The 111,764-nt window shown below is 65.2% G+C and carries 111 protein-coding genes (1 of these 111 running past the window's edge); 51 read left to right on the top strand and 60 right to left on the bottom strand.

The features are described from left to right. The 6 genes from GSQ92_RS03845 to GSQ92_RS03820 all read right to left on the bottom strand — a co-directional run. A protein-coding gene (locus GSQ92_RS03845; protein WP_158802120.1) for a PadR family transcriptional regulator crosses the window boundary here: on the bottom strand, positions 1-379 show its 5' portion. It extends 236 nt beyond the left edge of the window; only the first 379 of its 615 coding nucleotides appear in the window; its start codon is at positions 377-379; its stop codon lies beyond the left edge, outside the window. 65 nt (positions 380-444) lie between these two features. Further along, positions 445-1,617, bottom strand: coding sequence for a benzoate/H(+) symporter BenE family transporter (locus GSQ92_RS03840; protein WP_158802119.1), 1,173 nt, complete (start codon positions 1,615-1,617; stop codon positions 445-447). 68 nt (positions 1,618-1,685) lie between these two features. After that, a complete protein-coding gene (locus GSQ92_RS03835; RefSeq protein ID WP_216849962.1) occupies positions 1,686-2,960 on the bottom strand; it encodes an MFS transporter in 1,275 nt (424 codons plus the stop codon). A gap of 6 nt (positions 2,961-2,966) precedes the next feature. After that, positions 2,967-3,740 (bottom strand): ferredoxin--NADP reductase, encoded by a 774-nt coding sequence (locus tag GSQ92_RS03830; protein WP_158802118.1) that lies wholly within the window; start codon positions 3,738-3,740, stop codon positions 2,967-2,969. 81 nt (positions 3,741-3,821) lie between these two features. Beyond that, positions 3,822-5,102: a D-tagatose-bisphosphate aldolase, class II, non-catalytic subunit gene (locus tag GSQ92_RS03825; RefSeq protein ID WP_158802117.1), complete on the bottom strand. Its 1,281-nt coding sequence runs from the start codon at positions 5,100-5,102 to the stop codon at positions 3,822-3,824. Then, positions 5,099-6,070: a sugar kinase gene (locus GSQ92_RS03820; protein ID WP_158802116.1), complete on the bottom strand. Its 972-nt coding sequence runs from the start codon at positions 6,068-6,070 to the stop codon at positions 5,099-5,101. Before GSQ92_RS03820 ends, GSQ92_RS03825 begins: the two co-directional genes overlap by 4 nt. A gap of 95 nt (positions 6,071-6,165) precedes the next feature. Between GSQ92_RS03820 and msrA the strand changes: the two genes are divergently transcribed. After that, positions 6,166-6,714 carry a peptide-methionine (S)-S-oxide reductase MsrA gene (gene msrA, locus GSQ92_RS03815; RefSeq protein WP_158802115.1) on the top strand — a complete coding sequence of 183 codons (549 nt, stop codon included), beginning with the start codon at positions 6,166-6,168 and terminating at the stop codon, positions 6,712-6,714. A 156-nt stretch (positions 6,715-6,870) separates the two neighbouring features. On the opposite strand, the gene GSQ92_RS03810 is transcribed toward msrA, so the two are convergent. The 19 genes from GSQ92_RS03810 to GSQ92_RS03720 all read right to left on the bottom strand — a co-directional run bounded on the left by GSQ92_RS03810 (position 6,871) and on the right by GSQ92_RS03720 (position 27,174). Then, positions 6,871-8,337, bottom strand: a complete 1,467-nt coding sequence (locus GSQ92_RS03810) for an ATP-binding protein (RefSeq protein WP_159013055.1) — start codon at positions 8,335-8,337, stop codon at positions 6,871-6,873. Then, the gene (locus GSQ92_RS03805) at positions 8,334-10,052 is read right to left on the bottom strand and encodes a response regulator (protein ID WP_159013054.1); all 1,719 of its coding nucleotides are present in this window, start codon (positions 10,050-10,052) and stop codon (positions 8,334-8,336) included. Before GSQ92_RS03805 ends, GSQ92_RS03810 begins: the two co-directional genes overlap by 4 nt. Continuing rightward, a complete protein-coding gene (gene cheB / locus GSQ92_RS03800; protein WP_254066557.1) occupies positions 10,049-11,134 on the bottom strand; it encodes a chemotaxis-specific protein-glutamate methyltransferase CheB in 1,086 nt (361 codons plus the stop codon). The genes GSQ92_RS03805 and cheB overlap by 4 nt, the downstream gene beginning before the upstream one ends. Beyond that, a complete protein-coding gene (locus GSQ92_RS03795; RefSeq protein ID WP_159013053.1) occupies positions 11,131-13,224 on the bottom strand; it encodes a response regulator in 2,094 nt (697 codons plus the stop codon). The genes cheB and GSQ92_RS03795 overlap by 4 nt, the downstream gene beginning before the upstream one ends. Positions 13,225-13,310: 86 nt before the next feature. Further along, the gene (locus tag GSQ92_RS03790; protein ID WP_159013052.1) at positions 13,311-14,975 is read right to left on the bottom strand and encodes a methyl-accepting chemotaxis protein; all 1,665 of its coding nucleotides are present in this window, start codon (positions 14,973-14,975) and stop codon (positions 13,311-13,313) included. A 6-nt stretch (positions 14,976-14,981) separates the two neighbouring features. After that, positions 14,982-15,521, bottom strand: coding sequence for a chemotaxis protein CheW (locus GSQ92_RS03785; RefSeq protein WP_158802110.1), 540 nt, complete (start codon positions 15,519-15,521; stop codon positions 14,982-14,984). Continuing rightward, a complete protein-coding gene (locus GSQ92_RS03780; protein WP_159013051.1) occupies positions 15,518-16,906 on the bottom strand; it encodes a protein-glutamate O-methyltransferase CheR in 1,389 nt (462 codons plus the stop codon). The genes GSQ92_RS03785 and GSQ92_RS03780 overlap by 4 nt, the downstream gene beginning before the upstream one ends. After that, on the bottom strand, positions 16,896-17,414 hold the full coding sequence (locus GSQ92_RS03775; RefSeq protein WP_159013050.1) for a chemotaxis protein CheW: 519 nt from the start codon (positions 17,412-17,414) through the stop codon (positions 16,896-16,898). Before GSQ92_RS03775 ends, GSQ92_RS03780 begins: the two co-directional genes overlap by 11 nt. A 32-nt stretch (positions 17,415-17,446) precedes the next feature. Beyond that, positions 17,447-17,650, bottom strand: a complete 204-nt coding sequence (locus GSQ92_RS03770; RefSeq protein ID WP_158802107.1) for a hypothetical protein — start codon at positions 17,648-17,650, stop codon at positions 17,447-17,449. 101 nt (positions 17,651-17,751) lie between these two features. Further along, positions 17,752-18,120: a DUF779 domain-containing protein gene (locus GSQ92_RS03765; protein ID WP_158802106.1), complete on the bottom strand. Its 369-nt coding sequence runs from the start codon at positions 18,118-18,120 to the stop codon at positions 17,752-17,754. Between the two features lie 60 nt (positions 18,121-18,180). Next, positions 18,181-18,489 (bottom strand): hypothetical protein, encoded by a 309-nt coding sequence (locus GSQ92_RS03760; RefSeq protein ID WP_158802105.1) that lies wholly within the window; start codon positions 18,487-18,489, stop codon positions 18,181-18,183. A 94-nt stretch (positions 18,490-18,583) separates the two neighbouring features. Beyond that, positions 18,584-19,375: an MBL fold metallo-hydrolase gene (locus tag GSQ92_RS03755; protein WP_158802104.1), complete on the bottom strand. Its 792-nt coding sequence runs from the start codon at positions 19,373-19,375 to the stop codon at positions 18,584-18,586. Beyond that, complete coding sequence (locus tag GSQ92_RS03750) at positions 19,372-20,175, bottom strand: TatD family hydrolase (RefSeq protein WP_158802395.1); 804 nt, start codon at positions 20,173-20,175, stop codon at positions 19,372-19,374. The genes GSQ92_RS03755 and GSQ92_RS03750 overlap by 4 nt, the downstream gene beginning before the upstream one ends. A 682-nt stretch (positions 20,176-20,857) precedes the next feature. Beyond that, positions 20,858-22,399, bottom strand: coding sequence for a methionine--tRNA ligase (metG, locus tag GSQ92_RS03745; RefSeq protein WP_158802103.1), 1,542 nt, complete (start codon positions 22,397-22,399; stop codon positions 20,858-20,860). Next, positions 22,396-23,382, bottom strand: a complete 987-nt coding sequence (locus GSQ92_RS03740; RefSeq protein WP_158802102.1) for a DNA polymerase III subunit delta' — start codon at positions 23,380-23,382, stop codon at positions 22,396-22,398. The genes metG and GSQ92_RS03740 overlap by 4 nt, the downstream gene beginning before the upstream one ends. Further along, on the bottom strand, positions 23,379-24,038 hold the full coding sequence (gene tmk, locus GSQ92_RS03735) for a dTMP kinase (protein WP_158802101.1): 660 nt from the start codon (positions 24,036-24,038) through the stop codon (positions 23,379-23,381). Before tmk ends, GSQ92_RS03740 begins: the two co-directional genes overlap by 4 nt. Further along, complete coding sequence (locus GSQ92_RS03730) at positions 24,031-25,290, bottom strand: D-alanyl-D-alanine carboxypeptidase family protein (RefSeq protein WP_158802100.1); 1,260 nt, start codon at positions 25,288-25,290, stop codon at positions 24,031-24,033. The genes tmk and GSQ92_RS03730 overlap by 8 nt, the downstream gene beginning before the upstream one ends. Before the next feature lie 28 nt (positions 25,291-25,318). Then, positions 25,319-26,200 (bottom strand): SPOR domain-containing protein, encoded by an 882-nt coding sequence (locus tag GSQ92_RS03725; RefSeq protein WP_254065562.1) that lies wholly within the window; start codon positions 26,198-26,200, stop codon positions 25,319-25,321. Further along, positions 26,200-27,174, bottom strand: a complete 975-nt coding sequence (locus GSQ92_RS03720; RefSeq protein WP_158802098.1) for a lytic transglycosylase domain-containing protein — start codon at positions 27,172-27,174, stop codon at positions 26,200-26,202. Before GSQ92_RS03720 ends, GSQ92_RS03725 begins: the two co-directional genes overlap by 1 nt. A 374-nt stretch (positions 27,175-27,548) precedes the next feature. On the opposite strand from GSQ92_RS03720, the gene map reads away from it, so the two are divergent. Beyond that, on the top strand, positions 27,549-28,349 hold the full coding sequence (gene map / locus GSQ92_RS03715) for a type I methionyl aminopeptidase (RefSeq protein WP_158802097.1): 801 nt from the start codon (positions 27,549-27,551) through the stop codon (positions 28,347-28,349). A 201-nt stretch (positions 28,350-28,550) separates the two neighbouring features. Here the strand turns inward: map and GSQ92_RS03710 are convergent, their stop codons facing one another. Next, positions 28,551-29,120, bottom strand: coding sequence for a TetR/AcrR family transcriptional regulator (locus tag GSQ92_RS03710; RefSeq protein WP_158802096.1), 570 nt, complete (start codon positions 29,118-29,120; stop codon positions 28,551-28,553). Between the two features lie 84 nt (positions 29,121-29,204). On the opposite strand from GSQ92_RS03710, the gene GSQ92_RS03705 reads away from it, so the two are divergent. Next, positions 29,205-29,981: a glucose 1-dehydrogenase gene (locus GSQ92_RS03705; protein WP_158802095.1), complete on the top strand. Its 777-nt coding sequence runs from the start codon at positions 29,205-29,207 to the stop codon at positions 29,979-29,981. 104 nt (positions 29,982-30,085) lie between these two features. Then, the gene (locus GSQ92_RS03700) at positions 30,086-30,913 is read left to right on the top strand and encodes an SDR family NAD(P)-dependent oxidoreductase (RefSeq protein ID WP_158802094.1); all 828 of its coding nucleotides are present in this window, start codon (positions 30,086-30,088) and stop codon (positions 30,911-30,913) included. Here the strand turns inward: GSQ92_RS03700 and GSQ92_RS03695 are convergent. Beyond that, positions 30,910-31,860 (bottom strand): SDR family oxidoreductase, encoded by a 951-nt coding sequence (locus GSQ92_RS03695; RefSeq protein ID WP_158802093.1) that lies wholly within the window; start codon positions 31,858-31,860, stop codon positions 30,910-30,912. The two genes, GSQ92_RS03700 and GSQ92_RS03695, sit on opposite strands and share 4 nt — an antisense overlap. A 28-nt stretch (positions 31,861-31,888) precedes the next feature. Continuing rightward, positions 31,889-32,371, bottom strand: a complete 483-nt coding sequence (locus GSQ92_RS03690) for a hypothetical protein (protein ID WP_158802092.1) — start codon at positions 32,369-32,371, stop codon at positions 31,889-31,891. Positions 32,372-32,528: 157 nt separating this feature from the next. Between GSQ92_RS03690 and GSQ92_RS03685 the strand changes: the two genes are divergently transcribed. From GSQ92_RS03685 to GSQ92_RS03630, 12 genes are all read left to right on the top strand, one after another. Continuing rightward, positions 32,529-33,107: a YqaA family protein gene (locus GSQ92_RS03685; RefSeq protein WP_158802091.1), complete on the top strand. Its 579-nt coding sequence runs from the start codon at positions 32,529-32,531 to the stop codon at positions 33,105-33,107. A gap of 116 nt (positions 33,108-33,223) precedes the next feature. Then, positions 33,224-33,901 (top strand): NAD(P)H-dependent oxidoreductase, encoded by a 678-nt coding sequence (locus GSQ92_RS03680; RefSeq protein ID WP_158802090.1) that lies wholly within the window; start codon positions 33,224-33,226, stop codon positions 33,899-33,901. Between the two features lie 4 nt (positions 33,902-33,905). Then, positions 33,906-35,768: a monovalent cation:proton antiporter-2 (CPA2) family protein gene (locus GSQ92_RS03675; RefSeq protein WP_158802089.1), complete on the top strand. Its 1,863-nt coding sequence runs from the start codon at positions 33,906-33,908 to the stop codon at positions 35,766-35,768. A gap of 270 nt (positions 35,769-36,038) precedes the next feature. Next, entirely contained in the window at positions 36,039-36,359 is a 321-nt protein-coding gene (ihfB, locus tag GSQ92_RS03670) for an integration host factor subunit beta (RefSeq protein ID WP_158802088.1), read from the top strand. Between the two features lie 36 nt (positions 36,360-36,395). Further along, entirely contained in the window at positions 36,396-36,731 is a 336-nt protein-coding gene (locus GSQ92_RS03665; RefSeq protein ID WP_158802087.1) for a lipopolysaccharide assembly protein LapA domain-containing protein, read from the top strand. Between the two features lie 3 nt (positions 36,732-36,734). Beyond that, a complete protein-coding gene (gene pyrF, locus GSQ92_RS03660) occupies positions 36,735-37,445 on the top strand; it encodes an orotidine-5'-phosphate decarboxylase (RefSeq protein WP_158802086.1) in 711 nt (236 codons plus the stop codon). Then, positions 37,442-38,104, top strand: a complete 663-nt coding sequence (locus GSQ92_RS03655) for a phosphoribosylanthranilate isomerase (protein ID WP_158802085.1) — start codon at positions 37,442-37,444, stop codon at positions 38,102-38,104. Before pyrF ends, GSQ92_RS03655 begins: the two co-directional genes overlap by 4 nt. Positions 38,105-38,127: 23 nt before the next feature. Beyond that, entirely contained in the window at positions 38,128-39,363 is a 1,236-nt protein-coding gene (gene trpB, locus GSQ92_RS03650) for a tryptophan synthase subunit beta (protein WP_254065527.1), read from the top strand. Beyond that, entirely contained in the window at positions 39,360-40,190 is an 831-nt protein-coding gene (trpA, locus tag GSQ92_RS03645; RefSeq protein ID WP_158802083.1) for a tryptophan synthase subunit alpha, read from the top strand. The genes trpB and trpA overlap by 4 nt, the downstream gene beginning before the upstream one ends. A gap of 54 nt (positions 40,191-40,244) precedes the next feature. Beyond that, positions 40,245-41,117 (top strand): acetyl-CoA carboxylase, carboxyltransferase subunit beta, encoded by an 873-nt coding sequence (accD, locus tag GSQ92_RS03640; protein WP_158802082.1) that lies wholly within the window; start codon positions 40,245-40,247, stop codon positions 41,115-41,117. 39 nt (positions 41,118-41,156) lie between these two features. After that, positions 41,157-42,437: a folylpolyglutamate synthase/dihydrofolate synthase family protein gene (locus GSQ92_RS03635; RefSeq protein ID WP_159013049.1), complete on the top strand. Its 1,281-nt coding sequence runs from the start codon at positions 41,157-41,159 to the stop codon at positions 42,435-42,437. 323 nt (positions 42,438-42,760) lie between these two features. After that, positions 42,761-43,132 (top strand): hypothetical protein, encoded by a 372-nt coding sequence (locus tag GSQ92_RS03630; protein ID WP_158802080.1) that lies wholly within the window; start codon positions 42,761-42,763, stop codon positions 43,130-43,132. A gap of 176 nt (positions 43,133-43,308) precedes the next feature. On the opposite strand, the gene speE is transcribed toward GSQ92_RS03630, so the two are convergent. From speE to GSQ92_RS03615, 3 genes are all read right to left on the bottom strand, one after another. Continuing rightward, positions 43,309-44,172 carry a polyamine aminopropyltransferase gene (gene speE / locus GSQ92_RS03625; protein WP_158802079.1) on the bottom strand — a complete coding sequence of 288 codons (864 nt, stop codon included), beginning with the start codon at positions 44,170-44,172 and terminating at the stop codon, positions 43,309-43,311. A 92-nt stretch (positions 44,173-44,264) separates the two neighbouring features. Next, the gene (gene speD, locus GSQ92_RS03620; RefSeq protein ID WP_158802078.1) at positions 44,265-44,732 is read right to left on the bottom strand and encodes an adenosylmethionine decarboxylase; all 468 of its coding nucleotides are present in this window, start codon (positions 44,730-44,732) and stop codon (positions 44,265-44,267) included. Positions 44,733-44,903: 171 nt separating this feature from the next. Continuing rightward, positions 44,904-45,752, bottom strand: a complete 849-nt coding sequence (locus tag GSQ92_RS03615; protein WP_158802077.1) for an alpha/beta fold hydrolase — start codon at positions 45,750-45,752, stop codon at positions 44,904-44,906. Between the two features lie 200 nt (positions 45,753-45,952). Here GSQ92_RS03615 and GSQ92_RS03610 point away from each other — a divergent pair, with 200 nt between their 5' ends. Genes GSQ92_RS03610 through GSQ92_RS03600 form a run of 3 tightly spaced genes read left to right on the top strand, consistent with a single transcriptional unit; the run spans position 45,953 to position 49,586 of the window. Continuing rightward, positions 45,953-48,283: a penicillin acylase family protein gene (locus GSQ92_RS03610; RefSeq protein ID WP_158802076.1), complete on the top strand. Its 2,331-nt coding sequence runs from the start codon at positions 45,953-45,955 to the stop codon at positions 48,281-48,283. After that, the gene (locus tag GSQ92_RS03605; protein WP_158802075.1) at positions 48,280-48,753 is read left to right on the top strand and encodes an RDD family protein; all 474 of its coding nucleotides are present in this window, start codon (positions 48,280-48,282) and stop codon (positions 48,751-48,753) included. The genes GSQ92_RS03610 and GSQ92_RS03605 overlap by 4 nt, the downstream gene beginning before the upstream one ends. Before the next feature lie 23 nt (positions 48,754-48,776). Beyond that, the gene (locus GSQ92_RS03600) at positions 48,777-49,586 is read left to right on the top strand and encodes an arginyltransferase (protein ID WP_158802394.1); all 810 of its coding nucleotides are present in this window, start codon (positions 48,777-48,779) and stop codon (positions 49,584-49,586) included. 12 nt (positions 49,587-49,598) lie between these two features. On the opposite strand, the gene GSQ92_RS03595 is transcribed toward GSQ92_RS03600, so the two are convergent. Genes GSQ92_RS03595 through GSQ92_RS03575 form a run of 5 tightly spaced genes read right to left on the bottom strand, consistent with a single transcriptional unit; the run spans position 49,599 to position 54,238 of the window. Further along, the gene (locus GSQ92_RS03595) at positions 49,599-50,453 is read right to left on the bottom strand and encodes a carbohydrate ABC transporter permease (protein WP_158802074.1); all 855 of its coding nucleotides are present in this window, start codon (positions 50,451-50,453) and stop codon (positions 49,599-49,601) included. After that, complete coding sequence (locus GSQ92_RS03590; protein WP_216849960.1) at positions 50,450-51,349, bottom strand: carbohydrate ABC transporter permease; 900 nt, start codon at positions 51,347-51,349, stop codon at positions 50,450-50,452. The genes GSQ92_RS03595 and GSQ92_RS03590 overlap by 4 nt, the downstream gene beginning before the upstream one ends. Before the next feature lie 2 nt (positions 51,350-51,351). Beyond that, positions 51,352-52,623 carry a sugar ABC transporter substrate-binding protein gene (locus tag GSQ92_RS03585; RefSeq protein ID WP_159013048.1) on the bottom strand — a complete coding sequence of 424 codons (1,272 nt, stop codon included), beginning with the start codon at positions 52,621-52,623 and terminating at the stop codon, positions 51,352-51,354. A gap of 27 nt (positions 52,624-52,650) precedes the next feature. Continuing rightward, positions 52,651-53,436 carry a FadR/GntR family transcriptional regulator gene (locus tag GSQ92_RS03580; RefSeq protein ID WP_158802073.1) on the bottom strand — a complete coding sequence of 262 codons (786 nt, stop codon included), beginning with the start codon at positions 53,434-53,436 and terminating at the stop codon, positions 52,651-52,653. Continuing rightward, positions 53,423-54,238: an SDR family NAD(P)-dependent oxidoreductase gene (locus GSQ92_RS03575; RefSeq protein ID WP_216849957.1), complete on the bottom strand. Its 816-nt coding sequence runs from the start codon at positions 54,236-54,238 to the stop codon at positions 53,423-53,425. Before GSQ92_RS03575 ends, GSQ92_RS03580 begins: the two co-directional genes overlap by 14 nt. A 72-nt stretch (positions 54,239-54,310) precedes the next feature. Here GSQ92_RS03575 and GSQ92_RS03570 point away from each other — a divergent pair, with 72 nt between their 5' ends. Then, positions 54,311-55,525, top strand: coding sequence for an FAD-binding oxidoreductase (locus tag GSQ92_RS03570; protein ID WP_158802072.1), 1,215 nt, complete (start codon positions 54,311-54,313; stop codon positions 55,523-55,525). 11 nt (positions 55,526-55,536) lie between these two features. After that, positions 55,537-56,658 carry a Xaa-Pro peptidase family protein gene (locus GSQ92_RS03565; RefSeq protein ID WP_158802071.1) on the top strand — a complete coding sequence of 374 codons (1,122 nt, stop codon included), beginning with the start codon at positions 55,537-55,539 and terminating at the stop codon, positions 56,656-56,658. 28 nt (positions 56,659-56,686) lie between these two features. On the opposite strand, the gene GSQ92_RS03560 is transcribed toward GSQ92_RS03565, so the two are convergent. From GSQ92_RS03560 to GSQ92_RS03530, 7 genes are all read right to left on the bottom strand, one after another. After that, entirely contained in the window at positions 56,687-57,631 is a 945-nt protein-coding gene (locus GSQ92_RS03560; RefSeq protein WP_158802070.1) for an ROK family protein, read from the bottom strand. Further along, on the bottom strand, positions 57,628-58,341 hold the full coding sequence (locus tag GSQ92_RS03555; RefSeq protein WP_216849956.1) for a copper homeostasis protein CutC: 714 nt from the start codon (positions 58,339-58,341) through the stop codon (positions 57,628-57,630). The genes GSQ92_RS03560 and GSQ92_RS03555 overlap by 4 nt, the downstream gene beginning before the upstream one ends. Further along, positions 58,338-59,219 (bottom strand): carbohydrate ABC transporter permease, encoded by an 882-nt coding sequence (locus GSQ92_RS03550; protein ID WP_158802069.1) that lies wholly within the window; start codon positions 59,217-59,219, stop codon positions 58,338-58,340. The genes GSQ92_RS03555 and GSQ92_RS03550 overlap by 4 nt, the downstream gene beginning before the upstream one ends. Then, complete coding sequence (locus tag GSQ92_RS03545) at positions 59,219-60,157, bottom strand: carbohydrate ABC transporter permease (RefSeq protein ID WP_158802068.1); 939 nt, start codon at positions 60,155-60,157, stop codon at positions 59,219-59,221. Before GSQ92_RS03545 ends, GSQ92_RS03550 begins: the two co-directional genes overlap by 1 nt. Before the next feature lie 6 nt (positions 60,158-60,163). Then, positions 60,164-61,402, bottom strand: coding sequence for an extracellular solute-binding protein (locus tag GSQ92_RS03540; protein WP_158802067.1), 1,239 nt, complete (start codon positions 61,400-61,402; stop codon positions 60,164-60,166). Positions 61,403-61,529: 127 nt separating this feature from the next. Next, on the bottom strand, positions 61,530-62,771 hold the full coding sequence (locus GSQ92_RS03535; protein WP_158802066.1) for an extracellular solute-binding protein: 1,242 nt from the start codon (positions 62,769-62,771) through the stop codon (positions 61,530-61,532). A 98-nt stretch (positions 62,772-62,869) separates the two neighbouring features. Then, positions 62,870-63,643 (bottom strand): SDR family oxidoreductase, encoded by a 774-nt coding sequence (locus GSQ92_RS03530; protein ID WP_158802065.1) that lies wholly within the window; start codon positions 63,641-63,643, stop codon positions 62,870-62,872. A 165-nt stretch (positions 63,644-63,808) separates the two neighbouring features. On the opposite strand from GSQ92_RS03530, the gene GSQ92_RS03525 reads away from it, so the two are divergent. From GSQ92_RS03525 to GSQ92_RS03510, 4 genes are all read left to right on the top strand, one after another. Next, a complete protein-coding gene (locus GSQ92_RS03525; protein ID WP_159013047.1) occupies positions 63,809-65,416 on the top strand; it encodes an amidohydrolase family protein in 1,608 nt (535 codons plus the stop codon). 23 nt (positions 65,417-65,439) lie between these two features. Continuing rightward, positions 65,440-65,820 carry a RidA family protein gene (locus GSQ92_RS03520; RefSeq protein ID WP_158802062.1) on the top strand — a complete coding sequence of 127 codons (381 nt, stop codon included), beginning with the start codon at positions 65,440-65,442 and terminating at the stop codon, positions 65,818-65,820. 1 nt (position 65,821) lies between these two features. Beyond that, complete coding sequence (locus GSQ92_RS03515; protein WP_158802061.1) at positions 65,822-66,883, top strand: alanine racemase; 1,062 nt, start codon at positions 65,822-65,824, stop codon at positions 66,881-66,883. Positions 66,884-66,988: 105 nt separating this feature from the next. Further along, complete coding sequence (locus tag GSQ92_RS03510; RefSeq protein WP_158802060.1) at positions 66,989-67,249, top strand: hypothetical protein; 261 nt, start codon at positions 66,989-66,991, stop codon at positions 67,247-67,249. A gap of 239 nt (positions 67,250-67,488) precedes the next feature. On the opposite strand, the gene araD1 is transcribed toward GSQ92_RS03510, so the two are convergent. The 5 genes from araD1 to GSQ92_RS03485 are packed head-to-tail and all read right to left on the bottom strand — an operon-like array spanning position 67,489 to position 72,183. Beyond that, positions 67,489-68,484: an AraD1 family protein gene (gene araD1, locus GSQ92_RS03505; RefSeq protein WP_158802390.1), complete on the bottom strand. Its 996-nt coding sequence runs from the start codon at positions 68,482-68,484 to the stop codon at positions 67,489-67,491. Between the two features lie 47 nt (positions 68,485-68,531). Further along, positions 68,532-69,194: an RraA family protein gene (locus GSQ92_RS03500; protein WP_158802059.1), complete on the bottom strand. Its 663-nt coding sequence runs from the start codon at positions 69,192-69,194 to the stop codon at positions 68,532-68,534. Beyond that, complete coding sequence (locus tag GSQ92_RS03495) at positions 69,191-69,970, bottom strand: FadR/GntR family transcriptional regulator (RefSeq protein WP_158802058.1); 780 nt, start codon at positions 69,968-69,970, stop codon at positions 69,191-69,193. The genes GSQ92_RS03500 and GSQ92_RS03495 overlap by 4 nt, the downstream gene beginning before the upstream one ends. Further along, positions 69,967-70,869: a carbohydrate ABC transporter permease gene (locus GSQ92_RS03490; RefSeq protein WP_158802057.1), complete on the bottom strand. Its 903-nt coding sequence runs from the start codon at positions 70,867-70,869 to the stop codon at positions 69,967-69,969. Before GSQ92_RS03490 ends, GSQ92_RS03495 begins: the two co-directional genes overlap by 4 nt. Before the next feature lie 12 nt (positions 70,870-70,881). Next, a complete protein-coding gene (locus GSQ92_RS03485; RefSeq protein WP_158802056.1) occupies positions 70,882-72,183 on the bottom strand; it encodes an ABC transporter substrate-binding protein in 1,302 nt (433 codons plus the stop codon). A 154-nt stretch (positions 72,184-72,337) separates the two neighbouring features. Between GSQ92_RS03485 and GSQ92_RS03480 the strand changes: the two genes are divergently transcribed. From GSQ92_RS03480 to GSQ92_RS03455, 6 genes are all read left to right on the top strand, one after another. After that, on the top strand, positions 72,338-73,108 hold the full coding sequence (locus GSQ92_RS03480) for an SDR family NAD(P)-dependent oxidoreductase (protein ID WP_158802055.1): 771 nt from the start codon (positions 72,338-72,340) through the stop codon (positions 73,106-73,108). 23 nt (positions 73,109-73,131) lie between these two features. Beyond that, complete coding sequence (locus GSQ92_RS03475) at positions 73,132-73,944, top strand: carbohydrate ABC transporter permease (RefSeq protein ID WP_158802054.1); 813 nt, start codon at positions 73,132-73,134, stop codon at positions 73,942-73,944. A gap of 15 nt (positions 73,945-73,959) precedes the next feature. After that, positions 73,960-75,681, top strand: coding sequence for an IlvD/Edd family dehydratase (locus GSQ92_RS03470; protein ID WP_159013046.1), 1,722 nt, complete (start codon positions 73,960-73,962; stop codon positions 75,679-75,681). A gap of 78 nt (positions 75,682-75,759) precedes the next feature. Beyond that, positions 75,760-76,185: an OsmC family protein gene (locus GSQ92_RS03465; protein WP_158802052.1), complete on the top strand. Its 426-nt coding sequence runs from the start codon at positions 75,760-75,762 to the stop codon at positions 76,183-76,185. A gap of 178 nt (positions 76,186-76,363) precedes the next feature. Beyond that, the gene (locus GSQ92_RS03460) at positions 76,364-77,221 is read left to right on the top strand and encodes a DUF2189 domain-containing protein (protein WP_158802051.1); all 858 of its coding nucleotides are present in this window, start codon (positions 76,364-76,366) and stop codon (positions 77,219-77,221) included. Positions 77,222-77,293: 72 nt separating this feature from the next. Then, complete coding sequence (locus GSQ92_RS03455; RefSeq protein WP_254065525.1) at positions 77,294-77,791, top strand: phosphate-starvation-inducible PsiE family protein; 498 nt, start codon at positions 77,294-77,296, stop codon at positions 77,789-77,791. Positions 77,792-77,865: 74 nt separating this feature from the next. Here the strand turns inward: GSQ92_RS03455 and GSQ92_RS03450 are convergent, their stop codons facing one another. The 5 genes from GSQ92_RS03450 to GSQ92_RS03430 all read right to left on the bottom strand — a co-directional run bounded on the left by GSQ92_RS03450 (position 77,866) and on the right by GSQ92_RS03430 (position 83,429). Continuing rightward, positions 77,866-78,657: an SDR family NAD(P)-dependent oxidoreductase gene (locus tag GSQ92_RS03450; protein WP_159013045.1), complete on the bottom strand. Its 792-nt coding sequence runs from the start codon at positions 78,655-78,657 to the stop codon at positions 77,866-77,868. A 12-nt stretch (positions 78,658-78,669) separates the two neighbouring features. Beyond that, complete coding sequence (locus GSQ92_RS03445) at positions 78,670-79,665, bottom strand: ABC transporter permease (protein WP_159013044.1); 996 nt, start codon at positions 79,663-79,665, stop codon at positions 78,670-78,672. Next, positions 79,662-80,669, bottom strand: a complete 1,008-nt coding sequence (locus tag GSQ92_RS03440) for an ABC transporter permease (RefSeq protein WP_158802047.1) — start codon at positions 80,667-80,669, stop codon at positions 79,662-79,664. The genes GSQ92_RS03445 and GSQ92_RS03440 overlap by 4 nt, the downstream gene beginning before the upstream one ends. Further along, a complete protein-coding gene (locus tag GSQ92_RS03435) occupies positions 80,662-82,143 on the bottom strand; it encodes a sugar ABC transporter ATP-binding protein (protein WP_159013043.1) in 1,482 nt (493 codons plus the stop codon). Before GSQ92_RS03435 ends, GSQ92_RS03440 begins: the two co-directional genes overlap by 8 nt. Before the next feature lie 332 nt (positions 82,144-82,475). Continuing rightward, positions 82,476-83,429: a sugar ABC transporter substrate-binding protein gene (locus GSQ92_RS03430; protein ID WP_158802045.1), complete on the bottom strand. Its 954-nt coding sequence runs from the start codon at positions 83,427-83,429 to the stop codon at positions 82,476-82,478. 135 nt (positions 83,430-83,564) lie between these two features. Between GSQ92_RS03430 and GSQ92_RS03425 the strand changes: the two genes are divergently transcribed. Both GSQ92_RS03425 and GSQ92_RS03420 read left to right on the top strand, forming a co-directional pair. Then, entirely contained in the window at positions 83,565-84,002 is a 438-nt protein-coding gene (locus GSQ92_RS03425) for an RbsD/FucU family protein (RefSeq protein WP_158802044.1), read from the top strand. A gap of 117 nt (positions 84,003-84,119) precedes the next feature. Beyond that, complete coding sequence (locus tag GSQ92_RS03420) at positions 84,120-84,272, top strand: DUF3309 family protein (protein WP_158802043.1); 153 nt, start codon at positions 84,120-84,122, stop codon at positions 84,270-84,272. Positions 84,273-84,296: 24 nt separating this feature from the next. Here GSQ92_RS03420 and GSQ92_RS03415 read toward each other — a convergent pair whose 3' ends face one another. Continuing rightward, positions 84,297-85,316 carry an NAD(P)/FAD-dependent oxidoreductase gene (locus tag GSQ92_RS03415; RefSeq protein WP_158802389.1) on the bottom strand — a complete coding sequence of 340 codons (1,020 nt, stop codon included), beginning with the start codon at positions 85,314-85,316 and terminating at the stop codon, positions 84,297-84,299. Positions 85,317-85,480: 164 nt separating this feature from the next. Between GSQ92_RS03415 and tsaE the strand changes: the two genes are divergently transcribed. The 7 genes from tsaE (at position 85,481) to GSQ92_RS03380 (ending at position 95,955) form a co-directional block, all read left to right on the top strand. Beyond that, positions 85,481-85,945 (top strand): tRNA (adenosine(37)-N6)-threonylcarbamoyltransferase complex ATPase subunit type 1 TsaE, encoded by a 465-nt coding sequence (gene tsaE, locus GSQ92_RS03410; RefSeq protein WP_158802042.1) that lies wholly within the window; start codon positions 85,481-85,483, stop codon positions 85,943-85,945. Continuing rightward, positions 85,942-86,691: a nucleotidyltransferase family protein gene (locus GSQ92_RS03405; protein ID WP_254065524.1), complete on the top strand. Its 750-nt coding sequence runs from the start codon at positions 85,942-85,944 to the stop codon at positions 86,689-86,691. The genes tsaE and GSQ92_RS03405 overlap by 4 nt, the downstream gene beginning before the upstream one ends. Further along, positions 86,688-89,699, top strand: coding sequence for a double-strand break repair protein AddB (gene addB, locus GSQ92_RS03400; protein WP_159013042.1), 3,012 nt, complete (start codon positions 86,688-86,690; stop codon positions 89,697-89,699). Before GSQ92_RS03405 ends, addB begins: the two co-directional genes overlap by 4 nt. Then, positions 89,696-93,232, top strand: a complete 3,537-nt coding sequence (gene addA / locus GSQ92_RS03395; protein WP_158802040.1) for a double-strand break repair helicase AddA — start codon at positions 89,696-89,698, stop codon at positions 93,230-93,232. Before addB ends, addA begins: the two co-directional genes overlap by 4 nt. 105 nt (positions 93,233-93,337) lie before the next feature. After that, positions 93,338-93,664, top strand: a complete 327-nt coding sequence (gene trxA / locus GSQ92_RS03390; RefSeq protein WP_158802039.1) for a thioredoxin TrxA — start codon at positions 93,338-93,340, stop codon at positions 93,662-93,664. Positions 93,665-93,841: 177 nt separating this feature from the next. Beyond that, positions 93,842-94,213, top strand: coding sequence for an acyl-CoA thioesterase (locus GSQ92_RS03385; protein WP_158802038.1), 372 nt, complete (start codon positions 93,842-93,844; stop codon positions 94,211-94,213). Positions 94,214-94,302: 89 nt separating this feature from the next. After that, positions 94,303-95,955, top strand: a complete 1,653-nt coding sequence (locus GSQ92_RS03380) for a diguanylate cyclase (protein ID WP_158802037.1) — start codon at positions 94,303-94,305, stop codon at positions 95,953-95,955. Between the two features lie 289 nt (positions 95,956-96,244). On the opposite strand, the gene nagA is transcribed toward GSQ92_RS03380, so the two are convergent. Both nagA and GSQ92_RS03370 read right to left on the bottom strand, forming a co-directional pair. Beyond that, positions 96,245-97,393, bottom strand: a complete 1,149-nt coding sequence (nagA, locus tag GSQ92_RS03375; protein ID WP_158802036.1) for an N-acetylglucosamine-6-phosphate deacetylase — start codon at positions 97,391-97,393, stop codon at positions 96,245-96,247. Continuing rightward, on the bottom strand, positions 97,390-98,679 hold the full coding sequence (locus GSQ92_RS03370; RefSeq protein ID WP_158802035.1) for an FAD-binding oxidoreductase: 1,290 nt from the start codon (positions 98,677-98,679) through the stop codon (positions 97,390-97,392). Before GSQ92_RS03370 ends, nagA begins: the two co-directional genes overlap by 4 nt. Positions 98,680-98,831: 152 nt before the next feature. On the opposite strand from GSQ92_RS03370, the gene xylB reads away from it, so the two are divergent. The 3 genes from xylB to GSQ92_RS03355 all read left to right on the top strand — a co-directional run bounded on the left by xylB (position 98,832) and on the right by GSQ92_RS03355 (position 101,038). Then, positions 98,832-100,292: a xylulokinase gene (xylB, locus tag GSQ92_RS03365; protein ID WP_158802034.1), complete on the top strand. Its 1,461-nt coding sequence runs from the start codon at positions 98,832-98,834 to the stop codon at positions 100,290-100,292. A 146-nt stretch (positions 100,293-100,438) separates the two neighbouring features. Further along, positions 100,439-100,696 (top strand): GlsB/YeaQ/YmgE family stress response membrane protein, encoded by a 258-nt coding sequence (locus GSQ92_RS03360; protein ID WP_158802033.1) that lies wholly within the window; start codon positions 100,439-100,441, stop codon positions 100,694-100,696. 159 nt (positions 100,697-100,855) lie between these two features. Continuing rightward, positions 100,856-101,038 carry a CsbD family protein gene (locus GSQ92_RS03355; RefSeq protein WP_158802032.1) on the top strand — a complete coding sequence of 61 codons (183 nt, stop codon included), beginning with the start codon at positions 100,856-100,858 and terminating at the stop codon, positions 101,036-101,038. Between the two features lie 232 nt (positions 101,039-101,270). Here the strand turns inward: GSQ92_RS03355 and GSQ92_RS03350 are convergent, their stop codons facing one another. Continuing rightward, complete coding sequence (locus GSQ92_RS03350) at positions 101,271-101,828, bottom strand: polymer-forming cytoskeletal protein (protein WP_158802387.1); 558 nt, start codon at positions 101,826-101,828, stop codon at positions 101,271-101,273. A 349-nt stretch (positions 101,829-102,177) separates the two neighbouring features. Between GSQ92_RS03350 and GSQ92_RS03345 the strand changes: the two genes are divergently transcribed. After that, a complete protein-coding gene (locus GSQ92_RS03345) occupies positions 102,178-103,158 on the top strand; it encodes an adenosine kinase (protein WP_159013041.1) in 981 nt (326 codons plus the stop codon). Positions 103,159-103,266: 108 nt separating this feature from the next. Continuing rightward, positions 103,267-103,539 carry a hypothetical protein gene (locus tag GSQ92_RS03340; protein ID WP_158802030.1) on the top strand — a complete coding sequence of 91 codons (273 nt, stop codon included), beginning with the start codon at positions 103,267-103,269 and terminating at the stop codon, positions 103,537-103,539. A 22-nt stretch (positions 103,540-103,561) separates the two neighbouring features. On the opposite strand, the gene GSQ92_RS03335 is transcribed toward GSQ92_RS03340, so the two are convergent. The 3 genes from GSQ92_RS03335 to GSQ92_RS03325 form a co-directional block, all read right to left on the bottom strand. Further along, positions 103,562-104,176: a LysE family translocator gene (locus tag GSQ92_RS03335; protein ID WP_158802029.1), complete on the bottom strand. Its 615-nt coding sequence runs from the start codon at positions 104,174-104,176 to the stop codon at positions 103,562-103,564. 231 nt (positions 104,177-104,407) lie between these two features. Next, positions 104,408-105,775, bottom strand: a complete 1,368-nt coding sequence (locus GSQ92_RS03330; RefSeq protein WP_158802028.1) for an aminotransferase — start codon at positions 105,773-105,775, stop codon at positions 104,408-104,410. Positions 105,776-105,826: 51 nt separating this feature from the next. Further along, positions 105,827-107,182: a glutamine synthetase family protein gene (locus GSQ92_RS03325; RefSeq protein WP_158802027.1), complete on the bottom strand. Its 1,356-nt coding sequence runs from the start codon at positions 107,180-107,182 to the stop codon at positions 105,827-105,829. A 114-nt stretch (positions 107,183-107,296) separates the two neighbouring features. On the opposite strand from GSQ92_RS03325, the gene GSQ92_RS03320 reads away from it, so the two are divergent. From GSQ92_RS03320 to GSQ92_RS03295, 6 genes are all read left to right on the top strand, one after another. Next, positions 107,297-108,088, top strand: a complete 792-nt coding sequence (locus tag GSQ92_RS03320; protein WP_254066556.1) for a GntR family transcriptional regulator — start codon at positions 107,297-107,299, stop codon at positions 108,086-108,088. A gap of 31 nt (positions 108,089-108,119) precedes the next feature. Then, entirely contained in the window at positions 108,120-108,932 is an 813-nt protein-coding gene (locus tag GSQ92_RS03315) for a gamma-glutamyl-gamma-aminobutyrate hydrolase family protein (protein ID WP_158802026.1), read from the top strand. 182 nt (positions 108,933-109,114) lie between these two features. Then, positions 109,115-109,705, top strand: a complete 591-nt coding sequence (locus GSQ92_RS03310; RefSeq protein WP_158802025.1) for a hypothetical protein — start codon at positions 109,115-109,117, stop codon at positions 109,703-109,705. Between the two features lie 89 nt (positions 109,706-109,794). Then, positions 109,795-110,469, top strand: coding sequence for a cytochrome b/b6 domain-containing protein (locus tag GSQ92_RS03305; protein WP_158802024.1), 675 nt, complete (start codon positions 109,795-109,797; stop codon positions 110,467-110,469). Then, entirely contained in the window at positions 110,469-111,224 is a 756-nt protein-coding gene (locus GSQ92_RS03300) for a molybdopterin-dependent oxidoreductase (RefSeq protein WP_158802023.1), read from the top strand. Before GSQ92_RS03305 ends, GSQ92_RS03300 begins: the two co-directional genes overlap by 1 nt. A gap of 126 nt (positions 111,225-111,350) precedes the next feature. Beyond that, entirely contained in the window at positions 111,351-111,680 is a 330-nt protein-coding gene (locus tag GSQ92_RS03295) for a hypothetical protein (protein ID WP_159013040.1), read from the top strand. The last annotated feature ends 84 nt before the right edge of the window (positions 111,681-111,764 follow it).

Genomic DNA, 111,764 nt, shown 5'->3' with positions numbered 1-111,764 from the left:
CGGTGATGGTGTAGAGTTTGCGCCCGCCGCCGGTCTCGCTGACGGTGGCAAAGCCCAGCTCGTTGAGTAGCGTCAGGGTCGGGTAGATCACTCCCGGGCTCGGGCTGTAGCTGCCGCCGAGCTTCTCCTCGATGGCCTTGATGATCTCGTAGCCATGGCGCGGCTGCTCGGCGATCAGCGCGAGAAGCACAAGTCGCAACTCCCCCTGATCGAAGACCCGGCCGCGACCGCCTCGCCCCTCATGGCGATCGTGACCCCATGGGCCATGCCGTCCGTGTCGGCCGCCGAAACGGCCTTCGCCGTCCCGCTCGCCGCGCGGGCTGTCCTCGTTGTCATGGGCGAAGCGGCGGCCCCAGCCGAGATGATGATGTCCAAACATGTCGTGTCCTTTCTTGGTTCGACACGCTCAAGATATATCGCTGAACCGAAGAGTCAAGATATATCTTAGACAGCTCTTCTGAATAGCCCTTTGCCCTGGATCGCCAGCACCGCGCAGCCCGCCGCCAGGCCCCAGAAGGCGCCTCCGATGCCGAGGAAATTGAGACCCGAAGCCGGAATGAGAAACGTAAGAATGGCGGCGTCGCGCTCCGCCGGTTCCGCGGTCGCGCCGGCCAGTGCACCGCCGAGGGGGCCGAGCAACGCGAGACCGGCGACCGCGGCAATCAGCACCGGCGAGGACAGCGCGATAAAGGTCGTGATGGCGCCCGAGAGGAGTCCGAGGAAGATGTAGCCGACCCCGGCGACCACCGCGGCCCACCAGCGCCGGGCCGGGTCAGGATGCGCATCCGGCCCGGCGCAGAGACTCGCCGTAATGGCCGCGAGGTTGAGCATGTGACCGCCGAAGGGCGCCGTCAGGAAGCCAGTAAACCCGGCGCTCGCGAACAACAGGCGCGGAGACGGCCGGTAGCCGTTCATATGCAGCACGGCCAGGCCGGGGATATTCTGCGACGCCATGGTCACAACGAATAGCGGGATGGTGACGCTGGCGATCGTCGCCCAGGCGAAGTGCGGCTCGATCAGGGTCAGCACCGGGTGGAGCTGCAAGCCGGTGCTGCCGTGATGAAGCGCCAGGCCCGCCAGAATCAGCGTCGCGACCACGGCGGCCGGCACGGCATAGAGCCGCCGGAACCGCCCCACCGCGGCCCAGACGAGCAGAATGATGATCGCATCACGCGGTTGCTGTTCGAGTGCCTGCACCGGCGCGAGGCAAAGCTCGAACAGCACGCCCGCAAGCATGGCATTGGCGAGCGAGCGCGGAATGGCGGAGACCAGCCGGCCCAGCGGTGTCCAGAGTCCCGCGAGGATCACCAGAAGGCTCGCCAGCATGAAGGCGCCCACGGCATAGCCATAGCCACCCGGAACCGGTGGCGCGCTGATGAGCAAGGCAGCGCCCGGCGTCGACCAGACGACGCTGACCGGCACGCGCGTCCCGACACTCAGCAAAATGCCGCAGACGCCCATGGCGACCGAAAGCGCCAGCAGCGCGGAGGCTGCCTGCGTCGGCGTGGCGCCCGCCGCGCCCAGGCCTCGCAGGATGACCGCAAAGGAGGAGGCGAAGCCGATGAGTGCCGCAAGCAGCCCCGCCGAGGCGGCTTGCGCCGATAGTCCATTCCGCATGGCCGCTGGTCCCTCCGTCGCAAGACGAAGGTCCAGAGCGGTGCGGTCAGGTCAAGAGCCCGGCCACCTCATGCTGATCGCACCGCCAGCGGCTGGATGTGGCTGAGGCGCCACGACAATAGTAGCCCGATTGCGATGAGCGTGCCGGTCATGCCCGTGACGCCCGTCCAACCGAAATGGCCCCAAAATACGCCGCCCAAGGTGCCGACCACGCTCGAACCGCCGTAGTAGAAGAACAAATAGAGCGACGAGGCCTGCGCCTTTGCGTGGCGCGCCCGCGCGCCCACCCAGCTGCTCGCGATCGAATGAGCGCCGAAAAACCCGAAAGTGAGAACCAGCACGCCGAGAATGACCAGGACGAGACTGTGCGCCTCGGTGAGCCCGGTGCCGACCGCCATGATAACGAAGCCGACCCACAGCACCCGCCGCCGCCCCAGCCGGCCGCCGAGATTGCCCATCCAGGCGGAACTGAAAATGCCCACCAGATAGGCCGCGAAAATGAACCCCACCGCCGACTGGCTGAGGTCGAAGGGCGGCGCCAGCAACCGATAGCCGAGGTAATTGTAGATCGCGACGAAGCCGCCCATCAGCAGGAAGCCCTCAGCGAAAAGCAGCAGCAGCGCCTCGTCCTTGAGATGGGAGGCGAAGGCACTCCCGAGGCTGGCAAGTGACAAGGTCCGGCTGCGGAAGTTGCGCGACGCCGGCAGGCACCACCAGGTCACGAGGCTGCCGACGAAGGAAAATAGTCCTATCAATAGGATTGAAGTCCGCCACCCCATGTAGTCGGTAAGCAGCCCGATGATGAGCCGCCCGAACATCCCGCCCACCGCATTGCCGCCGATGAACAGCCCCATCGAAAGACCGATGGAACGGGGGTGCATTTCCTCCGCCACATAGGCCATCGCCACCGCCGGCAAACCGCTCAGCGTTACCCCCATGAGGGCACGCACGATGAGAAACCCTGTCCAGCTCGGCATCACGGCGGAGAGCAGCATTAGCAGCGAGGATGCGACCACCGAGGCGATCATCATCGGTTTGCGGCCGATGCTCTCGGACAGGCTGCTGGCGCCCAAGAGGCACACCGCCATCAAGCCGGTGGTCAATGACAGCGCGAAGCTCGAATGCGCCGCGCTGACGTGAAACTCCCGCGAGAACACCGGCAGGAGCGGTTGGATCGAATACAGCAGCGCGAAGGTGGAGAAACCGGCGAAGAACAGGCCGAAGGTCGCCCGGATAAAGGCCGGCGTCCAATGCTCGATGAGGTCGACGATCTCCCGCACAGAGGCGCTGGCATTCTGTGCCAGGCCCGAAGCTGAACCGGGCCGGAGACCGTCTCTTGCCATGAAGGGCTATTTCTCCACGAAGGCCTTCTCCACCACGAATTCCGCCGGCTTAGCGTGGCTCCCCTCTTCGAAACCCTGACCGCGCAGCCAGGCGGTCATGTCCGTCAGCATCTCGGGACTGCCGCAGAGCATGAATCGATCGCGCGCCTTGTCGATCGGCGGCAGGCCAAGCTCCTGGGTCAGGGTGCCGGAGGCGATGAGGTCCGTCAGCCTGCCGCGGTTGCGGAAGGGCTCGCGGGTGACGGTCGGGTAATAGATGAGCTTGCCGCTGACGAGATCGCCGATCAGCTCGTCGCCCGGCAGATCGCGCTGGATGTAATCGGCATAGGCAAGCTCTGCGACTTGCCGCACCCCATGGACCAGAACCACGCGCGGAAAACGCTCGTAGATCTCGGGGTCCTTGATGATCGCCATAAAGGGCGCAAGGCCAGTGCCGGTGCCGAGCAGATAGAGCGTCTCGCCGGGCAGCAGGCTGTCGGCGACCAACGTGCCCACCGGCTTGCGGCCGACGAGAACGGTATCGCCCTCACGAATATTCTGCAGGCGGGAGGTCAGCGGACCATCCGCCACCTTGATGCTGAGGAATTCCAGGCCTTCCTCGTAATTGGCGCTGGCCAGACTATAGGCGCGGAGCAGGGGTTTCCCCTCGATCTCCAATCCAATCATCGTGAATTGGCCATTGAGGAAGCGGAAAGCGGGGTCGCGGGTAGTCTGGAAGCTGAATAACCGGTCCGTCCAGTGATGAACCTTAGTCACGGTTTCAGTATTGAACGCCGCCATAAGCCGCTCGCCTTCCGACTTGGATGCCGGGGAGATAGTCCCGCCATGCCCTTTCTGCCAAGCGTCTTCGGCGAAACCCTCCTATCTCGCCATGCTGGCGGCAGCGTAGAGCCGGAGCACATCGCGCACGGATTCGAGGGCCAGACTGCGGGCATCGGCGGCAATGCGGCCCTCGGCCACGCGGTCGGAAAGCCGCGAAAGGAACTGGCTGACGAGGGTCGGTGGGATCGGCCGGTCGCGGAGACGCGCGAAGAGTTCATCGACAGCCGATACCGCCTCGGGCTCGGCCCAATAGTAGCGGATGCGGTCGCTGTAGCTGAAGTGACGCAGCAGCCGCTGCTCCGCGGGGGTGCCGTGGTAATGCGCCTGCCAGTTGCCCGGCTTCTCGACCATGAGCCGCTCCATGACCGATGGAAGCCGTTCCACCCCGTCTCCCTCGATGAGGCACGAGGCGATGGCGTCGAGGCCGTAAAGCGCCTCGCGCAGGGCAAAGGTCAAAGCGGGTCCGACCTTGAGGATAGGAAAACCATCCTGCACCAACGCGGCTAGGGCGTCCTCGCTTTGGTAGTCCGTTGAATGCGCCTCGAAGACGAGGCTCGGCAGGCCTTCCAGGCTCGCAGACAGAGCGGTTGCCGCCTCCGGCTTGTATCGCGCCACGCTGTCATGACCAAACTCCACGCCGGGCTGTACGACCAGGGCCACAACCCGGCTTAGGGCGTCGTCGAGACCTAGAGATATAAACATATGTTTATGTATCTCATAGGTCTTAAGCGGTGCGTCCGGCGCGGTGACATGCATGTGGTCGAGAGCTTCGAGCGCGCCGCCCGGCGTCGGAACCTCTGTTCCAACAACGTAATACGGCCGTGAGCCGATCTCCGCGGCGGCCGCTTCGGCGACAGCGGCAAGCTTCGCCGCGCGCTCGGCCGTCACCGTATCGGACAGCGCCACCGGCTCACCGGCGCAGCCCATGCTCGTATCGAGATGCAGCTTGGCGAAGCCGGCCAGCGCATAGGCCCGCACCATGGCCCCGGCCTCGGCCATCGCCTGTTCCGCGGGCAGGGTTTTCCAGGGGTTGGGACCGAGATGGTCGCCACCGAGGATGATACGGTCACGCGGAAAGCCCAGCCGCGCGGCGATGCCTTCGACGAAATCCCGAAAACCCGCCGGGGTCATTCCGGTGTAGCCGCCATGGTGGTTGACCTGATTGCAGGTCGCCTCGATGAGCGCCGGGCCACCATCCTCGCTCGCTTGCAGCAGCGCTGCCTTGATGACCAGCGGATGGGCCGAACAGACGGAGGTGATGCCAAAGGGGCGTCCCGCTGCCCGTGCCGCGACGAGGCTCGCAAGGATGTCGGCGCTCATTGCACCGCGCCTTCGCCGATTAGCGCGTCGAGTTCCGCGAAGCTCGAAGTACCCTCCATGGGTCCCCGCCGGGTTACGGCCAAGGCGCCCGAGGCGGCGGCGTAGCGCAGGCAATCGGCGATGGGGCGGCCCTGCAACCGGCAGGTGACGAAGGTGGCGCCGAAACAATCGCCCGCGCCGGTTGGGTCCAGTTCCGTCACCGCGAAGCCGGCGATGCGGCGGTCCTGCGTGCTGTCGTGATAGCTCGCCCCTTCGGCGCCGCGCTTGACGACGACGGCCGTGATGCCACGGCCGAGAATCTCGGCGATCGCCGCCGCTTCCGTCTTCGCCTCGGTTAGCATGGTGAGCTCCGCGCCACTCGGCATGAAGATGTCGCAGGCGGAGAGCATATAGCTGATCGCCTGTAGCACATCCGGCGCGCCTAGGATTTCTTTCCGTACATTCGGGTCGAATGAAATCGTGCCGCCCCTGCCCTTCACCGCCGCCACGGCCTCTTGTGTTTCGCGGATCAAACTGGCGGAGCTCAGCGAGGAACCCATCACATGGAGATGCGCGCAGTCGGCGAGCAAGGCGGCGGCGGCCTCTGTCACCCGCGTCTGGCCGGCGGCGCTGTTGCGGATATTGAAAACGAAGTTGCGGTCGCCGCTTGTCGTATAGCGCACGAAGGCGCTGCCGGTGACCTGATCATCCCGCACCTCGATCCCGCTCACGTCGCAGCCGTCCCGCTTCAGCCGGTCGATATTCACCCAGCCGAAATCATCGTCGCCGACGCAGCTAATGATGGCGCAGGGCTGGCCGAGCTTCGCCACCTGGTCGATGAAGATCGCCGGGGCGCCGCTGGGATAGGGACCTGTCAGCTCGATCGGCGCGCGGAAACCGTCGCCGGGCTGTGTCGCCATGATCTCGACCAGGATCTCACCGATCGTGACAATCCGGCCGCCAGCGGCAGCGCTTTCCGCAATAGCCATGCAGGACCCTCCTCCGCGCATCCGGCCCCTTTTGCCGAGTGCTCACGATGCCGATATGCCGTGTGAGGCGGTTGGTCAAAAAACGGAGAGCGACAATGTCAGTCGAGCAAGCGGTATTGGGTGGCGGGTGCTTCTGGTGCACCGAGGCGGTCTTCCAGGAACTGAATGGCGTGTCGGACGTCCAGTCCGGTTATGCCGGCGGCCAGACGCCCAGTCCGACCTACGAGCAGATCTGCACCGGCCGCACGGGCCATGCGGAAGTGGTGCGCGTCAGTTTCGACCCCGAGGTCCTGTCCTTCGCGGATCTGCTGCGCGTGTTTTTCACCACCCATGACCCGACGAGCCTCAACCGCCAGGGCAACGACGTCGGCACCCAGTACCGCTCGACGATCTTGGTGACCGATGATGCCCAGGCGAAGGTCGCCCGCGAAGTCATCGCGGAATTCGAGGCGAATTCCGTCTGGGGCAAGCCGATCGTCACCACGATCGAGCCGCTGCGCCAGTTCTTCCCGGCCGAGCGCGAGCATGACGACTACTATTCGCGCAATCCCAACGCCGGCTATTGCCGCGTGGTGATCGCGCCGAAGGTCGCGAAGGTTAGGAAGGAATTCACAAGCCGGCTACGGAAGCCTGCGGCGGCTTAAGCCTATAGACCTCGAAGCGATCCCCGCCCGTCATCCTTGGCGAAGGCCGAGGGTCCACGCCTTCGCTCGCGGCCCTGAAGGCAAGGCGTGGATGCTCGGCCTTCGCCGAGCACGACGATAGTAGCCACCAGACCGCAACCGACGACGCGGCGGCCTTCATCGCCCTTTCGGCGGTTCGTGGGAGCGGCGGAGCAGCATCTCGACCGTCGTGCCCTGTCCCGTCGCGCTGGTGACGCGGGCGACGCCGCCCGCTTGCTGCGCCAGCCCGTAAACCATGGATAGGCCGAGCCCGGTGCCCTTGCCGATCGGTTTCGTCGTGAAGAAAGGCTCGAACACACGGCTCAGCACTTCGGGCGGGATACCGGTTCCCGTATCGCTGACCGACACCACCACATAGTCGCCCGGCACAAGGTCGAGCCCCTCCTCCACGGCGCCAAGGTTCCGCGTGGCGAGGGTGATGCGGCCACCGGCGGGCATGGCGTCGCGCGCATTGATACAGAGGTTGAGCACGGCGAGTTCGAGCTGGTCGGGATCGACATGCGCCGGCCAAAGATCCGCCGCAAGCGCCTCCTCGATCTCGATACCATCGCCAATACTGCGCAGTATAAGATCCTGCATCTGCCTGATCAGCGCATTGGCATCCACCGACCGAGGTGCCAGATCCCGTTGACGGCTGAAGCTCAGAAGACGCTGCGTGAGGGACGTGCCGCGCTCCGCCGCCAATGTGGCGTTGCGCAACAGCCGCTCCACGCGTTCGTCTCCAGTCACGCGACGCACCGCCAATTCGAGGCTGCCCAGGATCGCGGTCAGAAGGTTGTTGAAGTCATGCGCGACGCCGCCCGCCATCGTGCCAAGCGCCTGCATCTTTTCCGCCTGATGCAGCCGGGCCTCCATCCGCCGCCGATCGGTGATGTCATGTTCGAGCCGCGCGAGGTGGGTGATCCTGCCATCCCCCGCCCGTACCGGAACCCGCGTTACCTGCCAGAGGCGCGGGCCCTCCGGCATCGGCAGTTCTTCGGTCGTCTGAGAATTGCGTCCTAGGGACAACACGACGTCATCCGCCTCGGCGGTTTCGCCGATTTCGCGGCGGCCGATCCAATCCTCCGCGACGCCGCCGAGTGCCGACGCTTTGGCGGCGTTCAGTCGCACGAAGCGCCCCTCGCGATCCTTGAAGGAGACGCCGTCCTCGCTTCCTTCCATCAAGCCGCGCAGCAACGCCTGTTCGGTCGTCAACGCGCGGCGCAAATGGCATTGCGCATGCGCATTGGCGATCACGCTCAGCAGCAGCACCGGCTCCCAAGGCTTTTGTGCATAGCCCGAGATGCCGCCGAGGTTGATCGCATTCACCACGGCGTCGAGATCCGCATAGCCCGTGAGCAATATCGACTCCGCGTCCGAAATCCCGCGCGCCTTGGCGAGCAGCACGTCGCCGGTCATTCCGGGCATCCGCTGATCGGAAACGATGACGGAAATCGCCGGCTCCTGAAGGAGTATCTCCAACGCGGCCTGCGGCGAGTTTGCGGCCCAGACGTCATATTCGTCTTCGAGCAAATCGCGGAGGGCGGTCAGGATCTCGGGCTCGTCATCGACGAGGAGAATCATGCCGCGAGATTCGGCGCTCATGCGCTTACCGATGTTAGGGGAACTAACGGCACACGAATGATGAAGGCAGCACCTCCGTAAATCGAGGTTTCGATAGCGAGGGTCCCTTGATGCGACTGGATCACGTTATAGGCGATGGCGAGGCCGAGGCCGGTTCCCGAGCCTATTGCCTTGGTCGTGAAGAATGGTTCGAAGACCCGGTGCCTAATTTCGTCTGGGATGCCTGGCCCTGAGTCACCCACGGCGATCTCATACCATTCTTCGTCGGCCTTGGTGGAGATGTCGATGTGACCTTTCCCCTCGATCGCATCCGCCGCATTGCTCACGATATTCATCACCACCTGGTTCAGCAGCGCCGGCGAGCACCACAGCGACGGCGGACCCTCATAATGCCGGGTGACCTCGATCCGCTCCCCGAGTTTCGGGCCGAGCAGGAACAGCACGGTGTCGAGACCCGCCGGGATATCGACATGCTGGAAGCCGCCGCTATCCATGCGCGAGAAGCGCCGGAGGCTAAGAATAATGTCCTGTATGCGCTTCAGTCCGGTGCCCATTGCCTGGGTCCGGTCGCGCGCCTTGGCGATCGTGCGGGCGACCCGTGCATTCTCGGCGGCTTCGGGTTCGACCTGGCCGAGTAGACGCTCGACGGTTTGCTGATGCGCCAAGATGAAGGCGAGTGGATTGTTGATCTCATGGGCGATGCCGGCCACCAGCTCGCCCAGCGACGCCATCTTGGCCGCCTGCACCAGCTTCGCCTGAGTGTCCCGCAGTTTCTGGTTGGCTTGTTCGAGGTCGTGATTTGCTTGCGTAAGCGCGACCGTCATGCGGGCGCGCTGCTCGGTCAGCGCGTGCTCGCGCTGCTCGGCCACGCTGCGGCGGGCGTCGTCCTGCAGTAGCTTGCGGCGCACGACCGCTCGGATACGCACGCGCATGACGCCGGGATCGGGCTGCGCCGGGATGCACTCGTCGACCCCCGCATCGAAAGCGCGCGCCAACAGATCGCGGCCGCCGCCCTCGGCGCGCTCCGTGCCGATGATGAGGAACGCAGCCGCGTCGGCCGTAACCTCCGCCGCGCGCTCACGTAGCGCGTTGATGCGACGACAGGCCTCGATGCCGTCAAAGCCCGAGGCGCGCAGCCCAACGAGCACGCAGTCGATCGGTCGCCCGGTGTCCCGCAATCGGTCCAGTGCCGCCGTGGCATCGTCCAAGGCGTCGATGCGATAGCCATCCCGGGTCAGCAGCTCCGCCACGTTGTCGCGGGACAGGCCTGGATCGTCGAGCAGCAGCACATGGATGCGGCGAAGCGGGGCCGCGCTGCCGTCAGTCTCCTCCATCGTTGCGACCGTGGGCCGCTGCCGCAGCAGCGCGCGGATGCGCAGGATCATGAGATCGTGGTCGGCGGTCTTGGAGATATAAGCGTCGGCGCCGCTCTCCAGCCCGTCCCGCTCGGTTTCCCGCTCCGAGGCATTGGTGAGCATGAGGAGCGGCAGCGACCTCGTTCGGGTATCGAGTCTGATCTGCCGCGACAGCTCGCCGCCGTTCATTCCCGGCAGATGATAATCGGCGACGACCAGATCGGGGAGGCGCCGGCTGAGTTGATCGAGCGCCGCTTCCGCCGAGCCAGCGCGATCCACGGTGAAGCCGGCTGCTTCCAACATGCGGCGGATGGCGAGCGCCTGGGTCTCGGAATCCTCGACGACCAGCAGATGGGGCACGCGCATGGCGGGGCTAGTCATTGGCCGTCGCGGCCGGCGGTCAGCCGCAGCATCTCGCCGGCGATACTGTCGAGCGGCAGGCTGAGGGCGGAGGCACCCAGGCGGACCGCCGCCTGCGGCATGCCAAAGACCACCGCTGTGCTCTCATCCTCCGTCAAAGTGGTGGCCCCCGCCCGCCGCATCGCCAGCAAGCCCTCGGCGCCATCCTCGCCCATTCCAGTGAGCAGCACACCGAGCGAAGCCGCCCCCGCCGCCTCGGCGAGCGAGCGGAACAAAACCGTGCCCGATGGCCTCTGTCCCGCGACCGGTCCCTCTAGCGTCAGCCGAAGGCGGGCGTCGTGTGTGAGGCGCAGGTGGCTGTCGCCGGGCGCGACATAGACCATGGAGGGTTCAGCCACTTCACCATCGACGGCGATCCGCACCTTGAGCGGGACGAGGCTGTCGAGCCAGGCGGCGAAGCCCGCGAGAAACGGCGTGCCCATATGCTGCACGACGAGAACGGGAAGCGGGAAATCAACCGGCAATGCGCTCAGCAAACGGGCAAGCGCGCTCGGTCCCCCCGTCGATGCGACGATGGCCACTATCCTCGGCCGCACGAGGCCTGCCTGGGCGCCCGGCGGCAACCGAGACGCTCTGGTAGAGCCGGAAGGTCGGAACGCGCGCTGCCGGATGACGGGCACCTGACTCATGATAAAAAGCTGTGTGCGAATGGTCTCGGCGATCGTGTTATGGCCGTGATGGCTGAAGCCTGCGGGCTTCTCGACCACGGCCAGCGCCCCTGCCCGCAGGGCGTTCATCGAGATCATCAGAGAAAGGTCCGCAACCGCGTCGGCGATCACCACGATCGGTGTAGGCTGACGCGTCATGATGAGCCGCGTCGCCTCCAGCCCATCCATGCCTGGAAGTCGGATATCCATCGAGATGACATCGGGCCTGACAAGCGGCAGAGCCGCCAATGCGTCCTCCGCTGAGGACAGGGTGGCGACCAGCTCAAGGCGAGGATCAGCGGCAATGATGTGGCGCAATAGCGCCTGCACGACGGGCGAATCCTCGACGATCATCACCCTCACCGGCTTGCCCAAGGCCGGCGCGCCGCCGCTCATAACAGCCTGCCGATGGTTTGCAGCAGGTCGCGCTGGTCGAAGCTCTGTTTAGCTATATAGGCGTTGGCGCCGAGATCGAGGCCACGACGGATATCAGCGGCGGCGGCGCGCGAGGTCATGACAATGACGGGGATCGCGGCCAGAGCCGAATCCTTCCTCATCGCTTCCAGCAGGGCGAAGCCATCCATGCGGGGCATTTCGATATCGGCCAGCACCATGTCAACCACGGCATCCGATCGCAGAACCTCCAATCCCTCTATCCCGTCGACCGCGACAAGAACGTGATAGCCATTCGCTTCCAAGATGCTCTTTTCGAGAGTCCGCGTGGTGATCGAGTCATCGACCACCAGGATCGTCCGGCGGGCGGCCGGCCTTGGGCCGGCCTGCACCTCCGCCTGAGCCGCCACTTGCGGGCCATGTTCCACGAGGCGTTGCCAGCGCGCGAGCAGGCCAGGGGGTGACAGCAGCATCGCTGGCCGCTCCTGCTCCAGAAACACGAAGCCCTGTACGAGTTCGGTGTCGAGGCCGACGACCTCCGCGGCATGCACGAGCATCGAGCGCACGTCCCTCAGAGCGTCGACCACGATCGCCAAAGACCCTCCGCCGGTCTTGCGTAGCTGCACCAACAGCAGGCTGCCTTCCGGCATCGGCAATTCCTCACCGCCGAGGCCGAGCAATCGGCGAAGCGCGATCAGCGGAATGGCGTCCGCGCTGTCAGTTTCTGGCCGCAACACGGGATGACCGGCCCGCCGCTCGATGCGGGACGCGGGGAGGCGAACGAGCCGTTCCACCGCGAGGCTGGGCAGGCCGACGACATAGCCGACACCGCAGTCGAGCAGCAGCACCGATTCACGCGCCACCGACAACGGGACGTTGATCTCGACGACCGTTCCGCCGCCGGCGCGCGGCAGGAGGCTCGCGGTTCCTCGCAGCGCACGCGCCGCCTCGGCGACGATGGAGAGGCCGAGGCCGCGCCCGGCCAAAGCATCCGCATCCGCGCGGGTCGAGAAGCCCGCCTCGAAGACGAAGGAGAGGATAGTCTCGCGGCTGGCGCTGGCCGCGGCTTCCGTCGAAATGAGGCCGGCGCTCACGGCGCGCCTGCGGATTGCCGTGAGGTCGGGGCCCGGCCCGTCATCGGTCACGGTCACGCGCAGCCGATCAGCGTCGCGGACAAAAGCGAGGCCGATCTCAGCCGCGTCCGGACGCCCGCGCGCGCGGCGGCGTGGCGGCACCTCGGCACCATGACTGACGGCGTTCCGCAGTAGCTGGATCACGGGATCCTTGAGCGCCTGCAACACCCTGCGATCCGCCTGCAGATCCAGACCCTCGACGATTGGTGCGACCTCGACACCCTCCTCCTGGGCCAGGTCGCGCAGCATCCGCGCTGGATTTCCGAAGACGGTTTCGGCGGTGACGAGACTGAGCGCCTCGATGCCGCCAAGCAGCGTCGAGACGGATTGGTCCAGTGCCCAGGCGGTGTCCTTATACTGCCGCCGTGCCTCCGTCACCTGCCGCGCCGATTGCCGAAGTTCCTGCGCGAGGTGGAGCAGCGTGGGTGACGGAGACGCCGCACGCAACAAGGGAGTCAGCAGCTGCGTCGCCCGGCGCGTCGAGCGGGCGATCGCGTCGAGCCGCTCTTCGAGATGCTCGTGTCGCTCGGCAGCCCGCGCGACTTGCTGCGCGTTGGTACCGACGGCCGCGAGGCGCGCGCCATTGATGCGGAGGAGATCGATCGAGGCGGCGGCCGTCTCCACGCTCTCGGGTTCGGCTTTGATGTCGGGCACAGCGGCGGCGACTTGCGCGATTGCGTCCAGCGCATCTTCGATTGCCGAGGCTGCTCCTTCATCGAGACGGGTTTCGCCATCGAGCAGCGCGGCAAGTAGAGCTTCGAGATCATGCGCGCGATGTTCGACCTCGGGCCGGCCGACGGCACGGGCCGCGCCCTTCAGCGAATGAATGCGCCGAAACATATCCTTAAGATCCGGGGGCTGCCCGCTTCGGGCAATGTCGAGACCGTGCCGCACGACCGCCAAATGCTCGCGATATTCCGCATCAAAGGCGGCGAGCAGCTCTGTTTGGATATCCTTCACCGCACCGCGCCGCTTTCCAACGCAAACACCACCGCAATGCTCTGCAAAAGCCAGAGATCAATGCCGGGCTTCATCCCTCTGCTGCCTCACACCCGGTAGCGGTCCGCGAGGGCCACGAGCTGGTGCGACAACTCGGTGAGATTGCCCGCGGCAGAGTCGAGTTGCCGGGTCCCGGCGGCAGTCTGCTGGCTCGCCTGGCGGATGCTTTGCAGTGCCGTCATCACCTGCTCCACACCGATCTGCTGTTGGTTGGTGGAGGCAACGATCTGCTGGAAGGTCTGCACGCTCTCCCGCACGCTGCCGGTGATTTCCTCGATCGCGCGATGCGTGAGGTCAGTACGCTCCTTACCGGCGGCGACGCGCTTGACCTGCTCCTCGGCCAGCATCACCGAAGTGTTTATGCCGCGCTGGATTTCGCCGAGGATGGAGCGCACCTGCACCGTCGCCTCCTTCGCCTGATCCGCCAGGATCTTCATCTCGGAGGCGACCACCGCGAAGCTGCGGCCCTTTTCACCAGCCGCGGCGGCCTCGATCGCCGCATTGAGGGCGAGCAAATGCGAGCGCTCCGCGATGTCGTTGACGACCATGATGATGTCGCCGATCGCCTGGGTCTTCTCGCTGAGCGCCACGATATTGCCCGCGACCATGCCGCCCTGGTCGCGAATGAGTTCCATCGCGCGCGCGGTCTCGACCACCGCCTGCAGTCCGCTGGCGCTCCGCTGGGTGGCGGCCTCAGCCGCGACGATCACCTCCTCGGCGCGGCGCGCGATGCGGGTGCCGGAATGGGTGATTTCATCGGCGGTCGCCGCCGTCTCCTGGATCGCCGCAAGTTGCTGCTCGACGCTAGCCGCCTGTTCCTGCGTGGAGGCGCGGATTTCGGCGGCAGCGGCGTTGAGGTTGCGCGTCACATCGCGCGTCTGCACCGCCAACTGCCGCAGCCCAGTCACCATCGCGTTGAGCGTTCCGCCGAGGCGGCCCAGCTCATCATGCCCCGCGCGTGTGGGCGGCGTCGTGAGATCGCCCTGTCCCACCACCTCAGCGAAACGCACGTAGCGCGCCAATGGCCGGACGATCGAGCGCTGGATGAGGAAGGTCATCAACAGACACAGCAGGGCCGCGCCGGCTGCGGCGACAATCAGCGAAGTCCGGCTCGTATTGTAAATGAGCTCGATCCTCCGCTGCCCGGCCTCAACGCCGACGTTGAGCGCATCCTCGGCCTGCCGCAGCGTGACGACGAAGTCCGCTCGCAGTGAGATCAAGCTCGGTTCGACAGCCATGACCCCGGCCGCATCATTCCGCGCGAGATCGTCGAATTGCTTGTCCGAACCAGCCCGGAGTGACTGGAGGCGGAGCCGTGCCTGCCGCAGGAGCTCGGCGGTTTGTTGCCAGGCGGATCGGCGGCCAGGGTCGAGGGCGGTTTGCTCGTAGGTCGCGGTGGTGGTGATCGCCTGGTCGAGCAGGGATTCCGTCGTGTCCGCCTGGGCGTCCCACCGCGTCGCGACCGCATGGATGGCGGCTGCGGATGAAGGATGCATCATGGCCTCGAGCACCGCGGCCCGGCGGGACTCGTTCATGTTGGACTGACTCTCGGCGATCTGACCCAGAGCGCGGTAGGCGGCGAGGTCGCGTGCGACGATCGTCTCAGTCGCATAGCGGACGCTGGAAATCTCCCAAAGGCTGAAAAGCCCGATGCCTACCAGCAGAAGGATGCTGACCCCAAAACCAAGAAGCAGGCGCGTGGCGATGGTCACAATCGTCTAGGCTCCAAGGATTGGGACAGGCAGGCCCAAGCGCGCGGCGAGGAAGGCAGTATCGATAGGCATGACCGGACGGCCCGAAAGTTCATGCGCCCCCTCGGCGACAAGAGCGGAGGCTTCGTCACTGCCAAGCGCGGTGGAAATCAGACCCAACACCTGGGGCACCCGCAGTCCAATACACGGCTTCTCATGGGTGAGCAGGAGCAGATGCCCGTCGCTCGGATGCTCGCTCGATGCTTGAAACAGGCGCGCGCTGTCGATCACGCTGTAGACGGCACCCATCCAGCCCAAGACGCCAATGCAGGAGGGCTGCCGGCTGATAATCGGCATGCAGCGGGCATAGGGCAGGACGGCTCGGACCTCCTCGGGACGAATGCCATACAGCTCACTTCCCTCCTCCCATACCAGGAGGCTGTGGACCCTGGCGGCCGTCCGATCGGATTGGCTGAGGCCGCGCACAGCCAGACGCCGGCTGCGTTCGTCGAGCACGCGGCCTTCCCACGACCGCTGTCCCATGTCAGGGGCCGGTATTGTGCTCACGGCTGCGACGCCTGATCGACCATCGCCGGTTCGACTGCCAAGACCGCGCGTGCGAGCAGGTCGCCGGCGCGGAGGCCGTCACCTTCCTCCAAGACCGTGTCCTCGGGCACCGCGCGACAAAGCTCCGTGACGACGCTCATAACCCTTCGGCCACTCTCGGCCGCGCCGCCCTGAAGCAGCAGGAGGCCGAGATGGTAATGCGCCATCACCATGTCATTGCTGAGGTAGATCGCACGGCGCAACGCCGCTTCCGCGCGGGTTCGGTCGTTGGCCGCTTGGGCGAGCAGCGCGTCGTAGTAATGGAGCCGATGGTCGAGCGGGTGGGCCTGCAAGGCCCCGGCACAGCGTAGCGCCGCCTCCTCCAGCCGTCCGGTGTCAGCCAAAGTTCTGATCCGGTCCAGATCACGATCCTCGGCGCGCGCCGAGGCGATCACGCGAGGCTGCGGCGCCTCAGCCGGCCTCGGTGCGTGACGCGGCGGAAGCCGGTGGGATTCCGGCGCCGGAGGCTCGGACAGAGCGGCTGGGACCTCGGCGAGTTTCGTCACGCCCCGCGGCCTGAAGACCCGAGTGGCCTCGATTTGGACGACGTCAAGCTCCGGCGGTATGTCGGCCAGGGCATCAGAATATCCGATCATAAGCCAGCCACCTGACGAGAGGCATTGCCCCAAGGCTGAAAGCATCGGCGCCGCCTGATGGGCGCCGAAGTAAATCAACACGTTGCGGCAAAGGATAAGGTCGAAGCCTCTCCACTCCGCCGGCGGCTCGGGCAGCAGATCGAGCAGGTTGTGGCGGCGGAACTCGACCCTTGGCCGGTGCCGCTCATGCAGCCGCCATGCGCTGGGCCTAATGTCAGCGTCAAAATCGCGCGCACGTTCCACATCGGTCATCCCGCGCAAGCTCCAGGCGCTGTAACGGCCCTTGCGCGCATTGACGAGCGCCTGCTCGTTGATGTCCGTTCCGATGATGTCCACGCGCCATGTGGGCAAGGCATCGCCGAGCAGCCGCTCGATCAGGATCGCAAGCGAATAAGGTTCCGCACCGGTGGAGCAGCCGGCGCTCCAGATGCGTAGCCGGCGACGGTTCGTTGCGGCGTTCAGGAGGTTTGGAAGGATCGTGTCCCGCAAGACAGCGAATTGCTCGCTGTGGCGGAAAAAGAAGGTCTCGCCGACGGTGACTACGGCTTCGAGCGCCCGCCACTCGGCATCCCCGGTCACAGGGTCCGCGAGCACCGTTTCATAACCAGCAAGGTTGGGAGCACCGACTTCGCGCGCCCGCTCGTCGAGCCGCTTTCGCAGCAAAGCGTCCTTGTCGTCGTAGTAATGGTGTCCAGTGTGGGCAACGACCGCCTGCTTCAGCCGCTTATAAGCCGCTTCTTCAGCCTTCATCCGCGCTCTCATCCAGCGCGGACGGCCAGCCGGATGCACGGGCCGCCGCTCGCTGGGAAAACTCGCCAAGACGCTGCCGCTCCAACGCCGTCAGCAATCGCGCGAGCGACAGCAGCGGTATCAGATCGTCGCCGAATGAGACGTTCGCGGCGACGCAGCCGTTGAAGCTTTCCTCCTCTGGCTGCGGGCAAATCACTCCCGTGCGCGTGCCCGTGGCGCGGCGAACGAGAATTGCCGCGTCAGCGACGTCCTCGGCATTCCTCGGCAAAAGGATGTGGTGATGGAACAAGCCGTTCTGGTCAATTTCCGCGAGATCGAGCAGGCGCGCCAGATCGATGACCACCTTGGATTTGCCGCCGAGCATGAAGACCCCGCGCACGACGAAAGGCATCGAGGTAACAGGCGCGAGACGCGGCGTGGGAAGAACCTCCGCGATATCGGTAAGGGCGAGCGCAAGCGTGGCACTGCCGACCGCGAGCATCAGGAAGCTGGCCGAACCGTCACTCATCGCTCGGTACGTCCGGGGTCTCCACGCTGATCCTACTTTTGCGGCTTCTCCGAAGCGGTCTCGGTCTGGAAACGATCGCTGGTGGGATGGCCCTTCGGCTCATCGCCTTGGCCCATCTCCTCCGGAACACCGTGCTTGGCCGCGTGGTCGTCTTGCTTGCTTTGCGGCGGGTTCGGCACGGGCTTGGCCTCGCCTGTCTTTGGGGCGCCTGCTTTACCCTTGGGCGTTGCGGTCATGTTGGTCTCCTCCCGGGTTGCCCCACGGCAATCATGCCTGTGGTACAACATGTAAATCCGGGACGGCCGAATGCAACGCGAGACGCTTCGCCGCTATACGGTCAGACCGGCGCTAACTGCGCGTATTCTTCGTCGGAATAGATGCGCGAACGGGTAAGGAAGCGCACGCCGCGGCCATTCTCCAGCGAGAACATGCCGCCTTTGCCTGGCACGAGATCAATGATGATCTGGGTATGCTTCCAGTAGTCGAATTGCGACCGGCTCATATAGAAGGCCGCGTCGCCGATCTCTCCGAGCTGAACATCGGAGTCACCGATCATGAAGTCACTCACCGGGTAGCACATCGGCGAGGAACCGTCGCAGCACCCCCCTGACTGGTGGAACAGCACCGGCCCGTATTCGCTTTGCAGGGTCGAGATGAGGTCCAAAGCGGCTGGCGTCGCTGTCACGCGAAGCGGTGTTACGTCCATGGCGTCACCTCTGATCCCGGAAGTTCATGGCGCGTATCGCCCGCACTACAACGGACCCGCTCAGCTGCGCCAGCGGCGGGTGCGGCTGCCCCTGGGACCGGAGAGGCTGACAGCGCCGCCGAAGAGCACTAGGCCGATGGCTGTGGGAACCAGCCAGCCGGGCCGCTGCAGCACGGGCACAGCGACCTGGTCCCAAATCCAGGGCGACAAAGCGCGCCGGACGAAGGACTGGGCCACGGGAAGCCACGTCGTATCCACCATCCCGATCAGGGCGGCGAGCGACATATCCGGCGGCCAGATGGTGGCCACGGCAAAAGCAGCGACCAGAAAGGCCGCCGCGAGCACTGCGAGGATACGTGTTGCGATCACGGGCTCAGTCTACCCGCCCGCGACATCGCGGCATAGTGCGAAGCGCGTTTTCGGGCGGGATTCGATGTCGATTTGGTGCCCCTCGGCGGAGGCTCTACCGCGCGATGGCGATTTCCATGCCGTCATAGGCCGGCTCTATGCCCAGCGGCAGGTTGCGCATCATCCAGCCCCAATCCATGTCGTTTCCCATATGGGTGAGAATCGTGCGTTTCGGTCCCAGCTTGGCGACCCATTCCTCAATCAGCGCGGGCCAGGCATGAGTCCGATGCGGGTCGCGCTGGAAGCAATCCACCAGCCAGGTCTCCACCCCCTCCAACGCTCGCCAGGCGGCGTCATCGAGCGCGACGACATCTGTGCAATAGGCGAAGCGCCCGATGCGCAGACCGAGCGAGGTCGAGAAGCCGTGGTCCTGGTTGAAAACCTCGATCGACATGCCGGCAAGCGTGATGCGGTCACCCGGCGTGATGATCTCGGGTTCCAGGGCCGGGCGAATGAAGCTCGGCGGCCGCCAGGGCAGGAAAGCGTAATCGAAGCGTAGCCGTAGCGCCTCCATGGTCGCGGCGTCCGTGCGCAGAGGCATGGGCTGGTTGATGATGCGGTTGAGAATCCGCAGGTCGTCGAGGCCGGTGATGTGATCGGCGTGGGCATGGGTGATCAGCACCGCATCGACCTGCGGGATCGCATTGTCGATGAGCTGGTTCCGCATGTCGGGCCCGGTGTCGATCAGGATGCGCCGGCCGTCGTCGCCTTCGAGGATGATGCTCGCGCGGGTCCGCCGGTTGCGGCGTTCGGACGGGTCGCAGGCGCCCCAATCCCCTCGCCCATCGGCACCGCCGACCATTGGCACCCCGGCCGAGCCGCCGCATCCCAGCACGACGGCCCTCACGCCTGGACGCCCTGGGTCTTCGGATAGAGCCGCCGGAAATTCGCGGTGGTCAGCGCCGCCAGGGCCTCAGCCGTCAGGCCGCGTACCTCCGCCAGAGTCGCGGCGGTATGGGCCACCCAGGCGGGTTCGTTGCGCTTGCCGCGCTTGGGCGCCGGGGCGAGGTAAGGCGCATCGGTTTCGACGAGGATGCGGTCGGGCGGCATGTCGCGGGCGATCTCCCGCAGTTCGATGGATTTCGGGAAGGTCAGAATGCCGGAGAAGCTCACATAGCCTCCCAACTTGATGGCAGTCTCGGCGAGCGCCCGGCCGGAGCTGAAGCAATGTAAGAGGAAATCGAAGGGACCCCCGGCAGTACGCTCTTCTTGCAGGATTTTCGCGATATCGGCATCGGCGTCCCGAGCATGGATGGCGACCGCGACACCAGCGTCACGGGCCGCGCGGATATGGGCGCGGAAGCCGGCTTGCTGCACCTCATGCGGCGCGGTTTCGTAAAAGTAGTCCAGCCCGGTCTCGCCGATGCCAACCACCTTCGGGTGGCGCGTCATTGCCACAAGATCAGCGGGTTCCGGGATGGGCTCCTCATGGGCGTGCTGCGGGTGGATGCCGACGCTGCACCACAGGCCAGGATGCCCCGCCACCAAATCGAGGATGCGTCGCGATTGAGCGAGGCTGGTGCCGATCGAGACCATCTCGCCAACGCCGGCCGCGCGAGCGCGCGCGATGACGTCGGGAAATTCCTCAGGCTTGAAGTAGTCGAGGTGGCAGTGTGAATCGATCAGTAGGGGCGGCCGATCCGGCATCATAACGTCCATCGGGCGATAACAGTACCTTTACGATGTCGGCGCCAGAAGAACCTCTCACAGGAGGTATCTCATGACCAACCAAGCCATCCGCGGACACGACTGATCCGGCGGTGTCGGCTCTTACGACATGTCACCGGGAAGGGGAAATGAGGTCGTTCCGCCGTTCGTCCCGGATCCGCCCAAGGGGCAAAGGGATGAGATGAGTAACGGGGCGGTTTGGAACGGTGATCTACCTGCGCCACAGCCCGTCTCTTACGTGCCGACCCCCTTCGGTCGCGCGCCGGTCCTGGGACCCGTCGTTCACTATCCTGTGCCGCATCCTGTGCAGCTGCTCCCGCAGGACCCGCAGCCCCCCCTCCTGAGTGCGCACTCAATCCAGCTTTTGGCCGGAGTTATGCCGCTATTCAGACGTCGGCCCGATAACCGCTTCACGCTACGGGAGTTGATGGAAGCGTGCGATATAAACGAGACCGGCAGAGCGACATTTCGCAATCAAGCCTACAACAATTTTCATGCACGAATAACGAAACTATTCAGTCAAGCCGAGGCGGCCAACTTGCAACTGCCATTCGTAAAATACCAACAGGGGCACTACGCGTTTTATGGTCTACGGCCAGGGGCTTAAGCCGGGCATTGCGGCAGAAGCGATCCTGCTGGAGGAAAGTTCAAGGCCGGCGGGTCAACAAACCGCTTCCGCCACAAAACGTGGAAAGATGCCGTGCGGTGGTGGGAGCAGAGTGCCGTCCGCCATCGGCAGGGCGAGAACCGCAAGGCTGCGCGCGTCAGGCTGAACACCGAGCTGGTCGAGCATCCGCCCCATGCTTTCGGGCATGAAGGGTTGCAGCACGGTCGCCACGATGCGGATGACCTCGGCCAACACGCGCAATACCTCGCCCATGCGGGTCTCGTCGATCTTCTTGAGCGCCCAGGGTGCCTGGTGGTCGATATAGCCGTTGCCGGCGCGGATAACGCGCCAGACCTCCTCCAGCGCCTCGTGGAAGGCCTGGCGATCGATCGCGGTGCCCACCAGCGTCACCAGGTCTCTCGCATGATCGAGGATCGCCTGATCGGCATGGGCGGGCGCGCCGGGCATGGACGGCAGGCGTCCGCCGCAGTTGCGCGCGATCATCGAGAGACTGCGCTGGGCGAGGTTGCCTAGGTCATTCGCCAGGTCAATATTAAGCCGTGAGATCAGCGCCTTGCGGCTGAAATCTCCATCATTTCCGTAAGGCATTTCGCGGAGGAAGAAAAAGCGAACAGGATCGAGCCCGAACTCCGCGATAAGCGCGGCCGGCTCGATCACATTGCCGATCGACTTGCTCATCTTCTCGCCCTCCACAGTCCACCAGCCATTGGCCGAAACGCGGTGCGTCACGGGCAGGCCGGCCGCCATGAGGAAAGCTGGCCAGTAGACGGCGTGGAAGCGGATGATGTCCTTGCCGACCATGTGCAGATTAGCGGGCCAGAAGCGCCAACGCTCGGCGCTTTCATCCGGGTAGCCGGCGGCGGTGATGTAGTTGGTCAGCGCGTCGAGCCAGACATACATGACATGGTCAGGGTCGCCCGGCACCTCGACGCCCCAGCGGAAGCTGGTGCGGCTGACGGAGAGGTCGTTGAGGCCGCCGCGCACGAAGCTCAGCACCTCACGATGCTGGGCATGCGGCGCGATGAAATCCGGATGCGCCTCGTAGAAGGCGAGCAGCCGGTCTTGCCAGGCGGAGAGGCGGAAGAAATAGGAAGGTTCGCGCACCCATTCCACCGGAGCGCCCGTCGGTGCCACCCGAACGCCATGGACGTTCGTTGCAAGCTCGTCCTCGGCATAGAAGGCTTCGTCGCGGACGGCGTACCAGCCTTCGTAATGCCCGAGATAGATATCGCCGGATTCCACCAGCTTGGACCAGAGTGCCGCGCAGGCCGCCTTGTGCCGAGGCTCCGTGGTGCGGATGAAATCGTCGTTCGAAATGCCGCAGGTCGCGGCCATGGCTTCGAACTCGGCGGCGATACGGTCGGTGAAAGCCTGCGGCTCGAGGCCGGCATCCTGCGCCGCCTTCTCGACCTTCTGGCCGTGCTCGTCCGTGCCCGTCAGGAAAAAGACGTCGCGGCCCTGAAGGCGTTTCCACCGCGCCACGACATCGGCGGCGATCGAGGTATAGGCGTGGCCGATATGGGGCGCGCCGTTGACATAATAGATCGGCGTCGTGACGTAGAATGTTTCGGTCATTGCTCTGCCATCAAGCTCAGCCCTGCGAGAACCGCCTGGCGACGGTCGAGGCTGAAACGTTCCGTCTCCTCCTGCAACCGCGTGAGGCCCTGCCATACCCCACCCCACCGTTCAAGGGAACGCGGCGCGGCGCCTGCGCCGCTGCGCGCCCCCTGGCGCACTTCGGCGGATACGACTTGACGCAGCATATCCATGAACAGCGTGAAGGCTTCCTCGTCGCGCCCGATCTCGTCCGCCACCGCCAAAGCGGCGGCCGCGGCGGGGGGTGCAGCCAGGATCCGCGCGACACGTTCCGCCATCGCGGGCCCGTCACCTTCCGCCAGGGCCAAAGCGCGGCCAGGGGAGCCTTCGGCGAGCCGTGCGAGACGGCTCCGGTCGGGCGAGGGCATGTCAGGCAAATAGCGCGACAGTAGGATTTCTGTCTCACTGTCCGCGAGCGGTGAGAGCCGCAATCGGCGGCACCGGCTGCGGATGGTAGCTGGCAATCGCCCCGGCGCGTGGCAGGTGAGGAGCATCATCGCCCCTTGCGGCGGCTCCTCCAGCAGCTTCAACAGCGCGTTCGCGGCATTGGGATTCATATCCTCGGCGCCATCGACAATGACGATCCGCCAGCCGCCCTCACCCGGCGTCAGCCGCAGGAAACGCGACACTTCCCGCACCTCATCGACGACGATCTCCTGCCGCATTCGCTTGCGCTTGTCGTCCATGCCGCGCTCGACGGTCATGAGATCGGCATGAGTTCCGGCCGCGACGCGGCGGAACACTGGGTCGGCGGGATCGACCTTGAGACTGGCTCCGGCAGTTCCACGCGCGAGCAGAAAGCGGGCGAAGCGATAGGCCAGCGTCGCCTTGCCAATTCCCTCGGTGCCCGTGAGGAGCCAGGCGTGATGCAGCCGTCCCGCCGCGCGCGCCTCGACGAGCGCTCGCTCAGCCGTTTCCTGCCCGATGAGGTCGGGATTGGCACGGGGCGCGGGCGCGCTCATCCGACACCGAGGCGCTCACGCAGCAATGCGCGGATCTCCAGTTGCAGCGTCTTCACCGGCCGGTCAGCGGGAACCAGCACACAGCGCTCGGGACAGGCAGCGGCGATGGCGCGAAACGCCTCCGCTACGGCGGTAAAGAAGGGCAGGCCGAGGGCTTCGTAGCGGTCCAGCCCGCCGCCGCGCCGGACCAGCCGCCGCATCGCTTGCTCGGCTGGGAGATCGAGCACGAAGGTCAGATCGGGCGGGAGAGCGATGAGCGCCGTGAGGGCCTCGACAGCGGCGATACCTGCACCGAGCACATGGCCCTGATAGGCCAGCGTGGAGTCCGTATAGCGGTCGCAGACGACATGCCGACCCTCGAAAAGCCGTGGCCGGATCAGCGTCGCCACATGATCCGCGCGGGCGGCGAAATGCAGCATGGCCTCGGCAAGCGGCGCAAAGGGCGGCTCGCCGCCCAGCAGAAGGGCACGCAGCGCCTCGGCCCCCGGCGACCCGCCGGGCTCGCGCGTGATGGCCACGGGGAAGCCGTCTAGATCCAGCGTGGCCGCCAACAGCCGGGCCTGGGTGGACTTGCCGCTGCCCTCGCCGCCCTCGAACGTGATGAAGCGGCCGCACGGAACCGGATCTTCGGGGCGGAGAGGCTCGGTCTCAGGCACCGGTCACGAAATGCTTGGCGCGTTCGAGGGCGCGGCCCGGCAGCCCGAGACGAGGCACATCGACCATCGCGACCAGCGCCGCCGTGGCCGATCCCTGCCCGCTTGGGATGCCCGGACCGCTCAGGCTGAGCTGGCCGATCTTCTGGCCGCGCAGGATCGGCGCGGGCACGGGTGCCGCGTAGTCCACCGCGATCTTCGCGGAGTTCCGCCAGCCCTGCGGCAGCGTAACCACCGCCGGCTTATCGACGGTGAGCCCAACGGTGCGGGTCTCGCCCAGCCACACCGGGGCGAGAACCACCTGCTGACCGGCGGTAAACAGCGGCACGTCCTCGAAGTTGTTGAAAGCCCAATCCATCAGCCGCTTGGATTCCGTGACCCGGCTGTTCCAGCTCGGCAGGCCATTGAGCACGACCAGTACCCGGCGGTCGTTGCGCTTTGTCGTGCCGGCGAGCGAATAGCCGCCCTCCTCCGTGTGACCAGTCTTCAGCCCGTCGCCCAGACCGGCGGTGACCAGCGGGTTGCGGTTGGGCTGGCTAATCTTGTTGTAGGTGAAGGTCTGCTCGCCGGCGTAATGATAATAATCCGGAAAATCGCGGAGAATGGCGACGCTTAGCGTCGCGATGTCCCGCGCCGACATGACATGGCCATCCGCCGGCCAGCCCGAGGCATTGACGAAATGCGACGCGGTCAGGCCGAGCTTCTTGGCCTGCTCGTTCATCATCGCGGCGAAGGAATCCTCGGAACCGGCGATGCCCTCGGCCAGCGCCACCGCCGCGTCATTACCGGAATCGACGAAGACGCCGCGGATGAGATCCTCGATCGAGATATTGGTGCCGACCTGGATGAACATCCGGGAGCCGCCCATGTGCCAGGCGTGCTCGCTGACCAGGAAGGTCTGGTCGAGACGGAGCTTGCCTTCCTTAAGGTGCTGGAAGGTGATGTAGATCGTCATCAGCTTGGTCAGCGAGGATGGCGGGCTCGGCGTGTCCGGGCTTTTCTCCAGCAGCACCGCGCCGGTGTTCACGTCGATGATGATGGCTTCGCTCGCCACCGTATCGAGCGGTCCGATCGGCGTGGTCGCGGGCGTCGAGACACCGGCGGCGCCGTTGGTGGTCGGTCCCCCCTCATCGCCGGAAGCGTTGCCCGAAGTGCCACCGACCATGGCCGAATGTTTACGCTTCGCCCAGGCTGGGGCAGCGGCGACAGTGGCGAGTGCGGCGGCGGAAGCGAGCCAGAGGCGGCGCGTATGCATGGGACGATCCCGTTCGTGGCGGCGCGGCTTAGCGCACGGTGATGGTCGCGTCGACGCCGCCGGCCTGCAGCGTGGCGGCGAGTGCCTGGTCCGCCTGCGCGACGGCGGGATAGGGGCCTGACTGGACTGCGTACAGGGTCCGTCCCTCGCCGGTGAAGACGATCACTTGGGCATTCCCCAGCCCCGCCAGTCGCGCGGCCATGCGCGAGGCATCGTAGCGGCGGCCGAAGGAACCGTTCTGGACATAGATCCCGCCAGGCTCGGGCGGAACTTGTGTCAACGTGACCGGCAGGCTCAGCGGCGGAGGCGGCGGCGCGAGGAGACCGCCGCTCGATTGGTCGGTTTCGCCGATGGACAGGCCGCCACCGGAGGCAACCCCCGGCGGAGGCGCAAGGCTGGCCGCCTGGAAGCTCTCCACGGGCGCTGCCGCGATCTTGATCCCGGCGCCAAGATGGTCGGCGAGCGCCTCGCTTGGTCCCTGCTGGACCGTCACCCGGACTTCCGCCGCGCCGTCTTCCGGAATCCCGAGCAGGCGAGCGGCCTTCGGCGTCACCGCGATGATGCGGCCAGGATCCTCTGGACCACGGTCATTGAGCCGCAGAAGAAGCTGCCGCCCGGTCTGAAGGTTGGTCACTTGCACGATGACGGGAAGCTGCAGGATCTGGCTGGCGCCGGCCATGGCATTGGGGTCGTAAGCCTCGCCATCGGTCGTTAGATCCGGCGCATCGTCGCCATAGACCGAGGCGAGGCCGGTGCGGTCATAGCCGAAATCCTCGCGCGGATAGTGCCACACGCCGCGTGCCTCGTAGCCCTGGCCGATGACGTAGCTTGGACCTGGTGCCTCGACCGACGGCTGATGCGCGCAGCCGATCATCCCGAGCAGCAGCGCCAGCGCGGCGCCCGCTTTCATCACGTAACGATGTCGCCCAGCAGGCCGACCGATAGGGCGTAGAAATCGGAGGGGTTATACCGGCGGATGACCTTGAAGTTGGGATAGACCAGGTAGCTGTCGCCGCCGACGCCATCCGGCAGAATGAGGCGCGCGGGGAGCGACGCATAAGCCGCCGGCGCACGTGGCAAGCGGCGGACCCCCATGCTGAGCCACGAGCCGAGCGGCTGCGCCTGATCGGGATCGATGCCGGCCGGCTGGATATTCGGACCGAGCACCACCTGCTCGCCCCAGGGCTCGCCGGCATGCCAGCCCGATTTCCTCAGATAATTGGCGATCGAGGCGAGGCTGTCGGGCGTGCTCGTCCAGATATTCGGACGCCCCTGCCCTTCGTAGTCCACCGCGAGCTTCAGATAGACGCTCGGCATGAATTGCGGCTGGCCCATCGCACCCGCGTAGCTGCCGGTCATGCCCTGCGGCGAGATGGCGCCGCGGTCGAGGATATGCAGGGCCGCGATCAGCTCGGAGCGGAAATAGGCGCCACGATGGCTGGCCCAGCCGAGTGTCGCCAGCGCCTGCACCACCGAGAAACCGCCGGTGTTCTGGCCGTAATTCGTCTCGAGTCCCCAGATGCCCATGATGACGCCCGGATCGACATTGAAACGGCCGCGAATCGCGGCAAGCAAGCCGCTCGCCGCCGCGTAATTCTGCCGCCCGTTGGCCACGCGCGTCGCGGAAAGCCGCGCCGCCGCATATTGCGCCCAGGTCTGGGTGAATTCCGGCTGCCTGTTGATGAGCTCTATGCACTTCTCGTTAGGTTGCAGCCCGTAAAGTGTCGCGCGCCGGGTCGCGTAGCTGATCCCGGCGGCCATCGCCTGGCGATCGACTGAGACGAGATAATCCTGAAACGCTCCAGCCGCGTCGGCGCGCGAAATGCCTACCAGGGAGGCCGCGCCTGCGGCTGAGAGCAGGGTAAGAATCCGGCGGCGGTGCATGGGGGCTGTCTGCCAGAGCCGGGGCCACGGAGCAACCGGCATGCCGAGTCGCACTTCGCGATTGTTGAAAGATGGGAGCTAAGGATATCTCTGGGTGCAGGTGCCCACTCCATCACGTCATGCTCGGCGAAGGCCGGGCATCCACGCCTTCCTCGTTCCTCGAAGGCAAGGCGCGGATGGCACGAGGTGGCCCGCACGCCTTCGCGTGCCACGGCGGATATTTTGGGATCGCGGTTCAGCGGCACCGCCAATTTCAAGACCCCGCCCCGCAAACACGGGACGCGACGCCGCCCCGCGTCAACGCACTTGTGTGTCGGCCAGCCGCCGCGCATTTTGGGAGACCGCCTGACGGAGCGGAGACGGAGAATCGGACTATGGACGGCGAGACGGACTCACGGCGCATCACTCTCTACAGCCCCGAGGCTTTCGCCGGCATGCGGCTGGCCGGGCGGCTGGCCGCCGAGGCGCTGGACATGATCGCCGAACATGTCGTTCCCGGCGTTACGACTGAAGCCCTGAACACGCTCTGCCACGACTTCATGGTGGAGCGCGAAGCCGTCCCTGCGACGCTGAACTATCGCGGCTATCCGAAATCGATCTGCACCTCGATCAACCATGTCGTCTGCCACGGCATACCGGGCGAGCGGCGGCTGGAGGATGGCGATATCCTCAATATCGACATCACCGCGATCCTCGACGGCTATTACGGCGACACCAGCCGCATGTACATCGCGGGCTCGGCGAGCACGCGGGCGAAGCGGCTCATCGACGTGACCTATGAGGCGATGATGCGGGGTGTTCGCGCCGTAAAGCCGGGCGCCACGCTGGGCGACATCGGCCACGCGATTCAGAGCTATGTCGAGCCGCAGCGCCTTAGCGTGGTGCGTGATTTCTGCGGCCACGGCATCGGCCGCCGCTTCCACGAGCCGCCAAACGTGCTGCATTATGGCCGCCCCCATGAAGGGCTGACGCTTCGGTCGGGCATGGTCTTCACCATCGAGCCCATGGTCAATGCCGGCCGACACGAGGTGAAGATCCTCGACGACGGCTGGACTGCCGTGACCCGCGACCGCAGCCTCTCGGCGCAGTTCGAACATATGATCGGCGTGACGGAGACCGGCTGCGAGATCTTCACGCTCTCCCCGGCCGGGATGACCAAACCGCCTTACGTTTGATCTTGGGCAAGCTGTCTTTGGTTTGAGCCGTCCTCGTTCCACCACGCACGCTTAAGCCACCATGTCATGCTCGGCGAAGGCCGAACATCCACGCCCTCGCTCGCGTGACAAAGGCAAGGCGTGGATGGCGCGCGGGGGCCGCCCCGCCTTCGGTGCCATGACGGAGCATTGGGTCGCGGTTCAACACCTGATCGTGACGCCTTAGCCCTGATCCGCGGCGAAGGTTTCGCGCAGGAATACCCTCGCGGTTTCGAGGATCTCCTCTGACAGCCCATCATCGGAAACCGCGCGCGCCAGGGTGAGGGCACCGACCAATGTGCTCAGGGTGACAATCGCGCCATCGCGCTTCGCCATGCCCTCCGGCGCCGTGACGCCTATCTCGAGTGACCGCAGACGTCGCTCGATCCGTTCGGTGAACAGCGTGCGCGTTTCGGCAACGGCGCGGCCAACATCGCAGGACAATGCGGCAATCGGGCAGCCATCGCCCGGATTGTCCCGATGCCCCGGGCTCAGGTAGGCGTCGATCCCCTCGGCCAGGCTCTCCCGTGCCTCGACGCGCGCCTCGCTCTCCGCCATCGCGACGCCCATTGCTTCCCGCACCAGCGCCTCGCGGCTGTCGAAGTGTTTGTAGAAGCCGCCGACCGTCAGTTCGGCCTCATTCATGAGGTCGGCGACGCTTAATCCCTCCAGCCCCTGCTCGCGAAAACGGCGCGCCGCGATCGAGACCAGGCGATCATGCGTCGCGGCCTTCTGTGCCCTTGAATGACCCATATGCAAAACCTCGATAGCGCCGCTGATTGACCAACCTGGATTATGGTCATAATCCAGGTTGCACGCAATCCAAAGGAGGATCCCATGCGGCTCACGAACAAGACGGCCCTGATTACCGGCGGCAATAGCGGCATCGGGCTCGCGACCGCCCGGCTCTTCATCGCCGAGGGTGCGCGGGTCGCCATTACCGGCCGCAACCAGAAGACGCTCGATGAGGTGGCCGCCGAACTCGGGTCCAACGCCTTTGCCGTGCGCGCCGATGTCGGGGATGTCGCGGCGACGGAGAGCGCCATCAATCAAGCCGCGGAGCGCCTCGGCGGGCTCGACATCCTCTTTGCCAATGCCGGCATTCCCGGCGCCACGCCGCTCGGCCAGACGACTCTCGCAGCCTTTGAGGAGATCATCCGGATCAACCTCACCGGCGTCTTCTTCACCATCCAGGCCGCGCTGCCGCATTTCCGGGATGGCGGTTCGATCATCCTCAACGGCTCGGTGCATGCGGTGCTCGGCATTCCAGGCTCCTCGGCCTATGCCGCCTCGAAAGCCGGGGTGCGGGCGATGACGCGGAACCTCGCCTCCGAACTGTCGCCCCGCCGCATCCGTGTGAACCAGGTGACGCCAGGCGCGACGCGGACCCCGATCTGGGACAGTCGTGCCGGCAGCGAGGCCGCGATGGCCGCGCTCGATGCGCGCATGTCGGCCGGTATCCCGCTTGCCCGCATGGGCGAAGCGACGGAGCTGGCGCAGGCGGCGCTGTTCCTGGCCTCGGATGAGTCCCTCTACATCCAGGGCAGCGAGATCGTCGTCGATGGTGGCGCGACACAGAATCCCTGGGGTTCGCCCCTCTTCCGCGCGGCGTGAGCGCGGACCCTGGCGGTTGATGAGGTCGCCGCTCTAAACTCACGGGACGGCCGGATGACGGCCGAGGAGCATCCGATGCCCGACCCCGCCGAGCGGCGAAACCGATGAAAACCGCCATCGTGACCGGTGCGACCAGCGGCATCGGCCGCTGGATCGCGGGCGGCCTCGCCCAGGCCGGCTACCGGGTAACGCTGGTTGGGCGTGACTCCGCGCGAGGCGAGGCGGCGCAGAAATGGGTTACCGCCCGCGCCCCCGGCAGCGAGACCCGGCTTCGCCTCATCGACCTATCCTCCCTCGCCGCCACGCGCGCCTTTGCCGAGGAGGTGCTGGCGGAGGGCCGGCCCCTCGATTGCCTGGTCAACAACGCGGGCGCCTTTCTCGGGACGCGGCAAGTCACGGCCGAGGGGCATGAACGGGTCCTCGCGACGAACCACCTCTCGCCCTTCGTGCTGACTGAGGCGTTGCTGCCGGTGCTGCGGACATCAGGCGCGGCGCGCGTCGTCAATGTCGGCTCCTCGACGGCAGATCGCGGTGTGATCGATCCGGACAACCTCGAATTGACGCGGGGATGGAACCGGGTCCGCGCCTATCGCCAATCCAAGATCGCGTTGCTGATGGTGAGTCTGGATACCGCGCAGCGCCTGAAAGGCAGCGGTATCTCCGTCAATGTCGTGCATCCCGGTCTGGTCGCGACGGGGCTGGTGCGGGAGCGTGGCGTGACTGGCCTCGCTTGGCGCTTGCTCGGCAATTTCGCGCTTACCGAGGAGAAAGGTGCCGAGACGCCTCTCTTCGCCTGCATCGCTCCCGAATTGGAGGGCAAGACCGGGCTTTACCTCAAGCGCAGCAAGGCCGCGGCGGCGAACCCGGTCACGCGCGATGCGGCGCTGATGGCAAGGGTGGTTGCGGCAACGGAGAGGTTGATAGGAACCTAGGACACGATCCGGGCGCGCAGCTTCTGCAGCGCCATCTGCATGCTCCAGCGGCGCGCCCGGTGGCCGAAGGGGCCGTGCATGCCGCCTGGGATCACCGAGGGCGCGAACAATGTGCACTCCTGCAACCGCAGAGCCGCCGGATCGCGCGTGAGATTTCCCTCGATCCCGAGGCGCCGCACGATGAACCCGGTCCAGACCGGCGCCGCACGGGTCAGTAGCGAAAACAGCGACATGGTGCCGCTCACGATGACCTCGGCGCGGCCAGTGGTGGCGGCGAGATAGACCCCCTCGGCCGCGACTTCCGGCTGATAGACCGGTGGCACCGGTCTCGCCGGCCAGCCCATATGGCTCGCAGCATGGCTGAAGAACGGCGTGTTGATCGCCGGCGGGAAGACCGCGCTGAGCCGGATGCGGCTGTGCTCGATCGCGAGCTCGACCCGCAGCGCCTGGGCGAAGCCGCGCAGCGCGGCCTTGGCGCCGGAATAGGACGTCATCAGCGGCAGGCCGTGAAAGGCGACGCCCGAACAGACATTGACGATGGTGCCGCGATTGCGCGGCTGCATGGCGAGCAACGCGATCCGCGTGCCATTGACCGCGCCGAGATAGGTCACCTCGGTCACCTGGCGAAACTGATCTTCCGGCACGTCGAGGAAGCGGCCATAGACGCCGTTGCCGGCGCAATTCACCCAGGCGTCGATCGGCCCGAGGGTCGCCGCAAGATCGTCCGCGGCGTTGCCGAGGGCGGCGCTGTCGGTGACATCCGCGACGGCGGTGGCCGCCACGCCACCGGCGGCGGTGACCTCAGCCGCCGCGGCGGCGAGGCCCAGCGCGCCACGGGCGATCAGCCCGACCCGCCAGCCGCGCCGTGCGAAGAGCGTCGCCGCGCAGCGTCCGATGCCGGAGGAGCCACCGGTGATGACGACGACCCGAGGGGCGCCGGGTGTCATGCGAGAACCCGTTTGGCGGGGCCAGGTGTTACTTTGCGGGGCAGCGGACAAGCGGGCTCGGGAAGGCGGCGCAGCCGGGGAAAGCGATCGAGGTCGCGCCGCTCTTCACGACGCGTAGGATATTGCTGTCCGCGCATCCATAGTCACTCTCCGCGGTCGCGCCGGGCAGCGCGTTGGCCGAGGCAGCGGCCGCGTCTGCTGACGGCGCGAGGGTGAAGACGGTGCCCTGCGGCGTGCCGCGCACGCTTGCGATCAGATTCTGCACATAGCCGGGCTCCGTCAGCGTCGCATGCAGAACCGCATCCTGGGTCACGATGAAGGTCGGGTGGGCATTGCATTCCGCGGCCGTCATGTCCGGCGGCGCGGGATAGAGGCCGCCAGCCCAATTGCCGTAGAGCCAGGCATGCGGCGGCTGTTCGGCGGCCTGGGCATACGAAGGGAGCAAGGAAGCGCCCAGCATGCCCGCCAGAAATGCGTAGGCGGCCAGGGAGCGCGAGTGGGCACAAGACATGGTAACCTCATGACGGGAAAGCTGTCGGCGGGGCGGCCGAGTATGAGCGATCCCGCCCCGGGGCGGAAGTCGCTCCAATCTGTTGAACGGCCGGGCGCAGCGTGGCAAGTCCTCCCGCGGTGTCAGGGCGTCGCGCGCCCGAACCAGGAATGCACGCATGCTGAGACGCCTATACGACCGCATCCTCGCCTTGGCGGGGCATCCCCTCGCCGCCTGGGCACTCGCCGCGGTCGCCTTCGCGGAAGCGAGTTTTTTCCCGATCCCGCCGGATCCATTGCTGGCCGCGATGTGTCTCGCGCGGCGCGATCGCGTCTGGCGCTATGCGCTCATCTGCACCGTCGCCAGCGTCTGCGGGGGCGCGCTGGGCTATGCGATCGGTGACTTCCTGTTCAACCGGCTCGCTCAACCGGTGATCCACTTTTACCACATGGAACATGCCTTCGAGACCTTCCAGGCGAAGTTCGCGCGCTACGGCGTGGCGCTCATCCTCATCAAGGGCCTGACGCCGATCCCGTATAAGATCGTCACGATCGCGGCAGGCGCCGCCAAGTTCAGCTTCTGGCAGTTCATGGCGGCAAGCTTCGTTACACGTGGCCTTCGCTTCTTCCTGGTCGCGCTATTGCTCCGCCTGTTTGGCACGGCCGCGCGGGACTTCATCGAGAAGCGCCTGATGCTCGTCACCAGCCTGGTCGCCGCCGGCATCGTGGGCGGGTTCATCGTCCTGATTTACCTGTAGCGGCGATCGGGCGTCGCCACCATCAGCGACCCATTGTAACAAAGGATCGGCATCGCCACCGGACTGCGCCATACTGCGCGCGAGACAGAAAGGCGCGGCATGAGGGCAGTCCAAAGATGAAGTCATTCTGGCCGTTTGGCCGCCGTAAGAGGGTAATTGCCAAGCCGAGGTTGGCAGCCAGCGGCCCGTCCGGCGGCCCAGTGCTCGAGCGGCATAATCGACGAATGTTACTCATCCTGGCCCACCCGGCGCTTCAGAGATCGCGGGTCAACGCGGCGCTCTATGCCGCCGTCGCCGATATGGCGGATGACGTGACTTTCCACGACCTTTATGAATCCTACGCCGACTTTTCCATCGATGTTGAGGTGGAGCAGCAGCGGCTCGCGGACCACGACCTCATCATCCTGCAATTCCCAATGTATTGGTACGCGACCCCTGCCCTCCTCAAGGAATGGCTCGACATGGTCTGGCTGCACGGCTTCGCCTATGGCCGCAGCGGCACGCGGCTGCACGGCAAGACGCTGCTTTGCGCCGTCACCACCGGCGGCGAGCCGGAGGCTTATACCCCATCGGGCAGCAACCGTTTTCCGATCGCGGAATTCCTCCGGCCCATGGAGGCGACGGCTTACCTCTGTGGCCTCGCCTGGGCGGAGCCTTTCATCATTCACGACACTTTCCAGATCGACGACGCGGGTATCGCTATCCAAGCCGCGCGCTATCGCAAGCGGCTCGCGGAACTCATCGCGGCGCTGCCGGTGACGAACTCGGCACCAGCCACCGCGACGGCGGCCTGACGGGATGAGTACCGACACCGTCCTGATGCAGGCCCTCGTCTATCTTCTGGCGAGCGTCATCGCCGTGCCGATTGCCAAGCGCGCAGGCCTCGGCTCGGTTCTCGGCTATCTCATCGCCGGCGCGGCGATTGGCCCGTTCGCGTTGCATCTCGTAGGCAACCAGGCCGATGTCATGCGCTTCGCCGAATTCGGCGTGGTCATCCTACTGTTCCTCATTGGACTTGAGGTTCGCCCTGCGTTGCTGTGGAGCATGCGCGCCGCGATCTTCGGTCTCGGCGCGGCGCAGCTCATCGGCATCGGGCTCTGCATCGCCGCCGCCGCTATGGCGCTCGGGCTGGACTGGCGCCATGCGGCGGCGATCGGCGCCATTCTCGCGATGTCCTCCACCGCGATCGTGCTGCAGACGCTGGACGAGAAGGGGCTGCGGCGCGGTGCTGTGGGTTCAGCGGCCTTCGGCGTGCTGTTGTTCCAGGACCTCTCGGTCATTCCGTTGCTTGTTCTGCTGCCGATGCTCGCGGTGGTGCCCGTCGTTGCGGTTGCCGGCGCGGATGGCGGGCTACATGGCTGGTGGCATGCGCTGGCGGTTCTCGCGGCGGTCCTGGCGATCGTTGCCGGCGGCCGCTACCTCATCGGCCCCATCTTCCGGTTCATCGCGGCGACCCGCCTGCGCGAGATCTATACGGCGACCGCGTTGCTGCTGGTGATCGGCGTCACGGCGCTCATGCAACTCGTCGGCATGTCGCCCGCGCTCGGCGCCTTCCTCGCCGGGGTGATGCTGGCGGAGAATGAGTTCCGGCGGGAACTCGAAGCCGATATCGAGCCGTTTCGCGGGCTGCTCCTCGGGCTGTTCTTCATCACGGTCGGCGCGAGCCTCGATTTCGGGCTGCTCATGCGCCATCCTGTCCTGATCCTGGCGCTGACCCTGGGTCTCATGGCGATCAAGGCGGTGGCGATGTCCGGCATTGCCCGCGCCTTCCGGATGCCCTGGGGCGATGCCCGCACCGTCGGTGTCGCATTGTGCCAGGGCGGCGAATTCGCTTTCGTGCTGGTGGGTTTCGTGGTCGGCGCTGGAGTGTTGACGAGCGAACTCGGCCGCATGCTCAACGCGGTGGTCGCGGTTTCCATGGTGCTGACGCCCCTCGTCTTCCTGCTGCATGAGCGGTTTGGGCAGGGGAACGCAGAGGTCTCGACCGCCGCCGTGCCGGACGCTTTCGACGAGACGGCGGATGTCATCATCGCGGGCTTCGGCCGCTTTGGACAGATCGCCGGGCGCCTGATCGCCGCTAACGGTTTCCGGACTTCGCTGCTCGATGTCAGCGTGTCACAGATCGAGCTGCTGCGGCGCTTTGGCCGCCGCATCCACTACGGCGACGCGACGCGGCTCGATCTGCTGCGCGCCGCCGGCGCCGAGAAGGCGCGGCTTCTGGTGATCGCGATCGACGACCGCGAAAAGGCACTCGAACTGGTGGAAACGGCGAAGCAATACTTTCCTCAGCTCACCATCCTGGCGCGCGCCTGGGATCGCCGCCACGCCTATGAATTGCTTGATCGCGGCGCCGATGTCGTCGAGCGCGAGACTTTCGAGGGCGGTTTGGCGCTGGGACGCATCGGGCTGCAACGGCTGGGCCTGCGGGCAAATCAGGCGCTGCGGGCGGCAAATCTCTTTCGGCGGCAGGACCGCCGACTATTCGACGAGCTGATGCCGTTACGCGACGACGAGGATGGCTTCATCCTGGCCAGCCGGCAGAGTCAGGCGACCCTCGACCAACTGCTTTCGGCGGAGCTTCAGGAGTCCGTGACCTCAGATCGCGACCGCGGCTGGGACACGTCCTCGGTGGCCGAGGAGATGCGGGACGCGGCGGAATGACGGTTTAGGCCGCACGATCCTCAATGCCCGGCCGGCCTTTGGTTGGGTGGCAATCGTCTCTCGCTTCTCCGAGACGGTCGCCACCACTCTAATTTTGTTGAGATAATGCGGGAATATTTCGGCTATTCAGCCAATTTCAAAGACTTACGCTTGACGTTCCGGAGGCTGTCTGGCAGCCTTCCGTTTCGTGGCGTGTGCCCGATATGGCTCACCGCCTGATGGCCATTGCCTTGGCGGCATCGACTGACAACGGGGGCGAATGCCAGCGGGATGACTAAGTCGGAGCTCATCGCCGAGCTGGCACTCGCCAATCCTCACCTCACCGGCCGCGACGTCGAACTCATCGTCGCGACGATCTTCGACCAGATCAGTGAGGCCCTGGCGCGTGGCGAGCGCGTGGAATTGCGCGGCTTCGGCGCCTTCACGGTGAAGAAGCGTGTCGCTCGCACCGGCCGCAATCCCCGTACCGGCGAGGCTGTCGCGGTCGATGAGAAGGTCGTGCCCTTCTTCAAGGCCGGTAAGGAACTTCGCGGCCGCGTCAATCGTGGCGGCCGCCCGGAACGTCGCAGGTCTACCCGCACCGAGGAGTGATCGCCTTAGCGATCCATCCTCGGTAGACTGCGTGTCATGATTCGTCTCATCCCCGCCCTCGTCCTTGTATTGGTGCTCGTGCTCTTCGCGCTGTCGAACAGGCAGGACGTGGCGCTTGGCTTCTGGCCGACCGACTACGTCGCGGAAGTTCCGCTCTCGGTTGCCATCCTCGTCGGCATGGCCCTCGCCTTCCTTGTCGGCGCCAGCATCGTCTGGGTGCAGACAGTTGGCCTGCGGCGGCGGGCGCGGCGCGCTGAGGCTCTGGTCTCCCGCCTCCAGGCGCAGATCGCGACAACGGAGTTGCGCCAGGCACCGGTGGAGAATCGGGTTGCCCTGCCGGTGCCTCGCGCAGTGGCCCTGCGGGAAGGCTAAGCGATGGACGGCGCGGCGGCCCGCCGCATCATCGCGGCGTTGGACACGACCGACCTCGCGACCGCGCGCGGCTGGGCGGCTGCTCTCGCCCCACATTGCGGCATGCTCAAACTCGGTCTCGCGTTTTTCCTGGCGCATGGCGCGGCGGGCTATCGCGCGGTCGCCGAAGCCGCGGGGCCGACGCGGATATTCCTCGACCTCAAACTGCATGACATTCCGAACACGGTGGCGGGCGGCGTCTCGGCCGTATTGCCGTTGCGGCCGGCGATGCTGACGCTCCACGCATCCGGCGGCAGCGCGATGATCGGCGCGGCGCGGCGCGCAGCCGAAGCGGCCGGCGATGCGAGGCCCAAAATCCTGGCGGTAACGGTGCTGACTAGCCTTTCCGCCACTGACCTTCACGAAACCGGCGTAACAGGTTCACCTCCCGAGCAGGTCTTGCGGCTCGCGCACCTCGCTTTGGCCGCTGGCGCGGATGGGCTGGTCTGCAGTCCGCAGGAAGTCGCGATGCTGCGCCGGAACCTGGGTGCCGCCGCCTTGTTAGTGGTTCCCGGCATCCGTCCCGCCGGCAGCGCGAGCGGTGATCAGGCGCGCACGCTCACTCCGCGTGAAGCCATGGTGGCGGGCGCCGACTGGCTGGTGATCGGCCGCCCCATTACCGATTCTCCGTCTCCCGCGGAAACCACAATCGCCATCGGGCGGTCGATGGCATGATCCGGGTCAAGATCTGCGGTATCAACAGCGCCGAGGCCCTCGCCGCCGCGACCGAGGAACGCGCCGACCATATCGGTTTCGTCTTCTTCGCTCGCTCGCCCCGCGCCGTAACGGTGGAACAGGCGGCGGCGATCAAGGCGACCCAGTCATCACCGCCGCCCGCCATCGGCCTTTTCGTAGCACCGACGCTCGCGGAAATCGCGGCGGTGCTGGGTTTCGTGGCGCTCGACGGCCTGCAAGTTTACGGCAATGCGGCGCTCGCCCGGGCCGTGCGGCGCGAATTCGGGCGGCCGGTCTGGCTCGCTCAAGGGGTCGCCACCTCTGCCGATCTGGCCGCCGCCTCGGCCGCTGCGGAGGGGCTCGACGGTTTGGTGATCGAGGCAAAGCCGCCGCCGGGCGCCACGCGGCCGGGCGGCAATGCAGTGGCCATCGACTGGGCGATGCTCTCCGGGTGGTCGCCGCCGGTGCCGTGGCTGCTGGCGGGCGGCCTCACGCCTGACAATGTAGCGGAAGCCATCGCGGTGTCGGGAACGCGGGCTGTCGATGTGTCGTCTGGGGTCGAACGCATACCAGGGGTTAAGGAACCAGAGCTGATCCGCGCCTTTGTGAGGGCAGCACGCGCCGCCCGCCCTTCCGGCTCTCATCCTCAAGAGGTATGAGAACTGCTGGATCAGGGGGTCACGTGAACAAGCCATTCCTCCGCCCGCCATCGGGCCAGAACAGCCTCCGCAACCAGCCGGACGATCGCGGCCGGTTCGGCTTCTTCGGCGGCCGCTTCGTCGCCGAAACGCTGATGCCGCTCGTGCTACAAGTCGAGCACGCTTACGAGGCGGCGCGGCGCGATGCGTCCTTCCAAACCGAACTCGACCTCTACCTCAAGAATTATGTTGGGCGACCGAGCCCATTGTGGCTCGCCGAGCGCCTGACCAGGCAATTCGGCGGCGCGAAGGTCTATCTCAAGCGTGAGGACCTGAACCACACGGGTGCGCATAAGATCAACTCATGTATGGGGCAGATCCTGCTCGCCCGGCGCATGGGGAAAACGCGCATCATCGCCGAGACTGGCGCCGGACAGCATGGCGTGGCGACGGCGACCGTCTGCGCGCTCTTTGGCCTGCCCTGCACCATCTATATGGGCGCTGTGGACGTGGAGCGGCAGAAGCCCAATGTCTTTCGCATGAAGCTGCTCGGCGCCGAGGTGAAAGCCGTGGAATCCGGTTCAGCGACGCTGAAGGATGCCATGAACGAGGCGCTGCGCGACTGGGTCGCCAATGTTCACGACACTTATTATCTGATCGGCACCGCTGCCGGGCCGCATCCCTATCCGCAGATGGTCCGGGACTTCCAATGCGTGATCGGCAACGAGGCGCGAGCGCAGATGCAGGAGGCCGAGGGGCGGCTGCCAGATGTGGCGATCGCCGCGGTGGGCGGCGGCTCCAATGCCATCGGCCTGTTTCATCCGTTCCTTGACGAGCCCTCCGTCCGTCTCATCGGCGTCGAGGCTGCGGGCCATGGCATCGATACCGACAAGCACGCGGCGAGCATGGCACGCGGCAAGCCCGGCGTGCTCCACGGCAACATGACGTATCTGCTGCAAGACGCGGATGGGCAGATCCAGGAGGCGCATTCGATCAGTGCCGGCCTCGACTATCCCGGCGTCGGGCCGGAACATTCCTGGCTCTTCGACAGCGGCCGCGTGTCATACGTGCCGGTGACCGACGATGAGGCGCTGGAAGCTTTCCACCTCTGCACCGTCAAGGAGGGGATCATCCCGGCCCTGGAATCCGCCCATGCGCTGGCGCATGTGGCGAAGATCGCGCCCGAGATGAAGCCAAGCGAGATCATCCTGGTCAATCTGAGCGGACGTGGCGACAAGGACATCTTCACCGTGGCGGCCCATAGCGGAGTGACCTTGTGAGCCGCATTGCCACCCGCTTCGCGGCACTCAAGCGGGAGGGGCGCGGCGCGCTTATTCCCTTTCTCGAAGCCTATGATCCGGACCTCGCCACCAGCACCGCTATCCTGCACGGCATGTCGGAGGCGGGCGCGGATCTCATCGAGATCGGCATGCCCTTCACGGATCCGATGGCCGATGGCCCGACGATCCAGCGCGCCGGACAGCGCGGGCTCAAGGCTGGCGCGACGTTACTTGGCACGCTCGCCATGGTGCGTGTGTTTCGCGAGCGGGATGACACGACGCCGGTGATCCTGATGGGATATCTCAACCCCATCGTGGCCTATGGCGCGGAACGCTTTTGCGCGGACGCGGCGGCGGCCGGGGTGGACGGACTGATCGCCGTCGACCTGCCGCCTGAGGAGTCGGATCTGCTCGCGCCCTATGCCCTCAACCATGGGCTCGACATCATCCGGCTGGTCGCGCCGACCACGGACGAGGCGCGGCTGCCTCTGGTGCTCAGTGGTGCCTCAGGCTTCATCTATTACGTGAGCATCACCGGCATTACCGGCACCCGCAGCGCCACCGGCGCGGACCTCTCGGCCGGCATCGCCCGCCTGCGCCGCGCGACGGACTTGCCGATCGCCATCGGTTTCGGGATTCGGAGCCCCGCCCAGGCCGCCGAGGCGACTGGCATCGCCGATGCGGCCGTGGTCGCCTCCGCCCTGATCGAGACGCTCGCGAAGGATCTTGACGAGGACGGCCACGCCCGGCCTGGCACAGCGGAGCGCGTCCTGGATCAGGTGCGCACCCTGGCCAATGCTGTCCGCGCCACGCGGGTAGCCGCCTGAACCCTTTGGCATGAGCTGGCGCCGCAGCGCCGCATGCCGCCGAGGAGACCCTAGATGAGTTGGCTCACCGAATTCGTTCGCCCCAAGATCCGCACCCTGCTCGGCCGCAAGGATGTGCCCGAGAATCTGTGGCACCAATGCCCCGCTTGCCAGCAGATGATCTTCCAGCGTGACCTGGATGCGAACCTGAAGGTGTGCCCGCATTGCGGCCATCACCTGCGGGCCACCGCGCGGGACCGCCTCGTCTGGACCTTCGACGATGGCGCCTTCACCATCATCGACACTCCAAAGGTGCCGCAGGACCCGCTGCGTTTCCGCGACCAGAAACGCTACAGCGACCGCCTCAAGGAAGCCCGCGACAAGACCAAGCTGGAGGACGCGTTGCTTGTCGGGCATGGCTTGCTCGGTGGGCGCAAGGCAGTGATCGGGTCGATGGCCTTCGAGTTCATGGCGGGCTCGATGGGTGCGGCCGTCGGCGAGGGCATCGTGGCGGCGGCGCGACTCGCCGTGCTCCAGCGCGCGCCACTTATTATCTACACCGCCTCGGGCGGCGCGCGGATGCAGGAGGGCGCGATCAGCCTGATGCAGATGCCGCGCACCACGATCGCCACGCAGATGGTCAAAGAAGTTGGCTTGCCCTTCATCGTGGTGCTGACCGATCCCACGACGGGCGGCGTGACGGCGAGCTTCTCCATGCTGGGCGACATCCAGATCGCGGAGCCCGGCGCTCTGATCGGCTTCGCCGGCGCGCGGGTCATCGAGCAGACCGTGCGTGAGAAACTGCCCGAGGGTTTCCAGCGCTCGGAGTATCTCTACGAACACGGCATCGTAGACATGATCGTCAACCGGCTGGAATTGCGGGAAACCTTGATCCGTGTGACCGGTCTGTTGCTGCGCGAGGAAGTCCAGCTCGCCGAGGCCGCGTAACGACGTACCTTCACGCGCCAGCCTAAGCCGGAGACGCATTTGAGGGAGCACAGCCTGGATCCGCGCGTGGATGACGTGCTGGAGCGGCTGCTCGCACTCTTTCCCCGCGCGATCGATCTCAGCCTCGACCGCTTGCGCGTCTTGCTCGATCGGCTGGGCAATCCGGAGCGGCGGCTGGCGCCGGTGCTGCATGTCGCGGGCACCAACGGCAAAGGCAGCACCTGCGCCTTTGCCCGCGCCATCGGTGAGGCGGCGGGGCTACGCGTGCAAGTCTATACCTCGCCGCATCTCATCGACTTCAACGAGCGGATCCGCTTGTCAAACGGGTTGGTAAGCCACGCCGCCCTTGCCGATGCGCTAGAGGCGGTAGAACGGGCCAATACCGGTGCGCCGATCACCGTTTTCGAGGTCATCACCGCCGCCGCCTTCCTGCTTTTCGCCGGAGACCCCGCCGATCTCTGCATATTGGAAGTCGGGCTCGGGGGACGCGGCGATGCGACCAATGTGATCGAGCGGCCAAGGGTTTGCGCGATCACCGCCATCTCGATCGACCATCGCGAGTTCCTGGGCGATGAACTCACGGGCATCGCCGCCGAGAAGGCAGGCATCATGAAGCCGGGCGTTCCCGTGGCCGTCGGCGCTCAACCCGCCGAGGTTCTGCGGGTTCTCGAGGAACGGGCGCGATCGGTCGGCGCACCTCTCCTCGCCCATGGCCGAGACTGGCGCATCGGGCCAAAGGGAGATGGCCTGATCTATGAGGATCAGGCTGGCCGTTTGGCTCTGCCGCCACCTTCTCTGGCTGGCGGCTTTCAGGTTGAAAATGCCGGGATCGCGATAGCGGCGCTTCGGGCGAGTGGATTGGGTTTTCCAGAGGCGGCGTTTGGCCGCGGCCTGTCTACAGCGGAATGGCCGGGCCGCTTGCAGCGTTTGGGACCGCCGCTCTCCGCCCTGCTGCCGCGCGACTGGGAACTGTGGCTCGATGGCGCCCATAACCCCGGCGGCGGCCTGGCTCTCGCCGCCCATGTCGCGGCTTGGACTGACAAGCCGCTGCACCTCGTAATCGGCATGAAGCAAGGCAAAGACGCGGCCGAGTTCCTTCGCCCCCTTCTGCCTATGGCCGCCAGCGTTTGGGCCGTTGCGGAGCCTGGTCAGCATCTCGCGCTGGCAGTGGAGGACGTTGTTCTCGCCTCCGATGGAGTCGCTCGACCTGGCGGGACAGTCACCGAAGCACTTACACAGCTCGCGGCGCTCGGTGGGCCCGCCGGGCGCGTGGTAATATGCGGAAGCCTTTATCTGGCAGGCGCTGTCCTTCGTCTTTAGACACTGTTTGTTTTTAATGACTTAACAAATTTGTGAAAAACTACGCTTGTCTCTTCCCTCGAAGAGCCGAGGGCGCTATTCAAGTGATGAGATATTTTAGCGTAAAGGCTCATTTTAGAGGCAAATTCGATATGCCTTCAACTGCTTGCGTCCTTTGTATGACGCTCCTCAGTCCCCGCGCCGCTGAGTGCCATGGCTGTGGCTTGAAGGTTCTCTGCTCTGAGCCCAGACCGCCACGCCGCATAGCCGAGGCGCGCGCATCGAAGGCTCGGCCGCGTAGCCGCAGGCGGCGCCTACCCCCGTTAGTAGCGGGGGCCGTCTGCGTGGCCGGCGTCGGCCTCAGCATCATGTCGGTTCATGCCGCCTTCACGCCGCTTCAGTTCGACACGCCGCCCACGATTTCCGCGACTGCTGCGGATCCGGCTGAGGCGGCGGATTGGCGGGAAGGCGAGGAAGCGCTGCGCCAAGCGCTCGGTAACCCGTCCTATGACAGCTTTGGCGACAGGTTCATCAGCGTCAGCGTTGGTCACGTCGTAAGCGTCTGCGGAACGACCGATCCCAAAGTCGATCCCGATGGCGCGGAGCGCTATGTCGCCGTTCTAGGTTCACCCAGCATGATATCGCTGGAATTCCAGGACCCGAGCTTTCCGACCCTCTGGGAACGCGCCTGCTCGAACGGCGCGGTGCGGTCTTAGGGAAGCCCGTATCTAGTTTGCATCGCGCTCATTCCGACACGTCATGCTCGGCGGAGGCCGAGCATCCACACCTTTGACTGCGCGACGAAGGCAAGGCGTGGATGGCATGCCTGCGCATGCCATGACGAATACTTATGGCGCGGCCCAGCTTAGATCATCACGCGCACGCCTCGTCGTCAGTCGAGCGCCTCGGCGATATAGGGCGGCAGGTTGAAGCTGCCGACATGGATTTCCGGCGTCCAATAGCGCGTCGTGCCCAGAATACCCGCCGCTTCCGCCCGAGAGCGTATCGTCACGGTATGCGCCGTGCTGATCGCCGCGTCCTTCGACGCCCAGCCGAGAGTCATAAAGCCACCGACATAGGTTGGCACCGCTGCGACATAAGCGCCGACATGTGGGAAGAAGCGGCGGCGGCGCGCGCTGGTGTCACGCAGCTCGTCGGCCTGCATGAAGGGCACACCGCATTGATTGACGATGATGCCGCGGCTGCTCAGGATACGCGCGCTATTCTCGTAGAACTCGTCGGTGAAGAGAACTTCGCCGACGCCGATGGGATCGGTCGAATCGACAATGATCGCATCGAAACTCCCCGCCGCGGCACGGCGCACATAATCGATCCCGTCGCCGACGATGACGTTCGCGCGCGGATCGCTCCAGGCTTCGCCGGCGATCTTCGGCAGAAACTCCTTCGCGAGACGGATGACTTCGCCATCGATCTCGCACATGACCGCCTGCGTGACGTTGCGGTGTTGCAGCACGCGGCGCAGCACGCCGCCGTCACCCGCCCCGATGATGAGCACGCGATTGGCTTCGCCATGAGCCAGCAGCGGCACATGCGTCAGCATTTCCTGATAGACGAACTCGTCGCCCTCGGTGATCTGGATGATGCCGTCCAGCACCATGACGCGGCCGTGACTCTCGCTCTCGAAGATCGCGATGTCCTGGAACTCGCTTTGCACACGGGCGAGTTCGCGCTTGACGCGAAAGCGCTGGCCCCAATCCGGATACAGCGTCTCGTTCAACCAGCTATCAGTTGCCATGGAGCAAACTCCCTGCGTGCGACAAAGCCGCGCATGGCACGGGTGCCAGGCGCGGGTCGCATGAAGAGTTGGTGACGGGAACGGCGGAGCGTCTAAGGTGCGGCGATGCCGCGACGCTGCTCGCCAAGCACGGTCTGCTCCGGCATGAAGGCTGCCTGAAGCACGGGGATCGACTTGCGCGGATCGCAGTCACCGCACATGAAGATGTCGATCGCGGCAAAGCCGTTCTCGGGCCAGGTGTGGATCGAGATATGGCTCTCCGCCAGCACGACAACACCCGACACGCCACCATTCGGCGTGAAGTGGTGGAAGTGCGAATGGAGAATCGTCGCGCCAGCGATCAACGCCGCATCACGCAGCGCGCGATCGATATGTTCGGGCTCCGAGAGGTTTTGCGCCCCCCAGAGATCGACAAGCAGATGCATGCCAGCAAATCTCTGGCCATCCCGCTCGATCCAATAGTCCTTCTGCTTCGGCGCCTCGGCGTCGTCGCAGATGATCGTCGTCTGGTTATCGCTCGGGAAATCCGAGACCATCCCCAGTCGGGCAAGTGCGTTCATTCGCATGCTCCCTCAACCAGTAGACGGCCTGTTGGACATTGTCCTCGTGACAAGTCCCCTGGGGCCAAGGCGGCGGGTTATGCGGGCCATACCCCCTGGGCGCAAGAGAAATCTCTGCGATAGGCTGTGCCTCCGCTATGCAGAGAAAGCATCTTCCTTTCCTTCAACCCGTCACGAAGGCGGTGTTTTTCTCAGGAAAGCCGCGATTGTGGCGATGGTGTGCTCATCCATCAGAGCCGGCGCGTGACCAGCATCGGCCACAGTGACGCCTTCCGCGCCGGAGCGCTGCATCTCCGCGAAGGTCTCGGCGAGAAGAAGATCACTGGTCTCGCCACGCAGCACGAGCATCGGAATCGTGATCTTGGACCAGAATGGCAGGAGATTGACGTCCTCCGGCTCCTGCGCCCGGATGATGTGGGCGATGGCCGGATCGTAATGCAGCGTTAACTTGCCGTCCGGCAGCGCACGCACCGAATGCGTGGCGAATTCCCTCCAGGCCGCGTCATCGGGAATTCCGAACGGCGCGTGAATGACACGAAGGAGCGCTTCCACCGCCGCGAGATCCTCGAAAACCGGCGGCTCTCGCATGTATTCGCGGATCCGCGCCAGCGCTGCCTTCGGGATATGCGGCCCGATATCGTTCAGCACCATGCGCCGGATCGGCTGGTCCTGCTGCGCCGCCAGCACCATGCCGCAGACGCCGCCGAGCGAGGTGCCGACCCAATGCACCGGCCGGTCAAGGGTCGCCAGCAGATGTGACAGCGCCGTGATATAGGCTGGCACCTGGTAAAGCTGCGGGTCGCTGAGCCACCCCGAATGGCCGCGGCCAGGCAAATCGGGACAGATGACGCGAAAATCGGTTGCCAAGGCCGCAGCCAGCCGGTCGAAATCACGCCCTTGGCGGGTCAGGCCGTGAACGCAGATAACCGGCGGGGCATCCTGTGGACCCCATTCGGCATACGCCATGCGATGAAAGCCATCCGTGAGGAGATAACTTACCGAGCCTTCACGCATCGTCATTCCAAACTCCCTCTAAGCTGACGGCCCCGGCACGCGCCGCTTGGCGCGGAAGCTCGGACCGGGGCATCCTGCCGCCGCTTACGACCGCCATATGACGCCGGAAGACCGAGAGGACCAAGACCATCTCCGTTTCAACGACCTCCCCGTCACGCTTCCGCTGGAGGCGGCTGCCACGCCTCCTCCGCCGCGTACTGATCGGGGTGGGTGCCGCCATTTTCGTGCTTTGCGCCACGGCTGCCGCCTTGATGTGGCGGGTGCTACCGCCGCAGCAGGACGTGGTGTCGCTACCGGGCATCTCGGCACCGATCGGGGTGGCTTTCGACGGCAACGGCATTCCCTTCATCCGCGCTTCCTCGGCGACCGATGCGGCGGCGGCGCTTGGCTATATCCATGCGCGCGACCGGCTGTTCCAGATGGACCTCATGCGCCGGGCGGCCGGCGGCACGCTCGCCGAGCTCTTCGGCCCGGCGGCGCTGCCGAACGACCGGGAAATGCGGTTGCTGGGCGTCCGGCGCAGCGCCGAGGCCGATGTCGCCGATCTTTCGCCGGCCGCGAGAGCGATGCTGCAGGCCTATGCGGACGGGGTGAACGCCTGGATCAGCCGGCGCGGGCGCTTTGCCGCGCCGGAATTCGTCTTCCTCGGCAAGCCAGCCCATTGGTCGATCGTCGATAGCCTGCTCTGGGGCAAGACGATGAGCCTCTGGCTTTCCGGCAACTGGCGGCAGCAACTCCAACGTCTCGCGCTGTCCGGCAAGCTGTCGCGCGCCAAGATCGACGCCTTATGGCCGCCGGTGCCGGGCATGTTGCCCGAGATTGCCTCGCTTGAGCCTGCTTTGCCCCGCCTCGCCGCGGCGGCGGCCGAGACCCTGGGCTGGACGCGGCATTTTCCGCAGCCTTTCACTCAGCCCGCTGAGGCTTCCAACGAATGGGCGGTTTCCGGCGCGCATACCGCCTCTGGCCGTCCGCTTCTGGCGGGTGACCCCCATCTCGCCTTCGGCTTTCCGAGCCTCTGGTATCTCGTCCGCATCGACACGCCGAGCGGTGTCATGGCCGGTGCCACGGCGCCTGGACTGCCGTTCATGGTTATCGGCCATAACGACCGCGTGGCCTGGACCTTCACGACGACCGGCGCCGCCGTGCAGGACATCTTCATCGAGCACCGCACGGCGGATGGGCATAGCTATGAGACGCCAGACGGTCCGAAGCCCTTCGTGATGCGCACCGAAGACATTCCCGTGCGCGGCCACAAGGACGAGGTGCTCACCATCGCCGAGACCCGCCACGGTCCGGTCATCGGCAGCACGCCTGACGGCGGCAGCCTTCTCGCCGTCGATATGGCCAATCTCGCGCCGCACGATACGGATGCGGACGGCCTGCTGATGCTCGACCGGGCGCGCAACATGGCCGATGTCGCGCTTGCCGCCGCGCATATCACGAGCCCGGTGCAGAACCTGCTCGCCGCCGATATCGCCAACCACATCGGCTTCTTCACGACCGGGCGGGTGCCGATCCGGCATGCGGGTGATGGCGCTTGGCCGGTCGATGGGGCGGATGGCAAGCATGACTGGATCGGCTTCGCGAGCGGCGTCACGCTGCCGCATAGTGTCGATCCGCGCTCGGGGAGGTTGGTCAATGCCAATGAACCGACGGTCGGGCCGAGCTTCCCGATCTTCCTGTCGCGCGACACCCATGGCGATTGGCGGGCACGGCGTATCCGCGCGCTGCTCGAAGCCTCGGAACGCCAGTCGGTCCAGAGTTTCAGCGTGATCCAGGCGGATGTGACGAGCGATTTCGCGGCGGCCGAACTGCCACGCCTGCGCAAGCTCAAGGTCCCGGCCGGAGATCCCGCCGCCAAGGCCGCTGCGCTGCTGGAGAACTGGGCCGGCGAAATGACGCTGGACCGGCCGCAGCCGCTCATCTTCACCGCCTGGAATCGCGCCATCATCGCCCTGATCCTCAAGGAGAACGGCCTCTCGCTGGGTGACGCGCCAATCGAGGAAAACAATTTCCTGCTCTCCCTGCTCGGCCCGAACGCAACGACGGCGGCCCAGGCCATGTGGTGCGGCGGCGACTGCAACCCGGTCCTGCTCGCGGCGCTGGACGGCGCGATGAGGCCGCTACGGCGCCGCTACGGCGCCGATCCCGCCGCCTGGCGCTGGGGTGCCGCTCATCCGGCGATTTTCGCCCATCCGTTGCTGAGCCGCCTGCCGCTGATCGGCGCGCTCGGCCGCCTCAGTATCCCGGTGCCGGGCGATAACTCGACGATCGATCTTTCAGCGCCCGCTCCGACGGAGAAGGATCCGCATGGCTTCACCGCCGTGCATGGGCCGGAGCTGCGGGCCATCTACGATCTCTCCGATCTCGACGAGAGCCGTTTCGTCATCGCGCCGGGGCAATCCGGCAACCTGCTCGATTCCCACACGCGTGACCTGCTGCTGCCCTGGCGAGAGGGATTGAACTTGCAGCTCGGCCCTGAGCCGAATGAGGTTTCGCGCCAGATCCGGATCATGCCACTATCGAAGTCACCATGACGCCAGACGCAGCGCGCTACGCGGATGACAGCCTGACCTGGGGCGTGCCCAGCCGCCGGATCGCCGCGTTCGTGGTCGATTGGCTGCTGATCGCCGTGCTGACCATGGGTGTCTCGATCGGCTTCGCGGTCATCCATGTGATGAGCCTCGGCCTGCTGCATGGGCCTGCGCATCTCTTCCTGATTGTCGGCTTCATCTACGAGACGCTGTGGATCGCGGGGCCGGGCGGCGCGACGCCGGGGCAAAGGTCCGTGGGGTTGGCCGTTCGCCGAATGGCCGATCTCGAGCGTCCGACTTTGGTAGAGGCTGCGGCCTTCGTGGCGCTGCTCTACATTACCCTGGCAGCTGGTGTGATCTGGCTGGCTGTGGCGTTTTTCACATACAGGCGCCGGGCGATCCATGACATGATCTCCGGACTCGTGGTGGTGCGAGCGGGCGCCTTGCGCTGGACGGGGCCATGGCAGAGCTGACTGAGCGGAGACCGCCTGGGCCGATGAGCTACAAGAGCATGCGCCGGCCCAATTTCTTCTACACGACCGCGCCGCTGCCTTGCCCCTATATCGCCGGCCGCACGGAGCGGAAGGTCGTCACCGAGCTGACCGGACCCGATGCGGAAGCCCTGCATGACCGCCTCTCTCGCGCCGGTTTCCGCCGTAGCCACAACATCGCCTATGCGCCGGTTTGTCCGAGCTGCAATGCCTGCGTTCCCATCCGCATCCCCGTCGGGCAGTTCGAGGCGGATCGCGGCTTGCGGCGCATCGCCAAAGCCAATGCCGATGTCACGCGGGAGGCACTGCCCGCCACCGCGACGCCCGAGCAATTCGCCTTGTTCCAGCGCTACCAGCGGCTCCGCCACGGCGAGGGCGATATGGCGACGATGAGCTTCTACGACTATCGCGCGATGGTCGAGGACACGCCCATCGACACGTTCATGGTGGAGTTCCGCGCTGCGGGCCGCTTGATTGGCTGCTGCCTGGCAGACCGCCTCGCGGACGGCATCTCCGCCGTCTACAGCTTCTTCGAGCCCGAGGAGTCGCGCCGGTCGCTCGGCACCTACGCCATTCTGTCGCTGATCGACGCGGCGCGGACGCAAAGCCTGCCGCATGTCTATCTTGGCTACTGGGTCGCCGAGAGCCGCAAGATGGCCTACAAAACGCGCTTCCATCCGACAGAAATACTCAGCGGCGGCGGCTGGCGGCGCCTGCCGGACCGCGAGGCGACAGCGGGTGGCGCGGCGGTGGATGAGGGGGCGGTCGAGACTTTGCAGCCCTTCTCGGAGGCGATTTCCGGGGGTCTTTCGTAGAGTCGCCTGGGTTTACTTCCCCGCCCCCGCCATCAACCCGCTCACCAGATACCGGTTGAGGAAGATCACGACCAGCACGGGCGGGATAATGGCCAGCAGCCCAGCCGCGTTCATCAGCCCGTAATCGACGTAGTTCTTCGTCACGAATTCCGGGATCAGCACCGTCAGCGGCTTCGTATGCAGCGTCGGTGAAAACACCAGCGGCACCACAAACATGCCCCAGGCGCTCAGGAAGGTCAGGATCGCGCTCGCGATAAGCCCAGGCGCCGACAGCGGTATGACGATGCGGAACAGCGTGTAGAGCCGGCTCGCGCCATCCAGCGCTGCCGCCTCTTCCAGCGACAGCGGCAGCGCACGATAGACGCTGCGCATGAGCCACAAGGCCAGCGGCAGGAAGGCGGAAACATAGATCAGCGTGACGCCGAGATAAGTGTCGACCAGATGCACCACGATCATCAGCCGGTAGAGCGGGATCATTACCGTATAGGCCGGGATGGCGAGCGTCGCGACAACCAGGGCGAAGATGGCGTCGCGTCCGGGAAAACGCAGCCGCACGAAGGCATAGGCGCCAAGAGCAGCAAGAGCGACCGTCACGATTGTCGCGGCGCCGGAGGTCACCAGGCTATTGACCAGCGCCCGGCTGAATTGCGGCCAAACCGACTGCACCTGCTGGCCTTGAAAGGTGCTGTTGAAGCCTAGAAGATTCGCATAGTGCTGCCAGGTAACCACAGGCGGCAGAAAATGCGGCGGCTGCGCGGTGAGATCGGTCGGCCGCATGAAAGACGAGGCAAGCGCCCAATAGATCGGCCCGAGCGACCAAATCAACAGCACGACGACACCAACAGGTTTGGCAGAGATCCGCCTCATTCGTAGGTCGCCCCTCGGCCGCTTCGCATGACGTAGAGCAGCGACACTGCCAGCGACACGAGCATGACCAGGACCGACAGCGCCATGCCGTACGAGAAATGCAGGTTCTGGAACGCGAGCATATAGGTCTCGATCAGTAGCGTGCGCGTATCCAGGCTCGCGCCCGCCAGGATCCAGGCCTCGTCGAACAGGTTGAAGGCGAAGATGGTCGATTGCGTCAGCGCGATAGCCAAAGCTGGTGCGATGAGCGGTAGCGTGATCGCAACGAAGCTGCGCCACGGCCGGGCCCCGTCGATGCGCGCAGCCTCATACAGCTCATGCGGAATGCCCTGCAAAGCCGCCAGCACGATCACCGCCGTTAGCGGCATCATGCGCCACACATGCACAACGGCGATCAGCGCGAGCGCCGTCGCTCGGTCGTTGAACCAGACATGGTAGTGCGAGATGACGCCGAGATCGCGCAGCACCGCGTTCAGCAGCCCGTAGCTCGGATTGTAGATCCACAGCCAGATAATCGCATTGACGATCGGCGGCATCGCCCAGGGCAGGATCACCGCGGCGAGGAGCCATTGGCGGCCGCGCCGCACCGATTGCAGCAGCAGCGCGATCAGCACGCCGCCCACGGTCTCGGCGACCACCGCCATGATCACCAGCCAAATCGTATTGCCCCAGGCGGCGCCGACGTCGCTGTCGTTGAACAGCTCGATATATTGGCCGAGCCCGACAAACGGCGTGCCGTACCGCATCGGATCGACGCGGTGCAGACTATCCCACAGCGTTAGTAACAGCGGATAGAAAACGAGGCTCGCCATCACCAGGACGATGGGCAGAGCCAACAGGAGACCGAGCCCAGTCTCCCGCCGCCTGCCGGGTGCTAGCGCGAGGGCAAGACTCACGCCTACTGCTTCATGGCCTGCTTGGCTTGTGCCGCGATATGCTGAACAGCCTGATCCACCGTCATGCTGCCCTTCGCCGCGGCGTTGATGCTGCTGGAAACAGCGCTGGAGAACTGCGGATACCAGGGCGGCGTACCGAGCGGAAACAACGGCCCGATGGTTGGGATCTGCGCGAGCAGCACGTCACCCGCCGCGAGCTTGCCTTCCTTGTTCAGCGTCTCAAGCACCGTGGTGCGCGTCGGGAGGTCTCCGAGCGTCGCATCCGCCTCGATCTGGTTTGCCGGCTCCATCCACCATTTGATGAAAGCAACCGCCGCTTCCTTGTGCTGAGAGTTAGCGGGAATGCCCAGCGCATCGGGTAGCCCGAAGGTGCGGCTCTTGCCGCCCTCGCCCGGCATCACGGCCGCGACGATCTGGCCGGCGACCTTGGACTGCTTGGGGTCGTTATAAGTCGAGGGATTGCCAGCCCAGCCCGCGACATCGATCGCGGCGCGGCCGTTCTTCACCTCGTCCTGGATCTGCACATCGGTGAGCCCCGTCGAGGCCGGATCGATAAGGCCCGTCTTCAACGCATCGATCTCCCAGGCCAGAGCCTTGTAACCGGCGCTATTGGGATCGGTGAAAAGCGGCGTGTAGTTCGGTCCGAACAATTCGCCGCCGAAGGCTTTCGTGAGCAGATACCAGGCGGTCGAAACACCCTCCGTCGCCGAGAGCGGCAGCGCGATCGGATAGGTCACGATGCCCTTCTGCTTGAGCAGGCGGGCATCCGCCGTCAGTTCCTCGATCGTCTTGGGCGGCTCGGTGATTCCCGCCGCCTCGAAAAGCTTCTTGTTGTAGATCAGGATACGGAAATCGTTGTTGTACGGAACGGCGAGCAGATTGCCGGCGAAACGGAAGCTTTTTGTCGTCGGGATATCGGCGACCGTCGCCGCATCGATGCTGTCGTTCAGCGGCGTGTACCAATTGGCCTGACCGAACTGGCCGACCCAGGACCAATCGACCTCGGTCACGTCAGCGGGTGCCGTGCCAGCGACCATGGAGGTCACGACCTTGGTGCGGATATCGTCCCATCCGAGCGTCTGTAGATCGAGCTTGATGCCCGTCTCCTTCTGGAAGCGATCCGTCATGTCCTTCGGCAGCGTGCCCCAGGGCGGCAGCAGCACGGTGATTTTCTGGCCCGCAAGGGATGTTTGCGCATGGAGCGGGCCGGCAAGACCCGTAAGCCCGCCCGCCAGTCCGGCGAGAAGGGTGAAGGTGAGAAGAGTGCGGCGCATTATCGAAGCTCCTTGCTGCAGGGGATTTCAGCGTCCCACGTTCAGTCGGCTCGTCTTTCCGCCGCCATTTGGCGGATTCGTGAGCTGGCTGTCGAGACGGCGGCGCACTGGAACGCGCATCCGGCCGGCAAGATCGGTGTAGGGCATCGCGACGAGCCGGCGAGACGCATCCTCGGCCCAGACGGCATCGCCTTCCGCAATGGCCTGCGTCACCTCACGATGCAAGGGCAGCCCGCGTTCGAAGGCGCCGGGATGATCCGTCGTCGTGCGTACCTGCACGCGCATCATCATGCCGAGCCGCCAGCCGATGCTTGCCAGAAGCGTGTTGTGCGAAGCCGTATGGATCGCCTGGTGGAAGGCGAGGTCGCGATCGGCGATCAAATGCGGATGACCGACACATTGCTCCAATGCCGTGCAGGCGATCGCGATGGCGCGCCGCTCGGTATTGGTCGCGCGCAGCGCTGCGAGATGGGCGGCGCGCGGCTCGGTGATAAGACGAAACTCGACGAGATCGAAGGAATGATTCAGCGAGCCCTCGACTTCGCCCAGCCAGAACAATACGTCGGGATCGAGCAAATTCCATTCGGAACGCGGCCGCACGCGGGTGCCGAGTTTGGGTCCGACCGCGACGAGGTTCTTGCTGGCGAGCACCTTGATCGCCTCGCGCAGCAGGTTGCGGCCGACACCAAAAGACGCCGCCAACTCGGCCTCTACCGGCAGCGGACCCTCACCGTAGTCACCACGCAGGATAGCCGCGCCGAGCTGATTGACGACCTGGCTGAAGACGGTGCGTGGCTCGTCACTCTTCCGCACGACCGAAGACCTCCATGACGTCGAGCCGGCCCTTGAAGGCGCTATAGCCGCCGTCGCAGGCATGGATTCCGCCGGTGAGATATCGCGCGCGATCGGAGAGGAAGAACAGTGCCATTTCCGCGATATCTTCGGCCGTCATGATCGGCGTCAGCTGCATCGCCTCGATCCGCGCCCGCAAGGCCGGGACATCGAGGAATTCGCGCTGATGCGGCGTATCGACGAAGCCGGGACAGATCGTGTTGATCCGCACGCCTTCCGGCGAAAGTCCAGCGGCCATCGAGCGAGTCATGGAAACGACGCCACCCTTGGCGGCGGTATAGGCATCCAGTCCCGCCTGCCCGATCAGCGCGTCCGCCGTCGCGGTCAGCACAATGCTGCCGCCGCCCTGCTTGAGCATCTGTCGGCCGGCATATTTGCAGACGAGGAAGGTGCCGGTGAGCACCAGCGAGAGGATGGCCTCCCAGGTCGTTTCGGTCAGTTCCGTGACCCGGCGGTCATTCTTGTTGACCAGCGGCACCGACATGGCGGTGTGAAACAGCCCGTCGATCCGACCATGCCTGGTGGCGACGCCATCGATCAGCGCCTGGACCGAGGCAGTCTCACGAACATCCACGGTTGCGGCCTCGCCATTGCATTCGCGCGCCACGCGCTCCGCCGCCTCTGGCATGAGGTCCGCGACGATCACGCGCGCGCCATCTCTCGCGGCCAGCCGCGCGCCCGCAGCACCGATGCCGGACCCGCCGCCCGTGATGAGGATGATTTTATCCGCCAGCAAGCCGGGCATAGTCACCTCGCGGGACATTGGCAATTTCATCCTATCATGGGATGAATAGTCAAGTGTGGCGCAGCCACGCCTAGGACGGAGACCGGCCCAATGACGGAAACTGCGGACGCCATCGTCATCGGTTCCGGCGCCCTGGGCGGAAGCGTCGCCTATCACCTTCGCCGCGCGGGCTATAGCACCCTGTTGCTCGACCGTCACGACATCGCCAGCCAGACCTCGCCGCGAGCGGCAGGACTGAGCGCGGTGCTGCGGCCGAGCGCCCTGATGACCCGCCTCGCCCGCCGGGGTGCCGAGCTGCTGCTGGACTTCGAGCGGGAGACTGGAATCCCGATCGGCCTTCACCGCAGCGGCAGCCTCAAACTCGCCCGTAGCGCGGCACTCGCTGAGCAATTGCGTCAGGAAATACGGCGCGCGGCGGCCTATGGCGTCGAGGCTCGTATGGTCAATGCGCAGGAAGCGGCGCGGCTTATGCCGTTGCTCCATGCCGAAGCGGCGGCGGCCATCGCGTATTTTCCCGAGGATCTCTACCTCGATCCCGCGCTCTTCACCTCGGGTGTCGCCGAGGCCGCGCGGCGTCTGGGCTGCGTGTCGAAGCCGAATACGATGGTCGAGGAGATCCTGCTCGACGGTGGCAGGGTTTGCGGCGTGCGCACCGCGAGCGGCATCATCTCGGCGCCCGTTGTGGTGGATGCGGCGGGCGCCTGGGCACGCGGCCTCGCCCGGTCGGCCGCGCTGCCGATGATCGCGGTCCGGCATCAACTTGTCGTCACCCGCCCCATCGCCGAGGTGCGCGCGGAGCAGCCAGTTACCCGTGTGCTGGATGCGAATGTCTATGTGCGGCCCTGCGATGGCGGCCTCATGCTCGGCGGCTACGAAAGCGAGCCGCTGCTTTTGGACGAGCCTCCAGCCAGCGTCGAGGACATGCCGCTTGACCTCGCCATTTTGGAGGGCTTAGCGGCGGCCGTGCGGGCGGAGTTCCCGATTCTCTCCGATCTTGAAGGCGCCAAGCTGCGTGGCGGAATGCCGACGATGACGCTTGATGACGAGCACCTGATCGGCCCGGTTCCAGGCGTGGACGGGTTTTTCGTCATCGGCGGCTGCAATGTCGGGGGCCTGTCCACCGCCCTCTCCTTCGCGGAAACGCTTTGCGGGATCATCGCGGATCCCTCCGCCGCCGTGGAAATCGCGCCGCTTTTGCCGGCTCGTTTCGCGGGCCGCGATATTCCGGAAGCCTCGCTGCGTCAGGCGTGCCGGCTGCATTACGGCCAGCATTATTGGTCGGATGCGGCGCGGGCGACGGGCTAAGGCGCTCGGCGATGGATGAGAGGCTTGCGCGCGTAGTCGCGGCGCTGGCCGAAAGCGGCGCGGATTGGGCGGTGCTCAGCAGCGCCGACAGCATCGCTTATGCGCTGGGCTATGCGCCACCGATCGAGGCAGGCGCTTCACCTTTCGCCGCCGGACCAGTTCTGGCTCTGGTCGGCCGAAATGGCGCGGTGGGTCTTTTACTCTCGGAAGGCGGCCAAGACATACCCCGTGAAGGCGAGGTATTCAGGTACAACGGCTATGGCCGAACACATGGCACTCCCGCGGAAGCAGCTTTCCGAGAGGCTTTCACATCGATGTCGCGAAAGCTCGGTGTGGGCGGCCGAATCGCCACGGAGCCTGTTACCCATCCGGCTGCCATCGAGCCTCTTCTGCCCCCGGGCGAGCGCTCCGATCTCGCACCCGCCCTGCGTCGCCAGCGCATGACGAAGACCCCTGACGAGATCCCGGCACTCCGGCGCTGCGCGGAAGTGGCGGCGGTCGGACAGCGGCGCATGATGGAAAGCTTGCGCCAAGGTATCACCGAGCTGCGGCTTTTCGCTGAAATCCGCACGGCGATGGAAGCCGCGGCCGGAGCGCGTATCGCCGTGGCTGGCGATCTTGTTTCGGGCCGCGAACGCACCGCCGCGATCGGCGGCTGGCCCGACAATCGCAGGATCGGGAGGGGTGACGCGGTGATCTCGGATCTCGCGCCGCGCGTCGATGGCTATTGGGGCGACTCATGCGCGACAGTCGTGCTTGGAGCACCAACGGAACCGCAGACGCGGCTATTCGATGCGGCACACACGGCGTTGCAATGCGCGATAGCCGAATTGCGGCCCGGGCTCAGCGCGCAAGCCGCACACCAAATGATCCGCGCCGTCGTGCGCGGAGCAGGATTCGACTATCCGCATCACACCGGCCATTCCATCGGCACCGCCCCGCACGAGCATCCGCGCATTTGCGAGGACGAGACTGCGGTATTGCGTGCCGGCATGGTGCTGATGATCGAGCCGGGCGCCTATGATCCCGCGATCGGCGGTGCGCGGACGGAGTGGATGCTGCACCTCACCGAAACCGGCTGTGTACCGCTGGCACCGTTCCCGCTGGTCGTGTCGGTGCCGGGCGCGAGTTGAACCGAAGCGAGCTAGCCCGCTCACCGCTTCACATGATCCGCCACCGTTGCACGGCATCGCCCATGCCGATCCGCTCGAAACCGAGGGCCGCGGCACCGTACAAGGCACCGGCCGCGCCGAGAGTCGATGCCACCAACGGCGGAGGGTCGCGCCACGCGAGACCGGATCTCAGCGCGTCGCCCACCGGGTCGAACAGACGGGCGCCAGCCTCGGCGAGGCCGCCACCGATCACGATAAGCGCCGGATCGAGCAGCATGGTGAGGGTTACGAGCCCATGGCCCAGCGCCTCAACCGCTTCACGCCAAATCCGGCCGCACAGCGCGTCGGTTTCGGCGGCGGCGACGATCTCGGCCGCCGTGCGCGCGGGGTCACCGCCCGCCGCGCGGTAGCGGCGGACGATCGCGCCAGCCGAGCCGTAAGCCTCCAGGCAGCCCCGTTGGCCGCAGGGACAAAGCTCGCCGTTGGGGATGACCGGCATATGCCCAAACTCGCCGCCCATGCCGCGCGCGCCGGAGATCGCCTGTCCGTTGGCAACCAGCGCCGCCGCGATGCCGGTTCCCAACATCACCATCGCGAAATCCCGCGCACCACGCGCCGCGCCGAAACGCCCCTCCGCGATGCCCGCTGTCCGAACGTCATGGCCGGTCGCGACGGGCAGCGCGAGATGCGGCTCTAACCGGTGCCGCAGCGGCAGGTCGCGCCAGCCGAGATTGGAGGCGAACATGACGCGGCCATTGACCTCGTCCATGCCCGGAGCGATGAGGGCCGCCGCCCGCGCGGACAGGCCGCGACTTTCGGACTCCTTCCGCAAACGATCCAGCAAGTCGCGGAGCTGGTCGAAAATCGCTTCGCCCTGCAAATGGCCGACATGGGCCGCTTCCTGATGCAGAAGCCGCCCGCTCGCATCGACAATCGCGCCCTTCAGACTGGTACCGCCGATATCGACGGCGAGCACGACCGGATCCGAGGTCATGCGACTTCGCGGGCCACGCGCAGCACCTCGGCGATAGCCTCCGCCACAGTGACCGGACGGCCGAAGGCATCGGGGCGCATGGCGCGCAGATGCACCTCTGGCACGCCGGTTTCAGCGAGCAGCGTGCGAAGATTGTGTGCCCGCACGCCACCGCCTCCGAGAATGGTGATGCGGTCAGCGGATTGAGCAACCAAAGCACGCAGCGTCGCGCCGCCTTCCGCCGCCGTCGCCTCGCCGCCGGAGGTCAGCACACGGTTGACGCCCAGCGCCATCAGGGTTTCGAGCGCGGCGGACAAATCCCTAGTCTCGTCGAAGGCCTTGTGAAACGTGACCGGCGCACCCGCCGATGCTGCGACGAGGGCCCGCGTCGTCGGGACATCAACCGTATCATCCGCATCCAGCGCACCGAAGACGAAGCCGACAGTAACGCCCGGCGCATGCGGCTCCGCCCGGATCGCCGCGATATCGGCGAGCATGACCGCCCGTTCCTCCGCCGTGACCTGGAAATTTCCGCCCCGTGGCCGGATCATGACAACCACGCCAATGCGCCGCAAACGCCCGAGCACCGCACGGATCAGGCCGATGCTGGGCGTGATGCCGCCTTCCGACAGCGCCGCGCAAAGCTCGATGCGATCGGCACCCGCCTCTTCAGCGGCCAGCGCGCCGCTTAGATCGTCAACGCAAATCTCGACACGCGGCCCGGCAATCACTTGATCGAACCAGCGGTAAGACCGCCCACGACCTTTCCCTCGATCAGCGAGAACAGGATGATGACCGGAATGGTCGCGATGACGGAACCCGCGAAAAGATGGCTCCAATCGACCTGATACTGCCCGATGTAACTGTTGAGCGTCACCGTCAGCGGCTCGGTCTGTGGCGAGGTGGTGAGCGTGAGCGCGACGATAAACTCGTTCCAGGCGCTGATGAATGTGAAAATGAGCGCGGTGACGACCCCGGGAAGCGCCAGCGGAAGCGTGATGCGGAACAGCGCGCCGATGCGGCTTGAGCCATCGATGAAAGCGGCTTCCTCCAGCTCGGCCGGAATCGCAGAGACATAGGCGTTCAGGATCCAAACGGCGAAAGCCATGTTGAAGCCGGCATTGACCAGGATCAGCGCCATCACGCTGTCGAGCATGTTGAAGCTGAGAAATTCGCGATACAGTCCGACGAGCATAGCCGTCGGCTGGAACATCTGGGTCACCAGCACCAACAGCAGAAACGCGTTACGGCCACGGAAGCGCTGTCGCGCGGTGTAATAGGCGGCGGGAACGGCGACGAGCAAAACCAGGACCGTGGCGCCGCCCGCGACTTCCAAGCTGATCCGAAGGTTGTTGCCGAAGCCGGTGCTCCAGATATCGATGAAGTTGTACCAGTCGAAATGGCTTGGCAGGTAATTGCGGTCGAGGAGCTGGTTCTGCGGCCGCAGCGCCGAGATCACCATCTCGATATAGGGCAGCAGGAAGAAGGCCGCGACGAGATAGGCGAGACCAGCGAAAATCAGCGTGCGCGTCGGCAGCGCGCGGCGCGGCTTCTTGTGCTCGTGAAGATGCGCAAAGCCGGCCTGCGCGGCGGGAAGGACAGTGCTCATCAGCTCGCCTCGTCCTTTCCCCATACCGTCACGCGCAGGTAGATGAGCACGATGATCACGACCATCCCGAAGTTCACGACGGACATGGCGGCGGACTCGCCGATATAGCTTTGTTTGAGCTGATACATGAAGGTCGTCGTCGTGCTGGTGCGATGGCCGGGGCCGCCGCGCGTCATCTCCCAGATGATCGGAAAGGAGTTGAACACGTTCATCACGTTGATCAGCAGCGCCACGATGAAGGCCGGGCGCAGCAGCGGTAGCGTGATCGAGCGATAGGTGCGCCACGGGCTCGCGCCGTCGACTTTCGCGGCCTCGTAGATGTCGGAGGGTATGCCCTGAAGTCCGGCGAGCAGCGCATAGGTCGAGAAGGGAATCGAGACGAAGATCGCGACGATGATCATCCAGGTAAAGGCGGAACCCGGGCGACCCAGCCAATCCGACGCGTTGTTATTGTAGCCGTACAGCACGCCGATATCGTTGAGAAAGACATTGATGACGCCGTTATTGGCGTCGAGCGCCCAGCGAAAGACGATCGAGGTCATCATCACCGAAGCAGCCCAGGGCGCGATCAGCGCCCAGCGGGCCGCGCGACGGCCGGGAAACTTCTGGTTGAAGAGCTGAGACAGCACCAGCGAGATGAGCATCGTGCAGGCGACGATGCTCACCACCCAGATCACAGTGCGGATCAGAATGCCCGGCAGATCGGGCTCCTGCCACAGATAAACGAAGTTCTTCCAGCCGGCCGAGCCAAGGATGAAACCGTCCGGGCTGATATGCTGGAAGGCGGTGCGGATCATGATCACCACCGGCCACAGCACGACCACCGCGATCAGCAGCATCGCCGGCCCGACCCAGAGCAGCGGCGCGAGTTTCGCGGGCGACCAGGCTTTTCGCCGTACCCGCGTCGTAACGCTCTGCTCCGCTGTCAGAACTCCCATTCTAGCTCAGCTTCCCTTCAGCGCGGTCTCTTGGATCGTGTCGAGAACGCTCTTCGGATCCGGGCCGATCGCCGTGCCGATGATCTGCTGGATCTGCGTCTTCACCTGGGCCCAGACAGGATCACTCGGATACTGCACGGCCTTCGGCAAGGCCGCGACGAAGGCCGCCAGAACCGGAATCTGGACGGAAATGGCCTTGGCCGCCGATGTCGTGCCCGGCAGCAGATTGTATTCCTGTGCGAAAGCGATCTGGTATTTGTCCTGATAGGTGAAGTCGAGGAACTTCTTGATGGCCGCCTGCTTCGTGCCATCGCCCTTGAAGGCGGCGGCGAAGTCACAAACGCCAAGCGTCTTGTCGAGCGGACCGGCTTTACCCGTGATGGGCGCGGTGCCCCAGTCGCTATCCTGCAACACCCCGGCCTTCTTGATGATCGGGAGCAGAGTCGTGATCCCGTTGAGCATGCCGACCTGGCCTTCCGCGAACTGCTCCAGCATAGCCGCGCGGTTCTTGGTGCCGGGATTGGGCTCGGTATCGCCAGCCGTCACAAGCTTGGTCAGAAACTCCATCGTCTCGACATTCTGCGGGCTATTGATGACCCACTTGCCGTCTTGCTGAAAGCCACCGCCATTGCCGAGGAACCACAGCAACGCCTCGGCCTGCGCCTCCTCGGGGCCGAGCGGCAGGCCGTAGCCGATATGGCCCTTGGCCTGAATCTTCGCGGCATCCGCCTGCAACTCGTCCCAGGTCTTGGGCGCATCGGCGATCCCGGCCTCGGCGAACAGCTTCTTGTTGTAGAAGAAGGCGCGCGAGCTGGTGGTGAAGGGAATGCCGTATTGCTCGCCCTGATAGCTGCCGAGCGCCTTGAATACCGGCATCGGGTTGCCGGGATCGCTCAGCACGTCGCTGGCTTTGTAGAGCAGACCCTCCTGCGCATAATTCGCGAAATAGTCGCCCTCGGTGATGTCCGGAAACTGCCGGTTCTGGATCATGGTCTGGATCTTGGTGTCGAAGTCGTTCCAGTTGACCGTCTGAACCTTCACCGTGATGTCGGGGTTGGCGGCGTGGAAGGCATCGGCGATGCCCTGCCAGTAGATCTGGCTGCTGTCGGCGGGCCCGGTGCCATAATCGGCGGCGAAGAGGTTGAGCGTGGTGTCGGCCGCCTGCGCGGAATGCGGCAGAGTGGCGAGACCCAAAGCGAGCGCGGAAACACCGGCAATCGCGGCAGCACGGAGCGAGCGGCTCATATACGTCCCCTTTTTGTTTCGTTAGGCGGCAGATTAGCGACCGGCCGCCAAGCTTGTATAGAGTAAGCCGCTCCCGGCGCCGCGGTCACCCTGTGCCGGGGGACTGTCGAACCGGGAGCGGATTGCTTCAGCTACCTTTGAGCGCGGTCTGTTGAATGGTGTCCAAAACGCTCTTCGGATCCGGCCCAATTGCCGTGCCGATGATCTGCTGGATCTGGGTTTTGACCTGCGCCCAGGACGGATCGTTCGGATATTGCACCGCATTGGGCAGCGCCTTCACGAAGGGCGCGAGCGTCGCATTGGTCTTGGCCAAAGCGACGGCGGCCGAGGTGGTTCCCGGCAATTCGAGATATTCGTTTACGAAGGCGAGCTGATATTTATCCTGGTAGGCGAAATCGAGGAACTTCTTGATCTCGGCCTGTTTCGTGCCGTCGCCCTTGAATGCGGCGACGAAATCGCAAACGCCGAGAGTCTTGTCGATCGCGCCGGTCTTCCCGGCGATGGCGGCGGTGCCGACATCCTCGGGCTTGAGCACATTCGCCTTGCTGATGATCGGCAGCAAAGCCACCTCTCCATTCATCATGCCGATCTGGCCTTCGCCGAATTGCTCGAAGAGATCGGTGCGGTTCTTGGTGCCGGGATTGGGCTCGGTATCGCCGGCCTTCACCATCTTGGTCATGTATTCCATGGTTTCGACATTCTGCGGGCTGTTGATGACCCACTTACCCGAGGCGTCCTGATAGCCGCCGCCATTGCCGAGGAACCACAGCAGCGTCTCCGCCTGAGCCTCCTCCGGGCCGAGCGGCAGGCCGAACCCGATTTTGCCTTTCGCCTGGATCTTGGCGGCGTCGGCGGCGACCTCGTCCCAGGTGGCGGGGGGCGTGGTGATGCCGTCATCGGCGAAGATTTTCTTGTTGTAGAACAGCGCGCGGGCGCTGGTGGTGAAGGGCAGGCCGTATTGCGTGCCATTGTAGCTGCCGAGCGTCTTGAATACCGGCATCAGATTGTCGGGATCGGTGAAGACGTCCGAGGCTTTGTAGAGCAGACCCTCCTGCGCGTAATTGGAAAAATAGTCGCCTTCGGTGATGTCGGGATACTGGCGGTTCTGCACCATGGTCTGCACCTTGGTGTCGAAATCATTCCAGTTTATCGTCTGGACTTTGACGGTGATATCCGGGTTCGCGGCGTGGAAATCATCGGCGATGGTCTGCCAATATTTCTGGCTCGTATCGGCCGGACCCGTGCCGTAATCGGCGACGACGAGGCTGAGCGTGGTCGCGGCCTGGGCCGCTGTCGGGGATACGAGGCCACAGCCTAGGGCCGCGAGCGCGGCGAGGCCGGTGCTCGCCGTGAGCCAGGATTTCAACATGCGGGGGTCCTTGCCGTTCAATGGTCTGAGTTAATCGCCGCGCACTCCATACGGAAAGCGCCGCCACGTCCAGCCCCGGTGCGTTCCCGAACCCCCTCTCAACGCTCCTGGGTTATGGCGGCGGGAAGCTGCGGAATTCCGGCGCTGATGCCGCCATCCACCGGCAGAACGACGCCCGTGAGATAGGCGGCCTCGTCGGACACCAGGAAGGCCACGGCATTCGCCACATCCTGCGGCAGTGCGACCCGGCCCATCGGGTAGAAGCTCGTGACCTCCTCGAAAACTGCCGGGTTGATGGCCATCCGATGGTTCCATGCCTGCGTCCGGACGGTGCCCGGCGCGATGGCATTCACGCGCAGGTTGTGCGGCCCGAATTCCACCGCCAGGCAATGCGTCAGATGCAGCAGCCCGGCTTTTGCGGCGCTATAGGCGGGTTGGCCATACATGCCGATGCCGTTGACCGAACCCATATTGACGATCGAACCCCCGCCCGCGAGCAGGTACTCCTGGAAGGCGTGGATGCACAGAAAGGCACCATCCAGATTGAGCGCGATGTCCCGGCGCCAGCTCGCGTAGTCGGTCTTCCGCATCGAACTGCCATGCGCCCGCCCGGCATTGTTGATCAGGGCCCGCACGTCACCCAACGCCAGCGCAGCCTGAGCCGCCGCCGCGACGGAGGCTTCGTCGGTCACATCGACGGTGAGCGCCGCCGCCCTGCCGCCCGCCGTTCGGATCGTCTCGGCCCGCGTCTCGGCACGCGCGCCGTCGATATCGGCGCAGATCACCCCCCATCCGCGTCTCGCCAGCGTATCGGCAATGGCGCCGCCGATATCTCCGCCCGCTCCGGTGATGAAGGCCCAGCGCAGTTCCATCTTGCCCGTCCCGCAGTTTCGGTCGGAGGATGACGGAACGACCCGGAAGCGTATAGGGAGGGAGGATGATCAGCGACCGATTTGCCTCTACGTTTTCGGCGCGGCGAATGGACCGCTCGCCCCTCACCGATCTCGCGCCGAGACCAGACGCCTGGAGGCATCCGCATGCAGCCTAAGCTCATCCGTAACGCACGCATCCTGGATGGCACCGGCGCTCCCTGGTTCCGTGGCGATCTCCGCATCGACGAGGGGCGCATCGCGGCGATTGCCCCGTCCCTGCCCGCCGATAATGCCGAGATAGTCGAGGCGGACGGCCGCTACCTCGCGCCCGGCTTCATCGACGCCCATTGCCACGACGACATCGCCTTCCTGCGTGAGCCTGAGCGGCCGGAAAAGGCGCTGCAAGGCGTCACAAGCATTGTCGTCGGCAATTGCAGTTTCTCGCTCTATCCGGCGCCGGACGCCCCCGCCGCCGAACTGCTGCGAGGACATTTCAGCGGTCTGCTCGGCCCTACCGCACCAGACGAGATCTTTGCCGACCTCGCCGGCTATCGCGAGCGGCTGGAAGGCCAGGGCATCGCGCTCAATCTGGTGTCGCTGGTAGGCCACGCGGCGCTTCGCCTCGCCGTTCTCGGCTATGAGCGACGCCCGGCGACGGCGGCGGAATGTGCCAAGATGCAACGCCTTCTGGCAGCCCAGCTCGCCCAGGGCGCGGCGGGGCTGTCGCTCGGCCTCGTCTATCCGCCCAGCGCTTTCGCGGAGGCCGCCGAACTGACGGCGCTCGCGGAGACGGTGCAGGCGGGCGGCGGTCTGCTCGCCGCTCATGTGCGGAGCTATGATGGCGGGCTGCTGCCCTCGATCGAGGAGTTCATTGCCATCCTGCGCGCCTCCGGCGTGCCCGGGCTGTTGTCCCACCTGCAATCCACCGGCCGGCCGAATTTCGGCAAGATCCCCGCCGCATTGGCGCTTCTGGAAGCGGCACGGACCGAGGGCATCGATATCAGCTTCGACATGTATCCCTATCCCGCCGGCAGCAGCTATGTGCTGCAGCTTCTGCCGCCCTGGGCGCTGGAAGGCGGTGTGGCACAACTGCAATCCCGCCTCGCCGATGCGCAGGCCCGCGCCGAATTGCGAAAATGGGTCGAAGAGGGCAGCGGAGATGCCCATGCCCAATCCAAAATCGCGCTGATCGGCTGGGGTAATGTGCTGATCTCGGGCGTCGGCAATCCATCCCTCAAGGCTTTGGAGGGCCAGCGCATGGACGCCGCCGCCCTCAACCTCGGCATCACGCCCTTCGATCTTCTGGCGCGGCTGGTGGAGGAGGATGATGGCCAGACCGCCATCGTCATGTTCCAGCAGGACGAGACCGACCTCCGCACCGCTTGCTGCCATCGGCTGCACATGGTCGGTTCGGACGGTTTGCCACGCCCCGGCACGCGGCCCCACCCCCGTGCTTTCGGTACCTTCCCGCGCATCCTCGGCCCGCTGCGCCGCGACGCCCATTGGTACACGCTGGAGGATGCGGTGCGCCGCATGACCTCCGTCGCGGCACAACGTTTTGGCCTGACCGATCGCGGGGTAGTCCGCGCCGGCATGACCGCCGACCTCGTGCTGTTCGAGGAGTCCGTGACGGACCGTGCGACTTTCGAGGATCCGGTACAATCACCGAGCGGCATCACCCATGTCTGGGTCGCGGGCGAGGCGGTGGTGGCCGACAGCCACGTCACCGGCGCGCGCCCTGGCCGCGTTATCGGCGGCGCGGCAACAAGATGAACAACTCAAGCGGGAGAGACGGCATGCGCAAAGCAGTGATGGTGGCGGGCGCCGCGCCTGCGGGAGGGCACTACTCTCATGCCGTGGTGGCGAATGGCTTCGTCTTTGTCTCCGGCCAAGGCCCCGTTGATCCCGCGACCGGCCAGAAGCCGGACGGTTTCGCCGAGCAGGTGCGCAAGACGCTCACCAATCTCCGCACGATACTGGATGGTGCCGGCAGCGGCATGTCCCAGGTCGTTAAGATCAACGCCTATCTCAGCGATGTCACGCGCTTCGCCGAGTGGAACAAGGTCTATACTGAGTTTTTTCCCGAGGCCCCGCCTGCTCGCACAACCGTCGGCTGCCAGCTTGTCGGCATACAGGTCGAGGTCGATTGCATCGCAGTGCTGACCGATGCAGGTTGAAATGCTCGTCACCGATCTGGAAACGCCAGTTCCTGTCATCGACCTGGATCGGGTCGAGCAGAACATCGCACGGATGCAGGCCTATGCCGATGATCACGGCCTGGCGCTGCGGCCCCACATCAAAACCCACAAACTGCCACGCTTCGCGAAGGCGCAGATGGCAGCAGGCGCCACTGGCATCACCTGCCAGAAACTCGGCGAGGCGGAGGTGATGGCGGATGCCGGGCTCGCCGACATCCTCATCTCTTTCCCGCTCATTGGGGCCGCCAAGGCGGCACGGCTGGCGGCGCTCGCCGCTCGCGCCAAGATGCGGGTCGCGGTCGATAATCCGCTCGCGCTCGACACAGCCGCCGAGGCTGCACAGCGGGCTGGGCGGCCCATCGGCGTGCTGGTAGAATTCGACAGCGGCATGAAGCGTACTGGTGTTACCTCGATCGAGGACGCCCTCGCGCTGCTGCGCAAGGTGCGGGACACGCCATCACTTCGTTTCGACGGGCTGATGACCTATCCAAGCAATGCGGCGACCGCCGAATTCCTCAGGGCAATTGCCCCGCTTATTGCCGCGGAGGGTATGGCGGCCGCTGTGGTATCCGGCGGCGGCACGCCGGGTTTCGCGCATGCCCACGAGATCACGGGCGTCACGGAGTTGCGGGTCGGCACCTATATCTACAACGACCGTATGATGCTGGAAGCTGGCGCCGCGAGCCTCAATGATTGCGCTCTAGAGGTTCATGCGACGGTGGTCAGCCGTCCGTCCCCGGATCGCGCCATTCTCGATTGCGGCTCGAAGACACTCGCGATGGACCTGTTGCCGCGCGGCGGCGTCGCCGCCGGCTACGGCATGCTCCTCGACTACCCGGATGCTGTCATCGAGCGGCTAAGCGAGGAACACGGCATGGTTGATCTCAGCCGGTCCGACCGTGCCCCTGCCCTGGGCGAGCGGGTGCGGGTGCTTCCCAACCATGTCTGTGTCGTCACCAACCTTCACAACGATGTCGTGCTGGCTCGCGCGGGAGTTGTGGACTCTATCCTGCCAGTAGCAGCGCGAGGTCTCACGCGCTGAGACAATGGTAACGATTGCTTGCAAACCATTGCTACGCCTTGGCGCTTGTGAAACTCTCCGGACGCGCGGTGCAACCGCGTTAAAAAAGCACGGGAGAACAACGACATGAAGATGCTGCTTGCAGCGCTGTTGCTGACCGGAACCGCCAGCGCGGCCTTTGCCCAGACCGCCACGAACACCATGGCGCCTCCCGGCACCATGGCGCCAAAGGGACTGGACGAAGCCCATGCGCGCTACGCCGCCGAGGCGGCCGGCTATTCCAACGTTTCGAACCTCACCTCCGACAAGAAGGGCGACTGGATGGGCGCCGGCACCAAGGGCAATTTCATGATCGACACGTCGGGCAAGGTCACGCCGCAGAATTAGCCGCGACAAACCAAGCGAGGCGGGTCCGCCTCGCTTGGTGAGGTCCAGAGCGCCTGGTGCTAAAGCCGGGCGGACGCTAGGGCAGGATGTTTTCGAACCGTCTCATTCCACCATGTCATGCTCGGCGAAGGCCGAGCATCCACGCCTTTCCTTCGTGAGGTGAGCAAAGGCGTGGATGGCACGCCTTCGCGTGCCATGACGAGTGTTTGGATCGCCGCTCAAGCCAATGACGTCGCGCCCTAAAGCGCGCTCACCACGACCGGTGCCGTCGCCGCTTGTTCCATCTGATTTCGCAACGGCCTGCCGAATTCCGGGACGTCGATCTCGAACCGGTCGCCGGGCTTCGTCTTCACTCCATGAGCACAGCTCAATATCGCGGCGCCAAAGAAATAGGCGTGGAGATCGCCAGGGCGGCGGAACATCGGGTAGCGGAAATGGTAGTGCTCGAGATTGCGGATCGCGTGCGACATATTGTCCTCGCCGCTGAAGAAGTCGCCCTCCCAGACCAGCGCATCCTCACGCAGCACCCGAACCTTGCCGCGAATATCGCCAGGCAATTCGCCGAGCCTCAGCTCCGGCCCGATCGAGCAGGCCCGCAGCTTCGAATGCGCGAGATACAGGAAATTCAGCGCCTCCGTGACCTGATCCGAAAATTCATTGCCCAGCGCATAGCCTAGGCGGCGCGGATTGCCCTCCGCGTCGATCAGATAGAGCCCGACGATCTCGGCCTCCTCCCCGCCGGCGAGCGCGAAATCCGGCATGGGCAGCGGGTGCTCGGGCGGCACGACGCAGGTGCCGACGCCTTTGAAGAACCATTCGGGCTGCACACCGATCTCCCCGGGCGCCGGCTTGCCCCCTGTCAGACCCATGCGAAAGATCCGCATGGAGTCCGTCATCGCCTCCTCCGGCCCATTTTGCTCGATATGCATCTTGTCGCGCGCCTCGGCGCTGCCGAGATGGGTGAGGCCCGTGCCGGTAATCCAGAAACGCGCGGGCTCCGGATGATCGACGGGCGGCAGCAAACGGCGCTCAGCGACAAGAGTGTCGTAATCGGCGGTCCCAGTGCCGATCGCGCCGCGCGCCGTCACCGCGATGCTGGCGCCGCGCCCGATCGCGGCCTCGGCCAGAGCATATACGGAGCTATAGCCATCGATCACACGCACCGTCGCTTCATCGCCATTGATCGCGCCGACGCAGCGCGTGCCTGCGTCGTTCAGGAATTGTATCAGACGCATCATGGTCTCCGTTTGGCAGCGTGGCCGGGGCTTGCCCGAAGGCGCGGTTACAGAATTCCATAGCGGGAGAAGACCTCGCGCAGAGACGCGCCCTCGCGCAGTTCCGCCAAGGTCGTTCGCTCGCCGCGCAGTTTTTCCTCAGCGGCGCGCAGCACTTCTACCTCGACACGCTGGGGAATGACCACGAGGCCATCCGCGTCGCCGAATAGCAGATCGCCCGAGCAGACCCGCACGCCGGCGCAGCTAATCGGAATATCGATCGCCATCACCCGCGCGCGGCCCTTAGTGTCGAGCGGCGCGATGCCGCCGTGAAAAACCGGGAAGCCGGCCTTACGGATTGCCCTCGTGTCACGCACGCAGCCATCCATGACCGCTCCCGCCGCGCCGCGCGCCATCGCCGCGGTCGAGAGCAGATCGCCCCACGGCGCGACACGCCCAGAGTCACCGCAAGCAAAAACGGGAATCTCATCCGGCCTGAGGCTGTCGACGAGATCCATTTCCAACTCATAGGGGTTGGTGCCCTCCTCGACATGCCAAACTTCCATGAAAGCCGCGGTACGTGCGCGCCCGACCATGACGAGGCCGTCGTCAAGCGGCCGGATATGGAAGGGCATCGCCTTATCGCGCTCGCCGGCTGCATCGAGACAATCGGAAAGGAGTGCTGTGAAGAAGTCCTCGCGTATGCGTGCGATATGCTCGCGATCCGTCATCTGACTCTCCCGCCCGCCGCGCGGCGCAACCGCGCCACTTCCAGTTTCACCTTGCCCGCCCGCGCGGCCCTGGCTTCCGCCACGTCGCGCTCCGAGGCATCGACCAGTCGCAGCATGGCGGCGGATGCTTCCTCAGGCGCGCGGCGCTCCAAGGCAACAAGCACCGCCTCGTGCAAAGGCAGGGACTGCTGCTGGCCCTTCGGTGCATCGAGCGCCATCCGCAAGGTAATTTCGAGCGCCACCATCACTGTCTGCGCGAGCGCCAGAAACAGCGAGTTTCCGACCGCGCCCAAAATAGTGCGGTGAAAACGGCCGTCCGGCTCGAAGAACAACACCGTGTCCTCGCCCGCCCTCGCCATGGCTTCGTAGGCGTTCCGCAATTCGACAAGTTGCTCATCGGCGATACGCGCAGCGGCAAGTCCTGCCGCCGCAGGCTCGATAGTCCGCCGCAACTCGAATAATTCAGCCGCGAAGACGTCCTGATCCTCGCCATGGCCGTGCCACGAAAGAATATCCGGATCGAGCAGATTCCACTCCGACCGCTCGCGCACGCGACCACCGAGGCGGGAACGGATGGTGATGAGGTTCTTGCTCACCAGCACGCGCAAACCCTCGCGAAGCACGCTACGGCTGATGCCCAGCTGCTCGCACCATTCGGTTTCATTGGGCAAGGCGACGCCCGGCCGGAAACGCTGCGAGACAATGTCCTGCCCGATCCGCTGCACGACGCGATCGACCAATGTCTGGCCACGCAGGGAAGATGATGTGTCCTTCATGCGGAAGCCCGGCGATAGAGGCCCATGAGTGGCACCGAGACAAGGGCGATCACAACCAGCAACACGACACCAACGGTCGCGCCCATGCCGAAATCGGTCTGACCGAAAGCGAGACGGTAGATGTAGAACTCCATCGTCGTCGTGCTGAAACCGGGTCCGCCGCCGGTCATCACGAAGATCAGGCTGAACAAGGCTGTGAAGGCAGCGATCAGCGTGATGATCGTGGCGAAGATGATGAAGCGCGTCATGAGCGGCAGGATGATCGTCCGCACCGCGCTGAAGAATCCTGCGCCGTCGATAGTCGCCGCCTCCAACACGCTCGCATCGATGCTCGAAAATCCGATCAGGAAGATCAGCGTATTCTGCCCGATCTGCGACCAGACGAAGGTCAGTGCGATCGGGATGATCGCGGTATGCACGCTGCCGAGCAAATCCATCTGCAACCCGTCGAGTCCGATCGCTCGCAGCCCGGCATTCAGCATTCCGTCGGAGGAGAAAACACGCAGCCAGACGATGCCCGTGACGACCCAGGACAGCGTGGCCGGCAGAAAGATCAGCGCCCGGACCCAGCGCCATCCTGGCGGTTCCGCCGCGATAATCAATGCGATGAAGAACGGCACCATCACGGCAAAGGGGACTGACAACAACAGCAGCGCGTTGTTGATCAGCACATTGGCGAAATCCGCGCTGTGCAGCAGCGTGAGGTAGTTGCCGACGCCATTCCAGACCGCCGACAGCCCATCCCACTGCATGAGGCTGTAATACATCGTCTCGATGATCGGGACGATGAGGAACAGCCCCCATAGCAGGATGAGCGGCGCCAAAAACAGGAGCCCAGCGAACTGGCGCCCCTGCTGATGGCCACGCCGCCGCGCTCCGGGGAGGGAGCGCGCGGTCATGTCAGATCCTGCTCACTTCTTTTCCGAAGCCGGCAGATTGTCCCAGGTCTGCTGCATCTTCTGCATCGCCGCCGGTACCGGTGTCTGACCCGCGAAGGCAGTATTGAGAACGCTCTGTCCGGTATCGACCAGCGGACCCTGGATGACGTTGTCGATCATCGGATACTTCGTGTAGCCCTGATCCGACAGACCGAGCAGCCCGGCATAAAGCGGGTTGGTTGCCTTATATCCCTCGCGCGCCGGGATCAGCCCAGCCTTGGACAGAATGTTCTGACCGTCGCCGCTCATCATGAAAGTGAGGAAAGCCGCGGCGTCTTTCTTGTTGTCGGAGGATTTGAGCACGGAAATACCGTCGCCCGGCATCTGCACCACGCCCTTGATCGGTGTATCGGAGAAGGGCAGCGGGAAAACACCCAGATCCGGGCCGAGCTTGTCGTAAAGCTGCTGCAGGTTCCAGTTGCCATCGATAATCATCGCGGCTTTTCCGGCATCGAACTTGGTCAGGATGTCGGTCGAGGTCAGCACGTCAGGATTGGTGCATTTCGAGGCGTGCAGATTGGCCCATTTCGTGACCTGGGAGACAAGCTTCGGATCTGTCCAGGGGATCTTGCCATTGGCGAGGCCGGGCAGATCACCCGCCGGGTAAACTCCGGCCACGAGATAGCTCAGATCATAGAAGGGATAGAACTCGGAACTCAGCGCTTGGCTGTCGCTGCCGTAAAGCATCGGCAGGATGCCGGCGGCGCGGAGTTTGGTGCAGGCATCGGCAAGCTCGGACCAATCGGTCGGCACGGCATCGACGCCGGCTTTCTTGAACAGCGCCTTGTTGTAGAAACCGATATAGAACTGGTCCTCGAAAGGCACCAGATAAAGCGCCTTGCTGGTGTCGAAATCCTCCGATGCCCACTTCAAGCCCTTCATCTGGGCGAGATCTGAAGCAGCCAGCAGCGGCTTCACGTCGGCGAGGAGATGGGCGTATTTCTGGTCGAAGAGGCCCGTCCACATCACCGCGAGATCCGGCGCCTTATGCGAGATCGAGGCGGCGGTCAGCAGGGCGAAATAGTTGTCGGCGGGCTGGCTGACGACATTGACCTTGATGTCCGGGTTCTTCGCCTCGAAGGCGGTAACCAGCGCATTGAGCGCTGTGGCATTCACCTCGGTTCCGTAATTGTGCCAGATGGTGATGTCACCGGCCTGAGCGGCCGCGGTCCCCAGACATCCAACGGCGCTGAAGATTGCCGCCGCTAGAAGCGACTTTAAGCGGCGCGGCTTCCGGGCCGGAACGCGAGCCATGGCATCCTGATGTCGAGACACGGGATCTCTCCTTCGCTGCAGCGGTTGCGCCCTTCCCGGCATCGATCTGGCAAATCCACCAAATCGGCCTTGGAAAAATCATACGATATGTTTTAATGACTGTCGCCCGCTGTCAACGAAAATCGTCGGCAAGCCGCCGGACCGAAGGACTTTCATGGAAACGACGGACACGCGCTACCCCAGCCTGAAGGGCCGTTCGGTCATCGTGACGGGTGGCGCCTCCGGCATCGGCGAGAGCATCGTCGAGCATTTCTGTGCCCAGGAGGCGCGGGTAACGTTCCTCGACCTTCAGCGCGACGCGGGGGAAGCAGTGGCGGACCGCATCGCCCAAACGGGCTTGGAGCGGCCAAATTTCATCGCCTGCGACCTGACCGATCTCAATGCCTTGCGCGCCGCTGTTCGCAGCGGCACCGAGCGAAACGGACCGCCAACGGTGCTGGTCAATAATGCGGGTAACGACGATCGCCATCTGGTCGCCGATGTCACCGAGGAATACTGGCAGAACCGGATGGACACCAATTTGCGCCACCAGTTCTTCGCGGCGCAGGCCGTGCGGCCGGGGATGCAGGCGGCCGGTGGCGGCTCCATCATCTGCTTCGGCTCCATCGCCTTTCTCGCTGGTGAGGCTGGCTATATCGCCTATACCACCGCCAAGGGTGGCATCGCGGGCATGGTGCGCGGCCTTGCGCGGGAACTGGGGCCTGAGCGCATCCGGGTCAATTGCGTCGTTCCCGGCTGGGCAATGACAAAGCGGCAGGTCGATCTTTGGCTGAACGAAGAAGGCGAGCGCCAGATCCGCGAGCGGCAGTGCCTGCCGGACAAGCTCATGCCGGCGGATCTCGCGCTTATGGTGCTGTTCCTTGCGTCTGACGACAGCCGCATGTGTACCGCACAGAATTTCATTGTCGACGCCGGATGGGTTTGATCCCCGTCAGGCTGGCCTAGCCCATGCGCGTTTTTCTGGGTCCGACAGCACGGCGGCTGCTTTCTGTTGTGCTCACGCTGGTTTTGGTCGTGATGCTGTTTCCGTTCTATGTCATCGGCCGCAGCGCGATGCAGGTCGTGGGACCAACCGGCGAGCCGGAGTTTTCCTGGCGCAACTGGACCGTCCTCTTCGCGCATTTGCCGGTTGTGCGTCAGCTCATCAATTCAACCATCATCACACTGGGCTCTGTCGGCGTCATTTTGTTGGTGAGTTCGCTTGCCGCCTTCGCACTAACGAAACTGCGGGTTCGCTTCGGTGGTCCGCTGCTGGGCGCGGTCGCCGCCAGCATGATGATTCCGATGCAGTCCATCATCCTGACGGAATTCATCAACTTCGCGGGCTTCGGCCTGTCCGACAACTTCATTTCCGTCATCATCACCTATGCGGCGTTGGGCATTCCCTTCGGCACATTCCTGATGACGTCCTTCATGCGCGACGTGCCGGATGAGCTGGTGGAGGCCGCGCAGATCGACGGCATGTCCTACTGGCGCATCTTCCTCAACATCATTCTGCCACTCAGCACCCCGGCTCTGCTCGCCGTCGCCGTGCTGCAATTCATCCAAATCTGGGACGACCTGCTTGTCGCCCTGATCTTTCTGCAGGAACCGGCGGTACGCACGATCACCGTGGGGCTGGCGGTGCTGCAATCGGGGCGCGTGCTCGATATTCCCGTGTTGCTCGCGGGATCTTTGCTCAGCGCCCTGCCCGCCATGCTCGCTTATCTGCTGTTCCAGCGCTACCTCATCGGCGGGCTTATGCTCGGCATCGGCAAGTAGCCAGGAGTCCAAGCCATGACGAACAAACCCCTGAGATCGCAATCCTGGTTCGGCGGCGAGAGCAAGGATGCGATCATGCATCGCACCTGGATGAAGAATCAAGGTTTCACAGCGGACTCATTCGATGGCCGCCCGGTCATTGGAATTTGCAATACCTGGTCGGAACTCACGCCCTGCAACGCCCACCTTCGCGGCCTCGCGGAGCGCGTGAAACATGGCGTTTTGGAGGCTGGCGGCTTCCCGCTCGAATTTCCGACAATGTCACTCGGCGAGTCCAATCTGCGGCCGACCGCCATGCTGTATCGCAACCTCGCGTCCATGGATGTCGAGGAATCCATTCGCGGCAATCCAGTCGATGGCGTCGTGCTGCTTGTCGGCTGCGACAAGACGACGCCCGCGCTGGTGATGGGCGCTGCCTCATGCGATCTGCCGACGATCGTGCTGTCCGGCGGCCCCATGCTGAACGGTCGCGTGCGGGGCGAAACTGTTGGCTCCGGCACTTCCATCTGGCGCTACAGCGAGGATGTGAAAGCGGGGCGTATGACTCTCGCCGATTTCATGGGCGCGGAATCCGGCATGAGCCGCTCGGCCGGAAGCTGCAACACCATGGGCACCGCCTCCACCATGGCGAGCATGGTCGAAGCGCTCGGCATCGCCTTGCCGGAAAATGCCGCACTTCCCGCCGTTGATGCGCGCCGCTTCGCCCTTGCGCAGCTCACCGGACGCCGCATCGTCGATATGGTGCGGCAGGATATGCGGCTGTCCTCGATCCTCACACCCGCGGCTTTCCGCAATGCCATCCGCGTCAATGGCGCGATCGGCGGATCCACCAATGCTGTGCTGCATCTGATCGCGATTGCCGGGCGCATCGGCGTGAAGCTCGACCTAGAGGATTGGGATGAACTCGGGCGTGGCGTGCCGACGATCGTGGACCTTCAGCCGTCAGGCCGCTTCCTCATGGAGGAGTTCTGCTACGCGGGCGGCCTGCCCGTGGTGATGCGCGCACTCGCCGAACACGGGTTGCTGGAGAGGGATGCGCCGACCGTCACCGGTACGACAACCTGGGAAAACGTCGCCGAGGCCGAGAACTTCGGACCGGAGGTTATCCGCGACTTCGACAACCCGCTGACACCCGAAGGCGGCATCGCCGTCCTGCGCGGCAATCTGGCGCCCGATGGCGCGGTGCTGAAACCCTCTGCCGCGACGCCGGCGCTGATGCGGCATCGCGGCCGCGCCGTGGTTTTCGACAATACGCAGGAATACAAGCGCCGCATTCTCGACCCCGATCTCGATATCGATGCGGACAGCGTCATGGTCCTGCGGAATTGCGGGCCGCGCGGTTATCCCGGCATGGCGGAAGTCGGCAACATGGGACTGCCGCCGAAACTTCTTGCTCAGGGCATCACCGATATGGTGCGCATCTCGGATGCCCGCATGTCCGGCACCGCCTATGGCACCGTCGTCCTGCATATCGCACCCGAGGCGGCCGCCGGTGGCCCCCTCGCCCTGGTCCGCGAAGGCGACATGATCGAGCTAGACGTGCCAGCACGCAGCCTGGTGCTGGATGTGCCGGAGGCGGAACTGGAGCGGCGCCGCGCGGAATGGCGAGCGCCCGTTGCGGCGGCGACCGGCTATCAGAGCCTCTATGTCCAACACGTCCTACAGGCGGATCGCGGCGCGGATCTGGATTTCCTCGTCGGCTGCCGTGGCGCGGATGTCCCACTCAATTCACATTGAACGGGCTGGCCTGGCTCGACGCCGCGCCGGCTTCGGATATGCTGGACGGCCGACCGCTTCAAACACGAGGAAAAGCTCATGAAAACGCAAGGCTCGGCCACCTGGAAAGGCGGCATCAAGGACGGCGTCGGCTCGATCTCGACCAAGAGCGGCGCGCTCAGCGCTTATCCCTACGGCTTCGCCAGCCGCTTCGAGGGTAAGCCCGGAACGAACCCCGAGGAGTTGATCGGCGGCGCCCATGCCGGCTGCTTCACGATGGCCCTCTCCCTCATCCTGGGCGAGGCCAAGCTCACCGCCGAACACATGGAAACCACGGCCGAGGTCTCCCTGGATCAGGTCGATGGCGGCTATGCCATCACCGCCGTTCACCTCACCCTCAAGGCCAAGATTCCCGGCACCGACCAGGCGACCTTCGAGGGTTTGGCCGCCAAGGCCAAGGCGGGCTGCCCGGTCTCGAAGCTGCTGAAGGCCGAGATCACGCTCGATGCGCAATTAATTTCTTGACACAAAAGGGCTGGCGATGACGCTCGCCAGCCCTGCGTCCGATGCGAGACACGGGACAAATCATCGGATCGGGGGTAAAACTTTCATCGAGCGGAGGATCGTCCCGGCGCACTTCTGATCGGACCATCTCAGAGGCAGCGGCCACGGCGGCGCGAACTCCCTGCGATGGAGGAACAAGATGGCAATCAGAAATCCGGGTACCTGGACCTGGGATAGCCTGAGAGATTCGGTGCATTCGGTCGGCTCCGCCACACCCGCCGATTACTGGGGGCAGGCCAAGGCGGCGGATGCGCCGATCATCGTACGAAAGATCGGCATCCAGGATATCCGAGACGCCCTCTCCGCTGGCCTGGCGGATTTCGCGGCGATCCGCACGGACGTCATTTTCGTCTGCATCATCTATCCGGTTCTCGGCATCGTCATGGCCTGCCTGGCTTTCGGCGGGATGCCGCATATGCTTCTGCCCCTCATTAGCGGCTTTGCGCTGGTCGGCCCCTTGGCCGCGATCGGCATCAACGAGATGAGCCGGCGGCGCGAACAAGGCCTACATGTTTCCTGGTTCGACGCCCTCACCATCGTTCGCTCGCCCGCGATCGGCGCCATCGCACTGCTCGGCTTGCTGCTCGTCGGGATTTTTCTCGTCTGGCAGGCCGTCGCGATCGGCCTGTACGACGCGACGCTCGGGCCGGCCTATCCGACGACTCTGCCGTCGCTGATCCGTGTCGTCTTCACCACGAGCGGCGGCTGGGCCTTGCTTATTCTCGGTCTCGGCATCGGCTTTCTTTTCGCGGTCGTCGTGCTGGCGATCACTGTCGTATCCTTTCCCATATTGCTCGACCGCAATGTCACAGCGAGGCAGGCGATCAGCACCTCGGTTCGCGCGACGATGACCAATCCTGGCCCGATCGCCATATGGGGACTGGTGATCGCGGTAGGCTTGATCTTGGGTTGCATTCCGATCTTCATCGGTCTCGCGGTCGTCATGCCGGTCCTGGGTCACGCCACCTGGCATTTGTACCGCCGCCTGGTCGCCTAATTCTCGCGCCGAGAGCGCGCTGAGCCGCCGCCGCGGGACCAACGCGGCGGCTTTTCCATGACCGGAGACCTCATGCAAAGCGCCCTGCGTCGCTTCATCGGTGATACGCTTTACGAGACCTTCGAGCATCTCGTGATGCTCGTTCTCACCATCCTCATCGTGCTCATGATTGCCTTCGCGACCTGGCATTTGGCGCTGGAGACGATTGGGCTGATCCTCGCCGGAAAACTCGATCCGACAGACCCCGAGATCTATCCGGATCTCTTCGCGATATTCTTCACCATTCTCATCGGCCTCGAATTCAAACGTTCCTTCCTGCTCGTCTCCTCGACGCAGACCAATGTCGTTCGGATTCGCTCGCTCATCCTCATCGGCATGCTCGCGACGCTGCGCAAATTCATCCTGCTCGATCTGAGGGAGATTCAGGTGGGCGAGACCGCGGCGGTCGCCGGCGCCATTCTCGCCCTCGGCGTCGTCTATTGGCTGGTGCGGGACAACGATCAGCCGCCGGCAACCACGTCCGCGTTATGGCGGGGCGCGGCCGAGGAGCGGGCGGACAAGGCGCCCTGAAGCAATTTCCGCTCCTTGATCGACGTTGATTCCAATGCGACGTCCAAGCGATCAGTCGCGGAGGACGCCGGAAACTACTCCGCCGTCTCGACGAGCTTGCGGAAAGCGGGCTGGCCCGTGCAGGCGCTGAGCCCGCCATCCACCACCAGATTGATGCCGGTGATATACGAGGCGTCCTCGGAGGCCAGGAAGGCGATAGCGCCGGCCATTTCCTCGGGCCGGCCCATGCGGCCCATCGGCAAGCGCTCCTCGAAACTGTCCATGATCACGCTGTGCTTGCGCATCCAGGCGGTTGAGCCGGTTCCCGTCACCCCCGGACATATCGCATTCACGCGCACACCGTCCGAAGCATGGTCGATCGCCAGTGCGCGCGTCAGGTTCACAACCCCACCCTTCGCCGCGTTGTAGACGGCGAAGCCGACATCGCCGCCAAGGCCGGAGATCGAGGCGGTATTGACGATGCAGCCGCCGCGCTCGATCAGATGCGGCAAAGCGGCGCGGCTCGCATAGAAAACCGAACTGAGCGTAACCGCGATCACCCGTTCCCACATCTCGGGAGCGATCTCACTGACATAGCCGAAAGCGCTGACCCCGGCATTGTTCACCAGCACGTCGATGCCGTCGAACGCGTCCACGGCATAGGCCACCAGCGCCTCGACTTCCGCCCGTTCCCCCATATCCACGCGCCGCATGCGCAAACGGCGGAGCGGCAGATCGAAGGACGCGGCCGCATGCTCCAGTTTCGCGAGATCACTGTCGGCGAGAACCAGAGTGGCACCCTCGGCCGCGAAACGTCTTGCCGCAGCGAGGCCGATACCGGAGGCGGCGGCCGTCACAATGACGACCTTGTCGTCGAAGCGCTGCATGGCGTTCTCCCGTTACCGCAAAAAATGCTCGCGTAGCCGCGTTACTCCGGCGACCAGGATTAAGGTCGCGCCCCAGATTGCCAGCGTCAGGAACTGACTGAAGTTTAGCAGATTGAAGGCGGTGGAGATCAGCTGAAGGATCACCAGGGCGAAAACCAACCCCGTCACCTTGCCGAAGCCGCCGGAGGGCGAGATGCCGCCCAGCACCGCCGCCAGGATGGTGACAAGCAAATAACTCTCGCCATAGGCCGCATTGGCTGAGTTGAAGCGTGCCATCATGACGACGCCCGCGACGGACGCCAGCACGCCCGACAGAATATAGACCTTCACCAAGGCGCGTCGCGTGTCGACGCCCGAATAGCGCGTCGCCGCCTCGTTCGAGCCAAGCATGTTGAGCACTTGTCCGAAAGGCGAGCGCGTCAGCATGATTCCGACCGGAATGGCGAGCGCTACGAAGATCAGCAGAACGATCGGCACGCCCCAGAGGTCGCCATTGCCGATGAAAACGATCGGCGCCGGGAAGCCGGACAGGACACCGCCATGCGTGAGGCCGATGCTTATGCCCTTGATCAGCGTCATCATGCCGAGCGTCGTCAGGATCGGTGACACTTCGAGATAGGCAATGATAAGGCCATTCAGCATGCCGACGATGGCGGCCAGCACCAGGCCCGCGACAATCGCCGCCACCTGCCACGCCACCCAGGCGAATCCAGGATGGGCCGGCACCATATGGGTAAGGATCCAGGCCATCGCGAGCGCCGAGAGATCCGCCGTCGCGATGATGGAAAGATCCAGGCCGCCGGAGAGCAGCGGGATCATCATGGCGAGCGATAGAATGCCAAGTTCCGGTAGCTGATAGGCCATCGAACGCAGCGACGCCGCGTTGAACAGCCGATGACCTAGCAGCAGCCCAAAGACGATGACGAGGGCGACCAGCAGCAGGATCAGCCGCCGATTGACCGGACCCAGGCGCGCGGTCGCGCGATTGAAAGGGCAGAGCGCGCTCATGCTGCGGTTCCGATCACGCGCCGTATCGCGAGGCGCTGCCGGCGCCGCTCCCAGGCGATGGTCGAAACGGCCACCAGGAACACGATCCCGGTAAAGCACTCCGTCCAGAACGACGCGACGCCAAGCAGGATTAGACCGTTCTGCAGGATCGCGAGCAGCGCTAGACCCAGGATCGTGCCGAGCACCGTGCCGACCCCGCCGAACAGGCTCGCCCCGCCCAGCACGACCGCGGCGAGCACATCAAGTTCCCGACCGACCAGCGCATTGGGCATCACGGTCTGCGCGACTTGCGCCTGCACCAGCGAGGCAAGGCCCGCCATGAAACCCATATAACCGTAGGCGACCATATTGAGCCGCAGCACGTTGAAGCCGACCCGCTTAGCGGCCTCCGGATTGCCGCCCAACGCACGCAATTGCCGCCCGACGCTGGTGCGATTGAGCAGCAGCCAGGTCATGATGAAGGCCAAAACCAGGCCAATCATCTGCATGTTGAGGATATAGGGATTCTGATGTGAGTCGAAGGCGACCACCCAGGATAGGCCATTGGCGAACCAATCCGGCAGCGAGTTGATCGTGTCTCCGCCAGTGACGAACATCAGCAAGCCATAATAGACATTCAGCATGGCGATGGTCACGATGATGCTCGCGATCCGTAAACCGGTGACCAGCAGCGCGTTGAGCAGACCGAGCGCGGTGCCCACCGCCAGCGCGATCCCGAACAGACCCAGCCAGCCGATGCCGTAGTGATTGGCCGCGAGCACCGCGAGATATTGCGCGATCGAGGCGACGGCGGTGAAGGATATGTCGAGCCCGCCCGCCACCAGCACAACCACCAGCCCCGCCGCCATCATGCCCGGAAAGGCATAGGAAGTGAGCAGGTCGAGCGCGTTCTGGATCGTGAAAAAGTTCTTCGTCGCGAAGGACAAGAAGATCATGAGCGCGACGGTGACGAGTAGTAGCCGCGCCTCATGCGTGCGGCCGAAACGACGAAGAGCGTTACGCATCCACGGCTTGCCGCAGCGCGGCCTCCGTCACCTGATGTGGCAGATATTCGCCGGCGATGCGCCCCTCCTGCATGATCAGGATGCGATGCGCGTGATACAGCACCTCTGGAATTTCATCCGAGATCATGATGACCGCGAGACCTGACGCCGCGAGATCACGCACGATCTGGTAGATGCCGTCCTTGGCGCCGATATCCACACCAACCGTCGGACTATCCAGGATGAGCAGGCTCGGCTCGGTCGCCAGCCATTTCGCCAACACCACGCGCTGCTGGTTGCCGCCTGACAGCGTGCGTACCGGGTTTTCAGGATCCGAAACCTTGATGCCGAGATCGGCGATCCAGCGCCGTACCGTCTCGCGCCATCGGCCGGCCTGCACGAGACCAAAGGGCCCGCGTAACCGTTCGAGCACGGGCAGCGCGATATTGGATGAAATCGGCTGCTCCATGATGAGGCCGAGGGAAAGCCGGTCTTCCGAGACATAGGCGATGCCATTCGCGATCGCCTCGCGGTTCGAGCTAAGCTGCAGCGGTCGATCCTTGATCCGGATTTCGCCGTGATCCGGCGGGCTCATGCCGAACAGCGACAGCGCGAGTTCTGTGCGGCCGGATCCAAGCCGTCCGGTAATGCCGAGGATCTCGCCGGCCTTCACCTCGAAGCTAATGTCGTCGTAATCGCCGGCGCGCGAGAGGTTTCGCACCGCCAGCACGACTGGCGCCGCCGAAAGATCGGTTTCGCTCAACTCGTAATTGAAGGACTTGCCGGTCATGAGTTCGACCAGCCGGCGATCGGTCATGTCGCGCGCCTCGAAGGTGCCTTTCTTTTCGCCGTTGCGCAGCACGGTGACCCGCTCGGCGATCTCCAACACTTCGTCCAGCCGGTGGCTCACGAAAACCACCGCCACGCCGCGGCGCTTGAGTTCGAGTGTCAGCGCGAGCAGCGCATCCACCTCGTGCCGGGTGAGTGAAGCCGTAGGCTCGTCCATGATGACGAGGCGTGCATCATTCGCGATGGCGCGGCAGATCGCGACCAACTGGCGCTGCGCGATCGACAGATCCGCGACGAAGCTTTGCGGATCGATCGAAACCCCGACGCGCTGCATCGCGGCCTGCGCGGTGTCGCGGATCGCGGACCAGTTGACGGCATGCAGGCCATGATGCCGCTCGACCGCGATATTCTCGGCGACGGTCAGATTGGGGAACAGCGAGAGATCCTGATAGATCACCTGGATACCCCGCCGGATGCTCTCGGCGGGTGTCAGCCCGCTGACCTCATGGCCGTCGATCATGATGCGGCCGCCGGGCTCGGGCGGCTGGACGCCCGAGATGATCTTGATCAGCGTCGATTTGCCGGATCCGTTCTCGCCCGCGAGGCAATGGACCTCACCCGCCGCGATGTCGAGATCGACATCGGAAAGCGCCCTCACGCCGCCGAATTGCTTCGAAATGCCGGTCATCTCGAGGAATTTTGGCACCGCGCTTCCGCACTCCCTATCGCCTGGCTTCCGGCACGAGGCCGGTTTTCCGGCCTCTTAACAGCGAAACGCTATCGCAAAGGGGAGGGGCTGACAAACTAGCACGGGCTGGACGAAGGACGCCGTCTGTTCGTGGTCTGCCGTTTCGGCGCCGGTCACGTGCACGGCCAACCACCGTCATCCTCGGCGAAGGCTGAGGATCCACGCCTTGACTTCGTCACGCAAGAAAGGCGTGGATGCCCGGCCTTCGCCGAGCATGACGATGCTGGTTAGTTCAACCGCAGGAGACCAGGACACACGCGCTTGTCCGAGCGGGATTTCCCACAACGTGTCTAAGGCTTCGCCACCGCGCAATCCGCCCGCGTGAAAATCCGCGCCGGCAGGTACACCGTGCGCGTTGGGATCAGCTTGCGCGGATCCGCGTTCTGGTCGGCGACCGCCTCAATCCATTCCGCCGACAGGGCGCCGAAAGTCTCGAACTCCTGCCGCGCCGTCGCGACAAGCATGCCGCCCGGCGCGCAAATCGCTCGCAGAGCCTGCGGCTCGCCGTCCATCCCGGTGACATAAGCGCGCAGCCCTGTCGCTTTCAGCGCCGCTACAACGGCCGCGGCCGACTTGTCGCTCGGCGTCCAGACCGCGGTGATCTTGTTGCCGAAGCGCGTCGCATAATCCTGCATCGCGCGTTCGGTGTCGGTATAGACATTGCGATCATCGATATCGTGGGTCGAGAGCACCTGCACCTCCGGCGTTTCCTTGAGCACCGCGCTCATCGTATCGACGCGCTCCCGCACATTGCGCGTGCCGTCCTGCGTGAACATGATGATGCCGCCTCTGTCGCCCATGAGATCGACGAGATAGGCCGAGACCTCGGCCGACATCTGCCAGTTGTTCGTGGTGACATTGACGAGAATGCCCGGCATCCAGCCGCTATCCACCGCGAAAGCCGGAATGTGCCGCGCGGTCGCCGCATCGATCGCGTCGCGCGCCGCGCCGAGATCGGCCATGCTGACGAGTATCGCATCCGGCCCGAGCGCCACCGCCGCCGCGAAATCCGCCGCCACTTTCTTGGTAGAGCCGCCAGCGTTGGATTCGCGCAGCGTCCAGTGCAGGTCATGGTCTTTGAGATAGGCGCCAAGACCGTCGCGCACCCGCTTCTCGGCCGGAGCGGCGGCATCCCCATGGACCCAGGCCACCGTCAGATCCTTGGCCTCCGCGCGTCCCAACGCCACGAGGAGGCTCGCGCCTATCAGCAGCATCGCACCGAGCCGCGCCACTATCTTGACCATTCCGCCTCACCCCCCAGTCCACGGCTTCTCGCGGGCCATACTCGCGCCGCCCGTAACACGGCGAAGCTTGCCGCCCTACCCCGCCCGTGGTGTACCTTTCGATAAACACGCGCCAATGCGCCGAGGAGACACGCCATGCTGCGACATATCGACCCCATCATCGGTCCGGAGCTTCTCGCTATCCTGCGGGCGATGGGCCATGGCGACGAAATCGTGATCGTCGACGCCAATTTCCCCGCCACCAGCATGGGCAAGCGCGTTGTCCGCGCGGATGGCGTCAGCGCCACCCATATGGCGGAAGCCGTGCTACGGCTCATGCCGCTCGATGGCTTCGAGAAAGAGGCCGCTTTCTGCATGAGACAGGTCCATGCGCCTGACGAACTCGCGCCCATCGCAAGCGAATTCGCGGGATTGATAACGAAATTCGGTGGCAAGGAATTCGCGCTCACGCCGGTGGAACGTTTCGCCTTCTATGAACGCGCGAAGACCGCCTATGCGGTCGTCGCCACGGGTGAACGGCGCCTGTATGGCTGCCTCATCCTCAAGAAGGGCGTCCTGCAGCCGGGCGAGTAGTATCACCAATTATTGTGATGCGGCAACGAGCGACCGAGCTCTGCACCCCGATCCTTGCCAAGCCGGGAAACCGATCCAGCTAACGTTTAGTTAATTATCGGAAAGAGGCACCCGGCGATGCGCCTGATTCTCATTATCCTGATCCTGCTACTGCTATTTGGCGGCGGCTACGGTTTCTGGGGCGGCGGCTTCACGAACTATGGCTATGGCCTCGGCGGCGGCCTTGGCCTCGTTGTCATCATCATCATCATACTACTCGTCGTCGGCTGAGTAGGCGTGCCGGCGGATGGTATTTCATGCCGCTTCCGGCACGCCTTTGCTGGTCGAATACTCGAAATGCAGCGCCACCCCCTCATGCACGAGGGGGTGGATCGCATGGGCGGCCATCGCCGCTTCCGAAAATCCCTGAAGAATAAGCTTCAGCTTCCCCGCGTAATGCGCGACGTCGCCAATGGCGAAAACGCCGGGCAGACTCGTTTCGCAGGTCGCCGCTGTCACGGGGACGTGATGACGCTCCAAAGCGATCCCCCATTCCGCGATCGGCCCTAAATCCATTGCCAGCCCGAAAAAGGGCAGCAACACATCCGCCGGCAGGCTGCGCACCTCGCCCTGCAGTGTCGCGACCTCGACAGCCGTCAAAGCGCCCGCCTCGCCCCGCAGGCCGTGTAGCTGGAACGGGATGACCATCTCGATCTCGCCGCGCGCCGCCGCCTCATCCAGCCGCGCCGCCATCTCGGGAGCGGCGCGGAATTTCGGCCGCCGGTGAATGACAGCGACGGAGGCCGCGATGTCCTTCAAAGCGAGCGCCCAATCCACCGCCGAATCGCCGCCCCCCGCGATCACCACCCGGCGGCCGCGAAAATCCTCGCGCCGCCGCACGTAATACTGCACGCCGCCTGTCGCCTCGTAGGCTTCGAGCCCCTCGATCGGCGGCCGGTTCGGGCCGAAAGCCCCAGCCCCCGCCGCAATGATCACCGCCCGCGCCAAAATCGTATCGCCGCGATCCGTGGTGAGGGTGAAGGCGCCCGCCTGGCCTGACAGACCGATCACCCGCCGCCCGAGCAGCCGGGGAGCCGCGAAGGGCTCGATCTGCGCCTCAAGCCGGCCAACCAGGTCGCCGGCCTCGATCGCGGGATAGGCCGGGATGTCGTAAATCGGCTTCTCCGGATAGAGCGCGGTGCATTGCCCGCCAACGGCGTCCAGCGCGTCGATCAGCACGCTGCGGATCTTGAGCATGCCGCATTCGAAAACCGCGAAAAGCCCGACCGGACCGGCGCCGACGATGGCAACATCCGTCTCGATAACCTCAGCCATGCCGCCAAACCCCGTCTTCATCGGACAAGGGCCGGACCTTAAAGCAGCACCCGCGCCACCGCCAAAACCGTCTTTCCTAGCTCGCAACCGAAGCATGATGAGACCGATCATCTCCTCCCCTGACGCGCTTCCGGTCCCATCACCCTTGAGGCATGGTCGCCGCCATGCTCGCACCACCCGACTCGACGACCCTCGCCCTGCCAACACTTGCGGCAACGGAGGCACTGGCGGCGCGGCTCGCGCCTCTGCTGCGGAGAGGCGATGTCGTTTTGCTGCAAGGTCAGCTTGGCGCGGGGAAAACCGCCTTCGCCCGCGCCTTGCTCCGCGCGCTGACCGGCGATCCGGCGCTCGACGTGCCAAGCCCGAGCTTCACCTTGGTGCAAACTTACGACACGCCTGCGGGTCCGGTGCATCACTACGACCTCTGGCGCATCGACCGCGCCGATGATCTCGCCGAGCTGGGCCTGGAGGAAGCGGTGCGGGACATCGCCCTCATCGAATGGCCGGAGCGCCTGGGCGAGACGCCGCCTGAGGCTCTGACGATCACGCTTTCCATCGGGCCGGACGACAGCCGGTTTGCCAGCCTGAGCGGATCGCCCACGCTGCTCGCGGGGCTCGCCAGCGCATGACCGGGCCAAAGATGCCGACCCACGCGATGGTTCTCGCCGCCGGCCTCGGCACGCGCATGCGGCCGCTGACCGATGGGACCGCCAAGGCGCTGCTCCAGTTGCAGGGCCGGGCCCTTCTCGACCATGCGCTGGATCGCCTTGCGGCGGTGGGGGTGCGACAGGTCGTCGTCAATGCCCATTGGCAGGCGAAAGCCGTTGCCGACCATCTTGCCGGGCGCGTGAATGGTCCCGCCGTGCGGGTGCTGGACGAGACGACGCTGCTGGGCACCGGCGGCGCCGTGGCCACGGCGCTGGCGCGCGGCTGGCTCGGCGAGGCGCCCTTCTACGTCATCAACGGCGACGCCTTCTGGCTCGACGGCCCAATTCCAATCCTCGACCGTCTTGCGGGTGCGATGACAGCGGAGACGGAGGCCGATGGCGTGCTGGCCTTTCATCGCGGCGCCCATGTTGTGGGCGAAGTCGGCGCAGGGGATTTCGCGCTGGATCGCTGGGGCATCCCCCGCCGTCCGCGTGAGCGCGAGATCGTGCCCTATGTCTTTGCCGGTCTCCAGATCCTCACGCCCCGCCTGTTCCAGGACGCGCCGCCCGCACCCTTCAGCATGAACCGGCTCTGGGATCGCGCCATGGCGAAAGAGCGGCTGCGCGGCGTCGTCCATGACGGGTTGTGGTTCCACCTCTCGAGACCCGCCGACCTCGCCTGGGCCGAAAACCGTCTGCGCGATCATGTCTCCGGGGAGCCTCGGTGAGGCCGCTCCAGCTTTTCGACATCCCGCCCGACCGCCCCTTCCTCGACACGCTGGCGGCAATCTGGCTCGCCCGCCAAGGTCCATCTCCTCTGGCGCAGGCCGAGGGGCTTATTCTACTGCCCACGCGGCGCGCCGCGCGGTCCCTAGGCGAGGCATTCCTGCGAGCCACCGACGGGCGGCCGATGCTGCTGCCGCGCATCGCGGCGATCGGCGCGCCGGACGAAACGCCGCTGATCCTCGGTGGCACCTCGGACTTGCTGGCTCCGGCTATTCCTGAAGCGCAGCGCCTGGCCGCCCTCACCCGCCTCATTCTGGCGCTCGAACAGGCGATGGGTGTCGGCGCCGGACTGGACGCCGCCTGGCGCCTCGCCCGCGAGCTGGCCCGGCTGCTCGACGAGGCCGAGCGCGCCGAGGTGCCGCTCGCTCAGGCATTGGAAGCCGCGGTGCCCGAGGAACTCGCCGCACATTGGCAGAAGACCCTCACCTTCCTGACCATCGCGACGGAGCAATGGCCGGCCGTTCTTGCCGAGACTGGCTTGATGGATCCGGTCGCGCGACAGAACGCACTCCTGCGCGCTCAGGCCGAGGCCTGGAAGGCAGCACCGCCCGAGGCGCCGGTCTGGGTCGCGGGCGTGACCGGCGGCATTCCGGCGGTCGCCCGCCTCGCCCGGATCGTCGCTGGCCTGCCGCAGGGCGCGGTTATTCTTCCTGGCCTCGACCACGGCATGCCGGACGCGGCGTGGAAGAGCCTAACCCATGGTCATCCGCAACACGGGCTGGGCCATTTCCTCACCGCGATGGGCGCGACGAGCGGCGATGTGCGGGACTTCGAGAGTGGCGCGCCTCCTCGTCCGCCGCCTTCCCGCTTCGCTGTTTTCTCTCGCGCGCTGCTTCCCGCGGAAGCCCTCGGCGATTGGCGCCAGGGCGACACGGCGAGTCTGGAAGGTGCGACCGCGGGCCTGTCGAGGCTGCGAGCAACCGACCAGCAGCAGGAAGCGGTCGCCATCGCCCTCATTCTCCGCGACACGCTGGAAACGCCCCGCAGCCGCGCCGTGCTGGTAACGCCCGATCGCGCCTTGGCGGCGCGGGTGGCGGCAGAACTCGGCCGGTTCGGCGTCCTCGCCGATGACAGCGCCGGTGAAAGCCTCGCCGAGACACCCCCCGCGACCCTGCTGCGCCTGCTCGCCCAGGCGGTGGCGGAGGGTCTCGCCCCGGTGCCGCTGCTCTCTCTCCTGAAACACCCTCTCGCCGCCTTTGGCCTGCCGCCCGCTGAGTGCCGGGCCGCCGCGCGCAAGCTCGAAGGTATCTGCTTGCGAGGCCCGCGGCCTTCGCCGGGCCTGCCCGGCCTGCGCCAAGCTCTCGGTCTGGCACGGCGCGTCAAGGAGGCGGATGCGGTCATTGCGCGCGACTTGCTCGACCGGGTTCAGGCGGCGCTGCTGCCGCTGCTGCGTATCGCCGATGGCACTTTCGCCGCCTCTCCCGCCGCCCTTCTGTCGGGACTTTTAGCCAGCGCTGAAGCGGTCGCCGCGAATGACGAGGAGGACGGCGCGGATGTCCTATGGGCCGCCGAGGAAGGCGAAGCTGTCGCCACGCTGCTGGCCGACGCTTTGCCCGCCCTGGCGACGCTGCCGGATTGCCTGCCCGCGACCCTACCCGGCCTGTTAGACGCGCTTTTGGAGGGCGCCGTGGTGCGTAGCCGCCGCGCGCTGCGCGGCCGGGAACGTGGCAGCGGCGCCACGCTGCATCCCCGCGTTTTCATCTGGGGCGCCCTTGAGGCCCGCTTGCAAAGCGCGGAGCTGATCGTTCTCGGCGGCTTGGTCGAAGGCGTCTGGCCACCCGCCACCGACCCCGGCCCCTGGCTGAGCCGCCGGATGCGCGAGGAGGCCGGCTTGCCGTCGCCTGAGGAGGCGATCGGCCAGGCCGCGCATGACTTCGTGTCCCTCGCCTGCGCCGCCCCCACCGTCGTCCTGAGCACCCCGCGCCGGTTGAACGGCGCTCCGGCCGTGCCCGCGCGCTGGATCAAACGACTGGAGGCGCTGCTCGCTGGCGGCGGCATCACGCTTCCCGAACATCCCGCAGCCCGCTGGGCCGAGGCGCTGGATCAGCCACAAGGGGCGCCGCGCCCCGTATCGCCGCCCGCACCCCGCCCGCCGGTGGCGCAACGTCCGCGCAGGCTCAGCGTTACCCAGATCGAGACCTGGATCGCTGATCCCTACGCCCTCTATGCACAGCGCATCCTCCGCCTGCGCGAGCTGGACCCGATCGACCAGGCGACGGATGCCGCCGATTATGGCCGCCTCGTCCATCGCGGCATGGAACTGTTCCTCGCGGAGGCCGCTGCGACCTGGAACGCTGCCTCGCCGGAAAGGCTGCGCGTCGCGATGGAGCGCGCTCTCGGCGAGGCCCGCCTTCGACCGGCGCTGGCCAACTGGTGGCGCCCGCGCCTGCTCCGCATCGCCGATTGGATCGCCGGGGAGGAGACCCGCCGCCGCGCGCTGATCGAGATCGCCGCGGTCGCCACCGAACGCTCGGGCGAACTTGTGCTGCAAACGCCCAGCGGACCCTTCACGCTGACCGGCCGAGCCGACCGGATCGAGAGGCGCACGGACGGTACCCTCGCCATCATCGACTACAAGACCGGCGCGCCGCCGCCCGCGCAGCAGGTGATCGACGGCCATCGGCCGCAGCTCGTGCTGGAAGCGGCGATGGCCGCGCTCGGCGCCTTCGGCGATGAAGTGACCGGACCGGCTGGCGAACTCGCCTATTGGCGGCTCCAGGGCGGCCATGACCCGGGCAACCTCGTGATCATCGGCGACGGTGACGCGGCTTTGCTCGCCAATCTCGCGGCTCAGGCGGTCGAGGCGCTGGCTGCCTTAGTGGCGCGTTTCAACGACCCCGCCACGCCTTATCTCGCGCGTCCGCATCCCGGCCGCATCGTGCGTGACTCGGCATACGGCCAACTTGCCCGGCTCGGCGAATGGGGTGGCAGCGGGGAGGATGCGACATGAGCGCCCTCGCCGACGACAGCCCCACCGATGCGGTGGCCGAAGCGCGCGCTCGCGCCACCGGCCATCAGCAAGCCGCGTCCGACCCGAAAGTCTCGACCTTCGTCGCGGCCTCCGCGGGATCCGGGAAGACCAAGCTTCTCACCGACCGGCTGCTGCGCCTCATGCTCGCCGGCGTGCATCCCGGCCGCATCCTCTGCCTGACCTTCACCCGCAACGCCGCCGCCGAAATGGCGCTGCGGCTGCAAGACCGGCTCGGGCGCTGGGTAACGCTCGACGACACCGACCTCGATGACGGGTTGCGGGAGCTGGGCGCGGAACGATCGGAAGCGGTGCGGCAGCGGGCTCGAGCGCTATTCGCCACCGTGCTCGACCTTCCAGGCGGGATGCGGATCGACACCATCCACGCCTTCTGCCAGTCGCTGCTCCGTCGTTTCCCTCTCGAAGCCGGCATCTCCCCGCATTTCCGCCTGCTGGACGAGCGCGATGCCCAGCTCAGCCTGCGGGAGGAGCAGGAGCGCATGCTCGCTGGGATGCGCGATGAGGAACCCGCCCTGCGACACGCGGTGGATAGCCTCGCCGGCCAGATCAGCGCCGACGACCTCGACCGCCTGATCCGCGAAGTCGATGGCGCGCGGGAGCGCATGTCGGGACTGCTTCGCCATGACACGGAAGCCCTGGTCGCACGGCAACGGATAGCCCTCGGCGCCCACCGGTCGGAGGCAGAGCTTTGGGCGGCCGCGCTAAACTGGCCGCGTGAAAGCCACGTTCGGGCGGCGCTTGAGGGCATCGCCGCTGGCGGCACCGCCTCCGCGAAAGAGAGGGCGCTGCGCCTGCTGGATTGGCTCGCGCTGCCCGCACCTGAAAGAAAAGCGGCCTGGGACACCTGGCTGCGCGGCTTCCTCAACAAGGACGAGACCGCCACTGCCCAGAAATTCTTCGTCAACAAGGGCCTGGACGCCGCACGGCCTGAAATCTGGCCCATCATCGAGGCCGAGCAGAGCCGCCTCGTCGGCCTGACCGACGCCTTCGCCGCGACCCGGCTCGCGGATCTCTCCGCGTCCTTCCTGCGCCTGGCGCTGCCGGTACTGCGTGGTCAAACCAAGCGGCGGCAGCGCGAGGCGCTGATGGATTACGGCGATCTCATCACGCGCTCCAATGCCTTGCTGCATGATCCGGGCGCCGCCTGGGTGCTGTTCAAAATGGACCACGGCCTCGACCATCTGCTGCTGGACGAGGTGCAGGACACGGCGCCCGCGCAATGGACCATCGCCGGCAGCCTCACCGCCGAGTTCTTCGCCGGCACCGGCGCGCGGCAGGAGCCCCGGACGGTCTTCGCCGTGGGCGACCGCAAACAGTCGATCTACGGCTTCCAGGGCGCGGACCTCGCCTCCTTCGACGAATGGCGCCGCGTGCTCGCTGAGCGGGTCCGCGCGGCCGCCGAACCCTGGCATGACGGCGCGCTCGACGTCTCCTTCCGCTCGACTAGGCCGGTGCTGCAACTGGTTGACGCAGTCTTCGCCGATCCCACCGCGCGGCAGGGCGTGGTGGAACCCGGCGCCCCGCCGCTCGCGCATGTCTCTGCCCGGCCGGACGATGCCGGGCGCGTCGAGATCTGGCCGCTTGTCCCACAGCCGCAGAAGGCTCCGCCGCAAGCCTGGACCATTCCCGAGCGCAACCTCGCCCAGACCTCCGGCCCCGAGACCGTGGCGCGGGCAGTCGCCGCCTGGATCGCGCGGCAGATCGCCGAAGGCGCGATGCTGGAAAGCCAAGGGCGGCCACTGCGCCCGGGCGATATCCTCATCCTCCTGCGCAAACGCGCGCCGATGGCGAATGCGCTGGTCCGCGCGCTGAAGGCGGCGGGGGTCCCAGTCGCCGGACTCGATCGCCTCACGCTCGTGCGCCAGCCCGCGGTGCAGGACCTCATCGCCCTTTGCGACGCGCTGCTATTGCCCGAGGACGACCTCTCGTTCGCCTGTTGGCTCACCAGTCCGCTCGGTGGTCTGTCCGACGACAGTCTGATGGCGCTCGCCGCCGGACGGCCACAGGATCGCCTCTACGATGCGCTCCAGGCCCGTGCGATCGAGCGGCCCGAATGGACCGCCGCCCTCGCCCATTTTCGCGCCTTGCTCGCACGTGTCGATTACGCCTCGCCGCATGCGCTCCTCACCCAGGCGCTCGGCGCCCAGGGCGGACGCGCCAGGCTTTTCGCTCGGCTGGGACCGGAAGCCGCCGAGCCCGTCGATGAGTTGCTGGGCGCCGCCCTAGCCTATGCCGCCGCGCATCCGCCCTCGCTGCAGGGCTTTCTCCACTGGCTGCGCCAGTCCACCGCAGAGGCGAAGCGTGAGCCGGACGCGGCGGGCGATGCCGTGCGGATCATGACCGTCCATGCCTCCAAGGGTTTGCAAGCGCCTCTGGTCATTCTCGCAGATAGCGGCGCATTGCCCGCTGCGGATCGGGTGCAACTGCTCTGGATGCGGGACCAGATGGAGGACGAGCTCGATCTGCCCATCTTCTGCCCACGCAAGGATCTGCACTGCGACCGCAGCCGTGCTTTCCGTCAGACGATGCAGCAGCGCGCCACGGAGGAGCACCACCGCCTCCTTTATGTCGCGCTGACGCGGGCCGAGGACCGTCTCATCATCTGCGGCTGGGAAACGGCGACACGCGGCAACATGGCGTCCTGGCACAGCCTCGCCGCCAAGGGCTTCGCGGCGATCGGCGCGGAGACGGTGCCGTCCGCAATACCCGAAACTGAGTGGCCAGGCGCCTGGCTGGCGCTCGACTCGCCGCAGCGTCGGCCCATCAAGCGCAAGACGGCAGCAGCCGCTTCCGCTGTCGCCGCTTTGCCACAATGGGCGGGCACGGCGCCGTTCTGGCAAGCCGCCATGCCGCCGCCCGAGGCTGCCAGACCTCAGCCCCTCGCGCCGAGCCGGCCGGAGAACGTGTCACTTGGTCCGGTACCTCAGGCGGGTTCTCCGCTGCTGCGCGGCGTGGCGCCCGAGCAGCGGTTCGGGCGCGGCACCCTGATCCACGGACTGCTGCAGCACTTGCCCGCGCTGCCGGACCCGGAGCGGCTCGCCGCGGCGCGCGCCTATCTTGGCCGCAGCGGCACCGGCCTTGGTGGTGAAGAAGCTCAAAGCCTCGCGGCAAGCGTCGTCGCCCTCCTTCGCCATCCGGCGCTCGTCATGGCCTTCGCCCCCGGCAGCCGTGCCGAGGTGCCGCTCGCGGGCGAGGTTGCCGGGCTGGTGATCACGGGCGTCGTGGATCGCCTGGCAGTCTCGGATGGGGTGGTGCTCGCCATCGACTACAAGACGAACCGCCAGCCGCCCGAGGCCGTGGAGGCGACTCCGGTGCTGTATCTGCGCCAAATGGCGGCCTACCGCGCCCTCTTGCGGGCGATCTTCCCAGACCACCGTGTCCGCTGTGCCCTGGTCTGGACCGAGACCGCGACGGTCGCCGAGCTTGCCGAGTCGCTGCTCGATCCCCATGCGCCGGGCGCGCAGCGGCCTTCTACAACCCATGGACAAGGCTGACGCGCCGCAGCGAAAGCTTGCCCCGGAGCCGCCGAGGGACCAGATTCACGTCAACATCCCATCATCGCCGCTCCGCCCCAGGGCGTCGGCTCAAGCGAGGTTCCCATGGCTGGAAATACCAAGGCCGTTACGGATGCGAGCTTCAACGAGGACGTGCTGAAGGCCACGGGTCCCGTGGTTGTCGACTTCTGGGCCGAGTGGTGCGGCCCCTGCCGCGCAATCTCTCCGGCGCTCGAGGAGATCGCGGCCGAGTACGAGGGCAAGCTGACCATCGCGAAGGTCAATATCGACGAGAATCCCGAGACCCCGAACAACTACGCGGTACGCGGCATCCCGACTCTGATCCTGTTCAATAACGGCAAGCCGGCGGCGACCCAGGTCGGCGCGGCGCCGAAGAGCGTGCTGAAAGCCTGGATCGAGCGCAGCCTCTAGAGGAGGATGTCTCTGGTTGAACCGTTCTCACTCCATCACGTCATGCTCGGCGCAGGCCGAGCATCCAGGCCTTGCTTGCCTCACTAAGGTAAGGCGTGGATGGCAGGCCTGTGCGTGCCATGACGGATACTTGGGGCGCGGTTCAGTAGTAGATCATCGCGCTCCAATCCCTACGCTATGACCGAGCGCGAGCCCCTCATCCGCGTCATCGCCATGCCGAAGGACACCAATCCCTCCGGGGATATCTTTGGCGGTTGGCTGATGGCGCAGATGGACCTCGCGGCCGGCAATCTGGCGCAGCGCCTCGCCAAGGGGCGCTGCGTGACGGCCGCGGTGGATGGCATGGCGTTTCTCGCGCCCGTCCATGTCGGTGACGAGGTGAGTTTTTTCGGCGAATTACTGTCGGTTGGCCGCACCTCGATGAAGATCTCTGTGGAGGCGGTGCGTCGCACGCGCTTCGAAACGGAGACGGTTCCAGTCACGAAGGCAGTCTTTACGTTCGTCGCGCTGGACGAGGATCGGCGGCCCCGCCTCATCAACCTGGGCTGACCTTTGGTAGCTGCCGGCTGCGCTGGGACCAACGTTTCTCTTTATTCAGCCCTGCGCTCCTTATCTAGAACGTGCTAATTGCGAAGGGCATGCCCGCGCGCCCCTCCTTCCTCAGTCGCCTGACACCCAGCGGGCTGCGCAGCCGACTCGTCCTCCTTACCGTCCTTGCCATGACGCCCCTCGTGGCTCTGCTGATCGTCCAGGCCGAGTCCAGCCGCGAGCAAGTCATCGCTTCCGCCCGTACCCATGCCGCGTCCCTCGCGCAGATCGGTGCGGCGCAGGAGAACGACGTCATCCAGGAAGTGCAGGACGTCTTCCGCGTGCTCGGCCGCGTGCCCGAATTCTCCAATCCCAGCAACGGCACCTCCTGCAACGCGGTGCTCCACGCGGTTGAGCGCGACCATCCGCAAATCCTCTTTCTCGCCACAACCGACATCAGCGGCCGCATCGTCTGCGCCAGCGTGCCGGCCGCTGTTGGCGCGGATCTTTCCGGCTGGGGCGAATTTCGCCATGTCGTGCAACCCCATGGCGAGGCTTTCGCGCTGACGCGCCCGCAGCCGATCGCCGGAGTGCGCGTGCAGCAAAGCATCGCCGCGATGGCGCCATTGCCGGGACTTGGCACGGACCCGTCCGGCGTTTTTGTCGCTGAGCTCGACCTCGGCTGGTTCGCCAAGCTCGCGAGCCAGATCGCGGGTGACCCCAACAACCGTGCCGTCATCATCGATTCGCAAACATCGACCTTGCTCGCTACCTCCTCCCCCATTGCGGGAATCAGCGGTGAGCAGGATCCCACCCACCCCGCTTTGCTCGCCTTCCGCAGCAATCCGCTCGGCGGTGTCGTCAATGGCGCGGGGCCGGATCGAAAATCCTGCATTTACGGTTACGCCCCGATGCAGACCGTCAGCGCCGGCACGCCGCATCCAGGTGCTATCCTGGCCGTCGGCATCGACTGGGAAGGCGTCACGCATGACGCGAACACGCATCTTCTGATTTCGCTGTGCTTCGCGCTCCTCGCTGTGCTCGCCGCCGTGGCGGCTGCCGCCTGGCTGGCGGAAAGCAGCGTCATCAGGCCGGTGCGGCTGCTGACCGGCGTCGCACGCCGCCTCAGCGAGGGCGAGCTTGGTGCGCGGGCCGATCTTCCCAGAGTGCCGGTCAGCGAGTTGCGCCTGCTCGGCAACACCTTGAACACGATGGCGACCGCACTGCAGCGTCTGGCGCTGACCGACGGCCTTACCAATGTCGCGAACCGGCGGCATTTCAGTCAGGCGCTGGAGGCGGAAATCGCGCGGGCGATCCGTGCCGGGCACTCGGTCGCACTTCTTATGATCGATGCTGACCGCTTCAAGGCTTTCAACGACCGTTACGGCCATGCCGCCGGCGATAGCTGTCTCCGCCGCGTCGCGGAGGCTTTGGAGCGCGTGCCGCGCCGTCCGGCGGATCTCGTCGCACGCTACGGTGGCGAGGAATTCGTCGTGCTTCTGCCGGACACCAATCTGACCGGCGCCACCGAGCTCGCCGCGAAGATCCTTGCGGCGATCAGAGAATTGAACTTGGTGCATGAGGATTCGCCGAGTGGCCTGGTCACCGTCAGCATCGGTGCCGCGTCTTGCCGTCCGCGTGATGCAACGGATGGGCTCCGCCTTGTCGAACGCGCCGACTTAGCGCTTTACGCCGCCAAAACTGCGGGCCGTGACCAGTTCAGCGTGGCGACGCCGGATGATGAGGGCGCGGCGGCCGAGTAGCCGATCTTCGCCTGGTGTCATTGGCGCGTTTTATTCCATCACGTCGATGGAACGCGCGGAATCATCGCCGACTTAGTGCGGGATGGGCCAATATCGAACCGAGTTCCGGAGATCCGTCATGGCACGCGAAGGCGTGTGGGCACTCCGTGCCATCCACGCCTTACGTTCGTGAAGCAAGCAAAGGTGCTCGGCCTTCGCCGAGCATGACGTGGCGGAACGAGAATGGTTCAAACCAAAGACATCCTGCTGTAGGTAGCAGCCGCCAACACCGGCGTCGCGATCAAGTCGGTCAGCCGGATAACGCCGCCGATCGGCCACCAACCCAGGTATCGCGCACCCCCAGCGTTTCGCTTAACAACACAAAATCCGCCCGCAAACCGGGCGCGATGCGGCCGCGATCGGTGAGGTGCATGAAGGCGGCCGGATAGGTCGATGCCATGCGCAATGCGCGCGCAAGGTCGAGGCCGAGAAGCGACACGCTGTTGTGCACCGCCGTCGCCATGTCGAGATCGGCGCCGGCCAATGTGCCGTCCGCGCGTTCCAGCCGGCCGCGGCGGCGGACAATCGTCTCGCCGTAAAGCTGGAAGCTTTCGTCGGTGGTTCCCAGCACCGACATCGCATCCGTCACCAGCAACATGCGCTCGGCCGGACGCGCCGCCAGCGCCAGCTTCAGCGATGCCGCATGGACGTGCACGCCGTCCACGATGAGCCCGCACCACAGCCCGTCATCGAGCAGTGCCGCTCCCACCGGCCCCGGCTCGCGCCCCACCAATGGCGGCATCGCATTGTAGAGATGCGTCACGCCCGTCAGGCCGAGCGCCACCGCCTCACCGATCCGCTCGAAGCTCGCGGCGGTATGGCCGGCGCTGAGAATGGCCCCTGCCCGCGCTAGCATCTCCAGGAAGTCGTCCTCAACTTCTTCCGGCGCGAGTGTCAGCAGAAGCGGCAACGACGGCGCCTGCGCCGTGATCCAGGACGCGTCCTCCGCCGCCATTCTGCGGATGAGCCGCGGGTCATGCACGCCGGGACGCTTCGGGCTGAGGAACGGTCCCTCAAGGTGAATGCCCGCGACACCGCCATCCGGATGGGTCATGGCCTCGCGCGCCGCCGCGACGGCTTGCGCCATCACCTCCGGCCGGTCGGTGATGAGCGTGGGCAGCAAAGACGTGGTGCCGTAGCGGCGATGCGCCGCCGCAATGGCAAGCGCCGCCTCGGCGGTCGGCGTCGTGTTGAACAGCACGCCGCCACCACCATTGGCCTGCACATCGATGAAGCCGGGTGCGAGGATGTCGCTTTCCGCCAGCCGCCGGATCTCCGCACCGCTCGGTGGGCGTGCCACGATGTCGAGAATTACTCCATCCATAACGAGCACGGTCGCGTCGGCACGCAGCCCTTCCGCGGTGAGGACTCGCCCGCCCGTCAGCGCCAGCACCGTCATACGCCGAGCCTGTCGCGCAGCCGCCCCCAGGCGATCGTTCCCTGGACCGCCAGCGGCCAGAGGGCATGCAAGCGCATCGGCGTGATCGCGGTCACCGGCATATCCAGCGTATCCGGCGCCTCGCCCGCGATGCGCCGCGCGATGATGCCGCCCATCGCGGTCGCCATCGCGACACCCCGGCCGTTGTAGCCGAGGGCGATCAAGACATCGGGCTCCGGCTCATGCAGATGCGGATAATGGTCCGGCGTCATCGCGAGTTGCCCGTTCCAGCCATGAGTCCAGCGAACGCCCGTGAGCGCCGGCCACAAACGCCGCGCGTAATCTTGCAGGAAGCCAAAGGCGTCCGGTCCAGCAAGATCGCGCGAGGCGCTCCGCCCGCCCATGAGCAGCCGTCCTTCGACATCGACGCGGTAATAGACGGTGATGTGGCCAAGCTCGTATAGCACGCCGCCCCCGGGCATGATCGTCGCGGCCACCGCTTCCGGTAATTTCTCGGTAGCCGTGATGCCGGAGAAAAGCGGCACCACGCTGCGCCGCAGTTTCGGCCAGAGGTCATCGGAATAGCCATTGGTGCCGATCACCAGCCGCTCCGCACTGAGAACGCCATTCGGCGTCGTAATGCGCCAGCCGCCCGCTTCCCGAAGCAGCGCCGTCGCCGGGCTGGCCGCGAAGATCCGCGCGCCCGCCGACGTGGCAGCCTTGGCAAGTCCCCGCGCATAGCCGAGCGGCTGAACCGAGCCGCCGGTCGGGTCCCGCAAGATCCCCGTATACCGAACCGTGCCGGTGGCCTCGGCTGCTGCCGCTGCGTCCAATAGCTGAGCGCTGAGGCCGCGTCGTTCATACTGCGCCGCCAGCTTGGCGAGGCCACTCAGGGTTTTCGCGTTGGTGGCGGCCCGCAATGTGCCAGCCTGCCGCGCCTCGCAGCGTAGCTGATGCCGCTCCACCAGGCGGAACAGCGCCTCCGGTGCCGCGTAGGAGAAGCGCACCATGCGCTGGCCAAGTTCTCCGAAGTCGCGCTCGACATCATCGGGATCCGGCTTGAGGCCAGGATTGACCTGCCCGCCATTGCGGCCAGACGCCCCCCAGCCCGGCTCATGCGCCTCCACCAGCGCCACATCGATGCCGCGCTCGGCAAGATGCAAAGCCGTGGACAGCCCCGTGATACCGCCGCCGATGACGCCAACGGTGGCGCGCGCCTTCCCTTCCAGCCGCGGCAGATCGGGCGCCGCAATGGCGGTCTCGGCATAGAGGCTAGGCGGCAAAGGCCGGGCAGCGGAGGCGGACATATCGGGCGGAACTCCTTTGCCATCACCCTAAGGCGGATCAACCGCCGCATGAAGACGGGAGGCAATCGGCGCACGGCTACACGCCGAGGTCACGCTCTGCTAAGGCCGCGACAAGGAAGCGGCCAGTCATCAACAACAGCGGAAGCAGCGCCATGTATCTCGGCATCGATCTCGGCACGTCCGGCATCAAGGCGGTGCTGGTGGACGAGACGCAAACCGTCCTCGCGAGCCATGTCGTCCCGCTCGAAGTCCAACGGCCGCATCCCAGTTGGAGCGAGCAGCATCCGGAGGATTGGTGGCTCGCGACGCTCGCGGCGCTGGACGCCTTGGCCTCGCAGCAGCCGGCGGCGATGTCGGCGGTTCGCGGCATCGGCATCTCCGGACAACAGCATGGCGCAGTTTTGCTCGACGCCACCGGCGCGGCGCTGCGCCCTGCAATCCTCTGGAACGACACCCGCTCCGAACCGCAATGCCGAGAGCTCATCGCCGCCTTTCCCGATCTCGAAGCGGTCACTGGCAATCCCGCGATGCCGGGTTTCACCGCGCCGAAGCTGCTTTGGGTCCGCGCCCATGAGCCGGAGATCTTCGCCCGCACCGCCAAGGTGCTGCTGCCAAAAGCCTATCTCCGCTACCGCCTGACCGGCGAGATGATCGAGGAGATGTCGGACGCCTCGGGCACCTCCTGGCTCGATGTCGGCGCGCGGCGGTGGTCCGAAGCGGCGCTCGCGGCGACGGGCATGAGCCTCGCCTATATGCCACGCCTCGTCGAAGGCTCGGATCCCGCTGGCGAGCTGACGCCCGAACTCGCGAGACGCTGGGGCATGACGAAGCCGCCGATCTTCGCGGGCGGCGCCGGAGACAATGCCGCCGGCGCGGTGGGACTCGGCGCGATCAACCCGGGTCAGGCGTTCCTCTCGCTGGGCACCTCCGGCGTGCTTTGGGCGACGACTGACCGGTTTCGCCCCAACCCTGCCGCTACGGTGCATGCCTTCTGCCATGCTCTTCCCGGCCTCTGGCACCAGATGGGCGTCACACTTTCCGCCGCCGCCTCTCTCGCCTGGTGGAGCCGCGTCGCCGGGGAAAACGAGGTCGGGTTGCTGAAGGCTCTGCCCGCCGTGCCCGATCGGCCCTCCGAAGCGATCTTCGTGCCCTATCTCTCGGGTGAGCGGACACCGCACAATGACGGGCGCATCCGTGGCGCTTTCACCGAGCTTTCCCAGGACAGCGACCGGGCCGCGCTGACCCAGGCGGTGCTGGAGGGTGTCGCTTTCTCCTTTCGTGATTGTCTGGATGCGCTGCGCACCGCCGGCACGGTGATCGACTCCGCCGACGTCATCGGTGGTGGCTCGCGCAGCCCGACCTGGATCGCGATTCTCGCCTCAGTGCTCGGTATCACCCTCTACCGGCTCGCCGATGGCGAGCATGGCGGTGCCTTCGGCGCGGCGCGATTGGGCAGGCTCGCCGTCACTGGCGAGGACCCAGTTGCCATCTGCCTGCCGCCGCGGCGGCTTGAGACGGTCGCACCGGTTCCCCGGCTAAGGGACGCGTATGAGGAGCGTCTGCTGCGCTACAGGGCGCTTTATCCGGCGCTGCGCAGTTCACTCACGGCGTGATTTTGGGACACACCCTGTGTCATGAAAGTCACAGGTTTCATCACACTGAAGAAAGCCCATTGATTCATCGGGCGCGCCCCCACTTGGTTGACTACAGATCCGCTCACTGCTCGCGAGGCAGCGGGTTCATCATTGGGAGGAAGATCATGTCGATCATCGGCTGGATTGTGCTTGGACTGGTCGCCGGCTTCATCGCCAGCAAGATCGTGAATAAGCAAGGTGAAGGCTTTTTTCTGGACATCGTGCTTGGGATCGTCGGTGCGGTCATCGGCGGGTTCATCTTCGAGCAGTTCGGCGCGGCGGGCGTCACCGGCTTCAACCTTTACAGCATGATCGTCGCGGTCGTGGGCGCGATCATCCTGCTCGTGATCTACCATGCGATTTTCGGCCGACGGACGGTCTAAACCCGCGTCACCCTAAGCTGACGATCAAGCCGCGCCGGCAACGGCGCGGCTTTTCTCTGTTCAAGGTTTCGCGTGCGGCCTTTCGACGGTGATGCCGGATCCTATGTGTTTTACAGGCCGGTCGATCAACGGCGGGCCCAGACAGATCGGAGTAGTCACATGGACAAGGATCGCGCTGAAGGGATGGCTCACCAAGCCAAGGGTGCCATCAAGGAAGCCGCCGGAAAAGTGACAGGCGATGCTAAGCTTGAAGGCGAAGGCAAAGGCGAGAAAGTCGCCGGTAAAGTCCAGAACGCCGTCGGCGGCGCCAAGGATGCTGTGCGCGACGCCACCAAGCGCTGACGCCTAGGCTGGTAAACGTCGATGGGGTGGCGGGACACCGGGTCCCGCCACCCCATTTCTTTGCGTAGTGCTTACGATTTAATCGTAAACTGCCACCTGAAGTCGGTCATGCCACGCGAAAGCGTGCCATCCACGCCTTTCTGTGCGGAACAAAGCAAGGCGTGGATGCTCGGCCTTCGCCGAGCATGACATGGCCGGATGGAACCGGTTCAGGCAACGGAAGACATTCTGCCTAGTTGCTCTCAATGCGCGAGAAATCCGTGCGCGGCATTTCCGGCCGCTCGAAGCCCAGGTCATGCACAGGCAGCGAAGACGAGGTTCCGGTCGCCGTCGCGGAAGGGGCCGGGGCGTCGGTCAGCATTTCGATCTGACCCGTGATCTGCCCACCATCCTCAACCTGCAAGCGGCGGCAACGCGCGCGGCCGATCACCCGGCCGGTGGAGCGCACGAGCAGGCTGGTCCGCGCGGTGATCACACCGTCGATCGTGCCGGCGATCTCGGCCTCCTCGACCTCGACCTCGCCCTTGAAGACGCCGCCCTGAGAAACCGCGAGTTCGGTGGCGTGGATCATCGTCGCCTCGACCGTGCCCTCGACCACCAGCCGCTCAGCATCCGTGATGGTGCCCTGAACGCTGATGCCGCGCCCGACGACAAGCGTCCGCCGCTCGGACGGATCGGAGGACGGCGACATGCCGCGCGAAAGATGCTGCGGGTTCGGCAGTCCCGGCCGTGGCACCGGCGGCACCGTGGGCGCGCTTGTCGGATTGGGGGCGAAGGGCGGTCGAGCCATGGCAGTCTCCTTGTCCTTGGTGGGTGCGGCGCGGAAGGGCGGCACGCCAAGGCCGTCATCGGCCTTCGGACTGCCGTTACCGGCTGGAAAAAGCGGGCCGCCGAACTCGTTTGGCGCGCCCTCGCCCTCGTGGGCGTTGTCCTCGGGTCGGCTGCTTCGGCGCTTGAACACGATTACCTCGACTCTGCCCTAGCGGAGCGCGCGGCGTATCATGAACTCTTCCAGAGGAACAACCCAGCCCACGGGTTTATCTTTCGGTAAGTCGTCTCGCGCTTTGAGGGCACACTGGTTTGCGGGCAAAGCGCCTCGCTGCTACCCGACCGAACACAGCTTATTCGCAGGAGACGGCATGGCCGCGACTCGATTCGACATCCTCGGCATCGGCAATGCCATCGTCGACATCCTCACTGAGGTCGACGATGCGTTTCTCACCGAGCAAGGCATGGTGAAAGCCTCCATGGCGCTCACCGACGCCGCCGAGTCGGCCCGGATCTATCAGTTGATGCCCCCGGCCGTGCAGACCAGCGGCGGCTCCGTTGCCAATACCTGCGCCGTCGCCGCGGCGATGGGGGCGAGCGCCGCCTATCTCGGCATCGTCGCCGAGGACGAGTTCGGCCATATCTTCCGGCACGACATCACCGCCTCCGGTGTGCATTTCCCATCCGCCGCCGCGGCACCAGGCGGGGCGCCGACCGCGCGCTGCCTGATCATGGTGACGCCGGATGGGCAGCGTACGATGAACACCTACCTCGGCGCTTGCACTGGGTTCACCGTCGCTGATCTCGATCGGGACCTCATCGCCGAGTCGCGATTGCTCTACCTGGAGGGCTTCCTGTTCTACATGCCGGAGGCGCAGGAGGCTTGCCGCGAAGCCGCCCGGCTTTCTCGCGCGGCCGGGCAACGCGTCGCCCTTACCTTGTCGGATTCCTTTTGCGTGCAGCATAACCTCGCCGCCTTCCAGGCGATGGTGCGGGATCAGACCGACATCCTCTTCGCAAACCATGCCGAGCTGACGGCCCTCACCGGTCTCGATGACTTCGACGCGGCGGCGGAGGTGGTGCGCGGCCAGGTGGAGATCGCGGCACTCACTCGGGGCGCCGAGGGCAGCGTGGTCTATCGCGGCGCCGAACGCGTGGTGATCGCGGCGGAGCCCACCACCGTGGTCGACACCACCGGCGCCGGAGACGCCTATGCCGCCGGCCTGATGACGGGGATTGTCGCTGGCGAAAGCCTGGCCGTCTGCGGCCGGATGGCGAGCCGCGCGGCGGCCGAGACGATCAGCCGGATGGGCGCGCGACCGCCGGGCGATTTGCGGCATTTAAGGCGCTAAGTGCAAGTACGATGAATTTCACACGCTTATCCGATTCTTATGGTTCAGGTTCGAGTAAGATTCGAGTGGCTAAGCTTCTGCTGTTGTGACTCGAATTAGGAACACCCGATGATTACAAACGTCAGAACGCAGTGGACAAATCCTGGATGGTATGAGGAAGATCCCAACGCGCCTTTCGACTATTGCGGAACGCGGATCAGCCCGACAAACGATCCCAACGACTTCATGCGGCAATGCGTGGCCGCTGAGGCAACCTGCGCGCGGGGCCAGATCATTGCCGCGAACGCCTCCGAAGGTGCGGCCGCCTCAGCGAGATTGCGAGCTGCAGGGCGACAATTCTTCGCCCCTGGCGACTTCAATCCTAAGTATCGCGTGACCTGAAGGGATACGCGTGTCTCGCCGCCTACCGCCGATGCGCCGCCGCCAGACATCCGGCGGCGGCGATCAGGATCCCGCCCGAGAGCCTCTGGCGTAGCCTGCCCCTGCCCGAAAGCAGCCGCCGCGCACGGGAGGCGAGCAGCGCCCAAGTGCTATCGATCGCGCCCAGAACGAGCAGAAATGTCGCGCCGAGCACCAAGATCTGCGGCTGCGCGGGATAAGCCGCCGAAATGAACTGCGGAAAAAGCGCGCCGAGAAACAGCATGATCTTTGGGTTGGCGCAGGACACCAGAAACGCTTGGCGCAGCGTGTGCCGCCGCCCCGGCGGCTCGGGCCGCACCCGGCTTAGATCCTGAGACGGCGCGCGCCACTGACGGATGCCGAGCCACAGCAGATAGGCCACACCCAGCCAGCGCAGCAGCGTGAACCAGTGCCCGAGGCCGGCCAATAACGCGGCTAGGCCGCACAGGACCGCAAGCACTTGCAGAACGAGCCCGCCGAAAGCGCCGAGAACCGTGACGAGACCATGGCGCACGCCATAGGTCGCGCTGTTGACGACGATCAGTGCGACGTTCGGGCCGGGCATTAAACCCAGCAGCAGCGTGACCAGCAGGAAGCCCGCATAGAGGTGCCAGTTCATGGGGGCAGCCTAATGCTTTCCGTTGCCAGACTGGAAGAGTGGAATTGGCTCAACACAGAGGCGGCTACTGTTTCCTCGTTTGCCGTTCCAAGAAAGTGGAGACGTGGATCCTTGGCCCTTCGCCAAGGATGACGGCAACAGCAGCTCAGCCGCCTCGTCATGCTCGGCGTAGGCCAAGCATCCACGTCTTTATCCAGCAAGCAAAAAGAACGCCGCGCCGCTTCGAAAACGTTAAGCCCTGATCGTTTTGTACGTCTGATCGATCGCCCGCAGTGCGCTGTCGGCGAAAGCGTCGATCTCCGCGTCGGAAATGATCAGCGGCGGCGAGAAGACCATCGTGTCGCGTACCGCCCGCACCATCAGCCCATTCGCGATGCAGAAATCGCGGCAGGTTCCGCCAACCTTCCGCTTGCTGTCATAGGATTTGTGCGACGTGCGATCCTCGACCAGTTCGATCGCGCCGATCAGCCCGCGCCCTCTGATCTCACCGACCAAGGGATGATCGCCCAGCGCATCCTGTAGCTTCGCACGCAGCTTCACGCCCTGCCGCTCAGCCGCTCCCGGCAGATCCTCGTTCACAATGATGTCGAGGTTCGCGAGCGCCACGGCGCAGGCTACCGGATGACCCGAATAGGTGAAGCCGTGGTAGAATTCGCCGGCATCGTTGATGAAGCTCTCGGCCACCCGCTCGCCGACGAACAGCGCGGAAAGCGGGATATAGCCCGAGGTCAGCGCCTTCGCTGTCGTCATCATGTCCGGGACAAAGCCGTAGCTCTGCGAACCGAACATCGTGCCGAGCCGGCCGAAGCCGCAGATGACTTCATCGGCGATGAGCAGAATGTCGTGCTCGCGGCAGATGCGCTGGATCTCGGGCCAATAGCTGTCGGGCGGCATGATCACGCCACCGGCCCCTTGGATCGGCTCCGCGATGAAAGCGGCGATCTTGCTGGCGCCGACCTCCTCGACCAGACGCTCCAGGCTGCGTGCGGCATGCAGGCCGAAATCATGCTCGCTCATCTCGCCGGCGTCGCGATAGGCGTAGGGTGTCATGACCTGGCGGAAATCGGGCAGGTCACCGGCTTGGCGGTGCATATCCTTCATGCCGCCCGCCGAGGCGCCAGCCATGGTCGAGCCGTGATATCCGTATTCGCGGCTCACGATGATGCGCTTCTCGGGCTGACCCTTGGTCTGCCAGAAAACCCGCGCCATGCGCAGCGCGCTATCCACCGCCTCGGAACCCGAACACGCATAGAAAATATGCGAAAGTCCGGGCGGCGCGATTGACGCCAGACGCTCGGACAGCAGCGCGGCCGGCGGCGTCGTCGAGTTGAAGAAGGTGTTGTAATACGGCAGCAGGCTCATCTGCTTGGTCGCCGCATCCACCAGCTCCTGACGGCCATAGCCAGCAGCGACGCACCACAGGCCCGCCATGCCGTCCAATACGCGATTGCCGTCGCCATCGAACAACCAGACGCCCTCGGCCCGCGTGATGACGCGTACACGGCCGGCATGCAGCGCCTTGTGGTCGGTGAAAGGATGCAGGTGATGCGCGTTGTCGATCTCGCGCAGGCGATCGATGTCGTTCAGAAGATCCAGCATGGGAATGGGCTTTCCTGGTTTGACGGAGGCGAGACGCGGCAGCCGGCTTACTCAAGCGCTCCGCAGATAGGCGTCGTATTCAACCTCGGTGACATGGGCGCGGATTTCCTCGATCTCCTGCCGCTTGCAGGCGGCGAATAGCGCGCGGTAGCGCGTACCCAGCGCCTCGGCGATGAAATCCGATCGCTCGAAACGGGCCAGCGCTTCTTCCCAGGTCGAGGGCAGGCTCTCACAGCCGCTTTCGCTATGCTCACCGGTCAGCGGCTCCGGCGGCACGCTCTGCGCCTCCAAGCCACGCAGGGCGGCGGCGAGGATGACGGCGAGCATGAGGTAGGGATTGCTGTCCGACCCCGCCACGCGATGCTCGATGCGCGTCGCGCGGCCAGCCTCGATCACCCGCACCGCGGCCGTGCGGTTGTCGATCCCCCAGCTCAACCGGGTCGGCGCATGGGCAGCAGGTGTCAGGCGGCGATAGGAATTGGAGTGCGGCGCGAAGACCAGCATGCTGTCGCACATTGCATTCAGCATGCCGCCCACCGCCTGCCGCAATTTGCCACCGGAGGCCGCGCCATCCGCCACAAAAATGTTCTCGCCCGAAGCATCCAGCAGGCTCAGATGCGTGTGCATGCCGCAGCCCGCGAAACCGCCATATGGCTTCGCCATGAAGGTCGCATCCATGCCGTGCCGCCGCGCGGCGCCGCGCACGATGCGCTTGAGCATGATCGTCCAATCGGCCATCCGCACCACGTCATCGGTATGCGTGAAGTTCAGCTCGTATTGGTCCGGACCGTTTTCCCGCACGGTTCCGTCGAGCGGAATTTCCTGCTCCGCCGCGAAGCGCGTGATGTCCGCGAAGATCCCGTCGAAACGATGCAGCTCGTCGAGACAAAGCACGTTGGAGTGCCAGCCCTTCCATCGCGCATCATCGGCGCCGCGCGGTCGCGGAACATGCCCGGCCTCGGTCACTGGCGCGATGAGGTAGAATTCGAGCTCGGTCGCGACGATCGGGCGCAGCCCGGCAGCCGCGAAACGCGCCAGCACGCCCTCCAGCACCGTGCGCGGATCGGCGAAGAAGGGCTCGCCGTCCGCATCCACCATACGCAGCATGACCTGTGTCGCCGGCCGGCTCAGCCAGGACATCGGCACGATGCCGTGGCTCACCGGCACGCAAACGCCATCCGGGTCGCCGGTGCCATGTGCGAGGCCCGCCTCGTCGCAATCCCGTCCCCAGATATCCTGGGCATAGACCGAGCGCGGGATCAGCACGCCCTTGGCGGCAACCTCCGGCAGTTTCTCATGCAGCACCCATTTGCCGCGCGGCACGCCGTTCCCATCCGTCACAAAGGCTTCCACGATTCCGGGATCAAGTGAGGTCGGTACGGTTAACGCGTTCGGCTGGAACGTCATGATGGGCTTTCATTGCAGCGGCTTATATATAAGCGCATAATGTGATCACATTTTGCAAGCCTAATGGTGGCGGCTCCGGTCGTTCCCTCTCCGGAAGCCGCTGAAGGCATTGAAATGGCTGAGAGTCCCAGGCCGACCGTAACGATGCCGGACCGCAATCCGGGCGAGCCGATCCACCAATGGGTGTTCCGCGCTCTTCGTCGCGCGATCATGACCGGCCATTTTCCGCCGGGTCAGGCCGTCACCATCCGTGGCCTCGCGGAAAGCATGAACGTCAGCGCCATGCCGGTGCGCGACGCGCTGCGCCGGCTGGTGGCCGAGCGGGCCCTCGAACTTCTCGACAACCGCCGCGTGCGCGTGCCGAGTATGACCACTGAGCGCTTCGATGAATTGCTGACAGCCCGCATAACGCTCGAAACCGAGGCTGCCACCCGCGCACTGCCTTTGATCGACGACACCCGGCTGCGCGAGCTGCATGCGATCGATGACCGTATCAACCGTGCCGACGCGGCAGGCGCTCCGGATACCGTGGTGGAGCAGAATTTCCTCTTTCACCTGACGCTTTACACGGCGCGGCCCGGCAGCATTTTTGTGCCGCTCATCGAATCCGTGTGGCTGCAAACCGGCCCCTTCATGCGCGTGGCGCTGGAGGAGACCCCGTCGAAGGATCCGATCGACCGCCACATCGAGGCGCTCGCCGCCATCGCCGATCGCGATCCCGCGGCACTACGGCGCGCCATCGAGGCGGATATCCGCGACGGCATCGGCCATCTGGGAAATACAGGGCTGCTGGTGAGAAAACAGCGGCCACCCGGTCGGTTGCTCAGCCCTGGGCGATCACCGCGCAGGGCTGCAAAAATCGCATCGGAAACGACTCGGAATGCGCGAGAAGCGGGACTAACTTGATGAACACTTCGCGACAAAGGGAGTTCTAGGAATGGCACGCAAGCCGGTCATCGGTTTTGTTTGCGACGTTCTGCCGATGGGCGGGCACACGGCGCATCTCGTCTACGAGAAATATCTCTACGCCGTCACCGTTGGCGCCGACGCGACGCCGATCCTGATCCCCGGCCGGATCTCCGATGCGGACGGCAATGTCGCCCCCGGCAGTCTCGATATCCCTTCGATCCTCGCCATCGTCGATGGTCTATTCCTGCCCGGCAGCCCGTCCAACCTCAGCCCGGTGCATTACGGCTCGACCGAGGCGGAGCAGGTGCTTCCCTCCGATCCGCATCGCGACGCGCTGTCGGTCGATCTCATCCGCGCGGCTCTGGCTGCCGGGATCCCCATGCTCGGCGTTTGCCGGGGCTGCCAGGAGATGAACGCGGCCTTCGGCGGCACGCTGCATGGCAAGGTCCATGAGCAGACCGGTTACGCCGACCACCGCGTCCGCCCCGGCCTCGCGGTCGCCGAGCAATATGCCACGGTGCATGACGTGACACTGGCGCCGGACAGCACCCTCGCCCGCTGGAGCGGGGCGGAACAGTGGCGCGTGAACTCCCTGCATGGCCAAGGCGTGGACCGCCTGGCCCCCGGCCTGATCGTGGAAGCCCGCGCGCCGGATGGTCTGGTGGAGGCCTTCAGCAATCCGGCCGCGAAGCATTTCGCGATGGGGATCCAATGGCATCCCGAATGGCGTTTCGGCGCCGATCGCCTCTCCACCGCGATTTTCCGCGAATTCGGCGGCGCGGCGCGCGATTACGCAGCGGAGCGTGTTACAAAGAGACAACCCGCTTTCGCCGAGGCTTAGTCTCGGAAGGCTATTGGCGCGGAGGTCGTAAACAACTTCGCGACGGGTTTATTCCTTTGCCCTGTCGCGGATCTGGCCTGCGATGAAGAATGCGGTAACTGAGGTGGACGGCGCGCCGAATAGCTCCTCTTCTTCAACCAAGGCTCGGCACTTCGCTGGGCCGGCCAGAAGTAGGACCGAACATGCGGATAGTTCCCATCGCAGCCGCCGCCCTCGCCGTTTCTCTCATCGGTGGAACGGTCATCGCCCAAGCAGCGCCCGTCCGCACCCGCGGCACCATCGCCTCCGTGACCGCCAGCGAGATCGACGTCACCACCCGCACTGGTGAAAAGAGCTACAAGATCACCGATGCCACCCATATCGTCGGCGCCAAGACGGCCACGCTCGGTGACATCCAGAAAGGCAGCTATATCGGCAGCGCCGCCGTGCCCGCCGGCGGCGGCAAGCTCCGCGCGCTAGAGGTGACAGTCTTCCCGGCCAGCATGAAGGGCGCCGGTGAGGGCCATTACCCCTGGGATCGCGGCCCCTCCAGCAGCATGACGAATGGCACCGTCGGCAGCCTGATCAGCTCCCAGGGCAGCACCATGACCGTGACCTATAAGGGCGGCCAGAAGATCATCGAGGTGCCGCCGGACGTTCCCGTCGTCTCGGTCGAGCCGAGCGACAAGACGGCGCTTCAGGCCGGGCAGAAGGTTATTGTCTTCGTCGCCCCCGACGGCGGCACAGCCGGCGCGATCGTCTATGGCGAGAACGGCATCACGCCGCCGCAATAGCATTCGGCGCTTCGTGTAACGCATCCGTCGTGGCAAACGAATAAGCCATGGCGGGTGTGTGACCCGCCGATAGCCAGGAGTTGCGTGCAATGACCGAGGCGGAGCCGCAGGCCGGGCCTCAGCCGGAAACCGCCGGGCCGCCGAGACGGCGCTGGATACTCATCCATCCCCTGGTCGTCCGCATCACGCATTGGATCAACGCCTTCGCGATCGTCTGCATGGTCATGAGCGGCTGGCAGATCTACGACGCCTCGCCCATTTTCAACTTCGTTTTCCCGCCTTGGATGACGCTCGGTGACTGGCTTGGCGGCGGCATCGCTTGGCATCTCGCGGCGCTGTGGCTGCTGGTCGTCAATGGCCTCGTCTATATCAGCTACGGCTTCGCGAGCGGCCATTTCAGCCGCGACTTCTTTCCGCTCAGCGCAAGGCAGGTGCTGCTCGATATCCGCTCTGCCCTCACCTTCAACCTCAAGCATACGCCGGGCGTCTACAACGCGGTGCAGAAGCTGCTTTATGTCGCCGTCCTGTTGCTGGGCGTATTGGCCGTCATCTCTGGCCTCACCCTGTGGAAGCCGGTGCAACTGCCCTGGTTCGCCTGGCTGCTCGGCGGCTACCCGACGGCGCGGGTGATCCATTTCTTCGCGATGAGCGGCATCGTCGGTTTCGTCATCATCCATGTGGCGCTCGTCATCATCGTGCCGCGCACGCTGCCGACGATGATCACCGGCCGCGCCCGGCTGCGTCCCGGCGAGGAAATCGTCTGATGACCCGCAAGGAACGGCTCGCCCTGACCGAGGCTTTCCGCCCGCAGTTGCGCAAGGTCGAACGGCGGCTGATGTTGAAGTCGAGCCTGTCGCTCGGCGCCCTCACCCTCCTTACCGGCTGCGATCTCGCTGATGGCGACGTCACGGATCGTGTGCTCTGGGCCATGCTGCGGTTCAACGACCGGGTGCAGGCGCTGCTGTTCAATCCTGTCGTCCTGGCCAAGACCTTTCCGCCAAGCCGCATCACCAAGCCTTTCCGCTTCAACGCATTCTACGACGAGGACAGCGTCCCCGACGTCGATGGCGGGGCCTGGAAGATGGCGGTGTCCGGCCTCGTCACCGACAAGACGCCGTGGGATCTGAAACGCCTGCGCGCCTTGCCGCAGGAAGGCCAGATCACCCGGCATATCTGCGTCGAGGGCTGGAGCCAGATCGGCCAATGGAGCGGCGTGCCGCTTCACATTTTCCTCGAACGCGTCGGCGCCGACACGCGTGCGCGTTACGTCGGTTTCAAATGCATCGACAAATATTATTCGAGCATCGACATGGCGAGCGCGCTCCACCCGCAAACCATCCTCGCGCTCGATTTCGAGCAGCAGCCCTTACCCGCCGAATTCGGCTTCCCCGCACGGCTGCGAATCCCGACGAAGCTTGGTTTCAAAAACCCTAAGCACATCGCTGAGATTTACGTGACGAACACGAACCCGGGCGGCTATTGGGAGGACCAGGGATATAACTGGTTCAGCGGCAGCTAAGCCCCAAATTCGGGACACGCCGCTGAGGTACGATTCAGAAGCCAGACTGCGCTGAACGATTCGGGTCAGCAACTTCAGAAACTCGACTGACTTTTCGTCTATTCGGGGTTTTTCTGGAGGATGGCCATGTCGGATCATGTCAGCGGTAGCAAGCGACCCTTAATCACCACGAATGAAATTCCGATCGCGGGCGCGCCCTTTGCGCCAACCGCAGGGACGACGGCAATGCGGCCCACGATCCAGACAGCGTTCAACACACAATGGATTCGATTGGACACACTCGGTGTTCCCATCATGCACGAAGATGCGAGGGGCTGGATCATAGAAATGGCCCAACGGCACCTCCCGAAGGAACAACCGAAGAAATGGTCGTTGAGTCTAATCAAAAAATTTTCGGACGAACTAGACTTCGGAGTGACCGCCAGAGATGTCACCCTTCTACATCAAGCAGCCTAAGGTCTAACAGTCCGTTTGAGAAAGGTCAGTCATGGGCGATCCGGCGTAAAAGCAGGCTTCCCATGGCGACATGGATCATGGCCT

The organism is Acidisoma sp. S159 (assembly GCF_009766125.1).
In the GTDB taxonomy this organism is placed as follows: Bacteria; Pseudomonadota; Alphaproteobacteria; order Acetobacterales; family Acetobacteraceae; genus Acidisoma.
Note: the sequence above shows the minus strand (reverse complement) of the source record. Positions and strands in the feature narration are given on the sequence as shown.

What these genes read in the sequence shown, in the direction of transcription:
- GSQ92_RS03840 (WP_158802119.1), bottom strand. Translation starts at nt 1,617, where the DNA reads ATGCGGAATGGACTATCGGCGCAAGCCGCCTCGGCGGGGCTGCTTGCG.
- GSQ92_RS03835 (WP_216849962.1), bottom strand. Translation starts at nt 2,960, where the DNA reads ATGGCAAGAGACGGTCTCCGGCCCGGTTCAGCTTCGGGCCTGGCACAG.
- GSQ92_RS03830 (WP_158802118.1), bottom strand. Translation starts at nt 3,740, where the DNA reads ATGGCGGCGTTCAATACTGAAACCGTGACTAAGGTTCATCACTGGACG.
- GSQ92_RS03825 (WP_158802117.1), bottom strand. Translation starts at nt 5,102, where the DNA reads ATGAGCGCCGACATCCTTGCGAGCCTCGTCGCGGCACGGGCAGCGGGA.
- GSQ92_RS03820 (WP_158802116.1), bottom strand. Translation starts at nt 6,070, where the DNA reads ATGGCTATTGCGGAAAGCGCTGCCGCTGGCGGCCGGATTGTCACGATC.
- msrA (WP_158802115.1), top strand. Translation starts at nt 6,166, where the DNA reads ATGTCAGTCGAGCAAGCGGTATTGGGTGGCGGGTGCTTCTGGTGCACC.
- GSQ92_RS03810 (WP_159013055.1), bottom strand. Translation starts at nt 8,337, where the DNA reads ATGAGCGCCGAATCTCGCGGCATGATTCTCCTCGTCGATGACGAGCCC.
- GSQ92_RS03805 (WP_159013054.1), bottom strand. Translation starts at nt 10,052, where the DNA reads ATGACTAGCCCCGCCATGCGCGTGCCCCATCTGCTGGTCGTCGAGGAT.
- cheB (WP_254066557.1), bottom strand. Translation starts at nt 11,134, where the DNA reads ATGAGCGGCGGCGCGCCGGCCTTGGGCAAGCCGGTGAGGGTGATGATC.
- GSQ92_RS03780 (WP_159013051.1), bottom strand. Translation starts at nt 16,906, where the DNA reads ATGAAGGCTGAAGAAGCGGCTTATAAGCGGCTGAAGCAGGCGGTCGTT.
- GSQ92_RS03775 (WP_159013050.1), bottom strand. Translation starts at nt 17,414, where the DNA reads ATGAGTGACGGTTCGGCCAGCTTCCTGATGCTCGCGGTCGGCAGTGCC.
- GSQ92_RS03770 (WP_158802107.1), bottom strand. Translation starts at nt 17,650, where the DNA reads ATGACCGCAACGCCCAAGGGTAAAGCAGGCGCCCCAAAGACAGGCGAG.
- GSQ92_RS03765 (WP_158802106.1), bottom strand. Translation starts at nt 18,120, where the DNA reads ATGGACGTAACACCGCTTCGCGTGACAGCGACGCCAGCCGCTTTGGAC.
- GSQ92_RS03750 (WP_158802395.1), bottom strand. Translation starts at nt 20,175, where the DNA reads ATGCCGGATCGGCCGCCCCTACTGATCGATTCACACTGCCACCTCGAC.
- metG (WP_158802103.1), bottom strand. Translation starts at nt 22,399, where the DNA reads ATGACCGAAACATTCTACGTCACGACGCCGATCTATTATGTCAACGGC.
- GSQ92_RS03740 (WP_158802102.1), bottom strand. Translation starts at nt 23,382, where the DNA reads ATGAGCGCGCCCGCGCCCCGTGCCAATCCCGACCTCATCGGGCAGGAA.
- GSQ92_RS03730 (WP_158802100.1), bottom strand. Translation starts at nt 25,290, where the DNA reads ATGCATACGCGCCGCCTCTGGCTCGCTTCCGCCGCCGCACTCGCCACT.
- GSQ92_RS03725 (WP_254065562.1), bottom strand. Translation starts at nt 26,200, where the DNA reads ATGAAAGCGGGCGCCGCGCTGGCGCTGCTGCTCGGGATGATCGGCTGC.
- GSQ92_RS03720 (WP_158802098.1), bottom strand. Translation starts at nt 27,174, where the DNA reads ATGCACCGCCGCCGGATTCTTACCCTGCTCTCAGCCGCAGGCGCGGCC.
- map (WP_158802097.1), top strand. Translation starts at nt 27,549, where the DNA reads ATGGACGGCGAGACGGACTCACGGCGCATCACTCTCTACAGCCCCGAG.
- GSQ92_RS03710 (WP_158802096.1), bottom strand. Translation starts at nt 29,120, where the DNA reads ATGGGTCATTCAAGGGCACAGAAGGCCGCGACGCATGATCGCCTGGTC.
- GSQ92_RS03705 (WP_158802095.1), top strand. Translation starts at nt 29,205, where the DNA reads ATGCGGCTCACGAACAAGACGGCCCTGATTACCGGCGGCAATAGCGGC.
- GSQ92_RS03700 (WP_158802094.1), top strand. Translation starts at nt 30,086, where the DNA reads ATGAAAACCGCCATCGTGACCGGTGCGACCAGCGGCATCGGCCGCTGG.
- GSQ92_RS03695 (WP_158802093.1), bottom strand. Translation starts at nt 31,860, where the DNA reads ATGACACCCGGCGCCCCTCGGGTCGTCGTCATCACCGGTGGCTCCTCC.
- GSQ92_RS03690 (WP_158802092.1), bottom strand. Translation starts at nt 32,371, where the DNA reads ATGTCTTGTGCCCACTCGCGCTCCCTGGCCGCCTACGCATTTCTGGCG.
- GSQ92_RS03685 (WP_158802091.1), top strand. Translation starts at nt 32,529, where the DNA reads ATGCTGAGACGCCTATACGACCGCATCCTCGCCTTGGCGGGGCATCCC.
- GSQ92_RS03680 (WP_158802090.1), top strand. Translation starts at nt 33,224, where the DNA reads ATGAAGTCATTCTGGCCGTTTGGCCGCCGTAAGAGGGTAATTGCCAAG.
- GSQ92_RS03675 (WP_158802089.1), top strand. Translation starts at nt 33,906, where the DNA reads ATGAGTACCGACACCGTCCTGATGCAGGCCCTCGTCTATCTTCTGGCG.
- ihfB (WP_158802088.1), top strand. Translation starts at nt 36,039, where the DNA reads ATGACTAAGTCGGAGCTCATCGCCGAGCTGGCACTCGCCAATCCTCAC.
- GSQ92_RS03665 (WP_158802087.1), top strand. Translation starts at nt 36,396, where the DNA reads ATGATTCGTCTCATCCCCGCCCTCGTCCTTGTATTGGTGCTCGTGCTC.
- pyrF (WP_158802086.1), top strand. Translation starts at nt 36,735, where the DNA reads ATGGACGGCGCGGCGGCCCGCCGCATCATCGCGGCGTTGGACACGACC.
- GSQ92_RS03655 (WP_158802085.1), top strand. Translation starts at nt 37,442, where the DNA reads ATGATCCGGGTCAAGATCTGCGGTATCAACAGCGCCGAGGCCCTCGCC.
- accD (WP_158802082.1), top strand. Translation starts at nt 40,245, where the DNA reads ATGAGTTGGCTCACCGAATTCGTTCGCCCCAAGATCCGCACCCTGCTC.
- speE (WP_158802079.1), bottom strand. Translation starts at nt 44,172, where the DNA reads ATGGCAACTGATAGCTGGTTGAACGAGACGCTGTATCCGGATTGGGGC.
- speD (WP_158802078.1), bottom strand. Translation starts at nt 44,732, where the DNA reads ATGAACGCACTTGCCCGACTGGGGATGGTCTCGGATTTCCCGAGCGAT.
- GSQ92_RS03615 (WP_158802077.1), bottom strand. Translation starts at nt 45,752, where the DNA reads ATGACGATGCGTGAAGGCTCGGTAAGTTATCTCCTCACGGATGGCTTT.
- GSQ92_RS03605 (WP_158802075.1), top strand. Translation starts at nt 48,280, where the DNA reads ATGACGCCAGACGCAGCGCGCTACGCGGATGACAGCCTGACCTGGGGC.
- GSQ92_RS03600 (WP_158802394.1), top strand. Translation starts at nt 48,777, where the DNA reads ATGAGCTACAAGAGCATGCGCCGGCCCAATTTCTTCTACACGACCGCG.
- GSQ92_RS03595 (WP_158802074.1), bottom strand. Translation starts at nt 50,453, where the DNA reads ATGAGGCGGATCTCTGCCAAACCTGTTGGTGTCGTCGTGCTGTTGATT.
- GSQ92_RS03585 (WP_159013048.1), bottom strand. Translation starts at nt 52,623, where the DNA reads ATGCGCCGCACTCTTCTCACCTTCACCCTTCTCGCCGGACTGGCGGGC.
- GSQ92_RS03575 (WP_216849957.1), bottom strand. Translation starts at nt 54,238, where the DNA reads ATGTCCCGCGAGGTGACTATGCCCGGCTTGCTGGCGGATAAAATCATC.
- GSQ92_RS03570 (WP_158802072.1), top strand. Translation starts at nt 54,311, where the DNA reads ATGACGGAAACTGCGGACGCCATCGTCATCGGTTCCGGCGCCCTGGGC.
- GSQ92_RS03565 (WP_158802071.1), top strand. Translation starts at nt 55,537, where the DNA reads ATGGATGAGAGGCTTGCGCGCGTAGTCGCGGCGCTGGCCGAAAGCGGC.
- GSQ92_RS03560 (WP_158802070.1), bottom strand. Translation starts at nt 57,631, where the DNA reads ATGACCTCGGATCCGGTCGTGCTCGCCGTCGATATCGGCGGTACCAGT.
- GSQ92_RS03550 (WP_158802069.1), bottom strand. Translation starts at nt 59,219, where the DNA reads ATGAGCACTGTCCTTCCCGCCGCGCAGGCCGGCTTTGCGCATCTTCAC.
- GSQ92_RS03545 (WP_158802068.1), bottom strand. Translation starts at nt 60,157, where the DNA reads ATGGGAGTTCTGACAGCGGAGCAGAGCGTTACGACGCGGGTACGGCGA.
- GSQ92_RS03540 (WP_158802067.1), bottom strand. Translation starts at nt 61,402, where the DNA reads ATGAGCCGCTCGCTCCGTGCTGCCGCGATTGCCGGTGTTTCCGCGCTC.
- GSQ92_RS03535 (WP_158802066.1), bottom strand. Translation starts at nt 62,771, where the DNA reads ATGTTGAAATCCTGGCTCACGGCGAGCACCGGCCTCGCCGCGCTCGCG.
- GSQ92_RS03530 (WP_158802065.1), bottom strand. Translation starts at nt 63,643, where the DNA reads ATGGAACTGCGCTGGGCCTTCATCACCGGAGCGGGCGGAGATATCGGC.
- GSQ92_RS03525 (WP_159013047.1), top strand. Translation starts at nt 63,809, where the DNA reads ATGCAGCCTAAGCTCATCCGTAACGCACGCATCCTGGATGGCACCGGC.
- GSQ92_RS03520 (WP_158802062.1), top strand. Translation starts at nt 65,440, where the DNA reads ATGCGCAAAGCAGTGATGGTGGCGGGCGCCGCGCCTGCGGGAGGGCAC.
- GSQ92_RS03515 (WP_158802061.1), top strand. Translation starts at nt 65,822, where the DNA reads ATGCTCGTCACCGATCTGGAAACGCCAGTTCCTGTCATCGACCTGGAT.
- GSQ92_RS03510 (WP_158802060.1), top strand. Translation starts at nt 66,989, where the DNA reads ATGAAGATGCTGCTTGCAGCGCTGTTGCTGACCGGAACCGCCAGCGCG.
- araD1 (WP_158802390.1), bottom strand. Translation starts at nt 68,484, where the DNA reads ATGCGTCTGATACAATTCCTGAACGACGCAGGCACGCGCTGCGTCGGC.
- GSQ92_RS03500 (WP_158802059.1), bottom strand. Translation starts at nt 69,194, where the DNA reads ATGACGGATCGCGAGCATATCGCACGCATACGCGAGGACTTCTTCACA.
- GSQ92_RS03495 (WP_158802058.1), bottom strand. Translation starts at nt 69,970, where the DNA reads ATGAAGGACACATCATCTTCCCTGCGTGGCCAGACATTGGTCGATCGC.
- GSQ92_RS03490 (WP_158802057.1), bottom strand. Translation starts at nt 70,869, where the DNA reads ATGACCGCGCGCTCCCTCCCCGGAGCGCGGCGGCGTGGCCATCAGCAG.
- GSQ92_RS03480 (WP_158802055.1), top strand. Translation starts at nt 72,338, where the DNA reads ATGGAAACGACGGACACGCGCTACCCCAGCCTGAAGGGCCGTTCGGTC.
- GSQ92_RS03475 (WP_158802054.1), top strand. Translation starts at nt 73,132, where the DNA reads ATGCGCGTTTTTCTGGGTCCGACAGCACGGCGGCTGCTTTCTGTTGTG.
- GSQ92_RS03470 (WP_159013046.1), top strand. Translation starts at nt 73,960, where the DNA reads ATGACGAACAAACCCCTGAGATCGCAATCCTGGTTCGGCGGCGAGAGC.
- GSQ92_RS03465 (WP_158802052.1), top strand. Translation starts at nt 75,760, where the DNA reads ATGAAAACGCAAGGCTCGGCCACCTGGAAAGGCGGCATCAAGGACGGC.
- GSQ92_RS03460 (WP_158802051.1), top strand. Translation starts at nt 76,364, where the DNA reads ATGGCAATCAGAAATCCGGGTACCTGGACCTGGGATAGCCTGAGAGAT.
- GSQ92_RS03455 (WP_254065525.1), top strand. Translation starts at nt 77,294, where the DNA reads ATGCAAAGCGCCCTGCGTCGCTTCATCGGTGATACGCTTTACGAGACC.
- GSQ92_RS03450 (WP_159013045.1), bottom strand. Translation starts at nt 78,657, where the DNA reads ATGCAGCGCTTCGACGACAAGGTCGTCATTGTGACGGCCGCCGCCTCC.
- GSQ92_RS03445 (WP_159013044.1), bottom strand. Translation starts at nt 79,665, where the DNA reads ATGAGCGCGCTCTGCCCTTTCAATCGCGCGACCGCGCGCCTGGGTCCG.
- GSQ92_RS03440 (WP_158802047.1), bottom strand. Translation starts at nt 80,669, where the DNA reads ATGCGTAACGCTCTTCGTCGTTTCGGCCGCACGCATGAGGCGCGGCTA.
- GSQ92_RS03430 (WP_158802045.1), bottom strand. Translation starts at nt 83,429, where the DNA reads ATGGTCAAGATAGTGGCGCGGCTCGGTGCGATGCTGCTGATAGGCGCG.
- GSQ92_RS03425 (WP_158802044.1), top strand. Translation starts at nt 83,565, where the DNA reads ATGCTGCGACATATCGACCCCATCATCGGTCCGGAGCTTCTCGCTATC.
- GSQ92_RS03420 (WP_158802043.1), top strand. Translation starts at nt 84,120, where the DNA reads ATGCGCCTGATTCTCATTATCCTGATCCTGCTACTGCTATTTGGCGGC.
- GSQ92_RS03415 (WP_158802389.1), bottom strand. Translation starts at nt 85,316, where the DNA reads ATGGCTGAGGTTATCGAGACGGATGTTGCCATCGTCGGCGCCGGTCCG.
- tsaE (WP_158802042.1), top strand. Translation starts at nt 85,481, where the DNA reads ATGCTCGCACCACCCGACTCGACGACCCTCGCCCTGCCAACACTTGCG.
- GSQ92_RS03405 (WP_254065524.1), top strand. Translation starts at nt 85,942, where the DNA reads ATGACCGGGCCAAAGATGCCGACCCACGCGATGGTTCTCGCCGCCGGC.
- addA (WP_158802040.1), top strand. Translation starts at nt 89,696, where the DNA reads ATGAGCGCCCTCGCCGACGACAGCCCCACCGATGCGGTGGCCGAAGCG.
- trxA (WP_158802039.1), top strand. Translation starts at nt 93,338, where the DNA reads ATGGCTGGAAATACCAAGGCCGTTACGGATGCGAGCTTCAACGAGGAC.
- GSQ92_RS03385 (WP_158802038.1), top strand. Translation starts at nt 93,842, where the DNA reads ATGACCGAGCGCGAGCCCCTCATCCGCGTCATCGCCATGCCGAAGGAC.
- GSQ92_RS03380 (WP_158802037.1), top strand. Translation starts at nt 94,303, where the DNA reads ATGCCCGCGCGCCCCTCCTTCCTCAGTCGCCTGACACCCAGCGGGCTG.
- nagA (WP_158802036.1), bottom strand. Translation starts at nt 97,393, where the DNA reads ATGACGGTGCTGGCGCTGACGGGCGGGCGAGTCCTCACCGCGGAAGGG.
- GSQ92_RS03370 (WP_158802035.1), bottom strand. Translation starts at nt 98,679, where the DNA reads ATGTCCGCCTCCGCTGCCCGGCCTTTGCCGCCTAGCCTCTATGCCGAG.
- xylB (WP_158802034.1), top strand. Translation starts at nt 98,832, where the DNA reads ATGTATCTCGGCATCGATCTCGGCACGTCCGGCATCAAGGCGGTGCTG.
- GSQ92_RS03360 (WP_158802033.1), top strand. Translation starts at nt 100,439, where the DNA reads ATGTCGATCATCGGCTGGATTGTGCTTGGACTGGTCGCCGGCTTCATC.
- GSQ92_RS03355 (WP_158802032.1), top strand. Translation starts at nt 100,856, where the DNA reads ATGGACAAGGATCGCGCTGAAGGGATGGCTCACCAAGCCAAGGGTGCC.
- GSQ92_RS03350 (WP_158802387.1), bottom strand. Translation starts at nt 101,828, where the DNA reads ATGGCTCGACCGCCCTTCGCCCCCAATCCGACAAGCGCGCCCACGGTG.
- GSQ92_RS03345 (WP_159013041.1), top strand. Translation starts at nt 102,178, where the DNA reads ATGGCCGCGACTCGATTCGACATCCTCGGCATCGGCAATGCCATCGTC.
- GSQ92_RS03340 (WP_158802030.1), top strand. Translation starts at nt 103,267, where the DNA reads ATGATTACAAACGTCAGAACGCAGTGGACAAATCCTGGATGGTATGAG.
- GSQ92_RS03335 (WP_158802029.1), bottom strand. Translation starts at nt 104,176, where the DNA reads ATGAACTGGCACCTCTATGCGGGCTTCCTGCTGGTCACGCTGCTGCTG.
- GSQ92_RS03330 (WP_158802028.1), bottom strand. Translation starts at nt 105,775, where the DNA reads ATGCTGGATCTTCTGAACGACATCGATCGCCTGCGCGAGATCGACAAC.
- GSQ92_RS03325 (WP_158802027.1), bottom strand. Translation starts at nt 107,182, where the DNA reads ATGACGTTCCAGCCGAACGCGTTAACCGTACCGACCTCACTTGATCCC.
- GSQ92_RS03320 (WP_254066556.1), top strand. Translation starts at nt 107,297, where the DNA reads ATGGCTGAGAGTCCCAGGCCGACCGTAACGATGCCGGACCGCAATCCG.
- GSQ92_RS03315 (WP_158802026.1), top strand. Translation starts at nt 108,120, where the DNA reads ATGGCACGCAAGCCGGTCATCGGTTTTGTTTGCGACGTTCTGCCGATG.
- GSQ92_RS03310 (WP_158802025.1), top strand. Translation starts at nt 109,115, where the DNA reads ATGCGGATAGTTCCCATCGCAGCCGCCGCCCTCGCCGTTTCTCTCATC.
- GSQ92_RS03305 (WP_158802024.1), top strand. Translation starts at nt 109,795, where the DNA reads ATGACCGAGGCGGAGCCGCAGGCCGGGCCTCAGCCGGAAACCGCCGGG.
- GSQ92_RS03300 (WP_158802023.1), top strand. Translation starts at nt 110,469, where the DNA reads ATGACCCGCAAGGAACGGCTCGCCCTGACCGAGGCTTTCCGCCCGCAG.
- GSQ92_RS03295 (WP_159013040.1), top strand. Translation starts at nt 111,351, where the DNA reads ATGTCGGATCATGTCAGCGGTAGCAAGCGACCCTTAATCACCACGAAT.